Origin of the sequence: Stenotrophomonas sp. DR822, assembly GCF_019793815.1 — a bacterium.
In the GTDB taxonomy this organism is placed as follows: Bacteria; Pseudomonadota; Gammaproteobacteria; order Xanthomonadales; family Xanthomonadaceae; genus Stenotrophomonas; species Stenotrophomonas indicatrix.
Map to the genome: position 1 here is coordinate 3558349 of NZ_CP081826.1, position 114584 is coordinate 3672932.

Annotated in this window: 99 protein-coding genes and 1 other RNA gene (2 of these 100 only partly in view); 63 read left to right on the top strand and 37 right to left on the bottom strand. The window is 66.1% G+C overall.

The window, feature by feature from the left end; all coding sequences use genetic code 11:
* Positions 1-1600, top strand: the 3' portion of a protein-coding gene (locus K5K93_RS16245) for a TonB-dependent receptor (RefSeq protein WP_177176989.1). It extends 1289 nt beyond the left edge of the window; the window shows 1600 of its 2889 coding nt (coding positions 1290-2889); its start codon lies beyond the left edge, outside the window; it ends in the stop codon at positions 1598-1600.
* Between the two features lie 233 nt (positions 1601-1833).
* Here the strand turns inward: K5K93_RS16245 and K5K93_RS16250 are convergent, their stop codons facing one another.
* Together K5K93_RS16250 and ppa are read right to left on the bottom strand one after the other, a co-directional pair.
* Positions 1834-2955: an HDOD domain-containing protein gene (locus K5K93_RS16250; protein WP_222388417.1), complete on the bottom strand. Its 1122-nt coding sequence runs from the start codon at positions 2953-2955 to the stop codon at positions 1834-1836.
* 151 nt (positions 2956-3106) lie between these two features.
* Positions 3107-3643, bottom strand: a complete 537-nt coding sequence (ppa, locus tag K5K93_RS16255; protein ID WP_005410935.1) for an inorganic diphosphatase — start codon at positions 3641-3643, stop codon at positions 3107-3109.
* Positions 3644-3825: 182 nt separating this feature from the next.
* On the opposite strand from ppa, the gene K5K93_RS16260 reads away from it, so the two are divergent.
* Together K5K93_RS16260 and K5K93_RS16265 are read left to right on the top strand one after the other, a co-directional pair.
* Positions 3826-4317, top strand: a complete 492-nt coding sequence (locus K5K93_RS16260) for a hypothetical protein (protein ID WP_222388418.1) — start codon at positions 3826-3828, stop codon at positions 4315-4317.
* Complete coding sequence (locus K5K93_RS16265; RefSeq protein ID WP_222388419.1) at positions 4317-4793, top strand: hypothetical protein; 477 nt, start codon at positions 4317-4319, stop codon at positions 4791-4793. The genes K5K93_RS16260 and K5K93_RS16265 overlap by 1 nt, the downstream gene beginning before the upstream one ends.
* A gap of 153 nt (positions 4794-4946) precedes the next feature.
* Here the strand turns inward: K5K93_RS16265 and K5K93_RS16270 are convergent, their stop codons facing one another.
* Together K5K93_RS16270 and K5K93_RS16275 are read right to left on the bottom strand one after the other, a co-directional pair.
* Positions 4947-5204, bottom strand: coding sequence for a DUF2789 domain-containing protein (locus tag K5K93_RS16270; protein WP_093817945.1), 258 nt, complete (start codon positions 5202-5204; stop codon positions 4947-4949).
* A gap of 187 nt (positions 5205-5391) precedes the next feature.
* Complete coding sequence (locus K5K93_RS16275; RefSeq protein WP_222388420.1) at positions 5392-7419, bottom strand: sodium-translocating pyrophosphatase; 2028 nt, start codon at positions 7417-7419, stop codon at positions 5392-5394.
* 306 nt (positions 7420-7725) lie between these two features.
* On the opposite strand from K5K93_RS16275, the gene K5K93_RS16280 reads away from it, so the two are divergent.
* Positions 7726-8229 carry a hypothetical protein gene (locus K5K93_RS16280; RefSeq protein ID WP_222388421.1) on the top strand — a complete coding sequence of 168 codons (504 nt, stop codon included), beginning with the start codon at positions 7726-7728 and terminating at the stop codon, positions 8227-8229.
* A 79-nt stretch (positions 8230-8308) separates the two neighbouring features.
* Here the strand turns inward: K5K93_RS16280 and K5K93_RS16285 are convergent, their stop codons facing one another.
* Both K5K93_RS16285 and K5K93_RS16290 read right to left on the bottom strand, forming a co-directional pair.
* A complete protein-coding gene (locus K5K93_RS16285; RefSeq protein WP_093817942.1) occupies positions 8309-8698 on the bottom strand; it encodes a DUF488 family protein in 390 nt (129 codons plus the stop codon).
* 32 nt (positions 8699-8730) lie between these two features.
* The gene (locus tag K5K93_RS16290) at positions 8731-9987 is read right to left on the bottom strand and encodes a 6-phosphofructokinase (RefSeq protein ID WP_222388422.1); all 1257 of its coding nucleotides are present in this window, start codon (positions 9985-9987) and stop codon (positions 8731-8733) included.
* Positions 9988-10123: 136 nt separating this feature from the next.
* Between K5K93_RS16290 and K5K93_RS16295 the strand changes: the two genes are divergently transcribed.
* The 3 genes from K5K93_RS16295 to K5K93_RS16305 all read left to right on the top strand — a co-directional run bounded on the left by K5K93_RS16295 (position 10124) and on the right by K5K93_RS16305 (position 12954).
* Entirely contained in the window at positions 10124-10687 is a 564-nt protein-coding gene (locus tag K5K93_RS16295) for an adenylate kinase (RefSeq protein ID WP_025874177.1), read from the top strand.
* Between the two features lie 327 nt (positions 10688-11014).
* Positions 11015-12379 carry a UDP-N-acetylmuramate:L-alanyl-gamma-D-glutamyl-meso-diaminopimelate ligase gene (gene mpl, locus K5K93_RS16300; RefSeq protein WP_032976743.1) on the top strand — a complete coding sequence of 455 codons (1365 nt, stop codon included), beginning with the start codon at positions 11015-11017 and terminating at the stop codon, positions 12377-12379.
* Entirely contained in the window at positions 12376-12954 is a 579-nt protein-coding gene (locus tag K5K93_RS16305; RefSeq protein WP_093817939.1) for an LON peptidase substrate-binding domain-containing protein, read from the top strand. The genes mpl and K5K93_RS16305 overlap by 4 nt, the downstream gene beginning before the upstream one ends.
* A 144-nt stretch (positions 12955-13098) precedes the next feature.
* Here K5K93_RS16305 and K5K93_RS16310 read toward each other — a convergent pair whose 3' ends face one another.
* Complete coding sequence (locus tag K5K93_RS16310) at positions 13099-15096, bottom strand: bifunctional DedA family/phosphatase PAP2 family protein (RefSeq protein WP_222388423.1); 1998 nt, start codon at positions 15094-15096, stop codon at positions 13099-13101.
* Between the two features lie 85 nt (positions 15097-15181).
* Here K5K93_RS16310 and K5K93_RS16315 point away from each other — a divergent pair, with 85 nt between their 5' ends.
* Both K5K93_RS16315 and K5K93_RS16320 read left to right on the top strand, forming a co-directional pair.
* A complete protein-coding gene (locus tag K5K93_RS16315; protein ID WP_222388424.1) occupies positions 15182-15844 on the top strand; it encodes a serine/threonine-protein kinase in 663 nt (220 codons plus the stop codon).
* The gene (locus tag K5K93_RS16320) at positions 15841-16329 is read left to right on the top strand and encodes a DUF2867 domain-containing protein (RefSeq protein WP_140225562.1); all 489 of its coding nucleotides are present in this window, start codon (positions 15841-15843) and stop codon (positions 16327-16329) included. The genes K5K93_RS16315 and K5K93_RS16320 overlap by 4 nt, the downstream gene beginning before the upstream one ends.
* Positions 16330-16376: 47 nt before the next feature.
* Here the strand turns inward: K5K93_RS16320 and K5K93_RS16325 are convergent, their stop codons facing one another.
* The gene (locus K5K93_RS16325) at positions 16377-17060 is read right to left on the bottom strand and encodes a hypothetical protein (RefSeq protein WP_140225563.1); all 684 of its coding nucleotides are present in this window, start codon (positions 17058-17060) and stop codon (positions 16377-16379) included.
* Between the two features lie 107 nt (positions 17061-17167).
* Between K5K93_RS16325 and K5K93_RS16330 the strand changes: the two genes are divergently transcribed.
* From K5K93_RS16330 to K5K93_RS16340, 3 genes are all read left to right on the top strand, one after another.
* Entirely contained in the window at positions 17168-17986 is an 819-nt protein-coding gene (locus tag K5K93_RS16330) for an NAD(P)-dependent oxidoreductase (protein WP_222388425.1), read from the top strand.
* 92 nt (positions 17987-18078) lie between these two features.
* On the top strand, positions 18079-19071 hold the full coding sequence (locus K5K93_RS16335; RefSeq protein WP_222388426.1) for a YiiG family protein: 993 nt from the start codon (positions 18079-18081) through the stop codon (positions 19069-19071).
* 157 nt (positions 19072-19228) lie between these two features.
* Positions 19229-20176 (top strand): YiiG family protein, encoded by a 948-nt coding sequence (locus K5K93_RS16340; protein WP_222388427.1) that lies wholly within the window; start codon positions 19229-19231, stop codon positions 20174-20176.
* A gap of 150 nt (positions 20177-20326) precedes the next feature.
* Here K5K93_RS16340 and K5K93_RS16345 read toward each other — a convergent pair whose 3' ends face one another.
* A complete protein-coding gene (locus tag K5K93_RS16345; RefSeq protein ID WP_093818214.1) occupies positions 20327-21199 on the bottom strand; it encodes an ion transporter in 873 nt (290 codons plus the stop codon).
* Between the two features lie 63 nt (positions 21200-21262).
* Between K5K93_RS16345 and K5K93_RS16350 the strand changes: the two genes are divergently transcribed.
* The gene (locus tag K5K93_RS16350) at positions 21263-22489 is read left to right on the top strand and encodes an acetylornithine transaminase (RefSeq protein WP_222388428.1); all 1227 of its coding nucleotides are present in this window, start codon (positions 21263-21265) and stop codon (positions 22487-22489) included.
* Between the two features lie 72 nt (positions 22490-22561).
* On the opposite strand, the gene K5K93_RS16355 is transcribed toward K5K93_RS16350, so the two are convergent.
* The gene (locus tag K5K93_RS16355; protein ID WP_222388429.1) at positions 22562-23164 is read right to left on the bottom strand and encodes an HAD-IA family hydrolase; all 603 of its coding nucleotides are present in this window, start codon (positions 23162-23164) and stop codon (positions 22562-22564) included.
* Between the two features lie 122 nt (positions 23165-23286).
* Here K5K93_RS16355 and azu point away from each other — a divergent pair, with 122 nt between their 5' ends.
* Positions 23287-23736, top strand: a complete 450-nt coding sequence (gene azu / locus K5K93_RS16360) for an azurin (protein WP_033831930.1) — start codon at positions 23287-23289, stop codon at positions 23734-23736.
* 157 nt (positions 23737-23893) lie between these two features.
* On the opposite strand, the gene hemL is transcribed toward azu, so the two are convergent.
* Both hemL and thiE read right to left on the bottom strand, forming a co-directional pair.
* Positions 23894-25183, bottom strand: a complete 1290-nt coding sequence (gene hemL, locus K5K93_RS16365) for a glutamate-1-semialdehyde 2,1-aminomutase (protein ID WP_222388430.1) — start codon at positions 25181-25183, stop codon at positions 23894-23896.
* Positions 25184-25198: 15 nt separating this feature from the next.
* Positions 25199-25834: a thiamine phosphate synthase gene (gene thiE, locus K5K93_RS16370; protein ID WP_093817927.1), complete on the bottom strand. Its 636-nt coding sequence runs from the start codon at positions 25832-25834 to the stop codon at positions 25199-25201.
* 34 nt (positions 25835-25868) lie between these two features.
* Here thiE and K5K93_RS16375 point away from each other — a divergent pair, with 34 nt between their 5' ends.
* Complete coding sequence (locus K5K93_RS16375) at positions 25869-26093, top strand: rubredoxin (RefSeq protein ID WP_025874193.1); 225 nt, start codon at positions 25869-25871, stop codon at positions 26091-26093.
* A 110-nt stretch (positions 26094-26203) separates the two neighbouring features.
* Here the strand turns inward: K5K93_RS16375 and K5K93_RS16380 are convergent, their stop codons facing one another.
* The 8 genes from K5K93_RS16380 to K5K93_RS16415 all read right to left on the bottom strand — a co-directional run bounded on the left by K5K93_RS16380 (position 26204) and on the right by K5K93_RS16415 (position 30445).
* On the bottom strand, positions 26204-27049 hold the full coding sequence (locus tag K5K93_RS16380) for a SirB1 family protein (RefSeq protein ID WP_222388431.1): 846 nt from the start codon (positions 27047-27049) through the stop codon (positions 26204-26206).
* Between the two features lie 305 nt (positions 27050-27354).
* Positions 27355-27801 (bottom strand): DUF192 domain-containing protein, encoded by a 447-nt coding sequence (locus K5K93_RS16385; RefSeq protein ID WP_140225571.1) that lies wholly within the window; start codon positions 27799-27801, stop codon positions 27355-27357.
* Positions 27802-27822: 21 nt separating this feature from the next.
* On the bottom strand, positions 27823-28470 hold the full coding sequence (gene rpiA, locus K5K93_RS16390) for a ribose-5-phosphate isomerase RpiA (RefSeq protein WP_049469006.1): 648 nt from the start codon (positions 28468-28470) through the stop codon (positions 27823-27825).
* Between the two features lie 24 nt (positions 28471-28494).
* A complete protein-coding gene (locus tag K5K93_RS16395) occupies positions 28495-28974 on the bottom strand; it encodes an EVE domain-containing protein (protein ID WP_093817926.1) in 480 nt (159 codons plus the stop codon).
* Positions 28971-29564 (bottom strand): 5-formyltetrahydrofolate cyclo-ligase, encoded by a 594-nt coding sequence (locus K5K93_RS16400; protein ID WP_032976727.1) that lies wholly within the window; start codon positions 29562-29564, stop codon positions 28971-28973. The genes K5K93_RS16395 and K5K93_RS16400 overlap by 4 nt, the downstream gene beginning before the upstream one ends.
* Positions 29565-29647: 83 nt before the next feature.
* Positions 29648-29833, bottom strand: a non-coding RNA gene (gene ssrS / locus K5K93_RS16405) — 6S RNA.
* 97 nt (positions 29834-29930) lie between these two features.
* Positions 29931-30227, bottom strand: coding sequence for a cell division protein ZapA (locus tag K5K93_RS16410; RefSeq protein ID WP_025874199.1), 297 nt, complete (start codon positions 30225-30227; stop codon positions 29931-29933).
* Positions 30224-30445: a TIGR02449 family protein gene (locus K5K93_RS16415; RefSeq protein WP_049469000.1), complete on the bottom strand. Its 222-nt coding sequence runs from the start codon at positions 30443-30445 to the stop codon at positions 30224-30226. Before K5K93_RS16415 ends, K5K93_RS16410 begins: the two co-directional genes overlap by 4 nt.
* A 150-nt stretch (positions 30446-30595) precedes the next feature.
* On the opposite strand from K5K93_RS16415, the gene K5K93_RS16420 reads away from it, so the two are divergent.
* Complete coding sequence (locus K5K93_RS16420; RefSeq protein ID WP_093817924.1) at positions 30596-31144, top strand: UPF0149 family protein; 549 nt, start codon at positions 30596-30598, stop codon at positions 31142-31144.
* Between the two features lie 5 nt (positions 31145-31149).
* Positions 31150-32472 carry an aminopeptidase P N-terminal domain-containing protein gene (locus K5K93_RS16425; protein WP_222391104.1) on the top strand — a complete coding sequence of 441 codons (1323 nt, stop codon included), beginning with the start codon at positions 31150-31152 and terminating at the stop codon, positions 32470-32472.
* An 844-nt stretch (positions 32473-33316) separates the two neighbouring features.
* Here the strand turns inward: K5K93_RS16425 and pepQ are convergent.
* The 7 genes from pepQ to rph form a co-directional block, all read right to left on the bottom strand.
* Complete coding sequence (gene pepQ / locus K5K93_RS16430; protein WP_093817923.1) at positions 33317-34648, bottom strand: Xaa-Pro dipeptidase; 1332 nt, start codon at positions 34646-34648, stop codon at positions 33317-33319.
* A 75-nt stretch (positions 34649-34723) separates the two neighbouring features.
* The gene (locus tag K5K93_RS16435) at positions 34724-35098 is read right to left on the bottom strand and encodes a PilZ domain-containing protein (RefSeq protein WP_025874204.1); all 375 of its coding nucleotides are present in this window, start codon (positions 35096-35098) and stop codon (positions 34724-34726) included.
* Positions 35095-37371, bottom strand: a complete 2277-nt coding sequence (locus K5K93_RS16440) for a DUF1631 family protein (RefSeq protein WP_222388432.1) — start codon at positions 37369-37371, stop codon at positions 35095-35097. The genes K5K93_RS16435 and K5K93_RS16440 overlap by 4 nt, the downstream gene beginning before the upstream one ends.
* Before the next feature lie 119 nt (positions 37372-37490).
* Positions 37491-38717: a radical SAM family heme chaperone HemW gene (gene hemW / locus K5K93_RS16445; RefSeq protein WP_261311977.1), complete on the bottom strand. Its 1227-nt coding sequence runs from the start codon at positions 38715-38717 to the stop codon at positions 37491-37493.
* Positions 38718-38775: 58 nt separating this feature from the next.
* A complete protein-coding gene (rdgB, locus tag K5K93_RS16450; RefSeq protein ID WP_222388433.1) occupies positions 38776-39372 on the bottom strand; it encodes an RdgB/HAM1 family non-canonical purine NTP pyrophosphatase in 597 nt (198 codons plus the stop codon).
* Positions 39372-39758 (bottom strand): VOC family protein, encoded by a 387-nt coding sequence (locus K5K93_RS16455; protein ID WP_025874209.1) that lies wholly within the window; start codon positions 39756-39758, stop codon positions 39372-39374. The genes rdgB and K5K93_RS16455 overlap by 1 nt, the downstream gene beginning before the upstream one ends.
* Positions 39755-40480: a ribonuclease PH gene (gene rph / locus K5K93_RS16460; RefSeq protein ID WP_025874210.1), complete on the bottom strand. Its 726-nt coding sequence runs from the start codon at positions 40478-40480 to the stop codon at positions 39755-39757. Before rph ends, K5K93_RS16455 begins: the two co-directional genes overlap by 4 nt.
* Before the next feature lie 122 nt (positions 40481-40602).
* On the opposite strand from rph, the gene K5K93_RS16465 reads away from it, so the two are divergent.
* The 16 genes from K5K93_RS16465 to K5K93_RS16540 all read left to right on the top strand — a co-directional run bounded on the left by K5K93_RS16465 (position 40603) and on the right by K5K93_RS16540 (position 63449).
* Complete coding sequence (locus tag K5K93_RS16465; protein WP_222388434.1) at positions 40603-41463, top strand: YicC/YloC family endoribonuclease; 861 nt, start codon at positions 40603-40605, stop codon at positions 41461-41463.
* On the top strand, positions 41460-42122 hold the full coding sequence (gene gmk / locus K5K93_RS16470; protein WP_032976987.1) for a guanylate kinase: 663 nt from the start codon (positions 41460-41462) through the stop codon (positions 42120-42122). The genes K5K93_RS16465 and gmk overlap by 4 nt, the downstream gene beginning before the upstream one ends.
* A gap of 110 nt (positions 42123-42232) precedes the next feature.
* On the top strand, positions 42233-42532 hold the full coding sequence (gene rpoZ, locus K5K93_RS16475; RefSeq protein WP_049469622.1) for a DNA-directed RNA polymerase subunit omega: 300 nt from the start codon (positions 42233-42235) through the stop codon (positions 42530-42532).
* A gap of 106 nt (positions 42533-42638) precedes the next feature.
* Positions 42639-44801 carry a bifunctional (p)ppGpp synthetase/guanosine-3',5'-bis(diphosphate) 3'-pyrophosphohydrolase gene (locus tag K5K93_RS16480; protein WP_025874213.1) on the top strand — a complete coding sequence of 721 codons (2163 nt, stop codon included), beginning with the start codon at positions 42639-42641 and terminating at the stop codon, positions 44799-44801.
* Positions 44802-44949: 148 nt separating this feature from the next.
* A complete protein-coding gene (locus K5K93_RS16485) occupies positions 44950-45336 on the top strand; it encodes a RidA family protein (protein WP_025874214.1) in 387 nt (128 codons plus the stop codon).
* Between the two features lie 7 nt (positions 45337-45343).
* Positions 45344-47455, top strand: a complete 2112-nt coding sequence (gene recG / locus K5K93_RS16490) for an ATP-dependent DNA helicase RecG (RefSeq protein ID WP_222388435.1) — start codon at positions 45344-45346, stop codon at positions 47453-47455.
* A gap of 489 nt (positions 47456-47944) precedes the next feature.
* Positions 47945-48883 carry a nucleoside hydrolase gene (locus tag K5K93_RS16495; RefSeq protein ID WP_222388436.1) on the top strand — a complete coding sequence of 313 codons (939 nt, stop codon included), beginning with the start codon at positions 47945-47947 and terminating at the stop codon, positions 48881-48883.
* Between the two features lie 88 nt (positions 48884-48971).
* On the top strand, positions 48972-49214 hold the full coding sequence (locus K5K93_RS16500; RefSeq protein ID WP_006389217.1) for a type B 50S ribosomal protein L31: 243 nt from the start codon (positions 48972-48974) through the stop codon (positions 49212-49214).
* A gap of 296 nt (positions 49215-49510) precedes the next feature.
* The gene (locus K5K93_RS16505; RefSeq protein WP_025874217.1) at positions 49511-50788 is read left to right on the top strand and encodes a citrate synthase; all 1278 of its coding nucleotides are present in this window, start codon (positions 49511-49513) and stop codon (positions 50786-50788) included.
* Positions 50789-51491: 703 nt separating this feature from the next.
* Positions 51492-52589, top strand: a complete 1098-nt coding sequence (locus K5K93_RS16510) for a hypothetical protein (RefSeq protein ID WP_222388437.1) — start codon at positions 51492-51494, stop codon at positions 52587-52589.
* 375 nt (positions 52590-52964) lie between these two features.
* Complete coding sequence (locus K5K93_RS16515) at positions 52965-53471, top strand: CS1 type fimbrial major subunit (RefSeq protein WP_093817912.1); 507 nt, start codon at positions 52965-52967, stop codon at positions 53469-53471.
* Between the two features lie 51 nt (positions 53472-53522).
* On the top strand, positions 53523-56246 hold the full coding sequence (locus K5K93_RS16520; protein WP_222388438.1) for a TcfC E-set like domain-containing protein: 2724 nt from the start codon (positions 53523-53525) through the stop codon (positions 56244-56246).
* Between the two features lie 287 nt (positions 56247-56533).
* The gene (locus tag K5K93_RS16525; protein WP_314819834.1) at positions 56534-57376 is read left to right on the top strand and encodes a CfaE/CblD family pilus tip adhesin; all 843 of its coding nucleotides are present in this window, start codon (positions 56534-56536) and stop codon (positions 57374-57376) included.
* A gap of 19 nt (positions 57377-57395) precedes the next feature.
* Positions 57396-58094, top strand: coding sequence for a pilus assembly protein (locus K5K93_RS16530; protein WP_222388440.1), 699 nt, complete (start codon positions 57396-57398; stop codon positions 58092-58094).
* Between the two features lie 66 nt (positions 58095-58160).
* Positions 58161-62642, top strand: a complete 4482-nt coding sequence (locus K5K93_RS16535) for an ESPR-type extended signal peptide-containing protein (protein ID WP_222388441.1) — start codon at positions 58161-58163, stop codon at positions 62640-62642.
* A gap of 69 nt (positions 62643-62711) precedes the next feature.
* Complete coding sequence (locus K5K93_RS16540) at positions 62712-63449, top strand: hypothetical protein (protein WP_222388442.1); 738 nt, start codon at positions 62712-62714, stop codon at positions 63447-63449.
* Between the two features lie 61 nt (positions 63450-63510).
* On the opposite strand, the gene K5K93_RS16545 is transcribed toward K5K93_RS16540, so the two are convergent.
* Together K5K93_RS16545 and K5K93_RS16550 are read right to left on the bottom strand one after the other, a co-directional pair.
* The gene (locus K5K93_RS16545) at positions 63511-64155 is read right to left on the bottom strand and encodes a hypothetical protein (protein ID WP_222388443.1); all 645 of its coding nucleotides are present in this window, start codon (positions 64153-64155) and stop codon (positions 63511-63513) included.
* A 171-nt stretch (positions 64156-64326) separates the two neighbouring features.
* Positions 64327-66753 (bottom strand): penicillin-binding protein 1A, encoded by a 2427-nt coding sequence (locus K5K93_RS16550; RefSeq protein WP_093817907.1) that lies wholly within the window; start codon positions 66751-66753, stop codon positions 64327-64329.
* Positions 66754-66970: 217 nt separating this feature from the next.
* Here K5K93_RS16550 and K5K93_RS16555 point away from each other — a divergent pair, with 217 nt between their 5' ends.
* The 13 genes from K5K93_RS16555 (at position 66971) to tkt (ending at position 82941) form a co-directional block, all read left to right on the top strand.
* Positions 66971-68029: a pilus assembly protein PilM gene (locus tag K5K93_RS16555; protein ID WP_032951624.1), complete on the top strand. Its 1059-nt coding sequence runs from the start codon at positions 66971-66973 to the stop codon at positions 68027-68029.
* Complete coding sequence (locus K5K93_RS16560) at positions 68029-68925, top strand: PilN domain-containing protein (protein ID WP_222388445.1); 897 nt, start codon at positions 68029-68031, stop codon at positions 68923-68925. Before K5K93_RS16555 ends, K5K93_RS16560 begins: the two co-directional genes overlap by 1 nt.
* Positions 68922-69578 carry a type 4a pilus biogenesis protein PilO gene (pilO, locus tag K5K93_RS16565; RefSeq protein ID WP_093817904.1) on the top strand — a complete coding sequence of 219 codons (657 nt, stop codon included), beginning with the start codon at positions 68922-68924 and terminating at the stop codon, positions 69576-69578. Before K5K93_RS16560 ends, pilO begins: the two co-directional genes overlap by 4 nt.
* 26 nt (positions 69579-69604) lie before the next feature.
* Positions 69605-70111: a pilus assembly protein PilP gene (locus K5K93_RS16570; protein ID WP_093818210.1), complete on the top strand. Its 507-nt coding sequence runs from the start codon at positions 69605-69607 to the stop codon at positions 70109-70111.
* A 21-nt stretch (positions 70112-70132) separates the two neighbouring features.
* Positions 70133-72112 (top strand): type IV pilus secretin PilQ family protein, encoded by a 1980-nt coding sequence (locus K5K93_RS16575; RefSeq protein ID WP_140227851.1) that lies wholly within the window; start codon positions 70133-70135, stop codon positions 72110-72112.
* Between the two features lie 276 nt (positions 72113-72388).
* Positions 72389-73414, top strand: a complete 1026-nt coding sequence (locus K5K93_RS16580; RefSeq protein WP_222388446.1) for a MoxR family ATPase — start codon at positions 72389-72391, stop codon at positions 73412-73414.
* A gap of 8 nt (positions 73415-73422) precedes the next feature.
* The gene (locus K5K93_RS16585) at positions 73423-74352 is read left to right on the top strand and encodes a DUF58 domain-containing protein (protein ID WP_093817901.1); all 930 of its coding nucleotides are present in this window, start codon (positions 73423-73425) and stop codon (positions 74350-74352) included.
* The gene (locus K5K93_RS16590) at positions 74349-74798 is read left to right on the top strand and encodes a DUF4381 family protein (RefSeq protein WP_222388447.1); all 450 of its coding nucleotides are present in this window, start codon (positions 74349-74351) and stop codon (positions 74796-74798) included. Before K5K93_RS16585 ends, K5K93_RS16590 begins: the two co-directional genes overlap by 4 nt.
* Positions 74795-75799, top strand: a complete 1005-nt coding sequence (locus tag K5K93_RS16595; protein ID WP_105164578.1) for a VWA domain-containing protein — start codon at positions 74795-74797, stop codon at positions 75797-75799. The genes K5K93_RS16590 and K5K93_RS16595 overlap by 4 nt, the downstream gene beginning before the upstream one ends.
* A gap of 17 nt (positions 75800-75816) precedes the next feature.
* Positions 75817-77652 (top strand): tetratricopeptide repeat protein, encoded by a 1836-nt coding sequence (locus K5K93_RS16600; RefSeq protein WP_222391109.1) that lies wholly within the window; start codon positions 75817-75819, stop codon positions 77650-77652.
* The gene (locus tag K5K93_RS16605) at positions 77649-79349 is read left to right on the top strand and encodes a BatD family protein (protein WP_222388448.1); all 1701 of its coding nucleotides are present in this window, start codon (positions 77649-77651) and stop codon (positions 79347-79349) included. The genes K5K93_RS16600 and K5K93_RS16605 overlap by 4 nt, the downstream gene beginning before the upstream one ends.
* A gap of 57 nt (positions 79350-79406) precedes the next feature.
* Positions 79407-80741 (top strand): dicarboxylate/amino acid:cation symporter, encoded by a 1335-nt coding sequence (locus tag K5K93_RS16610; RefSeq protein ID WP_033831880.1) that lies wholly within the window; start codon positions 79407-79409, stop codon positions 80739-80741.
* Between the two features lie 202 nt (positions 80742-80943).
* Positions 80944-82941: a transketolase gene (gene tkt, locus K5K93_RS16615; RefSeq protein ID WP_032977193.1), complete on the top strand. Its 1998-nt coding sequence runs from the start codon at positions 80944-80946 to the stop codon at positions 82939-82941.
* A gap of 110 nt (positions 82942-83051) precedes the next feature.
* Here the strand turns inward: tkt and K5K93_RS16620 are convergent, their stop codons facing one another.
* From K5K93_RS16620 to K5K93_RS16630, 3 genes are all read right to left on the bottom strand, one after another.
* A complete protein-coding gene (locus K5K93_RS16620) occupies positions 83052-83600 on the bottom strand; it encodes an NADAR family protein (protein WP_222388449.1) in 549 nt (182 codons plus the stop codon).
* Between the two features lie 99 nt (positions 83601-83699).
* Entirely contained in the window at positions 83700-85652 is a 1953-nt protein-coding gene (locus tag K5K93_RS16625) for an acetyl-CoA hydrolase/transferase C-terminal domain-containing protein (protein WP_222388450.1), read from the bottom strand.
* Between the two features lie 32 nt (positions 85653-85684).
* Positions 85685-86242 carry a flavin reductase family protein gene (locus K5K93_RS16630; protein ID WP_093817895.1) on the bottom strand — a complete coding sequence of 186 codons (558 nt, stop codon included), beginning with the start codon at positions 86240-86242 and terminating at the stop codon, positions 85685-85687.
* A 116-nt stretch (positions 86243-86358) separates the two neighbouring features.
* On the opposite strand from K5K93_RS16630, the gene K5K93_RS16635 reads away from it, so the two are divergent.
* From K5K93_RS16635 to K5K93_RS16660, 6 genes are all read left to right on the top strand, one after another.
* Positions 86359-86724 carry a BlaI/MecI/CopY family transcriptional regulator gene (locus tag K5K93_RS16635; RefSeq protein ID WP_222388451.1) on the top strand — a complete coding sequence of 122 codons (366 nt, stop codon included), beginning with the start codon at positions 86359-86361 and terminating at the stop codon, positions 86722-86724.
* Positions 86717-87931, top strand: a complete 1215-nt coding sequence (locus K5K93_RS16640; RefSeq protein ID WP_222388452.1) for a TonB family protein — start codon at positions 86717-86719, stop codon at positions 87929-87931. Before K5K93_RS16635 ends, K5K93_RS16640 begins: the two co-directional genes overlap by 8 nt.
* Positions 87931-88491 carry a hypothetical protein gene (locus tag K5K93_RS16645; RefSeq protein ID WP_222388453.1) on the top strand — a complete coding sequence of 187 codons (561 nt, stop codon included), beginning with the start codon at positions 87931-87933 and terminating at the stop codon, positions 88489-88491. Before K5K93_RS16640 ends, K5K93_RS16645 begins: the two co-directional genes overlap by 1 nt.
* 269 nt (positions 88492-88760) lie before the next feature.
* The gene (locus K5K93_RS16650) at positions 88761-90809 is read left to right on the top strand and encodes a DUF6531 domain-containing protein (RefSeq protein WP_222388454.1); all 2049 of its coding nucleotides are present in this window, start codon (positions 88761-88763) and stop codon (positions 90807-90809) included.
* Positions 90806-94669 carry an RHS repeat-associated core domain-containing protein gene (locus K5K93_RS16655; protein ID WP_222388455.1) on the top strand — a complete coding sequence of 1288 codons (3864 nt, stop codon included), beginning with the start codon at positions 90806-90808 and terminating at the stop codon, positions 94667-94669. Before K5K93_RS16650 ends, K5K93_RS16655 begins: the two co-directional genes overlap by 4 nt.
* Positions 94666-95121: a hypothetical protein gene (locus tag K5K93_RS16660; RefSeq protein ID WP_222388456.1), complete on the top strand. Its 456-nt coding sequence runs from the start codon at positions 94666-94668 to the stop codon at positions 95119-95121. The genes K5K93_RS16655 and K5K93_RS16660 overlap by 4 nt, the downstream gene beginning before the upstream one ends.
* 61 nt (positions 95122-95182) lie before the next feature.
* Here K5K93_RS16660 and K5K93_RS16665 read toward each other — a convergent pair whose 3' ends face one another.
* From K5K93_RS16665 to K5K93_RS16675, 3 genes are all read right to left on the bottom strand, one after another.
* Positions 95183-95983 (bottom strand): MBL fold metallo-hydrolase, encoded by an 801-nt coding sequence (locus K5K93_RS16665; RefSeq protein WP_222388457.1) that lies wholly within the window; start codon positions 95981-95983, stop codon positions 95183-95185.
* Positions 95984-95993: 10 nt separating this feature from the next.
* Positions 95994-96812 carry a S1/P1 nuclease gene (locus K5K93_RS16670; protein ID WP_222388458.1) on the bottom strand — a complete coding sequence of 273 codons (819 nt, stop codon included), beginning with the start codon at positions 96810-96812 and terminating at the stop codon, positions 95994-95996.
* Between the two features lie 545 nt (positions 96813-97357).
* Positions 97358-97987, bottom strand: coding sequence for an OmpW family outer membrane protein (locus K5K93_RS16675; protein ID WP_093817890.1), 630 nt, complete (start codon positions 97985-97987; stop codon positions 97358-97360).
* A gap of 193 nt (positions 97988-98180) precedes the next feature.
* On the opposite strand from K5K93_RS16675, the gene gap reads away from it, so the two are divergent.
* The 8 genes from gap to K5K93_RS16715 all read left to right on the top strand — a co-directional run bounded on the left by gap (position 98181) and on the right by K5K93_RS16715 (position 109947).
* Complete coding sequence (gap, locus tag K5K93_RS16680; RefSeq protein WP_222388459.1) at positions 98181-99185, top strand: type I glyceraldehyde-3-phosphate dehydrogenase; 1005 nt, start codon at positions 98181-98183, stop codon at positions 99183-99185.
* Positions 99186-99311: 126 nt separating this feature from the next.
* Entirely contained in the window at positions 99312-101996 is a 2685-nt protein-coding gene (locus K5K93_RS16685) for a DUF2339 domain-containing protein (protein ID WP_222388460.1), read from the top strand.
* Positions 101993-103369 (top strand): DUF3999 domain-containing protein, encoded by a 1377-nt coding sequence (locus K5K93_RS16690; protein WP_222388461.1) that lies wholly within the window; start codon positions 101993-101995, stop codon positions 103367-103369. Before K5K93_RS16685 ends, K5K93_RS16690 begins: the two co-directional genes overlap by 4 nt.
* Positions 103370-104017: 648 nt before the next feature.
* Positions 104018-105193 (top strand): phosphoglycerate kinase, encoded by a 1176-nt coding sequence (locus tag K5K93_RS16695; RefSeq protein WP_222388462.1) that lies wholly within the window; start codon positions 104018-104020, stop codon positions 105191-105193.
* Positions 105190-105858 (top strand): HAD hydrolase-like protein, encoded by a 669-nt coding sequence (locus K5K93_RS16700; protein ID WP_093818781.1) that lies wholly within the window; start codon positions 105190-105192, stop codon positions 105856-105858. The genes K5K93_RS16695 and K5K93_RS16700 overlap by 4 nt, the downstream gene beginning before the upstream one ends.
* Positions 105859-106039: 181 nt before the next feature.
* Positions 106040-107506, top strand: coding sequence for a pyruvate kinase (gene pyk / locus K5K93_RS16705; RefSeq protein ID WP_117311273.1), 1467 nt, complete (start codon positions 106040-106042; stop codon positions 107504-107506).
* Positions 107507-107703: 197 nt separating this feature from the next.
* Complete coding sequence (locus K5K93_RS16710; RefSeq protein WP_025874258.1) at positions 107704-108708, top strand: class I fructose-bisphosphate aldolase; 1005 nt, start codon at positions 107704-107706, stop codon at positions 108706-108708.
* A 135-nt stretch (positions 108709-108843) separates the two neighbouring features.
* On the top strand, positions 108844-109947 hold the full coding sequence (locus tag K5K93_RS16715; RefSeq protein ID WP_222388463.1) for an ABC transporter substrate-binding protein: 1104 nt from the start codon (positions 108844-108846) through the stop codon (positions 109945-109947).
* Between the two features lie 72 nt (positions 109948-110019).
* On the opposite strand, the gene K5K93_RS16720 is transcribed toward K5K93_RS16715, so the two are convergent.
* Positions 110020-110616, bottom strand: a complete 597-nt coding sequence (locus K5K93_RS16720) for an O-acetyl-ADP-ribose deacetylase (protein ID WP_222388464.1) — start codon at positions 110614-110616, stop codon at positions 110020-110022.
* Positions 110617-110937: 321 nt separating this feature from the next.
* Positions 110938-111897, bottom strand: coding sequence for a cysteine synthase A (gene cysK / locus K5K93_RS16725; protein ID WP_032975199.1), 960 nt, complete (start codon positions 111895-111897; stop codon positions 110938-110940).
* Between the two features lie 207 nt (positions 111898-112104).
* On the opposite strand from cysK, the gene K5K93_RS16730 reads away from it, so the two are divergent.
* The 3 genes from K5K93_RS16730 to K5K93_RS16740 all read left to right on the top strand — a co-directional run.
* Positions 112105-113088 (top strand): LysR family transcriptional regulator, encoded by a 984-nt coding sequence (locus K5K93_RS16730; RefSeq protein ID WP_025874261.1) that lies wholly within the window; start codon positions 112105-112107, stop codon positions 113086-113088.
* A gap of 757 nt (positions 113089-113845) precedes the next feature.
* Positions 113846-114190 carry a DUF2946 domain-containing protein gene (locus K5K93_RS16735; protein WP_222391111.1) on the top strand — a complete coding sequence of 115 codons (345 nt, stop codon included), beginning with the start codon at positions 113846-113848 and terminating at the stop codon, positions 114188-114190.
* A gap of 72 nt (positions 114191-114262) precedes the next feature.
* Positions 114263-114584, top strand: partial view of a TonB-dependent copper receptor gene (locus tag K5K93_RS16740; protein WP_222388465.1) — the 5' portion only. 1742 nt of this gene lie beyond the right edge of the window; 322 of the gene's 2064 nt are visible here — the first part of the coding sequence; it begins with the start codon at positions 114263-114265; the stop codon falls past the right edge of the window.

A 114584-nucleotide genomic window follows, 5' to 3' on the forward strand; every position in this document is an offset into this window, starting at 1 on the left:
CATCCCGAACGTGCAGAACGCCGTCGGCCCGTCCTTCATGGATGGCGACGTTGCCCGTTGCGGCACCCCGGGCAAGGTGATCGCCGGTTGCACCCCGTGGAACCCGCTCGCACCGTACGGCTCCACCGGCAACGGTTCGCTGGCTGACCCGGCACTGCAGGCCTACCTGTTCCTGCCGAGCCACGACACCTACACCAACACCACCAAGGCTTACAGCGCCAACATCTCCGGTTCGCTGTTCACGCTGCCGGCCGGTGACCTGGCTATCGCCGCCGGTTACGAGCACCGCCAGGAAAGCGGTGAGTACAACCCGGATGCACTGCTGCAGTCGGGCCTGAGCACCGACCTGGCCGGCGCGCCGACCAAGGGCAGCTACAAGCTCGACGAGTTCTACGTCGAACTGAACGTGCCGGTGCTGGCCGACATGCCGTTCGCCAAGGAACTGTCGCTCGACATGGCCGGTCGCTATTCGGACTACAACACCTTCGGCGACACCATCAACAGCAAGTTCGGCCTGAAGTGGAAGCCGATCGACGACCTGCTGGTGCGTGCGACCTATTCGACGGGCTTCCGCGCGCCGAACATCGCCAACATGTACGGCGGCACCTCGCAGACCTTCGACGCCTACACCGATCCGTGCGACAGCAGCTTCGGTTCGGCGTCGCGCAACCCGTCGGTTGCCGCAGCCTGCGGCGCCCGTGGCGTTCCGGCGAACTTCCGCCAGATCACCTCCGGTGGCGCACAGTCGACCGGCCCGGGCACCCAGTCCTACAGCGCCTTCGAGTCCGGTTCCAACCCGGAACTGCAGCCGGAAACCTCCAAGACCTGGACCGCTGGCCTGGTCTACAGCCCGAACTTCGTGCAGGGCCTGGACGTCAGCCTGGACTGGTGGAAGATCCGCATCGACAACGTGATCGCCGCCGAGTCGGTGACCTCGATCCTCAACCAGTGCTACGTGCTGGGCGTGGCGTCGGCGTGTGACCGCTTCAGCCGCGGTACCGAAGGCCGCACCGTCAACCAGGTGGTCGACGTTACCCGTACCCTGATCAACGGTGGTTACCAGGAAACCGCAGGTTACGACCTGGGCATCAAGTACCGCCTGCCGGAGTTCTCCTTCGGCAAGATCGTGGTTGACTGGAAGACCACCTACGTCGACTACCTCGAGTACAAGCGCGACAACGAAGCCGAGACTCCGGTCGAGCAGCACACCAGCTGGGCAACCGGCGACTGGGGTGCGAACTTCCGCGTCCGTTCGAACCTGAATGTCGATTGGAGCCTGGGCAACCTGGGCGTCAACTGGGCCGTGCGTTACTACTCGAGCATGAAGGAGCCGTGCTCCTACGACACCGAGTGCAACCTGCCTGACTTCAACTCGGCCTATACCCTGGGCCAGCCGACCCGCAAGGTCGGTTCGAACACCTTCCACGATGTGCAGGTGCGTTACACCCTGCCGTGGCAGGCCACTGTCTCGGTCGGTGCCAACAACGTGTTCAACCACGAAGGCCCGGTCATGTACAGCCAGCCGAACTCGAGCTTCTCCTACTACGGTGGCTTCGACATCGGTCGCTACTACTACATGAAGTACACCCAGCGCTTCTGATCCATCGAAGCGTGACAGCAGAAAGAGGAGGGCGGGCCGCAAGGTCCGCCCTTCTTGTTTGTGCGGTCGGGCAACGCGGCTGTCCACGCCGCGCGCCGAACCCCCGGTCACCAGCGATTGATCCACGTCTCCAGTAGATCCACGCCATGCGTGGATGAACTTCCGTCGCAACGAAAAAAGGCAGGCCACCTGGCCTGCCTTTCGTCCCATCCGCACTCGCCTGGCGCGGTGCGTCAGGCCTCGCTCGGCACCAGCCCCATCAGGCTGTTGGCGTGCTCGCGCCACTGCGGCAGCTTGTTCAGCACACCGGCGCGCTGCAGATACTCTTCATCCACCGGGTCACCGTTGACCAGCGCCAGTGCCACGTGCACCGCTCCGGTCACCCAGAAACTGCGGGTGTTCGCGCGCTGCGGCTGCAGGTGGAACGCCACTGCCTCGATGATCGGCATCGGCAGGCCCCACAGGCCCAGCAGATAGGCGCCGGCTTCGGCATGCCCGGGGCGATCATCATCGGCCGGCTCCGGTTCGCTGCGCTCGTTGCGTACGCCTGGCAGCAGCAGGCCGATGTCGGCCAGCAGGGCGGCGGTGGCACCGAGTTCGGCGCTGGAGTCGGGCAGCAGGCGTGCGGCCAACCGGGAGGCCATCAACGCACGCTGCTGCAGCGAATTGCGTTCGGCCCCGGACAAGGTGGGCGCGGAGAACACCTCACTGGCCAGCACCAGGTCACGCAGCGTGGCCAGGCCCAGCCGGGTCACGGCGGTGCGCAGGTCGGCGATGGTGCGGCCCTGGCTGAAGAACGCCGAATTGGAAAGCTGCAGCACCTTGGCCGCGATCGCCGGGTCGGCGGCGACCAGCTTGGCGACATCGGCGCTGTCGGCGTCGTCGTCGTGTTCCAGGGCCTGGGTCAGGCTCAGGTAAAGATGCGGCGGCGAAGGCAGCTTCTCGATGCGGCCGATGGCATCGCGCAGGCGTGGGCTGTCCAGCACGTCGCGCAGCTCTTCCAGGCTGGTCAATGCTTCCAGCAGTACTTCCGGTGCCAGCGGCAGTGGCAGGAAGCGATGGGCGACCCCGATCAGGCGCGCCGGCGGCGGCCGGTTGCCGTGCTGTGCATCGACCAGTGCGATGCGGATGGTCTCCGGGCGCAAGGTGCGGATCTGTCCCAGCAACGTGGTCGCGTTGAGATCGGGCAACTGCGGGCAGACGATCACCGCGTCCACGCCCTGGGTGGCGACCGCGGTCATCGCGGCATGGCCATCGGTGGCGGTCAACGGCTGCCAGTCTTCCCCAAGATCGGCAATGAATTCGGTCAGCTCAGCCGGCAGGCTGGCTGCATCCCCAACAAGCAGAATACGCACGACACATTCCCCTGGCTGTCTCGACGGTCGATGTCGATGACGTGTGAAGTGACGCAATTTACCTAATACGGCGGCAAAGGTGATGTGCCGCCGTCATGAAACGTGACCCGCATCGCTCCGACGCCGTGCGCCGGAGCAATGCTGTTCAGTCTCAGGCCTTGCTGTCCAGATGGCGCTGGTGCGCTTCGATCAGGATCTGCTTGGCCTCGGCCGCGCCACCCCAACCGTCCAGCTTGACCCACTTGCCCTTCTCCAGGTCCTTGTAGTGCTCGAAGAAGTGACCGATGCGCTCCAGCCAGTGGCTCGACACCTGGGCGATGTCCTCGACATGGGCATAGCCGCTGAAGATCTTCGAAACCGGCACGGCCAGGATCTTCTCGTCGCTGCCTGCCTCATCGCTCATCTTCAGCACGCCGACCGGACGGCAGCGCACCACCGAACCCGGGACCAGCGGCAGCGGCAGCACCACCAGCACGTCGGCCGGATCGCCGTCGCCGCACAGGGTGCTCGGCACGTAGCCGTAGTTGCAGGGGTAGCGCATCGGGGTGGACAGGATGCGGTCGACGAAGATCGCGCCGGTTTCCTTGTCCACTTCGTACTTCACCGGCTCGGAATCCTTCGGGATCTCGATGATGACGTTGATTTCTTCCGGCGGATTCTTGCCGGGCGAGACGAGTTCCAGACCCATGGTGTGCTCCAGGTGGGGGATGTAGACGGATAGCTCTCCATTTTATGCCTTTGCCGGTCGCTGTGCAGGGTAGGGCGCCGACGGGCCGTCGCGGTGGCCGACGACCGGCCAGGACGGGGTTCCCCGATGGGGCCGGCCGGACGGCCGGGGCAGGCTGGAACCCTGAACCGAGGAGACCTGCCATGAACTGGAACCGTTGGCGCTGCGGCGTCCTGCTGTTGCTTGCCCCGCTGGCCGCGCTCGCGCGCGGGACGCATGTCGACCTGATCCACTACCCGACCCAGGAGGCCGGGTGGGACAGGGCCTACGCGCTTGAGGGAGCGCTTGCACAGGCATTCGACCGTGTGTGCGCCGATACCTTCTGCGAGGGCGATTACAGCAACTACCGGGTGATGGAGTTCCGTTGTGCGGTGCTGGCCCATCGTGGCACGGTGCAGCGGTGTGTGTGGGTGCTGGCGGCCAGCGAACTGGTGGTGCAGGGTGACACCGGCCAGGTGCAGGTGGACAACGGTCGCTGGACCTGCCCGGTGGAGATGCGGCCCGGGGTGCCGGTTGAAGCCTTCTTTGCCGCGCTGGAGGCGCCGGATGGGCTGATGGCACCGCTGCCCGGGCTCGATCATGGGCTGTTCGACGGGCTTGCCGACTGCCTGCGGGCGCAGGGGAGGGACGCCTGATGCGCACTTTCCCGGGACGATGGCTGCTCTGCGGTCTGATGGTGGTTGGCGCTGCGCAGGCCGCGCCGACGTTCGTGGACGCCCGTGACTATCCCGACCCAGCGACAGGCCGGGAGCGGTTCCTGGCCGCCGAACGGATGCTGGTGCGCGGGTTCGATGATGTCTGTGGCGACACGTTTTGCGAGGGGCAGTACTACAACCTCTGGGCCATGCGCCTGCGCTGTTCGGTGGAGCGAGCGACAGGCGTGGTCGGAAGCTGTATCTGGACCTTCGCCGGCAGCGATACCTGGGTGCGGAAGGAAGGACGGATCGATGTCGACCTTGGCAGCTATGCATGCGTGCTGCCGCTGGCATCTGGAACCCGGTTGGAGCAGCTCCTGCAGGTCTGGCAGGTGGGTTCCGGGCATGAGGCGATCCACGCGCCCTTGCCCGGTACGACCACGAGCGTCTATGACGGGCTGACAGACTGTCTTTGATAGCTGGATAGGCCGGCGCTGGGCGTGATGCTGGCACTGCGTCGCGCCACGCGTCTGGCCTCTGCTCGGCGGTATCGAGTGAACGTATTCGACCGTGGGCGCAGCCGGGTCGGTGCGGACGCTGGGTCCGCACCGCTGCCTGGGACCGGGCGCTTATTGTCCGGTCGCGGCCTTCACCGCTGCTTCGTGCAGCGCTTCGTTCAGTTCGTCGACCACGGTGGTCCAGGCCGCGTCTGCCTGCAGCGACTCGGCCAGGAACTGGCGCTGGGCATTGTTCCAGTATGCCGCGTCGGCCACTTCCACTCCGGCCGCCAGCTGGTGGTCGGCGATGAACCGGGCAATGCCCTCGGCACTGGCATCCAGGCCCAGCTGCAGAAAAAGGTTGGTCATGCGCGGTTCGGTGGTGATCATCGGTGCGGGCTGGTAATGGAAAGGAACCGCATTATCACCGCAAGCAGGGGCGGGGGAACTCCCGCATGATTCGTATGGGCCGTGCCTGCCCTGGCACAGCCTGCGTCCGTCGATGCGCGCAGGCATCGACCGAGGTGAGGAGAGGTGCGGCCGACGACCATCATCATGGCCGTCAGCCGCACACCTGCTACAGCAACGGCACCAGCAGCAGCGCCACGATGTTGATGATCTTGATCAGCGGGTTGATCGCCGGGCCGGCGGTATCCTTGTACGGATCACCCACGGTGTCGCCGGTTACCGCTGCCTTGTGCGCCTCGCTGCCCTTGCCGCCGAAGTGGCCATCCTCGATGTACTTCTTGGCGTTGTCCCAGGCACCGCCGCCGGTGGTCATCGAAATGGCCACGAACAGCCCGGTGACGATCGTGCCGATCAGCAGCCCGCCCAGCGCGCGTGGCCCCAGCAGCAGGCCGACCACCACCGGCACCGCCACCGGCAGCAGCGACGGCACGATCATTTCGCGGATCGCCGAGCGGGTCAGCATGTCCACCGCCTTGTCGTACTGCGGCTTGGCCGTGCCCTGCATGATGCCGGGGATCTCGCGGAACTGCCGCCGCACTTCCTCCACCACAGCACCAGCTGCGCGACCGACGGCTTCCATCGCCATCGCACCGAACAGGTATGGAATCAGGCCGCCGATCAGCAGGCCGATGATCACGGTGTGGTCGCTGAGGTCGAAGCGGAACTCCTGGCCGGGATTGGCCGCCTGCAGGTTGTGCGTGTAGTCGGCGAACAACACCAGCGCGGCCAGTGCTGCCGAACCGATGGCATACCCCTTGGTGACCGCCTTGGTGGTGTTGCCCACCGCATCGAGCGGATCGGTGATGTCGCGGATTTCCGAAGGCAGCTCGGCCATCTCGGCGATGCCACCGGCGTTGTCGGTGATCGGCCCGTAGGCATCGAGTGCGACGATCATGCCCGCCATCGACAGCATTGCAGTGGCGGCGATGGCGATGCCGTACAGCCCGGCCAGTGCGTGTGCGCCCCAGATCGCCGCGCAGACGGCAATCACCGGCAACGCGGTGGATTTCATCGAGATGCCGAGGCCGGCGATGATGTTGGTGCCATGGCCGGTGGTCGAGGCCTGGGCCACGTGCTGCACCGGCTTGTACTGGGTACCGGTGTAGTACTCGGTGATCCACACGATCAGCCCGGTCAGAACCAGGCCGATCAGCGCACAGCCATACAGCGCCATCGGCCCGTGCACGTTGTCACTCATCAGCCCGGTGGTGATGGGATAGAACGCGATCGCTGCCAGCACACCGGAGACGATCACGCCCTTGTACAGCGCGCCCATGATCGAGCCACCGGGCTTCACCTTCACAAACAGTGCGCCGATGATCGAAGCGATGATCGAAACACCGCCCAGCACCAGCGGATACAGCACCGCATTGGCGCCGGCCTCGGCCAGCATCAGGCTGCCCAGCAGCATGGTCGCGATCACGGTGACCGCATAGGTTTCAAACAGGTCGGCGGCCATGCCGGCGCAGTCGCCCACGTTGTCGCCGACGTTGTCGGCGATCACTGCCGGGTTGCGCGGGTCGTCCTCGGGAATGCCCGCTTCGACCTTGCCGACCAGATCGGCGCCGACATCGGCACCCTTGGTGAAGATGCCGCCGCCCAGGCGCGCGAAGATCGAGATCAGCGATGAACCGAAGGCCAGGCCGACCAGTGCATGCAGTGCCTGTTCCATCGGCAGGCCCAGCCGCAGCAGCAGCGTGTAGTAGCCGGCCACGCCGAGCAGGCCCAGGCCGACCACCAGCATGCCGGTGATCGCACCGCCGCGGAACGCCACATCCATTGCTGCACTGATGCCATGGCGCGCGGCCTCTGCGGTGCGTACGTTGGCGCGCACCGATACGTTCATGCCGATGTAGCCCGCTGCACCGGACAGCACCGCACCGACGGCGAAGCCGATCGCGGTATACCAGCTCAGGAAGACGCCGACCAGGACGAACAGCACCACGCCGGCGATGCCGATGGTCAGGTACTGGCGGTTGAGGTAGGCGCGCGCGCCCTCCTGGATGGCTGCAGCGATGGCGACCATGCGTTCATTGCCGGTGGGTTGGCGCAGGATCCAGCGCGCCGAGACGATTCCGTACAGGATCGCGAGAATGGCGCAGCCCAGCGCCAATGACAGCCCGTGACGTTCCAGCATTAGACCCCTCCGCAGAATGGATGGACAAGCATCCAGTGGCGATGAACGGCACCACGAGGGGGACGACGGGCTGCAGCCTGGAACCAACCCGTACCGACCTTGGTGGTCGTCCGACGTATGGCGGTGTTCAGCATTCCCTGGTGCCCGCAGTATGCGTGCACCCGCGCCCGGATGGTAGCGCCGGGCCGCGCCCGGCGAGCGCAGCGGTTGCTGCATCGACGCGATATCCGTCGTCCCCATCGCCACCTTTGCACCCCGTTAAGCCAGCCTCTGCAAGCCTGCGCGCAGTCCCGTCGGAGAATCCCCATGCGCCTGTCCCTGTTGATGCTTGCCGTTCTCGCCCCGGCCATGCCCGCCTTCGCGGCGGAAGCACCGGAACTGCAACGCGCGGTGGGTGCACCACAAGCGGTCGGCGCGGTGCACACGTTGCGGCAGATTCCCGAAGCCTGTGCCCGCCTGGAAGGCGCGTTCACCGGCCAGGCCGCAGAGCCCTACCGTTTCTCGGCGGTGCGCAGCAGCGAGCAGTGCCAGCCGCGTGCCCGCTTCGTCGACTACAGCAAGGCGCAACCCAGCGCCGACAAGGGCTGGAAACTCAATGATGTGATCCGTGTGCCGAATGCCGCCTGCCCCGCGCAGCAGGCGGTGGTGCGCGTGTGGCGTCTGCCGGTGAACAACGCCCAGGCGCTGGATGGGCAGGGACAGTCACGCATCTATCTGGAAGAAGCCAAGAAGCAGGCCGCCGCCGGCAAGATCCCGCAGGTGACGATGTTCGCCGCGCAGCTGCAGATGGAAGGCAAGGCCTGCAATTGAGGCCGAGCATCCACGCATGGCGTGGATCTACTGGGTGGCAGACCTGGGTAGTGCCGGCCGCTGGCCGGCAACCGATGGATTACTCCGCCAGTTTCGCCCCGCGCGCCACCAGCAGATCGCGCAGCGCCGACCGGTGGCAATGCGCCTCGTCCTCGCAATAGCAGCCCACCGCGATATCGCTGTGCTGCGACAGCGCCGCGAGCAGGTCCAGCGCATGCGCTGCATCGGGCGCCTTCATTTCGGCGTTGTAGTGACGGAAGAACGCCGTCCAGTCGGCGGCGCTCTTCGCCTCATGCGCCTGTTTCACCAGCTCCGCACTGGGAGACAGCGTAGGAAACCAGACGTCGTACCAGTCCTGCCGGGCAAATTCGCTGCGCGGCACACCGCGCGGCGGGCGCCGCACGGTGCCGATGCGCAGGCCTTCACCGCGCGCGCGCGCTGAGCCAAGTCGAACAACACGCAAGGCCATGGCATTCCTCGCAAAAAGGGGGACGGAGGGGGTCAGCCTTCGAACGCTGGCAGCTTCTGCTTCACCGCCACGTTCTTCAGCGTCACGTACTTGGGCAGGCCATCGCTACCGTAGGGCAGCGGTGCTTCGCCCTTGATCAACGGCTGCAGGTAGGCGCGCGCCTTGGCCGTGATGCCGAATCCATCGCGACGGATGAAGCTGGCCGGCATCTTCTTCTCGTGGTTGGCGATCTTCGACAGTGGTGCGGCTTCGATCTTCCAGCGATACGGCGCATCGCTGCTGCGCACGATCACCGGCATCACCCCATTCTGGCCCTTCAGCGCCAGCTGCACCGCAGCCTTGCCTACCGCCTGGGCCTGTTCCCAGTCGGTTCTGCTGGCCAGGTGGCGGGCTGAGCGCTGCAGGTAGTCGGGCAGGGCCCAATGCACCTTCAGCCCCAACTGGTCCTTGACCCGCCCGGCCAGGTGCGCGGCCACGCCGCCCAGCTGCGAATGGCCGAAGGAGTCCTTGCCGCCGCCGGCGTCGGCGACGAAGCGGCCATCGGCGGTGGCGATGCCTTCCGACGCCACCACCACGCAGTAGCCCACGCGGTCGACCACGGCCTTGACCTTGGTCAGGAACGTGGCCTCGTCATAGGCGCGTTCGGGCAGCAGGATGATGTGCGGGGCGTCGTCCTCGCCGGTGCCGGCCAGGCCGGCGGCCGCGGCCAGCCAGCCGGCGTGGCGGCCCATCGCCTCGTAGATGAAGACGCGGGTGGAGGTCTCGGCCATCGCCGCCACGTCCAACGCCGCTTCGCGCACCGACACGGCCGTGTACTTGGCCGCCGAGCCGAAGCCGGGGCAGGTGTCGGTCACCGCCAGGTCGTTGTCGATGGTCTTGGGCACGCCGATGCAGGTCAGGTCGTAGCCGGAGCTTTTTGCCAGCTGCGACACCTTCAGTGCGGTATCGGCCGAGTCGTTGCCACCGTTGTAGAGGAACCAGCGCACGTCATGGGTGCGCAGTACCTCCAGCAGGCGGTCGTAACGGGCCCGGTCGGCCTCCAGCGACTTCAGCTTGACCCGGCACGAGCCGAACGCGCCGCCGGGGGTGTGGGCCAGGGCGCGGATGGCCGCAGCACTCTCCTTGCTGGTGTCGATCAGCTCCTCGCGCAGGGCGCCGAGGATGCCGTTGCGCGCAGCCAGGACCTTGATTCCCTTGGCGCGGGCCTGTTCGATCACCGCCGCGGCAGTGGCGTTGATGACGGCGGTGACGCCGCCGGACTGGGCGTAAAGGAGGGTGCCGTTGCGCATGCTTCTACCTGCTTGGGGGAGGGGACATTGCAGGGACATTACCCGGATGCGCTAAAGTGGCGCTATTGCGGTGCAGCGATACCGGACCGTCCGGGGCGCGAACCTTCTTTATTTTCAACACGTTGGAGTCAGGTCAATGCGATTGGTTCTGTTGGGACCGCCCGGTTCGGGCAAGGGGACACAGGCGACGCGCCTGAAGGAAAAGCTCGAGATCGCCCACATCTCCACCGGCGACATGCTGCGCGCTGAAATTGCCGCCGGCTCGGAGCTGGGCAAGCAGGCAAAGTCGGTGATGGATGCCGGCAACCTGGTGTCCGATGAGATCCTGCTGGGCATGCTGAAGTCGCGCCTGGCCCAGGCCGACGTCGCCAAGGGCTTCATTCTTGACGGCTATCCGCGCAACGTGGCCCAGGCCAACGCACTGGACGGCATGCTGGCCGAAATCGGCCAGCCGCTGGACGCCGTGGTGCAGCTGGACGTGGCCACCGAGCTGCTGGTCGAGCGCATCGCCGGCCGTGCGCAGGAGCAGGGCCGCGCTGACGACAATCCGGAATCGGTGCGCAAGCGCCTGCAGGTCTACACCGAGCAGACTGCTCCGGTGGTCGACTTCTACGCCGGCCGGGGCACCCTGGCACGCGTCGATGGCGTCGGCGAACTGGACGAGATCGAAGCCCGCATCCTGGCGGCGATCAAGCGCTGACCCGCTTGGCCGGTTGGTGCCGGCCCGCGCTGGCGCAAAAAAACAGGCCTGATCCGCGAGGACCAGGCCTGTTTCGTTTCATAGGTGCCAGCAAAGGGCTTGCTCAGGGCCCCCGCAGCATGAGCTCCCTTGGGGATGGCCTCTTGGGGAGTAGGACCGGTTCGGGTACTGCAGCTGGCATCCTGAATTGTGTCCGGGTTCACAGAACATCGCTATCAGGAATTCCCTGACATGTGGCTGGAGTTTTCTCACAGCAGCTGTAGGGGTTCTCTTACCCCGGTGCTGACAATGGCCCTATACAGCCGTGATCGGTCACAATCCCCGGTCATGAGCAGCGTACATATCCTTGCAATCGCCGGCACCTTCATGGGTGGCGTGGCCGCCCTGGCGCGGGAACTGGGCCATACGGTCAGTGGCAGCGACCAGGCCATCTATCCGCCGATGTCGACCCAGCTCGAGCAGCTGGGCATCACCCTGGACCAGGGCTACCGCGCCGACAGCGTGCCGGAGGGCACCGGGCAGGTGGTGATCGGCAACGCGCTGTCGCGCGGCAATCCTGCCGTCGAAGCCGTCCTGGATGCCGGCCAGCGCTACATTTCCGGCGCCCAGTGGCTGTCCGAGCAGGTCCTGCCGGGCCGTGACACCCTGGCCGTGGCCGGTACCCATGGAAAGACTACTACCACCACGATCCTGACCTGGCTGCTGGAGAATGCCGGTCGCTCCCCCGGTTTCCTGATCGGTGGCGTGGCCGAGGACTTCGGCGTGTCCGCCCGCTTGGGCCAGGGCCGCGAGTTTGTTGTCGAAGCCGACGAGTACGACACCGCGTTCTTCGACAAGCGCAGCAAGTTCGTGCACTACCGACCGCTGGTGGCGATCCTCAACAACCTCGAATACGACCATGCCGACATCTTCCCGGATGTGGCGGCGATCCAGCGCCAGTTCCACCACCTGGTACGTACCGTGCCGGCGCGTGGCCGCCTGATCGTCAACGGCGAAGATGCGCACCTGGCCGAAGTGCTGGCGATGGGCTGCTGGACCCCGGTCGAACGCTTCGGCTTCGACCCCGCGCTGGAATGGCATGCCGAGCTGCTGGCTGCCGATGGCAGCGCGTTCCGCGTCCATCATCGTGGGCAGGCGCTGGGTGATGTGCACTGGTCGCTGCTGGGCCGGCACAACGTACTCAATGGCCTGGCTGCACTGGCCGCTGCGCACGCAGTCGGTGTCGCGCCGGCCGAGGTGATCCCGGCGCTGGCGCGCTTCCGCAGCGTCAAGCGGCGCATGGAAGTGATCGGCAACCACGATGGCATCACCGTCTACGACGACTTCGCCCATCACCCGACCGCGATTGCGACCACCCTCGAAGGCCTGCGTGCCAGGGTCGGTGATGCCCGCATCGTGGTGGCGATGGAGCCGCGCAGCAATTCGATGCGGTTGGGCGCTCACGCACAAGCACTGGCACCATCGTTGGCACTCGCCGATGAGGTGGTGTTCCTGCACCGCCCGGAGCTGGCCTGGGATGCGGCAGCGGTGATCGCGGCGGTGCGCGGACAGGCGCATGCGGTGGCCGACACCGATGCGCTGTTGGCGCAGCTGCAGGCCGACGTGCGCAGCGGCGACCATGTGGTGTTCATGTCCAACGGCGGCTTCGACGGCGCGCCGCGCCGCTTCCTTGCAGGGCTGCAGGCACGATGAGCAGTGAGGGTTCGCTGCCGCTGTTCCCGCTGCATACGACGCTGCTGCCGGGCGCAGCCATCGGCCTGCGTGTCTTCGAGCCACGCTACCTGGATCTGGTGCGCGAAACCGGCCGCAGCGGTGAAGGTTTCGGAGTCTGCCTGATCCTGGAAGGAAACGAAGTGGGAGCGCCGGCAACGCCGGCCGCCTTCGGCGTGCAGGTGAAGATCGAGGATTTCGATGTCGGCGCCGATGGCGTGCTGCAGCTGCGATTGCGCGGCACCCGTCGTTTCCACGTCGAGCGCACGCGCGTGCGCGACAACGGGCTGGTGGTTGCCGATGTGCGTTGGTGCGATGAGGATCCCGATGACGAACTGCGTCCGCAGCATGCGTTGCTGGCCACGGTACTGGACCACATCATCGAGCAAGCGGGCACGGCGTTCGCACCGGCCACGCCGGCCTTGATGGACCAGGCCAGCTGGGTCAGCTGGCGGTTGGCCGAGCTTCTGCCGCTGAGCGAGCAGCAGCGCCTGCAGCTGCTGCAGCTGGACGACCCGCACCAGCGCCTGCAGCAGCTGCTGGGCTGGATGCCGTAAAAAACCGGCCGCCGTGCTCGCCGGGCATGGCCCGGCGTCGTCGGTGGCTGCCAGCCTTGGTTGGCAGCCTTTCCCGAAAGCGGCAACCAAGGTTGGCAACTACCAGAGCGGGACGGTAGCGCCGGGCCATGCACGGCGGCTTCGTTACGGCGTGGCGGTCTTCAACCGCAGTACCGGCAGCCCGGTCTCCGGCTGCATATCCTCGCGCTGCGGCAGCGACTGCACCGCCTCCTTGACCGCGTTCAGCGCCGGGTCGATGCCACGCACCGGGTGCCACATGCCGATCCACTGGAAGTGGCGCTCGTAGCGCAGGGTCTGTGCGCTGCCCAGCCACAACGGGGTGTCTCCCGGCTGCAGCTGCGCCGGCGCCTGCCACAGGCGCAGCACGTAACGCTCGTCGGCCCGCGCGCCCTGGCGCACCATCAGCAGTGCTTCAACGCGCGTATCCAGTGTTGCCGGCAGTACCGGCAGTTCGTCGGCGCCGGTGTTCTTGTCCAGCATCAGCAGCGCCTGCTGCCAGCCCGCCTGTTCCTGCCGCTTCCAGCCGCGTGCTTCCAGCTGTGCCTGCAGTGGCGCCAGCGGCCCGGCCACCTGCACGTCCAGCGGCCAGCGCTGGTCGTCGTCGAACTCGTTGCGGCGCGCCGGCAGCGTCACCCAGTCATGCTGCCACCAGGCCCGCAGGCCCATGGCCTGTGGTGCCGGCAGGGTCGGTTCGAAGCGTTCCAGCTTCACCGGGATGTTGCGTGGCGCGTACCACATCGCCGCCACCGCGAAGACACCGTAGAACAGCCACGCCACCGGCTTCACCCAGAACGAGCGGTTGAAGCGGCGGCGGTAGGCGATGCCCAGCACCAGCAGCCAGAACGTGCCGAACAGCATGCCGCCGATCACATCGCTCAGCCAATGCGCGCCCAGGTACAGCCGCGAGAAGCCGATCAGGCTGACCACGATGCCCGACACCAGGTAGGGCCAGACGCGGGTGCGGCCGGGCATCTCACGGGCAATCAGCACCGCGAAGAAGCCGAAGGTGATGGTGGCCATGGTCACCGACACCGAGGGGAAGCCGAAGCCGCTGCTGGCATCGACCGGGCGCACCACATCGACGGTGGTACCGAGCAGTTTGGTCAGGGCCAGGCCGAAGGCCAATGCGGCCAGCCAATGGGCGGCCGCCATCCAGCGCCGGCGCCAGACCAGGTAGCCCATCGCGGCAGCGGTTGCGGGCAGCAGCACCTGCCATGCGCCGAGCGAGGCCAACGCGGCCATCGGGTAGTCGGCCAGCGGATTGCGCAGGGCCAGCATCGCCTGGTGCACCAGCAGGTCCACCGCCAACGGCTCGCCATGGGCGACCACCACCGTCAGCAGCGCGAACCAGCCCCAGCCCAGCACCAGCAGCATCAGCGCCAGCATCGCCAGCGGCACCGATTCGCGGCGCTTGGGGTCGAGCACGCCCACCGTGTAGCGGCCCAGCGTCGGGTGTCGGTTGGACCAGTCGAGCAGGCGTGCCAGCCAGCTGTCCATGCGCGCGGCCGACCAGCGATAGCCGTACAGCACGATGGCCCAGACCAGGCTGAGGATCACTGCCAGCAAGCCCACCACCACCACCAGCCGGCCGGCTACAGCAGCGACGGCATCATAGGCTTCGCCGAGAATCCAGCCCGGTGCCAGGAACAGCACGGCCCAGGAAATACTGGCGATGCCACTGGCCTGCACGTAACGGCTGGCGGGCATTTTCATCATGCCGGCGATGGCGGGCACGAATGGCCGGATGGCACCGACATAGCGGGCGATCAGGATGCTCTTGAATGCATTGCGGCGGAACAGGTTCTCGCCGCGATCAAGCAGCTGCGGGTAGCGGCTGAATGGCCAGACGCCACGCAGGCGGTCGCCCCAGCGCCGGCCTATCCAGTAGCTGATGCCATCACCGGCGAACGCACCCAGTGCCGCAGCGGCAACCGCATACGGCCCGGATATCTGGCCCAGGCCGATGAACACGCCAACGGCGAACAGCAACGGCAGCGCCGGCACGATGGCGCCAAGAATGATGACCGCATCGCAGAAGGCGATCAGAAAGATGACCGCACCCGCCAACACGGGATGAGCGGCAATCCACGCGAGGGTGGCGTCGATCCATGAAGAGTCCATTGCCCGATTATAGGGGCGTGAAGGTGACTGGTTCCCAGCCGCTTGGTGACCGTTTGCAACCGGCGCCATCGCCTAGAATGTCGCCATGCCTGTATCCAACGACGCGCCAACGCATGCACTGAAGGCCGACAGTTTCGGCCGGATCCTCCTCGTGCAGGGGCCTGAAGGCCCCTTCGTGCGCCGTGATCTGGGGGCCACGCCGCTGTGGTTGCGGTTGCCTGCGTGGTGGTTGGCGCGACGCGAAGCGCGCGCATTGCGCCATATCCACGGCATGGCCGACGTGCCGCAACTGCTGGACTGGGACGGTCGCCACCTCGACCGCAGTTTCATGGCCGGCGATGCGATGTACCAGCGCCCGCCGCGCGGTGACGTGGCCTGGTTCCGCGCCGCACGCCACCTGCTGCAGCAGCTGCATCGGCGCGGTGTGGCCCACAACGACCTGGCCAAGGAAGCCAACTGGCTGGTGACCGGGGACGGTCGACCGGCCCTGATCGACTTCCAGCTGGCAGTGATCGGCGACCCGCGCTCGCGCTGGATGCGCCTGTTGGCACGCGAGGACCTGCGCCACCTGCTCAAGCACAAGCGCATGTACTGCCGGGAGTCGCTGACGCCGGTGGAGAAACGTGTGCTCAAGCGCACCTCGTGGGTACGCGATCTCTGGTTCGCCACCGGCAAGCCGGTCTACCGCTTCGTCACCCGCCGCATCCTGCACTGGGAAGACAACGAAGGGCAGGGCCCCAAGCCGTGAGCGCCCAGCTGAGCGAAGGCAGCGTGCTGCGTTCGCAACTGCCGGGTGCCGATTTCGTCCATGCCTGCCAGGCGGCAGCGCCACGCAACGGCCGTTCGGCGCTGCAGGCCTACCGCGATATGGCGGCGACGGTGCCCGGCTGGTTCGATGGACTGATGGCGCTGCGCAACAGCGGCATGCGGCTGCTGGGCATGAAGGATCTCGGCTCGCTGCGCGCGGTGCAGCAGACCGCCGATCCGCAGCCTGGGCAACGCCTCGGCATCTTCACCCTGCAGGCGCTGGACGAGGATGCCATCGTGCTGGAAGACAACGACCGCCATCTACGCGTGCAGCTGGCATTGCAATGGCAGGGCGATACACTGGAAGTGGCGACGGTGGTGCACACCCACAACGCGTTCGGCCGCCTGTACATGCTGCCGGTGGCGCCGGTGCATCGATGGATCGCGCCGCACCTGCTGAGCAGGCAGGTGCGCGGATATCAGTAGATCCACGCCATGCGTGGATGCGCGTTGCCGCAGGGCGCGACAAACCCCTACGGTGTCACCGGCACCACCTGCTGGCCGATGAAGTTGCGCTTGCCATCGAAGTCATAGCCGATCTGCAGCTGGCCCACGTCCGGGCACGCATGGCAGTCGCGCAGCGGCGTGCGGTACAGCAAGCGGATGCCGCCGCCGTCCAGCGGTGTGGTACCCGCAGCCTGCGCTGGCGCGAACGGCGTAGCCTGCGGATGCGCCTTGATCACCTCCTGCACGCCGGGATCGGCGCGCAGCGTATCGTCCAGCTGCACCGCATCCACGTCGATACGCTTGCCTGCGGCATCGACCAGGCGCGTGCCTTCATTGGTATTGGCGCGGAACGGATATTCGACGGTGGCCACGCCCAGGCCGTCGTGTTCATGCCAGGCAGTCACGTAGGCCAGTTCGCCACCGGTGGACAGCTGCTCGGCCGCAGTGACCGCATCAGTACTGGCCCCACCGGATCGCATCGCATCGCGCAGGCAATCGCGGGTGGCGGCGCTGTCACCCTGGCGGCAGGCGTTGAGGTCACCATCCCAGACAACGGCCTCGCTCCAGCGCAGCTTGCCATCACCGGTGGCCTTGTCGACGCTGGCGGCGTCATCCTTGGCCGGCGCGCTGCCGGGTTCGGGCGAGCGGCCCTGGCAGGCGGTGAGCAGGGCCAGGCCCAGGGCAGGCAACAACAGGCGGGAACGGCGCATGGCATGGACCTCGTGCAGTGACCGGGGCGCCAGTATCGTCAACGTGCGGTGAACTCTGCGTCGGCGCGGCATACTAGCGGCTCATTGCATACGCTGGAGTGTGGAACGTGGGCAGTCTGCAGGGCAAAACCCTTTTCATCACCGGTGCCTCGCGCGGCATCGGCCTGGCCATCGCGTTGCGCGCCGCGCGCGACGGCGCCAACGTCGCCATTGCTGCCAGGTCGTCGGTGCCCAATCCCAAGCTGCCCGGTACCATCCACAGTGCCGCCGAGGCCGTGACCGCAGCCGGTGGCCAGGGCCTGGCGCTGAAGTGCGACATCCGCGAGGAAGACCAGGTGCAGGCGGCGGTTGCCGCCACCGTGGATACCTTCGGCGGCATCGACATCCTGGTCAACAACGCCAGCGCCATCTGGTTGCGTGGCACCCTGGATACGCCGATGAAGCGCTTCGACCTGATGCAGCAGGTCAATTCGCGCGGCAGCTTCCTGTGCGCGCAGGCCTGCCTGCCGTACCTGCTGCAGGCGCCGAACCCGCATATCCTGACCCTCGCACCGCCGCCAAGCCTCGATCCCAAGTGGTGGGGCGCGCATACCGGCTACACGCTGGCGAAGATGGGCATGAGCTTTGTCACCCTCGGCCTGGCCGCCGAGTTCGGTCCGCAGGGCGTGGCGGTCAATGCGCTGTGGCCGCGCACGGTCATTGCGACCGATGCGATCAACATGATTCCCGGCGTGGACGTCGGTGGCTGCCGCACGCCGCAGATCATGGCCGACGCTGCACACGCGGTGCTGGTGCGCGAGGCGGCCGGTTTCCACGGCCGTTTCCTGATCGATGACGAGGTACTGGCCGAAGCTGGCGTGACCGATCTTTCCGGGTATGCGGTGGATGCGTCGCGTCCGTTGCTGCCGGATCTATTCTTGGATTGAGCCAGCCGGTAGGGAAAGGCCGATGGCTGCCGCCTTCGGCCGGCTGCGCTAAAATGCACGGCTGTAATCGTTTTCAACAGGGATGTGAGCCCATGTCACGTACTCTTTCCATCGCGGCGCTGGCCGCTTCGCTGTCGCTTCTTCTGGCTGCCTGTGGTGGCAAGGCGCCCGCAACCGTCGGCGACACGGGTTCCGCCGGCAAGCCGGAGGCCAGCACGGCGCCGGCCGACGCCCAACAGCAGTTGACCGCAAAGCTCAATGCCTACATCGGCTGCTTCAACGCGCTTGATTCGAAAACGCACGGCAGCATCCAGTCCTACACGCGCTGGATCAAGGACGTGGATGCCGGCCCGAGCGGGCGCGAGACGAACGTGTACGGACCGTTCGAGATCGGCGATTACGATATGAAGCAATGCGAGGGCCCCGTGACCGAGGCGATCGCTGCCAAGCCGGCGCTTGCCGATCTCGATGTCGCTGCGGGCCACTACCAGCAGGCGCTGAAGGCGCTGGTGCCGATCAGCAAGGAAGCCCACGACTACTACGAGCGTCAGGACTACGAAGACGACGGGTTTGCCAAGGGCAAGCAGCTGCACGCGCCGTTGATGACCGCCTTCAAGGATTTCGTCGTTGCCAGTGAAACATTCAACACCGAACTCGAGCGCCAGAACGACGCTGCCCAGCGCGAACAGCTCAAGGCGCTGGAGCAGGCTGAAGGACGCACCCGCGAGTACTACCGACTGGCGATGATGCTGGAAGCGAAAGCGATCATGGAGATGATGGGCGAAGACGACTTCGACGTGGCCCGGGCACGGGAGCGGCTGGACGCCTTCAACCGCATTTCCGACGAAGCGCATGCCAAGGTGGCCGATCAGGAGCCGGGCAAGCTGGACTGGAACAGCTTCGAACGCGAGGCCGAGAACTTCCGCCGCGAAGGCAAGGAGCGCCTGCAGCGCGTCAGCGCGAACACGCCCTACACCGACTTCGAACGACGCATGCTTGATTCGCCCTCGATGGCGCCGAGCGGCTCGGCCGGGCGACTGCTGCACATCTACAACGCACTGGTGTTCCAGAGCAATCGCCAGTAATCCGGGGCGCTGCACTGACTTCTGTCGCATTCGAGCAGGCTGATTGCGACGTGAAGGATGGGGTGCCCCGTCGTCTCGATGGCATCGGCGTCCGCGTATGCGGGCTGTTCCACCGCGCGCGAGAATGTGCGCCGTCTCATATCTGCAAGGAACCGGTTTGAATTCTTCTTCGCGTGTACTTTCTCTGCTCATGCTCGGCGCTGCCGCCGCCCTCGCTGGTTGCAACGGTTCGACAGGAATGCCTGTGGCCGATCCGGGCCTGCAGAAGATCAACGCCTACATCGAGTGCTACAACGGCGTCGAACAGCCCATCCAGGCGGGTTTCCAGACCTATACCGCCTGGATCAAGGATCCCGAAGCGGGGCCGACGGGCAAGGAAGCGCAGCCGCGCTCGCCGGGCAAGGTGCTGTCGCATCGTGTCGAGTACTGCGGCCAACCGCTGACCGATGCATTGGCCCGGACGCCGGCCACGCCGCTGGATGAGCCGGTGCGGCAGTACCAGACGGCCTTCCAGGCGTTGTATGCGCTGATCGAACGCGCTGATGGCTATTTCACCCGTGAGGACTATCGGCGCGACAACGGCGAAGGGATGCGCGCCCAGCATGCGCCGCTGATGCAGGCCTACGCTGACTTCTTCAAGGCCAGCGAGGCCCTGGACGCGGCGCTGGAGAAGAACGAGGAGCAACGCCGTGCCGCGCAGCTCAAGCAGATCGAAGCGGACGAAGGTCGTTCACTGGCGTACTACCACCTGCGCATGATCGGTGACGGCAAGCGCCTGGCACTGTCGCTGCAGGGAGAGGCGCCGGACCTGCAGGTGGCGCGCACGCAGCTGGCCGACTACCAAGCGCTGGTGAAGGAAATGCAGGATGCAGGGGTGGGCAAGGACAACCCGCTGTGGGCACATGTGCAGCGGTCGACGGACGTGCTGATCCGGGATGCCGGGCGCCGCGTCGAGCGCCTTGCATCAGGCAAGGCATTCACCGAACGTGAGCGCGAGGAAGAACGGACATCCAGTGGCCGTGTCGGATCGGCGCCTGCGGGCTCGGAGGCGGCAGTGATGGCCGCCTACAACGATCTGGTGACCACCAGCAATCGCATGAATTGAGCCAGTCGGTCGACTGCGATGGATGGATGCGGGATGCCGCATTCGTCCATCGCGCGGATCTGCTGTGTGCCTTTGGTGAGGCTTCATCCACGCATGGCGTGGATCTACTGTGCTGGCTTCGGTGGGGCCGGCCGCCGTCCGGCCTCATCATCAGTGGCTGAACGTGTCCGGCAGCTGCCCGCCGCACTTGCGGCAGTGCCGTGCATCCGGCTCGTGGCCTTCCAGCCCGCAGTGCGGGCAGCCACGTGCATCGCGGCGCGCGGCCAGTTCGGCATCGCGCATGGTGCTGGCCAGTTCGGCGGTGTAGATGCCGGTGGGCACGGCGATGATGCTGTAACCGATCAGGATCAGCACCGAGGTGACGAAGCGGCCGAGCACGGTCTGCGGCACGATGTCGCCGAAGCCGACCGTGGCCATCGTCACCACCGCCCAGTACATGCTGCTGGGAATGCTGGTGAAGCCATGGTTCGGTCCCTCGATCACGTACATCAGCGTGCCGGCGATGATGGTGATGGTGACCACCGTGAACAGGAACAGCAGGATCTTGCGCCGGCTGCGCCACAGCGACTGCATCAGCACGCCGCTTTCTTCGATGTAGCGGGTCAGCTTGAGGATGCGGAACACGCGCAGGATGCGCAGTGCGCGCACCACCAGCAGGCTCTGCGCACCGGGAATGAACAGCGACAGGTAGGTCGGCAGGATCGAGGCCAGGTCGATGATGCCCCAGATGCTCACCGCATAGCGCAGCGGGCGCTTGACCACCGCCAGCCGCAGCACGTATTCGGCGGTGAACAGTATCGTGAACCCCCATTCCAGCACGTACAGCCAGTCGGCATGCGCGATGTGGAAGCGCTGCACGCTGTCGAACATCACCACCAGCACGCTGGCGATGATCGCGTAGACCAGCAGCAGGTCGAAATTGCGCGAGGGCCGGCTGTCGTGGCGGTAGATGATGTCGAACCACCGGCGGCGCCAGCCGGTCTCGGTGGCGGGGTTCAGCTGGGGGGCGGAAAACGGTCGCATGCGTGCATTGTGCCGCACGGGTTCCAGCGCGAGAATGGGCATTCCTGAACCCTGCTGACCGCCATGACCGCCGCTACCGATCCGCTGATCTCCCTGTCGCACTACTACCTGCCGGTGTACAAGCCCCGCCAGGTGGTGCTGGAGCGAGGCCAGGGCGCCCGCGTGTGGGACAGCCAGGGGCGTGAGTTCATCGACCTGGCCGCGGGCATTGCCGTGTGCGGCCTGGGCCACAACGACCCGGACCTGGTCGCCGCGCTGGTCGAACAGGTCGGCAAGCTGTGGCACACCAGCAACGTGTTCTACAGTGCACCGCCGCTGCACCTGGCTGAGGAACTGGTGAAGGCCAGCCGCTTCGCCGAGCGCGTGTTCCTGTGCAACTCCGGCGCCGAAGCCAACGAAGTGGCGATCAAGATGGTCCGCAAGTGGGCCTCCAGCCAGGGTCGCCCGGCCGACAAGCGCGTGATCATCACCTTCCGCGGCAGCTTCCACGGCCGCACCATGGGCGCGGTGACCGCCACCGCGCAGCCGAAGTACCAGGAAGGCTACGAGCCGCTGCCGGGGGGCTTCCGCTACATCGACTTCAACGATGAGGTGCAGCTGGAAACGGCGATGGCCGCTGGCGACGTGGCGGCGGTGATGCTGGAGCCGATCCAGGGCGAGGGCGGGGTGATGCCGGCCAGGTCCGGGTTCCTCAAGCGCGTGCGCGAACTGTGCGACCAGCACAACGCACTGCTGGTGCTGGACGAGATCCAGGCCGGCATGGGCCGTACCGGTACCTTGTTCGCGCATTGGCAGGATGACGTGGTGCCGGACATGGTGACCCTGGCCAAGGCACTGGGCGGTGGTTTCCCGATCGGTGCGATGCTGGCCGGCCCGAAGGTGGCCGAGACCATGCAGTTCGGTGCCCACGGCACCACCTTCGGCGGCAATCCGCTGGCCGCGGCCGTCGCCCGCGTGGCGCTGCGCAAGCTGGCCTCGGCCGAGATCGCGGCCAATGTCAGCCGCCAGTCGAAGGCGCTGCGCGATGGCTTTGCCCGCATCAACGACGAGTTCAAGGTGTTCAGCGAGGTGCGCGGTCGTGGCCTGATGCTGGGTGCGGTGCTGAGCAAGGCGTTCGCTGGCCAGGCCGGTGCCATCCTCGACCACGCTGCGGAGCAGGGCCTGTTGACCCTGCAGGCTGGCCCGGACGTGCTGCGCTTCGTGCCGTCGCTGAACATCACCGACGAAGAAGTGGCCGAAGGCCTCAAGCGCCTGCGTGCGGCGATTGCCGCGTTCGTCGCAGCGCGCTGATCATTGACCAAGGTGGCGCCGGGCCATGCCCGGCGTTGCTTTTGCGCTGCGCTCATCGGGCACGGCCCGGCGCTACCGCACCCCGTAGCGCTTCAGCACCTTTCCCAGCCCGCGCCCATCCTGCACGGTTTCCGCGTGCAGGCCCGCTGCGCGCGCACCGCGCACGTTGACGAACAGGTCATCGACGAACAGCGTGTGCGCCGCTGCCACCTCGAGGGCTGCGAGCGTGCGCAGGAACACCTCCGGCGCCGGCTTGCGCAGGCCGAAGTCCGCGCTGCAGAACACCCGGCCGTGCAGCATGGGATACAGCTCCGGCAGCAGCGTCGGCAGCGCCTGCGTCATCAAGGCACCATTGTTGGTCAGCACCGCCATCGGCACCTGCAGGGCATGCAACCGTTGCAGCACGGCGTGTTGCGGGTGGCTGGCCGCGTGTCGTGCGGCGATCCAGGTGTGCAGCGTTACTGTTGTGCCGAGCCGTTCGCCCAGCTGGGCCAGATAGCGCGCGCCATCCAGCGTGCCGCTGTCGTGCGCTGCTTCGAGCCCGCTGTCGTACAGCGCGGCCTGCACGTGCGCGGTCGGCACGCCCAGCGTCTGCGCCAGATGCAGCACGCGCTGTGCGCGCTGGTAGTGCAGCAGCACGCCATCAATATCGAGCAGGAGAAGATCGATCCGCATCGGTCGAGCATGCCATTGCCGTATCCGCACGCAAACCCTGGACCACTACTGCGACACACGGTCGCAGCCGGGTGGCCAGGCGTCTGCCTAGAATGACCACCGAACCTGCAGGAGACGCGACGATGAAGGCTTGGATGGTAGCGGTGGGGCTGGGTGCGCTGATGCTGGCGCCATCGGCGATGGCGCGCGTATGTGCGGTGAGCATCGACAGCACCGACCAGATGAGCTTCAGCAGCCGGGAGATCAAGGTGGCCGCCGATTGCAGCGAAATCGACCTGACCCTGCGCCACACCGGCAGGCTGGCCGCCACCGCGATGGGCCACAACTGGGTGCTGACCCGCACCGCCGACTACCAGCCGGTGGCGATGGCGGGCATGCGCATGACCCTGGCCGACAGCTACCTGCCGAAGGCCGACAAGCGCGTGCTGGCCCACACCAAGGTGATCGGTGGTGGCGAGACCGCCCGCGTGCGTTTTTCCACGAAGGGCATGCAGAAGGGCGGCGATTACACCTTCTTCTGCTCGTTCCCCGGCCACTTCGCGATGATGAAGGGCAAGTTCGTCTTCGGTTGAGTGCGCAGCAGCCACGCATGGCGTGGCTCTACTCCAGAGACGCAGCTCGGTAGATCCACGCCATGCGTGGATGAGGCACATCGATCCAGTAGATCCACGCCATGCGTGGATGAGGGCAGGCAGTGCCGACCACGGTCGGCACCTACCAGGCCGGGGTTCAGCCCTTGGCCGCCTTGAACGCCACGCGTGCCGCTGCCAGCGTGGCCTCGATCACGTCATCGTCGTGTGCGCTGGACAGGAAGCCGGCCTCGTACGCCGACGGTGCCAGGAACACGCCCTGGTCCAGCATCGCGTGGAAGAAGCGGTTGAACGCCGGGATGTCACAGGCCGTGGCCTGGGCGTAGGTCTCCACCTTCTCAGCGGTGAAGAACAGCCCGAACATCGCGCCCACCTGGGTGGTGGTCACCGACACGCCTGCATCGGCGGCGGCAGCTTCCAGCCCCGCGCACAGGCGTGCGGCGCGCGCGCTCAGATCGTCGTGGAAACCCGGCTGCTGGATCAGCTCCAGCATGGCCAGGCCGGCGGCCATTGCCACCGGGTTGCCGCTGAGCGTGCCGGCCTGGTAGATCGGGCCAGCGGGCGCGATCTGCTGCATCAGCTCGCGGCGGCCGCCGTAGGCGCCCACCGGCATGCCGCCACCGATGATCTTGCCGAAGGTGGTCAGGTCCGGGCGGATACCGTAGTGCGCCTGCGCACCGCCAAGGGCAACGCGGAAACCGGTCATCACTTCGTCGAAGATCAGCAGCGCGCCATGCTGCGTGCACAGCGCGCGCAGGTGCTGCAGGTAGCCTTCGCGGGGCGGAATGCAGTTGGCGTTGCCCACCACTGGCTCGATGATCAGGCCGGCGATCTCGTTGCCGCGTGCGTCGAACAGGGCGGTGGCCGCCTCGAAGTCGTTGTAGGGCAGGGTCAGGGTCAGTTCGCTCAGGCCGGCCGGCACGCCGGGCGAGGTCGGCACGCCCAGGGTCAGCATGCCGCTGCCGGCCTTGACCAGGAACGAGTCGCCGTGGCCGTGGTAGCAGCCTTCGAACTTGACGATGCAGCTGCGGCCGGTGGCACCGCGCGCCAGGCGGATCGCCGACAGGGTGGCTTCGGTACCGGAGTTGACCATGCGCACCATCTCGCACGACGGCACCAGCCGGGTGATGGTCTCGGCCATGGTCACTTCCGCTGCGCACGGCGCACCGAAGGACAGGCCGTTGTCGATCGCCTTCTTCACCGCCTGGCGTACGGCGGTGTGGTTGTGGCCGACGATCATCGGGCCCCACGATCCCACGTAGTCGATGTAGCGGTTGCCGTCGACGTCGTACAGGTAGGCGCCGTCAGCGCGCTCGACGAAGAAGGGTTCGCCGCCGACCGACTTGAACGCGCGCACCGGTGAGTTGACGCCGCCAGGCAGCAATTCCTGGGCGCGGGAGAACAGGGCGTGGGACTGGTCGTGGTTCATGGGGTTTCCTGGGGGTTACTGCTGCGTATCGAATCGGGCGAGGTAGGCGCGCTGGGTCGCGACCGGGTCCTGCGCGGCGTAGATGCCGCTGACCACGGCCAGCAGGTCGGCGCCGGCATCGATGATGGGACCGACATTGTCCGGGCTCAGGCCACCAATCGCCACCCGCGGCACGCCCAGTGCGGCGCTTTGCCGCAGCAGGTCGGGGTGGGCGCGGCTGCTGGTGACCTTGGTGGTGGTGGGGAAGAACGCGCCGAAGGCCACGTAGCTGGCGCCGGCCGCCACGGCACGCTCGGCGTTGGCCAGCTGGTCGTAGCAGGAGGCGCCGATGATGGCGTCCGGGCCGAGCAGGCTGCGTGCGGCGCCGATGTCACCGTCGGTGCCGCCCAGGTGCACGCCGGCCGCGCCGATGGCCTGGGCAAGCGCCGGGTCGTCGTTGACGATCAGCGGCACGCCGTGGGCGGCGCACAAGGCCTGCAGCGCCGTGGCCTGGTCCCGCCGCAGGGCATCGCTGGCGGTCTTGTTGCGGTACTGCAGCCAGGTGGCGCCGGCGGCGAGCAGCGGCGCGGTGCGCGCCAGCAGGCGTGCGGTATCGGGTTCATCCGGGGTGATCAGGTAGACGCCGCGGGGCGCCGGGGAAGCAGAAGGCATCGATGGCTACCGGTGAGTGGACCGCGATGGGACAATGGCGGCCCGTGAATCCAGCCCTGATTATCCGATGAGCGAAGCCACCCCCACCACCCTGCGTACCTGGATGTGCGTGGTCTGCGGATTCCTGTACCGCGAAGCGGATGGGCTGCCGGAAGAGGGCATCGCCCCGGGCACGCGCTGGGAAGACATCCCCGAGACCTGGACCTGCCCGGATTGCGGAGTGACCAAGGACGATTTCGAGATGGTCGAGATCGATTGATCGCAATCGCCGCCGGGCATGGCCCGGCGCTACCGGTGGGGCGGATCGTTGGCGGTGGGTGCGGACCGTTGGCGGTGGGTGCGGACCGTTGGTCCGCACACCGGACAACCTCAATGCAGCCGCGGTACCGGTCCGCCCAGGTCGATCAGCTTCTCGCGCAGCCATTGCGCGTCGCTGGCCTCGGGGTTGCGCTTGAGGTACAGGCCCAGGTCGTTGCGCGCGCCGGCCAGGTAGTCCAGCTGCAGGTAGGCCAGGCCGCGATCACGCAGGGCATCGTCCTGTTCGGGGGCAAGCTTGAGCAGGCGGTCGGCACTGCGCGCAGCACGATCCCACTCGCTGGCCTCGGCATAGAGCCCATGCAGGTTGCGCAGCATGCGGATCAGGATCGCGCGGCTCGGTGCAGGATCGAGGATCTGCGCCAGCACCTGGTCGTCGGGCATCTGCCCGCCCAGGTGTGATTTGGCGCGTTCGCGCAGTTCGTCCACGTCCAGCGGCCGGCCCCCATTGAACGGGTCCATCACCAGCACGCCATCGTCAACCGGCAGGCGCACCAGGAAATGACCGGGGAATGACACGCCGTCCAATGGAATGCCCAGCCGTCGCGCCACCTCCATCTGCACCAGTGCCAGCGAGATCGGATTGCCCAGACGGCGCTCGAAGACCTGGTTGAGGTAGCTGTTGCGCGGGTCGTAGTACTCCTGGTGGTCGCCGCTGTAGCCCAGCTCATCGAACAGATGCCGGTTGATGGCCGCCATCTTCAGCGGGCTGTGCTCGATGCTGTCCACCTCGGCACGCAGGTGCTCGACGTGGCTCTGCACCAGCGCATCGTAGGTCGACGGCTGCAGATCGGGATATTCATCGCGCGCGATCAGCAGCGCGGTCGGCAGCAGTGGCAGCGCCTCGTCGTCGAAGTCGGCCAGTGCATCCCAGTCGGGGAGTGTGATCCGGTCCTGCATGTCCACAGACTGGCGGCAATCGCAGGCGGTTTCAAGCAGTGCGGCGTGAATTCATCATCCCCACGTCTCCCCATCCACGCATGGCGTGGATCTACCGTGTCGACCAAGGTCGACACCCACCAACAGCGGCAGGAAGCTGTCAGAGGTGGTTGCAGGACCGCAGGCGCCATGGATGGCGCCTACGAGCCCCCAGGGATGGGTTTACGGCGTGTCCTGCAAGCCCACACCGCCCCACCATGCCTCGATAACCCAGCTCTTGCTTTTGATGTTGATTCGGCGGGTGCCGGGCGCAGCCCGGCCGCCCCCTACTTTTCGATGCCGGGGCCGAAGATCAGCTCGGTGCCATCCTTCAGCTTGAGCTTCTCCGCCTGGCCGGCATTGAGTTCCAGCACGAAGCGTGCCGGGCCACCGCTGGGGTAGGGCGGGCACATGTCACCGGCCGAGCACGGCGGCACATCGCGCTGCTGGCTCACCAGCCGCCGCTCGCTGTCGAAGTACAGGATGTCCAGCGCGATCTTGGTGTTCTTCATCCAGTACGCCTGCATTTCCTCGCGGTCATGCACGAACAGCATGCCGTGGTCCTCGGCCATCTTGTCGCGGAACATCAACCCGCGCGCACGGGTTTCATCGTTGGTGGCCAGTTCAACGTCATAGCGCGCACCGTCAAGTTCCACCCAGTGGCGGGCAGCATCGGTGGCGCAGCCGGTCAGGGCCAGCAGCGGGAGCATCAGCAATGAGCGCAGCAACGACATCGTCAGGGTCCTTCGAAAGGGTCAGAGCACGATCGGCGGCTCGCCGCCGACGATCACCACATCGGCACGGCGCCGTGCGAACAGGCCGACGCAGACCACGCCCGGCAGCTGGTTGAGCTCACGCTCCAGTTTTTCCGGATCGGTGATCTGCAGGTTGTGGATGTCCAGGATCTGGTTGCCGTTGTCGGTCACCACGCCCTCGCGCCAGGTCGGCTGGCCGCCGGTCATGTCGCGGATCTGGCGGGCAACCAGGCTGCGTGCCATCGGGATCACTTCCACCGGCAGCGGGAACCTGCCCAGCACCGGTACCTGCTTGCTCGGGTCGACGATGCAGACGAAGCGCTCGCTGGCCTCGGCGATGATCTTCTCGCGGGTCAGCGCAGCGCCGCCGCCCTTGATGAGGCACTTGTTCGGATCGCACTCGTCGGCGCCATCCACGTACAGCGACAGGGTGCCGGTGTGGTTCAGCTCGATCACCTCGATGCCATGCTGCTTCAGGCGCGCGGTGCTCTGTTCGGAACTGGACACCGCACCCTTGATGCGATGCTGGATGCGGGCCAGCGCATCGATGAAATAGGCGACGGTGGAACCGGTGCCGACACCGACGATCATGCCGTCTTCGACGTACTCGATGGCCTTTTCGGCGGCCAGGCGCTTGGCTTCAGACATTGCGGGGAGCTCTCAGGCAGGGAATCAGGATTTCTTTTCCAGCGACAGCAGCAGCTTCCACTGCGCAGCGGTCACCGGGAACACCGACAGGCGGTTGCCCTTGGCAACCAGCGGGAAGCCTTCGCCGAGTTCCTCGGCATGCAGCTTGATCTCGTCCAGCGCGATCACCTGCTTGAGCTTGCGGTCGAAGGCCACGTCCACCAGCATCCAGCGCGGGTTCTCGCGCGTGCTCCTGGGGTCGTGGTAGTCGGATTTCGGGTCGAACTGGGTGTCGTCCGGGTAGGCCGCGCTGGCCACCGTGGCCAGGCCGACGATGCCGGGCACCTTGGTATTGGAGTGGTAGAACAGGATGCCGTCACCGACCTGCATGCCATCGCGCATGAAATTGCGCGCCTGGTAGTTGCGCACGCCGTTCCAGGGTTCAACCTTGACCTTGGCCAGGTCATCGATGGAAAAGGCGTCCGGTTCGGACTTCATCAGCCAGTAGCGCTTGCGGGCGGTCATGCGTTCACGGGGGCAGCGGAAGGGAGCAGGGTGCCGGCTTCAGTGCAGATCGCATCCACCGGCACGTCCCAGGACGCCACCGGCAAGGACTCGACCTGCTGCACCGAGAATGCCGCGCCGACCAGCCAGGGTGGCGCCGGCCGATCATGGCGGAAGGCGAAGCTGCGATCATACCAGCCACCTCCCATGCCCAGCCGCCGGCACCGTGCGTCGAAGCCCACCAGCGGCGTCACCACCAGGGCCATCTGCGCCGGTTCCAGCGTGTCTTCGAGGGCGATGTCCGGTTCGGGAATGCCGTAGCGGTTGCTGGTCAACGGTTGGCCGGGGCGCCAGGGCGCGAAGCGCAGCACGTCGCCGTGCAGCACCGGCAGGCAGTAGGTCAAGCGATCGGGCAGCTGCAGTTGCCAGCGGTGCAGGGCGATTTCGCCATCCAGCGCCCAGTAGCCGGCCACGGCGCCTTCGCGCGGGGCGAACGGCAGCGCCAGCAGCGCATCGGCCAGCGATTCGGCAGCGGCGATACGGGCGGGGGCGGAAAGGTCGCGGCGGCGTTGCCGCAGGTCGTGGCGCAGGGCCTGTCGCGGGTCGGTCATGGCAGCGTGCGGCAAGGATCAGCCGTCATTGTGCCGGAAAGAACAAGGGCGACGCCCGAAGACGCCGCCCTTGCTGGAATATTGCATTCTCCGCAATGTCGATGCATGCGAAACGACCTTGAACCCGGGGGCTCAAGTGGGAACGCTGGAGAACCATCGGGCTTCCCGCTGCAAGGCGGACCTGCACTCCCGGCGCTGTCGCGCTCCCGGTGTCGTTCTTAAGGGACAAGGCGAATGTTTGCACATGCCGTCGAGTACCGCAGAGAACGCGTGGCCATTATAGCTACCGCGGGTGATCTGGATAGGCCGTTCGTCGGCAACAGTGCGTGCCAATTCAGAAAAGAGAAGGCGCATTCCGCGCCCATCTCAGGTGCTGCTGTCGATCGCCCGGTCCAGGCGCCGGTTCAGGTCGGCCAGGGTCTGTTGCAGGGCGACCGCCTGGCGGGCGTTCTCATCGCGCAGCAGCTGCAGTTCGTGTGCCAGGTTGAGCGCGGCCAGCACCGCGATGCGGTCCACCGCGGCCATCCGGTTGCTGCCGCGGATCTCGCGCATGCGCGCGTCCAGCAGGCGGGCCGCCGCCATCAGGCTGTCGCGTTCATCACCACCAACGCCGACCGTGTATTCACGGTCGAGGATACGGACGCTGACCGGTTCGGCACTCATGTGTGCTGCTCCAGGGATTTGAGCCGGGTGATCATCGCCTCCACCCGCGAACGCGCCTGCTCGTTCTTGGCCAGCAGCGTCGAGCGCTCGGCCACCAGCTGTTCCTGCTGGTGGCGCAGGCTGCGGTTCTCCTCGGCCAGCCGCAGGTTGCGGTCGAGCAACGCCTCCACACGGGCGGCGAAGGCCTGCAGCTGGGCAAGGGGATCGGCGGGTTCCATGCCCGCACGATAGGCAAGCCGGGTCAGGCCGGTCAAGCACTGTCGCAGCAGGCCCCGGCTGCTACGGAGAGCAGGCGGACACATTGCTACACTACCCGGCTCACGGGCGCGCGCGCGCTCTGCCGTTTTCCCTTCCGAACGAGCCGCACGATGACCGAACTTCCCTCCGTCGACGACGTTACCCGCGCCAGCCAGGAACTGGGCCTGGGCGCCACTGCTGCCGAGCTGCATGGCGGGCTGTGCGGCTGGCTGGCCGCTGGCGGCGCCCCCGGCAATGACTGGCCGGCGCGCGTGCTGGCTGACGACACGCTGCCGCAGGCGGCTGCCGGCAGTGCGCTGGCGCAGTTGCTGGAGGCCACCATCAAGCAGCTGGAAGACCGGGACTTCGCCTTCGAGCTGCTGTTGACCGACAGCAGCGACGTGGCCGCGCAGGCGGACGCCATGTTCAGCTGGACCCGTTCCTTCCTGGGCGGCTTCGGCCTGGGCAGTGGCGGCCACCGGCCGGCCCTGTCCGAAGAAGGAGAGGAGGCGCTGAACGACCTGGCCAGCCTCGCCCGCGCCTCGAGCGAGGATTTCGAAGCCGGCGGTGATGACGACGACGAAGCCCTGTCGGAGATCGAGGAGTTCATCCGCGTGGCGGTGCTGCTGCTGCACGGTGACGTGGTGCTGGCCGCGCGCCATCGGCAGCGCCTGAACTGATGGATATCAAGCAGCGCACCGGCATTGCTGCCGGCGAGTACAAGCGTCGTCGCCGGCAGTTGATGGACATGGCAGGCGAAGACGCGATCCTGGTGCTGCCGGCGGCATCTGAGAAGGTGCGCAGCCTCGATACCCATTATCCGTACCGGCAGGATTCGGATTTCCAGTACCTGAGCGGCTTCCCGGAGCCGGAAGCGGTACTGGTGCTGATTCCCGGCCGGCGCCACGGCGAAGCGATCCTGTTCTGCCGCGAGCGCGATCCCGAGCGCGAAGCCTGGGATGGCGGTCGCGCCGGCCAGGAAGGCGCCGTGGCGCAGTTCGCGATGGATGATGCCTACCCGATCACCGACCTGGACGACATCCTGCCGGGCCTGCTGGAAGGGCGTTCGCGGGTGTACTACCACTTCGGCCGCGATGCGGATTTCGACCTGAAGCTGATCGGCTGGGTGAACCGCGTACGCTCGCAGGTGCGCCATGGTGCGCAGCCGCCGCATGAGTTCCTGGAACTGGGCCATCTGCTGCACGAGCAGCGGTTGTTCAAGTCCGGTGCCGAGGTGGCGTTGATGCAGCGTGCGGCCGACATCAGTGTGCTGGCGCATCGCGCGGCCATGCAGCGTGCGAAGTCGGGCATCCACGAGTACGAACTGCAGGCCGAGCTGGAGCGGGTGTTCCGTGCCAACGACGCGGTGCCTGCGTACTGCAGCATCGTCGGTGCCGGCCGCAACGCCTGCATCCTGCATTACCGCGACAACAACGCGCGTTCGCGCGACGGCGAACTGGTGTTGATCGATGCCGGCGCCGAGTACCGCGGCTACGCCAGTGACATCACCCGTACGTTCCCGGTCAATGGTCGTTTCAGTGCCGAGCAGCGCGCGCTGCATGATCTGGTGGGTGCCGCGCAGGCGGCTGCGCTTGCCCAGGCCAAACCGGGCGTGGCGTACGAAATGGGCCATCTGGCGGCGGTGCAGACCCTCACCGAGGGGTTGCTGCAGCTGGGCCTGTTGAAGGGCACGCTGGAAAAGAATCTCACCGAAGGCTTGTACCAGCGCTTCTACCGGCACAAGACCGGGCACTGGATCGGGCTGGATGTGCACGACGTAGGCGACTACCGTCTGGCCGGCGATTCGCGCCTGCTGGAGCCGGGCATGGCGTTCACCATCGAGCCGGGGCTGTACATCGGCGTGGACGACACCACGGTGGAACCGCGCTGGCGCGGCATTGGCATCCGCACCGAGGATGACGTGCTGATCACCGACGACGGGCATCGGATGTTGACCGAAGGCCTGGAACGCAGCGCCGACGAGATCGAAGCGTTGATGGCGGGGTAAGGGTGTTTCAGCAGGGCTTGCAGCCCTGCACCCGCTACAAGCCAGAGCAACGGCAACAGCAACAGCAACAGCGGCATTCGGTGGGATGGCGGGGTACTGTGGGTTTGCGGGGCCGCCGCAAGTACGTCCTTGTAGGCTTGGTCGCCGCATCCATGCGGCTCACACCCCGCAAACCCACAGTACCCCGCCTTCGACAGTTTCCCGCGGCTGTTGGTAACGGCGGTTGTCGGCACGCGGGACTATTGGTAGATGTCGACCTTGGTCGACACGGAGCGAGCGCAGCAAGCGACCCGCTCCTGCTTTTCTTTTTTCTTTTCCGTTGTTGGACGCGGGCAAGGAACTGTCGAAGGTGGGGTAAGAGGGGTTTCGGCAGGGCTTGCAGCCCTGCACCTGCAGAGGCCACAGCAACGGCAACAGCGACATTCGGTGGGATGGCGGGGTACTGTGGGTTTGCGGGGCCGCCGCAAGTACGTCCTTGTAGGCTTGGTCGCCGCATCCATGCGGCTCACACCCCGCAAACCCACAGTACCCCGCCTTCGACAGTTTCCCGCGGCTGTTGGTAACGGCGGTTGTCGGCACGCGGGACTATTGGTAGGTGTCGACCTTGGTCGACACGGAGCGAGCGCAGCAAGCGACCCGCTTTTGATCTTCATTTTCTTTTTTCCGTGGCTGGCCGCGCTCAGCAAACTGTCCGTGGCCGGGCGGGTGGGCTGCGCAGGGACGTAAGCGCCATGGATGGCGCGCCCGAGCCTACAAGGACGTATTTACGGCGTCCCCTGCGCAGCTCACCCGCCCGGCCACGTCTCCGTAGTCCGGACGCATTTCGCGACCAACCACGAGGGGCTCAGCCGTTGGCCGCCGCAAACACCGGGCGCGTCAGGTTGTCCGCTTCGCCATCAGTGCACAGCACTTCGTCTTCAATGCGGATGCCGCCGTACGGACGGAAGAAGTCCACACGCTCCCAGTTGATTGCATCGCCATGACCGGCGGCCTTCACTTCGTTCAACAGCATGTCGATGAAGTACAGGCCCGGCTCGATCGTCACCACCATGCCCGGCTCCAGCACGCGGGTCAGGCGCAGGTACGGATGGCCAGCAGGACGCTCGATGCGGCCGCCTTCATCGCTGGCCGCGAAACCGGCCACGTCATGCACCTGCAGGCCGATCAGGTGGCCGATGCCATGCGGGAAGAACGCGGCGCTGACGCCGGTTTCCAGCGCGGTCTGCGGTGATACCTTGATCACGCCGAAGTCCTTCAGCACGCCCATCAGCGACAGGTGCGCATCCACGTGCAGCTGCTTGTAGTCGAAGCCCGGGCGCACGGCCGCGCACATCGTCTGCTGCGCGGCATCGACCGCGTCGATCATCGCCGCGAATTCGTCATGGCCGGCGGCGGCGTAGGTGCGGGTGATGTCACTGGCATAGCCGTGCGCGCTGGCGCCGGCATCGATCAGGAAGCTGCGCAGCGGTTGCGGTGCCTTGCGGCCCAGTTCGGTGTAATGCAGCACCGCCGCATGCTCGTTCAAGGCCACGATGTTGCCGTACGGCAGCTCGGTGGCGTCCTGGCCCACGGCCTGGCAGTACGCCATGTGGATGCTGAACTCGTCGGCGCCGTTGCGGAACGCCGCTTCGGCCGCGCGATGGCCGCGCACGCCGAGCACCTGCGCCTGGCGCATCAGGGCGATTTCGTACGCCGTCTTGCTGCCGCGGTGCCATTCCAGGTAGTTCACCACCGGCGGCGGATTGTTGGGCACATACGCGCCCAGCGCGCTCTGCGGCTCACCCAGGATCGCGCAGCGCGCCGGGTCGGGCGGCAGCAGTGCCAGCGCTTCGTCCGGCGTGCGGATGATGTGGATGTCGAAGTGCTCGACCCACCAGCCGCTCGGTGCATCCGGCACCACATGCCAGTAGTCGAACGGCTGGTGGAAGATCACCGCCGGACGCTTGCCCGGGGTGAACACGATCCAGCTGTTGGGCACGCGGGTCAGCGGCAGCCAGGCCTTGAACTGCGGGTTGACCGCGTATGGATAGTCACGATCGTCGAAGACCTGGTAGTGCAGGGTGCCGCTGGGCACCACCAGGTGGTCGAAGCCGCCGCGGGCCAGCGCCTGCTCGGCGCGTCGGCACAGCACGGCCAGGTGGTCGGGATACAGGGCGCCGGGGTCTTGCTGGATCATTGCGGTGGCTCGACACGGAAAACGGCCCTAGATTCTGCCGGATACCGACGCAATCCGCTGTGCCGGAACCGGCACTCAGCCCGTCGAAACCGGTGCCTCGTCGCTGTCTTCGCCTATCCACCGGCGCAGCAGCTGCCGATGCTCGCGTGACAGGGTCAGGAAGCGGAAGCCCGCCCAGCTCTGGCCGGGTGCATGCGCCGGTTCGCTCCACAGCAGGTGTACGCCGACGTCGATCCACTCGCTGCGGCCATCGGCCAATGGCAACGGGAAACGCAGCTGATACAGCGCGTCGTCGCGCAGCGCGGCACTGGCCAGCATCAGCATGCCGGTCTCGGACACGTTGCCAAGCCGGCCGACCACGCTGTCGCGCATCTGGTCGGTCACCGGTACCAGATCGGACACCTGCCGGCGCGGTGCGCGGCGGGTATCAACGGGCGGTTGCGTACTCATGCGTTGGGCTCCTGCGGGCGACGTCCGGCCAGCGTGCGCAGTGCGCTCAGGCTGGCCTGCCAGGCGCGATCGACCAGACGGCCCTTGTCTTCGGTGACCAGCTGCGCGCGTCCGGCGGCCATCTGCCGGGCGAGGGCATCCAGGCTGGTTTCGCCGATCTTCTGCCCACGCGCGTTGACCAACAGCACATGGCCGGTCAGCAGGCTGTACCAGGACAGGCGCTGGCGGCGCAGCGCGCCTTCGCCATCGTCGATATCGAACCAGCTGCCGAAGGGCAGCGCGCACAGCTGCTGGTAACTGGCCTCCTCGGCCTCGCTGCGTGGTGCCGCATCGCTTGCCAGGGCCTGTGCGCCGGTGTGTTCGCCCAGCCGTGCACGGGCCTTCAGGCGTGCACTGAGCTCGGTGCGCGAGGTGCTTTCGTCTTCGCCACCGGGCGTGGACAGGCGGCGCGCGACGGCAGCCGCCTCCTCTGCGTGGTAGCCGACCTGCAGCAGGGCCGATTCAACCTCGGCAGCCAGCGCAGCGTCGGTCGCGCTGCTTTCGCTGGCGGCCTCGGCAGTGATTGCCGCGATGCGTTCGGTCTGCTGCAGGCGCTCCTGCCATTGCGGCGAATCATCGCCGTGGCGCAGGCGGGTCAGTGTCAATGCATCTGCCCACGCCTGGCGCAGCAGTGTCTGCACGAAGCGCGGCGGTTCCTGCGTGTCGCAGCACTGGTCGATCTGCGCAGTGGCCTGGCGTCGCGCAAGTTCCAGTCGCTCCTTGCCGCGTGCGGCTTCCACGTGTCGGCGCTCGGCCAGTTCGGCGCGGTGCGCGGCCGCACGCTGGTGCTGCTGTATCTCGTCGTTGGCGGCGGCAAAAGCCTCGGGCGTGCGTGCATCCTGGCCGAGCAGGCCCTGCACGCTCTGCGCCAGCCGCTGCAGCAGCTGCGGATCGACATCGTCATCGCCGAGCCAGCTGGCGCCGGCTTCAGCGACATGGTTGAGCAGTTCGCGTGCGGGATGTTCGTCGCGCACGAAGAACCCGGGATCGGCCATCGCTGCGCGCGCCAGCGGTACCTGCAGGCGCGCGAGCAGCGCGGCCGGCACCGGGTCCGGCCGTTGCTGCTGCTGCACCTGCTGCAGCAGCAGGCGCAGCAGATCGAGATTGTCGCGGTCGTGGCTGCCAAGGGTGGCCTGCGCGCCATGTTCGCTGCGCAGCTGGGCGACCACCGCGGCCTGCAGATCGGTCATGGCGCTGGCGGCGCTGGCCTGGCCCTGCAGGCGCGCCAGCACGGCATCGACCGCTGCACTGGGCAGTGCCGCTGGATCGGCCGCTGGCTGCGGGGTCTGCCGCGCCTGTTGCAACATCTCGTGCAGCACGCTGCTGGCCGCTACCGTCATGCCGGCCGACGCGCCGGGCGCAGCCGCGTCGGCGAAGGCATCCTGCATCAACGTCGACCACGAGCCGGGCGGTGCCGAGCCACCCCAGCCGGTCATCGGCGTGGGCACGCGCGGCGACGGGCGCCCGCTGCGGCCGCTGCCGACCGACTGGGTGATGATCCGGCGGGTGCTCGAAGAACGTGCCAGGTACGGGGTGTAGACCAGGCCCGGCAGGATGCCGTGCTGTGCCAGCAGCGCATTGGCGCGGTCGAGCACATCGCCCAGCCGCTCCAGCACCTGCCGCTCGAAGCTGCGGTACAGCGCCATCTGCACCTCGGCGCTGAGGGCATCCTGTTCGGCCAGCTTGCGCACCATCGCGCACAGGGCCTGCGGGGCCAGCGGCAGGGTATCGGCTTCAAAGGCCGGGGCACCGGCGACAACACCCAGGCGCTGGCCGAGCAGGTTCAAGGCGTTGGCCGAACGCAGCGTTTCCCGGCGCACCATTTCGGTCAGCAGCAGGTCGCGGTCGACTTCATGCTCGGCGACAAGGGTCAACCCCAGCATGCCGGGCAAGGGCGGTGGCGTGGTGGCGGCTACGACCGGGGCAATCGGTTCACGCAGCCGCGCAAGCGCATCGGCCAGCGCATCGAGCATGCGGTCGCTGAAGTGGCCGGCGAACGCATGCAGCTGGCCGCGCTGCGCCAGCAGGTCGGCCTGCTGCTGCGGGTTGCGGGCATGGTCGGCGTCATGCAGCAGGGTCTGCTCCAGCGCTTCCACGGTCAGGATCAGCGGTGCCGTCAGGGCATGACGGCACAGGCCGATCAACGCGCCCAGCAGCTCGCGTACACGCGGCGGCAGCTCGGCCGCGGCCAGGCGGGCAGTGTCGGCACTGGAAAGGGAAAAGACAGCAGACATCGGCGAGGGGGTCCGGATTCCCGCGGATCGATCTTGGAATCTACCGTGTCGGCCGGTGAAGGCGCTACTTTAGCGATGGATCCATTCAGGGCCGCCTTCGATGGCGGCGCCGCAGCGGATCATGCTTCCAGGAACAGGCTGACCACATCGTTGGTGAAGCGCCGGCCCAGCTCGGTCGGCTGCACGTGCCCGCCTGCCACCACCAGCCAGCCACGCTGCACTGCTTCGCGCAGTGGTGCGTCCAGCACGCTGCGGGCCAGGCCAGTGCGCGATTCGAAGTCGCGCAGGCTGAACCCCTCGTGCAGGCGCAGCAGGTTGAGCATGTACTCGAACGGCAGGCGCTCGGCGGCGATCACTTCGTCACCGCCGAACGATGCGGCCGTGCCTGCCGTATCCATGAACGTCTGCGGGTGCTTGTGCTTCCAGCGTCGCAGCACGTGTTCCTCGGCACCGGAACTGATCTTGCCGTGTGCGCCGGCACCAATGCCCAGGTAGTCACCAAAACGCCAGTAATTCAGGTTGTGGGCGCTCTGCCGGCCGGGGCGGGCATAGGCACTCACCTCGTACTGGCCGAAGCCGGCCTGCGCCAGCAGCGCCTGGCAGTGTTCCTGCATGTCCCAGGCATGGTCTTCATCGGGGATGCCCTGCGGCGGCCGCGCGAAGAACACGGTGTTCGGTTCCAGGGTCAGCTGGTAGTGCGAGATGTGGGCCGGCTGCAACGCGAACGCGCGTTCCAGGTCGGCCTCGGCACCGGCCAGGGTCTGCTCCGGCAGTGCGTACATCAGGTCGATGTTGAAGTTGTCGTAGCCCGCGTCCTGCGCCATCTTCACCGCGCGCTCGGCCTCGACACTGTCGTGGATGCGGCCCAGTCGTTTCAGCGCGGCATCATCAAAACTCTGGATGCCGAAGCTGAGGCGGTTTACCCCGGCCGCGCGGTAACGATCAAAGCGACCGTGCTCGGCGGTGCCCGGGTTGGTTTCCAGGGTGATCTCGGCATTCGGCGCAAAGCGCAGGCGGGCACTGGCCTGCTGCAGGAAGCGGTCGATCGCCTCGGGCGGGAACAGGCTGGGCGTGCCACCCCCGAAGAACACGCTGCTGACCACCCGGCCCCAGACCAGCGGCAGGTCCTGGTCGAGGTCGCGCACCAGCGCATCGATGTAGGCATCGAAGGGCAGTTCGCCCTTGGCCTGGTGGGAGTTGAAGTCGCAGTACGGGCACTTGCGCACGCACCACGGCAGATGCACGTACAGCGCCAGCGGCGGTGGCACCAGACGCGGTGGTGCGTCGTGGTCGCAGGCTTCGCCGGGCAGGTGGTTGCAACGGTCGTGGTCGTGGTCGTGCGGCATGGTGGTCATCGGTAGTGCCGGCCGCTGGCCGGCTTCCCTGTGTCGATCGGGTGGGGTATCAGAGCCAGGCCGCGAGCTGCTGCTTGAGCTGCTGCAGGGCGATGGCGCGATGGCTGATGGCGTTCTTCAACGCCGGTTCCATTTCCGCAGCGGTCAGGCCGTGGGTGGTGTCCAGGAACACCGGGTTGTAGCCGAACCCATTCGTACCGCGCAGTTCGCGGATGATCTGACCTTCCCAGCGGCCTTCGCATATCAGCGGCTGCGGGTCGGTGGCATGGCGCAGCAGCACGATCACGGCGTAGAAGCGGGCGCTGCGCTGGCCATCGGCGATGTCGGCCATCGCTTCCAGCAGCTTGGCATTGTTGGCCGCCGCATTGGTCGGGTGACCGGCATAGCGCGCGCTGTACAGGCCCGGTGCACCGCCGAGGGCATCGACAATCAGGCCCGAATCATCGGCCAGCGCCGGCAGGCCGGTCGCTTCGCAGGCGGCGCGTGCCTTCAGCAGCGCGTTCTCGACGAAGGTCAGGCCTGTCTCTTCCACATCACCCAGGCCCAGTTCGGCGGCCGAGGTGATCTGCAGTGGCAGGTCGGCGAGGATTTCCTGCATTTCCAGCAGCTTGCCAGCGTTGTGGCTGGCCAGGACAAGCTTTTTCATCAGCGGGGCTCCAACAGGTCCCAGGTGTTGCCGTACAGGTCGCGGAACACCGCGACCGTGGCGTAGGGTTCTTCGCGCGGTTCTTCCAGGAACTGGACACCGGCAGCCAGCATCGCCGCGTGGTCGCGGCGGAAGTCATCGGTATTGAGGAAGAAGCCGACGCGGCCACCGGTCTGGTTGCCGATACGGCTGCGCTGCTCGTCGTCGCTGGCGCGGGCCAGCAGCAGGGCGGCAGCGCTGCCGTCGGTCGGGCCGACCACTACCCAGCGCTTGCTGCCCTGGTCGATGTCGTCCAGCAGCTGGAAGCCGAGCTTGCCGGTGTACCAGGCAATGGCCTCGTCATAGTCGGCCACCACCAGGGTGGTCAGGGCGATGCGCCGGTTCATGCCGACAGCGCTGCCTGCTGCGCGGCCAGCAGCTCGGTCACGCCCTTCTCGGCCAGGCCCAGCAGCGCATCGAGTTCGTCACGACGGAAGGCATGGCCTTCGGCGGTGCCCTGCAGTTCGATGAAACCGCCGCCGTCGTTCATCACCACGTTCATGTCGGTGTCGCAGTCGCTGTCTTCGGCGTAGTCCAGGTCCAGCACCGGGGTGCCGCGGTAGACGCCGACCGACACCGCCGCCACCGCGCCGAGGATCGGGTTGCGCTTGATGTCGCCACGCTTCATCAGCACGTTCACCGCATCGACCAGGGCCACGTAGGCGCCGGTGATGGCCGCGGTACGGGTGCCGCCGTCGGCCTGCAGCACGTCGCAGTCCAGGGTGATGGTGCGTTCGCCCAGTGCGTTGCGGTCCACGCAGGCGCGCAGGCTGCGGCCGATCAGGCGCTGGATCTCCAGCGTGCGGCCGCCCTGCTTGCCGCGTGCGGCTTCGCGGTCGCTGCGGGTGTGGGTGGCGCGCGGCAGCATGCCGTACTCGGCGGTCACCCAGCCTTCGCCCTTGCCACGCAGGAAGCCCGGCACCCGGTTCTCGATGCTGGCCGTGCACAGCACGCGGGTTTCACCGAAGCAGACCAGCACCGAACCTTCGGCGTGGCGGGTGAAACCGCGCTGGATGACGACCGGGCGCAGCTGATCGGGCTGACGGCCACTGGGGCGGAAATCGGACATGGGGCAGGTTCCGTAGGGAAAGGGAGTACGCCACCATCCCCGCGGCCTTCACGGGGCGGGGAAAGGGGCTCAAAAGAGACCGCTAGGGTACCATTCCCCCTTTGCAAGCACCGGATACATCCATGATTCGAAGCATGACGGCCTATGCCGGCGGCGAGCGCTCCACCCTGTGGGGAACGCTGGGCTGCGAGCTGCGCTCGGTCAACCACCGCTTCCTGGAAGTGGGCACGCGCCTGCCCGAGGAACTGCGCGCATTGGAACCGCAGCTGCGCGAACGCATTTCCGCACGCCTGAGCCGTGGCAAGCTGGATCTGGTGATGCGCCTGCGCGCGCCAGACTCGGCCGCCAGCCTGCAGGTCAACGAGGTGCTGCTGGGCCAGCTGGGCCAGCTGGCGCACCGGCTGACCTCCGATTTCCCCAACCTGCAGGTCAGCTTCACCGACCTGCTGCAGCTGCCGGGCGTCACCCAGGGTGAGGCCACCGATGCGGCAGCCCTGCAGATTGAAGCGCTGGCGCTGCTGGACCAGGTGCTGGAGGGCTTCATCGCCGCCCGCGAGCGTGAGGGCAATACGCTGGCCGCCGCCATCGCCGAGCGCGTGGATGCCATCGAGCGCATCGCCGCGGAGGTCCGTACGCTGATTCCCGCCATTCGCGACGGCCAGCGCACCAAGCTCGCCGCTCGCCTGGCCGACCTGCCGCATCCGGTTGATCCGGGCCGCGCCGAGCAGGAACTGGTGATGTGGCTGCAGAAGCTGGACGTGGACGAGGAGCTGGATCGCCTGTCCAGCCATATCGTCGAGATCCGCCGCGTGCTCAAGCAGCGTGAACCGGTCGGCCGCCGCCTGGACTTCCTGCTGCAGGAGTTCAATCGCGAGGCCAACACGCTTGGCTCCAAGTCGGTGGACAGCCGCACGTCCAATGCCGCGGTCGAGCTGAAGGTGCTGATCGACCAGATCCGCGAGCAGGTGCAGAACATCGAATGAGCATTTCCACGCCCCCGGCCGCGATCGCACGCGGCACGCTGTACATCGTTGCCGCTCCCTCCGGCGCCGGCAAGAGCAGCATCGTCAACGCCACCCTGGCCCGCGACCCGCAGATTGCCCTGTCGATCTCCTTCACCTCGCGCGCCATGCGCCCGGGTGAAGTGAACGGCCAGCACTACCACTTCGTCAGCGCCGAGAAGTTCGAGGAAATGATCGCCGCCGGCGATTTCTTCGAACACGCCTGGGTGCATGGCGACTGGAAGGGCACCGCCCGCCAGTCGGTGGAGCCGCAGCTGGCGGCCGGCCAGGACGTGCTGCTGGAAATCGACTGGCAGGGCGCGCAGCAGGTGCGCCAGCTGGTGCCGGGCACGGTGACGGTGTTCATCCTGCCGCCGTCCAAGCAGGCCCTGCAGGACCGCATGCGCAAGCGTGGCCAGGACAGCGAGGCGGTCATCGCCCAGCGCCTGGGCGCCGCCCGCGATGAAATGCTGCACTTCAACGAATTCGACTACGTCATCGTCAACGAAGTGTTCGATACCGCCGTGGACGAACTGTGCGCGATCTTCACCGCCAGCCGCCTGCGCCGGGACGCCCAGAAGGTCCGCCATGCCGGCCTGATCCAGGCCCTGTTGACCCCGGATGCGGGTTCAACTGATTGATTCCTAAAGGGTCCGGTGGGGGTTGGCTTGATTTTGTCCAGCCCCTGCCAGTACACTCCGTCCCCTTTCCCTCATTCGACTGAGCGGCCGACCGGTCGCCGGGAGCCCGTATGGCCCGCATTACCGTAGAAGATTGCCTGGAAGTCGTTAACAACCGTTTCGAGCTGGTGATGATGGCCTCCAAGCGCGCCCGTCAGCTCGCCAATGGCGTGCAGGCCACGCTGGACAACAGCGAGAGCGAGGACAAGCCGACCGTGCTGGCGCTGCGCGAAATCGCTGCCCGCAAGATCGACAACGCGCTGATCGACGAAGTCGAGAAGGCCGAGCGTGAGCGCGCCGAGCGCGAAGCGCTGGAGTGGGCCGCCGCCGAAGTGGTCGCCGACGAAGACATGTCCAAGAACGACGACTGATCGCATTGATCAACGTCATTGCTGGATACGCCGAACAGCCCGCCCCGTGCGGGCTGTTTCGCATTCAGGGTTTGCCGTAAACGTCGCGCTGGCATAGGCTTTGGCCATGAACCCAGGCCCCACTGCCAAGGTCGCCGCAGTCCCCGCTGCCGCCGTACCCGATTACGTCCTCCAGCTCGAGCGCGCCGCCCACTACCTGCCGCCCGAGCAGCTGCCGCTGCTGCGCCGTGCGTGGGAAGTCGGTGCCTCCGCGCACGCTGGGCAGACGCGCAAGTCGGGCGAGCCCTACATCACCCATCCGGTGGCCGTGGCCCAGGTGCTGGCCGAGCTCGGCCTGGACGTGGAAGCGCTGATCGCCGCGATCCTGCACGACACCATCGAAGACACCCCGCTGACCCGCGAGGCCCTGTCGGCCGAGTTCGGCGAAGCCGTGGCCGAACTGGTGGACGGCGTCACCAAGCTGGACAAGCTGAAGTTCCGCGACCGCCAGGAAGCGGCCGCCGAGAGCTTCCGCAAGATGCTGCTGGCGATGTCACGCGACCTGCGCGTGATCATGATCAAGCTGGCCGACCGCCTGCACAACATGCGCACGCTGGGCGCGCAGAGCCGGGAAGCGCGTGGCCGCATCGCCCGCGAGACGTTGGAGATCTACGCCCCGATCGCGCAGCGGCTGGGCATGAGCCTGGTCAAGAGCGAACTGCAGAACCTCGGCTTCAAGGCGCTGTACCCGTGGCGCCACGCGATCCTGGAAAAGCACATCCGCAGCCAGCCGGTCGTGCGCCGCGAGGCGCTGGCGCAGGTGGAAGTGCAGCTGTCGCAGCGCTTGGCCAAGGAAGGCATCGAGCACCGCCTGGTCAGCCGCATCAAGACCCCGTGGAGCATCTACAACAAGATGCGCGACGAGAACAAATCCTTCGACCAGGTGATGGATGTGTTCGGCTTCCGCCTGGTCGTGCGCGGCGTGCCGCAGTGCTACCACTCGCTGGGCGCGGTGCATGCCGCGTTCAAGCCGCTGGATGGGCGCTTCCGCGATTTCATCGCCATTCCCAAGGCCAACGGTTACCAGTCGCTGCATACCGTTCTGTTCGGGCCCTACGGTTCGCCCATCGAAGTGCAGATCCGCACCGAGGAAATGGACCTGATCGCCGAGCGCGGCGTGGCTGCGCACTGGACCTACAAGTTCGGCGGCGATTCGCCCAACAGCGCGCAGAGCCGCGCCCACGCCTGGATCGTCGAACTGATCGATTCGCAGCGGGCCGCCGGTTCGTCGCTGGAGTTCCTCGACAACGTCAAGGTCGACCTGTTCCCGGACGAGGTCTACCTGTTCACCCCGAAGGGCAAGATCCTGGCCCTGCCGCGCAATTCCACCGCGCTCGACTTCGCCTACGCCGTGCATACCGACGTCGGCAACATGGCCGTGGCCTCGCGCGTGGACAAGAAACTGGTGCCACTGCGCACCAAGCTGGTGTCGGGGCAGTCGGTGGAGATCATCACCGCGCGCTCGGCCACGCCCAAGCCGCAGTGGCTCGAATTCGTGGTGACCAGCAAGGCGCGCACCGCCATCCGCCACCAGCTCAAGCAGCTGGAGCACGAAGACGCCGTGCAGTTGGGCCACCGCATGCTCGACCGCGCGCTGGAGGCGATGGACAGCTCGCTGGAGCGCCTGCCCAAGGGCCGCCTGGATGCCTTCCTGGCCGAACACCGGTTCCCGCGCCTGGAGGCCCTGCTGGCGGAAGTCGCGCTGGGCAACTGGATGCCGACCCAGGCTGCGCAGGCACTGATGGCCTACGCCGAACTGCGCGGCGGCGCGCATTCGCGCCACAGTTCGCAGGAAAAGATCCTGATCAATGGCAGCGAGCGTGGCGTGGTCACCTTCGCCGGCTGCTGCCAGCCCATTCCGGGCGACGACATCATGGGCTACCACACCGCCGGCAAGGGCATCGTGGTGCACCGCATGGATTGCCCGAACCTGGCCGAACTGCGCAAGTCGCCCGAGCGTTGGGTGCTGATCGGCTGGGATACCACCGTATCCGGCGACTACGACACCTCGCTGGTGGTGGAAGTGGAGAACGGTACCGGCGTGCTCGCACAGCTGGCCGCGGCGATCGCGCAGAGCCACTCCAACATCGAGCGCGTGGATTACCTGGACCGCGATTTCAACGCCGCAGTGCTGGCGTTCAACATCCAGGTGCGCGACCGCAACCACCTGGCCGAAGTGATGCGTCGCCTGCGCCGCCTGTCGGTCGTGCAGGCGGTACGCCGGCAGTAGATCCACGCCATGCGTGGATGACGTTCCGCGCACACAACGCACGGGGTCGGATCCGTTTCCCGCCGGGAAACGGATCCGACCCCAGCCGACATTGCCCCCACCCGGTACAATCACCGCTCTGTTTTCCCCCAACGCACCGGAGCGACCCATGTCCCGCCAGATCATCAACACCGAAAAGGCCCCGGCCGCCATCGGCCCGTACTCGCAGGCCGTGCGCGCCGGCAACACCGTGTATTTCTCCGGCCAGATTCCGCTCGACCCGGCCACCGGCGACATCGTCGGCGTCGGTGACGTCGAAGCGCAGGCCCGTCGTGCCTTCGACAACCTCAAGGCCGTGGCCGAAGCCGCCGGCGGTTCGCTGGACAAGGTCGTGCGCCTGGGCCTGTACCTGACCGACCTGGCCGAATTCGCCAAGGTCAACGCGGTGATGCAGGACTATTTCCAGGCCCCGTTCCCGGCCCGTTCCACCATCGAAGTCTCCGGCCTGCCGAAGGGCGCCAACTTCGAGGTCGACGCGGTGATGGTCATCGACTGACCGCCACGTGGCACGCAAGGCGGCGGTCACCCCGGCACTGGCACCGTCCGGTGAAGCATCGCTTGCGATGCTCGCCGGCGTCGGGCCGGCCGTGGCCGCCAAGCTGCAGGCGCGTGGCCTGGCCACCCTGCAGGATCTCTGGCTGCACCTGCCGCTGCGCTATGAAGACCGTACCCGGCTGACCCGCATCGAAGACCTGCGCAACGGCATTCCGGCGCAGGTGGAAGTGCGGGTGGTGGCCGTCGAGCGCGGCATGCGCTACCGGCCGATGCTGAAAGTGGCAGTTGAGGATGAAGGGCAGGGCACCCTGGTGCTGCGCTTCTTCCATTTCCGCCAGCAGCAGGTCGGCCAGTTCGCGGTCGGCAACCGCCTGCGCTGCTTCGGTACGCCCAAACCGGGGCACCTCGGTTTGGAGATTGTCCATCCCAGCTACCAGGTACTGGGCCGCAACGATGATCCCGATCTCGGCGATCGCCTCGACCCGGTGTATTCCACCGTCGAAGGCGTCGGCCCGATGACGATGCGCAAGCTGATCGGCCAGGCGCTTGATCGCCTGCCGGAAGAAAGCACGCTGGAACTGCTGCCGACCGGCTGGCTCGAGGGCCTCGGCCTGCCATCGCTGCGCAGTGCGCTGCTGACCGTGCATCAACCTCCGCCGGATGCAGACCTGGCTGCACTTGCCGCCGGTACCCATCCAGCGCAGCGCCGGCTGGCAATGGAAGAACTGCTGGCGCACCACCTCAGCCTGCGTCGCCAGCGCATTGCGTTGCAGGCGCATCACGCGCCGCCGCTGGCCGGTCCCGGCAAGCTGGCCAAGGCGTTGTTGAAGCAGTTGCCGTTCGCCTTGACCGGCGCGCAGGCACGCGTGTTCAAGCAGATCCGCGAAGACCTTGCGCGCCCCAGCCCGATGCTGCGGCTGGTGCAGGGCGATGTCGGTTCGGGCAAGACCGTGGTGGCGGCATTGGCAGCGATGCTGGCGGTGGAGCAGGGCAAGCAGGTCGCACTGGCCGCCCCCACCGAACTGCTGGCCGAACAGCATCTCAACAACCTGCGCGGCTGGCTGGAGCCGCTGGGCGTGCGTATCGCCTGGTTGGCCGGCAAGGTCACCGGCAAGGCGCGCGCAAAGGTGATGGAACAGGTCGCCAACGGCGAAGCGCAGGTGGTGGTGGGTACCCACGCACTGATGCAGGAGGCGGTGGTATTCCACGATCTGGCGCTGGCCATCGTCGATGAGCAGCACCGCTTCGGCGTGCACCAGCGCCTGGCGCTGCGCGACAAGGGCAAGGGCGGCAACAACGTGCCGCACCAGCTGGTGATGACCGCCACGCCGATTCCGCGCACGCTGGCGATGTCCGAATACGCCGACCTGGATGTATCGGCCATCGACGAACTGCCGCCGGGCCGCACGCCGGTGCAGACCGTGGCACTGAACAACGATCGCCGCCCCGAGCTGATCGAGCGCATCGCCCTGGCCTGCCGCGAAGGGCGGCAGGTGTACTGGGTGTGCACGCTCATCGAAGAAAGCGAAGAGCTGGATGCCACCCCGGCACAGGCCACCTACGAATCGCTGCAGGCGCTGCTGCCGGGCGTGCGCGTGGGGCTGGTGCATGGCCGGCTGAAAGCGGCCGAGAAGCTGGCGACGATGGTCGCGTTCAAGGCCGGCGACATTGACCTGCTGGTGGCCACCACCGTGATCGAAGTCGGCGTGGACGTGCCCAACGCCTCGCTGATGGTGATCGAGAACGCCGAGCGCCTGGGCCTGGCCCAGCTGCACCAGCTGCGTGGCCGCGTCGGCCGGGGTTCGGCGGTGTCGCGCTGCGTGCTGCTGTACCAGGCACCGCTTTCGCAGATGGCACGCGAACGCCTGCAGACCATGCGTGAAACCAACGACGGTTTCGTCATTGCCGAGAAGGATCTGGAGCTGCGCGGGCCCGGCGAACTGCTGGGCACCCGGCAGACCGGCCTGGCCGGCTTCCGCATTGCCGATCTGGCCCGCGACGCTGGCCTGCTGCCGGGCGTGCATGCGCTGGCCGAACGCCTGCTGGCGCAGCAGCCGGCGCTTGCAGATCGCGTGGTGCAGCGCTGGATCGGTACGGCCGTGCGCTACGCCTCGGCGTAAGCTGCGGGGTCGGATCCCTTGCTTGGCAAAGGGCTCTGACCCCATGCCCTGGCGCTCATCCACGCATGGCGTGGATCTACTGCGCGCTGCGTGCGTGAGTCGAGCACGGCTCGACTCTACAGACAGCGCTTTCGATCATTTTCATGTTCATCCACGCATTGCGTGGATGTGTCGACCAAGGTCGACACCTACCAACATCCGCCGTTCCGACAGACCGCGGAAATCTGTCGAAGGCGGGGTGGGTCCGGTTGCGGGGGTGTCCGCGGCTTGGATGCCGCGGCCAAGCCCCCATGGACGGGTATACGGCGTCCCCCGCAACCGGACCCACCCCGCCATCTCCCAGAAAGCCAGCCTTTGACGTTGCTGTTGCCGTTGCTGTTGCCGTTGCTCCGGCCTCTGCAGGTGCAGGGCGCAGCCCTGCCGAACCCCCATACTTGCAACGGTCATCATCCCGGTCCACACTTCGTTGCCGATCTGAAGACGGCAACGATGACCAAGAAGATCCCGCTGTTGATCGATACCGATCCCGGTGTCGACGACGCACTGGCCCTGCTGATGGCCTTCGCCGATGAACGGCATGACGTGGTCGCCCTGACCATCGCCGTCGGCAACGTAGGCCTGCAGTACACCGTCCGCAACGCCCTCAAGCTCTGCGACATCGTCGGCCGTACCGACGTGCCGGTGTTCGCCGGCAGCCCCGATCCGCTGCTGCATCCATCCGTCGACGCCGCCCACGTGCATGGCCGCGATGGCTATGGCGATGTGGACCTGCCGCCGCCGAGCCGCCAGGCCGACGCCGAGCACGCCGCGCTGGCCATCCTGCGCCTGTCGCACCAGCATGCCGGCGAACTGATGCTGGTGATGCTCGGCCCGCTGACCAACCTGGCGCTGGCGCTGAAGCTCGATCCGACCCTGCCCCAGCGCATCAAGCGCATCGTGGTGATGGGCGGCGCAGTCACCTGCCACGGCAACATCACCCCCGCCGCCGAATTCAACATCGCCTTCGATCCGGAAGCCGCGCATGTGGTGTTCACCGCGTTCCCGCACCTGCTGGTGTCGGACTGGGAAGCCACCGTTGCCCACGGCCTGCCGTTGGCCGAAGCCGAGCAGTGGCTGGGCGCAGATTCCGAGCGCGCGCGCTTCTACGAGCTGATCTCGCGCAAGACCCGTGGCCTGTCCGAAGACAGCAAGGGCGGCCGCTGGTACACCGCCGACGCGCTGGCCATGGCCTGGGCGCTGAACCCGGAAGGGCAGTTGCAGGTCGAATCACGGCCGCTGAATGTGGAACTGAACGGCACGTTCAGCCGCGGCGCGACCATCGTCGACTGGAACCGCCAGACCGGCCAGCCGGACAACTGCGATCTGCTGATGGCCTACGACCAGGGGCGTTTCGAAGCCCTGGTGCGCCAGGCCCTGGGTGCGGACTGAGGCCAGCCCCCCCGCACTGGTTGCCCCCGGTGGCAACCAGTGCTTATAATGCCGCTCTTGACCACCAGCCCATTTACGGTGTGAGCCCATGAAGGCCGATATCCATCCGAACTACCGCGACGTCGTCTTCCATGACGTCACCTCCGATTTCAAGATCCTGACCCGCTCGACCATGAGCACGAAGGAAACCATCAAGTGGGAAGACGGCAACGACTACCCGCTGGTGAAGGTTGAAATTTCCTCGGCTTCGCATCCGTTCTACACGGGCAAGCACAAGGTCATCGACACCTCGGGCCGTATCGACAAGTTCCAGAAGCGCTACGCGCGCTGATACGTCGTACCCGGTTCGAACCGACGGCCGCGCTCTGCGCGGCCGTTTGTTTTTGTCCAGCGCCTGCCCAACGGGCGTTTGGAGGGACGGAACACTGCGTCCTTGTGACAACGCTCTTGCCGATCCCGGCCGCTCGCTGGCAGGGTGCCGGCTGCCTGTCGTCTACGACTTCTGTCTAGCGCCCGGCAAATGCTGCTGTGCGATAATGACCTGATCCCCGGCACAGGCCGAGGACGTCATTCACGTGCCTGACCAATGCGCTTGGGCAGGCGCCTTCCCATGAAGGAGCGCACACAGTGTCCGATCTTGATCAGGTCACGCTCAACGCCGGCGATAAGTCGGTCGTTCTGCCCGTCATCAAACCCACCCTCGGCAACGACTGCGTCGACATCGCGAAGCTGACCAAGGAAACGGGGTATTTCACCTACGATTCCGGTTTCACCGCGACGGCCAGCTGCAAGTCCGCCATCACCTACATCGACGGCGACAAGGGCGTGCTGCTGTATCGCGGCTACCCGATCGAGCAGCTGTCGGAGAAGTCGAGCTACGTCGAAGTGGCCTACCTGCTGATCAACGGCGAGCGCCCGAGCGCCGAGCAGCTGAAGGCCTTCACCGACGAGCTGGCTGCCGAAGCCAACGTCGATGAGTCGATCAATACCCTGATCGGCAGCTTCGCCAAGGATGCCCATCCGATGGCCATCCTGACCGCCGCCATCGCGCAGCTGTCGGGCATCTACCACGCCTCGCTGGACCTGTCCGACGCCGAACAGCGCCGCCAGGCTGCCGTGCGCCTGATCGCCAAGGTGCCGACCCTGTCGGCGCTGATCTACCGCCACGGCAAGGGCCTGCCGGCCAACAAGCCGGATACCTCGCTGGACTACGTCAGCCGCTTCCTGAAGCAGACCTTCGAGTCGGCCGATGGCAAGTACGAACTGAACCAGGACGTGGTCAAGGCACTGGACCTGCTGTTCATCCTGCACGCCGACCACGAGCAGAACGCGTCGACCTCGACCGTGCGTCTGGTCGGTTCGACCGGTGCCAACCCGTATGCGTCGGTCGCCGCTGGCGTCACCGCGCTGTGGGGTCCGGCCCACGGCGGTGCCAACGAAGCCGTGCTGAAGATGCTGGAAGAGATCGGTTCGGCCGACAACGTCGAGTCGGCCGTGCTCAAGGCCAAGGACAAGACCTCCGGCTTCCGCCTGATGGGCTTCGGCCACCGCGTGTACAAGAACTTCGACCCGCGCGCCAAGGTCATCGGCGAGATGACCGGCAAGGTGCTCAAGCAGCTGGGCGTGCAGGATCCGCTGCTGGACGTGGCCGTGAAGCTGGAACAGGCCGCGCTGCAGGACGAGTACTTCGTCGCCCGCAAGCTGTACCCGAACGTCGATTTCTACAGCGGCATCATCTACAAGGCGCTGCAGATCCCGACCGAGATGTTCACCGTCATGTTCGCCCTGGGCCGTACCTCCGGCTGGGTCTCGCATTGGCTGGAACAGCAGGTCGACCCGGAAATGAAGATCGGCCGTCCGCGCCAGGTCTACACCGGTCACGACGTGCGTGACTACCAGGGCTGATTGCCTGCGGTAGGTTGTGCTGAAGACGCCCCGCGATTGCGGGGCGTTTTTTTTGCTTCGCTTTTGGTAGATGCCAACCTTGGTTGGCAAGCTTTCGGCGCGCGCGGAACATCATCCACGCATGGCGTGGATCTACTGCGTTCCGGCTCCGGAAATGAAGATCGGCCGTCCGCGCCAGGTCTACACCGGCCACGACGTGCGCGACTACCAGGGCTGATTGCCTGCGGTAGGTTGTGCTGAAGACGCCCCGCGATTGCGGGGCGTTTTTTTTGCTTCGCTTTTGGTAGATGCCAACCTTGGTTGGCAAGCTTTCGGCGCGCGCGGAACATCATCCACGCATGGCGCGGATCTACTGCGTTCCGGCTCCGGAAATGAAGATCGGCCGTCCGCGCCAGGTCTACACCGGCCACGACGTGCGTGACTACCAGGGCTGATTGCCTGCGGTAGGTTGTGCTGAAGACGCCCCGCGATTGCGGGGCGTTTTTTTTGCTTCGCTTTTGGTAGATGCCAACCTTGGTTGGCAAGCTTTCGGCGCGCGCGGAACATCATCCACGCATGGCGTGGATCTACTGCGCTCCGGCGAGTGGCACGTTGCTCACCGCGCCAAGACCGCGTGATTCAAGGGTCTCACCAGCTTCACAAGCGCTCGCGCAGCCTCAGGACGCCAGCTGCACCTGCAGCACTGATACGGAGCGTCCAACCCATGAGTACCCGTTTCGACCTGCCCGAGCGCGATCCACCCGGTCCAGACATCGCCACCGTGGTGGCCACTCCCATCGTGCCACCCCCCAGCGAAAGCGCGGTGTCCTGGGGCGCCATTTTCGCCGGTGCCGTTGCGGCCGCTGCACTGTCGTTGATCCTGCTGATCCTGGGCGTTGGCCTCGGCCTGTCATCGGTTTCGCCCTGGTCGTTCGAAGGGGTGTCCAAGGAAACCTTCGGCTGGACCAGCATCGCGTGGCTGACCTTCACCGCGCTGGCCGCTTCCGGCCTCGGCGGCTATCTGGCCGGTCGCCTGCGCACCAAGTGGACGCAGCTGCATGGCGATGAAACCTACTTCCGCGACACCGCGCACGGCTTCGTGTCCTGGGCTGTGGCGACCCTGCTCACTGCTGGCCTGTTGACCTCGGCCATCGGTGGCGTGCTGGGCGCCGGCGCAAAGGTTGCCGGTGCGACCGCAGGCGCCGCTGCCACCACTGCCGGTGCTGCCGTGGCCGGAGCTGGCAGCGCTGCTGCAGGCGCACCGGAGAGCGACCTCAACTACTGGGTGGATTCGCTGTTCCGCAGTGCCACCACGGCGGACCCGGACGCTGCCGGTGCACCTCCGGTTGCGCCGGCAGCGGGCGCAGCGCCGGGGACCAGCCCGATGGTCCCGGCCGCACCGCCGCCGCCCCCGGCCGCCGCCAGCGTTGGCCCACGTGACGCCCGCACGGCCCCGCCGCCGCGCCCGATGCCGGGCAGTGCCCCGATGGGCGACCGCCGCGAAGTCCGTGCCGAGGTGAACCGCATCATCGTCAACAGCCTGCAGGGGGATGGCCTGGACCCGGCCGATACCCAGTACCTGTCGCAGCTGATCGCGCGCGAGACGGGCATGAGCCCGGCCGAAGCGCAGGCCCGTGTGACCGACGTGCAGACCCGCATGCGTGCCGCGCTGGAGAAGGCGAAGAACACCGCCAAGCAGGCCGCCGACGATGCGCGCAAGGCAACGGCCTATGCCGCACTGTGGCTGTTCATCACCCTGCTGATCGGCGCCTTCTTCGCCAGTCTCAGCGCCACCTGGGGCGGCCGTCGCCGCGATCTGTAACCCGCATCTGATGCAAGGAGACCTGTCATGAAAACGCTTCTGCTCTGGTTCCTGGGCGTGCCGATTCCGCTGTTGATCCTGTACGCGATCTTCTTCTAGGCACCGCACCGTTCATCGCATCAGGCCGCCGAAAGGCGGCCTGATGCATTTGGCGCTACTGCAATGAGGTTTGTTGCAAAGGCCGGATGAGGACAGTTGCATAACTCTCAAACTTTGAGCAACTTCAAGAAATCCCCTTAACATTCATCTGTTTAGGAAAGCTTGAATGGCCGCAAGGTACGGCGCTGCCTACCATTCTCTCGTCGCCCGCCCCCACGCAGGCGGGTGATGCCTCCGCAAGCGAGGCCTCATATCCCACCGTCCGAGAGAGACACCATGAACACCATCCTGAAGAAGGCCGCGCTCGCTGCAGCGCTGGCTACCGTTTCGCTGTCCGCCCATGCATTCGACGCCGACATCAAGGTCTGGGCCGACGTGGATCCGACCCTGGCCCTGCTCAAGGCCGATGGCACCGCGCTGGATTCGGTGGTCAACATGGTCCACAACCCGGTCAGTGGCCTGGTGCCGTGGGCGCAGCAGGTACGCATCTACTCCAACGATGAAAGCAAGGACATCGAAGTGCGTGTTGGCAGCACCCCGCAGCTGCTCAACACCGATGGTGGCGGCGCGCCGGTGCCGTTGACGGTCAGCCTCAATGGCAGGGCACTGACCGTGGCCGCACAGGATTTCACCGCATCCGATCTGTTCGATGGCGCGCTGCCGGGCGCATCGATCCCGATGGCGCTGCGCATCGCGCAGACCAGCCCGGCACCGATCGCCCGCGGTGGCCGCTACGAAGGCATCGTCACCATCGCGATGCAGCAGAAGACCACCAGCCCGTAAGGCACCCGCGCCGGCCCGCTTGCCGGGCCGGCTGCTTCCGGTAATTCCCCCATGAATGCTCCCGCACCCGCCGTCACCCGGCTGGCGGTCGCGCTCGCCCTGTCGCTGGCCACACCCCTGGTCGCGGCGCGCGGCGTTCCCGCCGGTTTCGAGGATCTGGTCGAAGGCCAGACCGAACACCTGGAGATCCGTCTGTTCGGTCGTTCGACCGGGCTCGTGCCGGTGCGCGTGACCCTGGAACACGTGCAGCTGGAAACCCCGGCCGAGGCGCTGCAGGCCTTGCAGCTGTCCGCCGAAGCGCAGGCCGCGCTGCTGCCGGCGTTGTCGCAGCCGCTGCCGCGCAACAGTCATCTGGCGTGCCGTTACGGCGGTGCCAGCGCCGGTTGTGGGTACATCGATCCCCCCGAGGAGCCCACCGCCGTGCGCGCGCTGTATGACGAAGGCGAGGGCGCTGTGCGCCTGTTCGTCGCCCGCCAATGGATCCCCGGCGAGCCGGGCGCCGAGCGCTACCACCAGGTCAGCGCCAATGCCGAGAACGCCTTCCTGCACCAGCACACCTTCAACGTCAGCGGCGGCCGCGGCTACCAGGCGCTGGCCGCGCAGGGCATGGGCGCACTGGGCGTGTTCCAGCGCGGGCACCTGTCCGCCGACTGGACCTTCAGCCAGCAGCACTACCGCGGCGGTCTTGCCAGCCGCCGTTTCCAGCTCGACAACGCCTACTACCGCCATGACCTGGGCCAGCAGCACTACCTGCAGGCCGGGCGCATGGACCGCCGCAACCTGAGCAGTCCGCAGGGCGGCACCTTCAGTTTCAGCATGCTGCCGATGGATCGCTTCCAGGGCCTGCGGCTGGGCACCACGCAGGCCTACGTGGATTCCGCCGCCGCCGTGCAGGCCACGCCGCTCACCGTGCTGCTGGCGCGCGATGCGCGCGTGGATGCATTCGATGGCGAGCGCCTGCTGCAGACCTTCTACCTGCAGGCCGGCATCAACCAGCTCGATACGCGCCGGTTCCCCATGGGTAACTACACCGTCAGCCTGCGCATCTACGAAGACGGCGTGCTGGTACGCAACGAGGACGCGCCGTTCGACAAGGGCGGTGACTGGACCGACAGCAGCGTGCAGTGGTTCCTGCAGGGCGGCCGCCGCAACGAGCGCCGCAGCGACCGCTTCGACGACGAACTGGCGGCCATGGGCGGCCTGCGCGTGCCGATGGGGCGCAACGTGGCCATGACCGCCGGCATCGCCGATCTGGGCGGTTTCAGCTACGGCGAACTGCGGCTGGACCTGCGCCATGTGTTTGCGACCCAGGAAGTCCGCGCCACCTTCAGTGGCATGCACGGCAGCGATGGCAGCCGTGGCCAGCAGCATCAGCTTTCCTACCGTCGCCGTGCTTCGTGGAATGTGTACCACCAGCGCATGCGCGGCCGTGCCTGCCAGTTCGAGGATGACGCGCGCGACCGGCTCGGCTGTGCCGATTCGCTCAGTGCCTCGATGGCGCTGCCGGTGGCCGGCGGCAACGCCTACGTGGCCTATACCCGCCGCCAGACCTGGCGTGCAGGCACCGTGCGGCCGGGGCTGGGTGATGATCCACTGGCCGAGCTTGACCCGCTGCTGCCGCCATGGCTTCCACAGCCCACGCGCATACCGCAGCTCAGCCGCACCTGGCAGGCCAGCTACAGCCGCAGCCAGCGCTGGGGCGAGTTCAGTGTGTCCAGCCGCATCGGCGTGTGGCAGCAGACCAGCGGCGGTGGACTGCGCGATGGACGTGACCGCGGCATCTACCTCAATTTCAGCCTCAACCGCCTGCAGCACGATGACCGCGGCAGTTCGCAGCGACGCTATGGCGTGGACGTGCGGCAACCACAGCATGCGCGGCCGGACATCAACTACAGCGCCGGGCAGACGCTGCGCCAGGAATACGAGGATCAGTACCGCGAGGTATCGGGCGAACTGCGCGGCAACAACAACGAGCGCTACAGCGCCACGCTGAGTACCCAGCTGCAGAACCGCATCGGCCAGACCGGTGCCACGGTGTCGCGCTACCAGCACCAGGGTGGCAACGAAGTGGCGTACAGCGCCACGCACAGTTCCGGCCTGGCCATCGGCAAGCGCGGCGTGTACTGGGGCGCTGGCGTTGGCGCCGACGCGGGGCTGGCGGTGCAGGTGGATCACACCGACGACTTGGACCTGACCGGCGTTGCCGCCGAGCTGCAGGTGGGCGGGTTGCGCCGGCAGCGACTGAAGCTGGGCGAGCGCCGGCTGCTGCCGATCTCCGCCTACCAGTCGCACCGCGCTGAAGTGCAGGACGCCAGCGCCCTGGACAGCATCGCCGCCGTGCGCGTGAGCGGTGTGGGCGGCGCGCGTCCGCTGTTCCTGTCACCGGGGCGGCTGGTGCGCATGCCGGTGCCGATTGAAGTGACCTACACCTTCATCGGCAACGCCCAGGACATCGCCGGCGCCCCGCTGCGCGCTGCCCGCATTCTCAACGCGCCGGTGCCCGGCACCGGCAGCAATGGAGGTTTCGTGGCCGACTTCCCACGACGCGAGAAGACCCTGTACCTGCTGCAGGACGACCGGTTGCTGCACTGCCCGCTACAGGTGCGCGAGCGCCGCAGCGTGGTGATGCTGGTAGGCGCCGTGCAGTGCGAGCCGCTGGCCGTGGCCCAGCTGCCGGCCGACATCCGCCACCAGGCACGTGTGGCGCGTTTGCTGCAGGAGCAGGCGCTGATTGCCGCCACGCCGCAGACCGCAGCAGCGGGAGGTGCGAAGTGAGCCGGCGCGTGTGGTGGGCGATGGCGGTGTTGTGTGGGCTGGTGCTGTTGGTGCCGCGGGCGATGGCGCAGAGGCCGCCGGAAACACATCCGTCGAGCGAGCACCGCGACATCGTGATGAGTTGGGATCGCTCTGCGATGCCGGGAGATATCGAGTTGTGGGCGCGAGATTCGTTGCTCGCGTATCAAGCGTCCGCCGGACTTCCGTACGCAAAGACCCATCTCGTCTGTTTGTCGGATAGCGACTCATCCAAGGGCAAGTGTCCGGTGCTTGGCTCCGAGACGAGCATGTCTGGGGCAGGAGAAATATGGATACAGGCGGTTGAAGCCAGATCTGGTTTGAGAGAGGAGATACGCGCAGTTGGTAGCCGACGCCGCCCGATGACTGGGCAGGCATGCTCATCGGACTACTGGGCATCAGTAATCAGACCCCTATGGGCTGCAGATGTCGACGCTTGCGGCAGAGACCAATCTGCCGGAATCGGAGTGAGTCTTCGAGTGCCAGTCTCTGAGTTGAATAGGCTCGTGGCAGGACGTTGGCGTGCACAGCTCATGCTTGCCATGCATGGCGAGATCGCGGGTGCTCCGCTAGCTGAATACAGCTTTGCATTTGAATTCTCCATCACCGACCACAACGCGGTCTCCATCTACTTCCCGCTTTTCGATCAAGTCACCCCGCACGTCGGCCTGAACCTGCAGTACGACCCGATCGCGCAGACCATCGGCGGCCGTACCCAGCTCGACATGTGCCTGTACGACGGGCTGGGCTCGCAGAGTGCTTACCTGGGCGTCACCGTGCGTGACAGCGGCGCGCAGCCTCCCGGGCCCTCGGGCTACTCGGTATGGCACGTCGATGGCGGCAGTGATGCCAGCCAGCGCGTGGACTACACCGTCACGCTGGATCACAACGGCAGCAGCCTGCCGATGCGCAATGGTGTGGAGCAGCTGCTGCACGGCATCGATACCGCACGGCTGCGCCTGGTGCTGCTGCCCGGCATGACGCAGCCGGTGTTCTGCGTGCCTACGCCATTGACGCTGGAAACACCGCGCGTGCCGGTCAGCACCAAGCGCCCCGGCTACTACAGCGGCGACCTCAAGGTGGAACTGCGTGTTCCCACCGTCACGCCCTGAACCCCACATGGAGTACCCGATGAAGTCCTTAGTCCGCTGCCTGCTGCCGCTGTCGCTGCTGACGGCGTTGCCTGCCCACGCCAATCTCACCGTGCATCCCATGCGTACGTCGGTGGACGCGAAGAAGGGCGCGCAGATACGTATCTACTCGCAGTCCACTCAGCCGCAGTACGTGCAGGCATCGATCAAGCGCATCGTCGACCCGGCGGGAGCAGGTGAACAGGAGGTCGAGGTGGAGCCGAATGAGGCGGCCATCGCCATCACACCGGGCAAGTTCGCTCTGGCCGGTGGTGGCAACCGGCTGATCCGTGTGATTCCGCTGCAGCCGGTCGAAAAGGAAACGGCATACCGCGTGTACTTCGAGGGCATGCGCGGGCCCGATGGCGCAGACCCCGCAGGCGAGGGTGAGACGGCGCAGGCCAATGTCGGGGTCAGCCTGGTCTGGGGCGCACTGGTCAATGTACTGCCCGCGCAGTCCACGATGGACGTGCAGGTGGAGGGAAACCACCTGCGCAATACCGGCACGCTGCGCGTTGGCGTCACCAGCATCGCTGACTGCGATGGCGCGCGCTGCACCGCGCATGACGTATCGCGGAGCCTGTATCCCGGCAGCACGCTGCAGCTGCCGTTTCCCGTGCAGCCGGGCCACACCCTGCAGTTGCGCTATCGGCTGACCCGCGATGGCTATCGCGAGCACGTGCACAACGTCGCGCTCTGAGTGCATCACGCCGCTGTGGCTTGGCGCCACAGCGGTTCCTTCTGTTCCGCTTGTTAAGGAGAATCCATGAACAAGATCTATCGACGACTCTGGTCCACCGCACGGCAGTGCTGGGTGGTGGCAAGTGAGCTGACCCGCAGCAAGGGACGTAGCGCCGGAGGTGCCCGAGGTGCTTTGCTGCTTTCCGTGCTGGTTGGTTCTGTTTCCAGCAGCGCGAGCGCCGGCGCCATCTTCTATGGCTGTGGTGAGAATGAGACCGGATTCGTGCGGTGCGCTCCGTTCATGGGACATGAAGATGCGACAAATGCGACTTCTACGCTGCGCAGTTCCTACTATCTTTCCATGGGCGGGGGCGCGTGGACCGATGGCAGCTACTCCACCAGTTTCGGGCATAGAACCTCTGCCGAGGGCGACAAGAACGCGGTGATGGGTTACGGGGCGATCTCGAAACAAGGGTATGCCTCGGTGTTTGGTGCGCACGCGCTCGGCGATGGCATCGGAACAATCGCCGTTGGTCATGACGCGCAGGCCTACACCGAAAATTCAATCGCGGTTGGAAGCGGCTCACGGACAAATACAGGGGCAGGCGTATCGAGGATCGCCATCGGTGGCGACGCCTATGCCGGGAGCAATGGCTGGACCGGCGCCATCGCCTTGGGAGGTGAGGCCCGCGCTCAGTACGATGGCGTGGCCATCGGCCATGGTGCGGCCACCTCGGCCAGCGGCACCGTCGCACTCGGGCGGGGATCGATCGCAGGCGAATCCAATACGGTCTCGGTTGGCAGCAGCAGCATCAAGCGTCGCATCGTCAATGTGGGCGATGCACAGCTGAATGCCGCCAGCACCGATGCGGTTACCGGCCGGCAGCTGTATCAGCTGCTCACCACGACCAATGGCCTGATCAGCCAGACAAGCACGGGTGGGACAGTTCGCATTGGCGCGGAGAACACTGGTCCGACATTGACGATCAGCAACAAAAGTGGAGCTGCCCGGTATCTCAACGGGGTCCGCAACGGCGCGCTCAACGCGACCAGCACCGATGCGGTCACTGGACAGCAGCTCAACGCTACCAATATCAACGTGACCACTGCGCAGAACGCGGCCAATACCGCGCAGGTGACCGCCACAGGGGCGAAGACCGCAGCCGACAGCGCGCTGACGAAGGCCAACGCCCTGGCCGGGCTGGTGAGCCAGGTTTCGGCCACGGGCAACGTGCGTCTGGGAGGTGAAAACACCGGTGCCGTACTGGACGTGCGCAACAAGAACAATGCCAGCCGCAGTATCAGCGGGGTGGCCGACGCGACGCTGAGCAGCAGCAGTACCGAGGCTGTCACCGGTCGGCAACTTACGGCGACCAACAGCAACGTGACCACGGCCCAGAACACCGCCAATGCCGCGCAGACGACGGCCACTGCGGCCAGGACCGCAGCCGACAGCGCGCTGACGAAGGCCAACGCCTTGGCTGGGCTGGTGAGCCAGGCATCGGCCACGGGCACCGTGCGCCTGGGAGGTGAAAACACCGGTGCCGTACTGGACGTGCGCAACAAGAACAATGCCAGCCGCAGTATCAGCGGGGTGGCCGACGCGACGCTGAGCAGCAGCAGTACCGAGGCTGTCACTGGTCGGCAGCTTACGGCGACCAACAGCAACGTGACCACGGCCCAGACCACCGCCAATGCCGCGCAGACGACGGCCAATGCGGCCAGGACCACTGCGGACAACGCGCTGGGCAGGGCCACGGCATTGAGTGGACTTGTCAGCCAGCTATCGGCGACGGGCAACATGCGTCTGGGCGCAGACAATGCCGGTACCGTGGTGGATGTGGCCAACAAGGATGGCGCGAAACGGCGCATCAACAACGTCGCCAATGGCGTGCTGAGCAGCACCAGCACCGACGTCGTGACCGGACAGCAGCTTCATGCCACCAACCAGACTGTTTCCTCGCAGGGCCAGTCGCTGGCACTGCACGGCCAGCAACTGGCAGCGCATACCCAGGCCCTGGCGGCACAGGACCAGCGCGTTGCGACCAACCGTGCCGACATCGATCAGCTTCGTACCGACGTGGACAACTTCGATCCGGATCTGGATGGAGTAGTGAAGTTCAGTACCGATCGCCTGCTTGTGGACATGGAAGGTGCGCGCGTATCGGGAGTGGCGGCGGGTGATGTCAGCTCGGCGGCCAGTACCGACGCGGTGAACGGTGGGCAGTTGTTTGCGACTAATTTTCGGATAGGTGCGCTTGAATTGAAGGATCGTTTGATTGATTTTGGCAAAGAAGCGGGAGCTGCGGAAGCGGAATCTGGTTCGTTCGGGGTTGCTTTGGGCAATGGTGCGCAGGCATCCATCCGTACCGAGGGAGGAACTGCGGTTGGTAGCTACTCGAGCGCGTTGGGCAAGAACTCGGTCGCGTTAGGTCGTGGCTCGCTTGTCGAGGAAGTAGCCGAAGGAGGATTTGCGCTCGGTGCTGGGGCTTCGGTGTCTCAGTATTCCGGTGTTGCCCTAGGCTCATATTCTGAGGTGAGGGCTGCAGCCGTGAACTCGGTTGCACTAGGTGCAAATTCAGTTGCAGAAGAGGGCGAGGTGGTATCTATAGGAAGCTCAACGCTGAAGCGCAGAGTCACGAATGTCGCTCGGGGAATTTCAGGTGAAAACGCTGCCACCATTGTACAGCTCAGCGAATCTATCGCCGTATTCGGTGGCGGTGCTGGTATCGATTCCGCGGGCAATGTCATTGCTCCAACCTATAGCGTGCAGAGCAGTACGCAGAACAACGTTGGTGACGCCTTGGCTGTGCTCGATGGCGCAGTGCTCAGGTCCGATAGTCGTGTAGATGGCGTCGAAGGCCAGCTGCGTGCGACGTTCCAACAGTCGCCATCAATCAGCGCAGATGGAATCGGCAGACTGAACCTGGCTGGTGCGCAGGGCATGGTTCTGTCGAATCTTGCCGATGGGCGTATTGCCGCGGGTAGTCGTGATGCGGTGACTGGGAGTCAGCTGCATGCCACAGAGCAGAAGATTGAGCGTAATAGACGCGACTTGGATGCAATGCAGCGCGCCTGGAGCTCGGATCAGAATAGTCTGCTGAGTGAGGCCAGAGATGGAAACCTCATCGACTTCGGCGGCGCACGCCTGACTGGTGTTGCCGATGCGCACCTCTCCGCTGATAGTTCGGATGTGGTGCGTGGGAGCCAGTTGTATGCGACAAACCTGAGACTGAACTCTATCGAAGACAACAGCGGCAACACTGCATTTGGCTGGATGCCCGAGGAAGGGCAGTATCCAGCTGAAGCGGGCCCAGGTGGAATAGCTATTGGCAAGAACGCAAAAGCTTCATTGCGTTCAGAAGGCGGCGTCGCCGTAGGCGCATGGGCAACGGCTGAAGGGAAGAACTCGGTAGCCTTGGGGCGCGCCTCCTACGTCCATGAACAAGCGGAAGAAGGCTTCGCTTTGGGTGTCCGGACGCAGGTCGCTGCTAAAGGGGGCACTGCTCTCGGTGCAGGGAGTGAGGTCCGTTCTAATGCCAGTAATTCCGTTGCCATCGGCTATCAATCCATCGCCAATGATGTAGACACTGTGTCCTTCGGAAATGACTGGCTGAAGCGTCGCCTCGTCAACGTAGCCAACGGCCGCAACACCAACGACGCCGCCACCATCGGCCAGCTCCGTGGCGCACTGTCCACTCTCGGCGGCAATATCGACGCCAACGGCAACGTCACCACGCCCGGCTTCAACGTCCAGGACCAGCAGCAGAACACCATCAGCGAAGCCCTCGCCACGCTCGACTCGGCCGTAGTCACCACCGGCTCCCGCGTCGATCGCGTGGAAACCCAGCTCCGCGCGGTGTTCCAGGAATCTCCGTCCATCCGCAGCGACGGTACCGCCCAGCTCACCCTGGCCGGCGCCAACGGCATGGTCATCTCCAACGTCGCCAATGGTCTGATCGCCGCCGGCAGCCGCGAGGCGGTCAACGGTGGCCAGTTGCATGCCGTGCAGCAGCAGCTCAACGGTCGCATCGATGGCCTGGAGCAGCGCGTGGACGGCCAGCCGCAGGCGCGTGCGATGGCCACGGCGTCAGCAGCGCCGACCGAAGAGATCATGCCAAGCCCGGAAGCCAGCGGTTCGCCGCAGGTCGCTTCGGCGGGCGAGGGCGCTTCGCCTGCACCGCAGCCGAAGGCGAAAAAGGATGACTCGCCCGCGCCCACGCCGCAGGTCGACACCGCCGAGTTGGAAAAGATGCTGGCCCGCGCCAACGAGTACACCGATGGTGCGATCAGCAACTTCGAGCGCCGCCTGGACAAGATGGACAAGCGCTTCAACCGCATGGCGGCGATGAGCAGTGCGCAGACGGCCATGGCCATGAACACCGCGGGCCTGGCCACCTACAACCGCCTTGGCGCGGGCGTGGGCTACGCCGAGGGCGAGTCGGCCATGGCGGTGGGCTACCAGCGCGTACTCAACGACAAGGGCTCAGCCACCTTCAGCCTGAATGGGGCGTTCACCAACAGCGGTGAACGCAGCATGGGCGTGGGTGTGGGCATCGGCTGGTAAGCCATGGCGCCCCGGTGTGGTGCGCGTAACGAGCCCCGCCGCGCCGGGGCCATTGCAGAGGAGGTTGCAATGTATCGCTTCATGAGCCGCTTCATGACCTATCGGCGCTACTACCTGTGGCGCGCCCGCATCCGTTATTTCACCCACGACATGGATACGTGGACGCTGGCCTGCCTGGTGCTGATGGTCTGCATGGGGTTGATGGTGTGGGGGTTCTGGCGCGTGGTGAACGTGCCGCAGCCGCGCATCCATCCGCAGGCCGCGGCCGTGCGGGTGGAAGTGCTGACCGACGAAGCGATCCATCGCATCGTGCTGGTGCGCCACGGTGGCACCACGCCGGGTCATCCCTTCTACAGTGCTGCGGAGATCCGCGGCAGCACCCAGCGCACGCTGCGGGTCCGGCAGACCCTGCAGGACCCGGTGGCGATGAAGCTGCAGGCGGACATGTACGCCGACATCGCCGACTACATCAACGCGACCGGTGCCTGCATGCCCTTTCCCTGCCGCCGCGTGAGTTTCCGCATCGAACAGCTGCAGCGGTCGGGGTACGAGAGTGCGGTACGCAACAAGGCGCTGGCCGAGATCCTGCAGGTGCCGTGGTACCTGGTGCCGAACCTTGATGGCGAACGCACGCGCGTGCGCAGTGGCTGGGCCGATGACTTCCAGGATGTGTATGCGCACGCCTGGAACCTGGATGACCTGCAGAAGATGCATGCGCGCATGATGGCCGAGTACCCGTACCGTGCGGCGGTGCCGTGGCTGGCACGGCTGGCGACCCCTGCCCAGGAACAACTGGTCTTCCCGTAGCGCCGGGCCATGCCCGGCTGCTCTTGGCGCAGAGCCGGGCACAGGCCCGGCTCTGCCAGGTTCAGCCGCCGATGTAGGCGGAGATTTCCATCTCGGCCAGCAGCTGCCGCAACTGCGTGGCCGACGCCCGCCGCATGGGTTTCTCATCCACCGGCGACAGCGGGGCCTGGCGCAACGCATCGTAGGGCAGCACGGCCAGGTCGAAGGTCAGGTCTTCGGCACTGAACACCCACACCGGCACATCCAGGTTGCGCTCACGGTCCATCCGCAGACGCCGGGTACGTGATTCGGCGGGGATGCGGTGTTCGTCCAGGAAGCGATGCACGGCTTCCGGGTCGTCACTGTGCAGGTGCAACTGCACGGGGCTGTTGGCATCGGCGGTGCCGTCCAGTACCGGACCAGCAAGGCGAGGCGAGAACCCGTGCAGGAATTCCAGCGCCCGCAACGCGGATTCGCGCCGCCGCTGCAGCTCGCTGCCGTGTTGTGGGCCGGAGAACAGCCGCTGGTACTCGCGCAGGGCCTGTTCGATCTCGACGTTGCGGGGCAGGGAAGCATCGTCGTGGATGCCAAGACGGCTGGCAGCCTTGAGCTTGGCCTGGTGGAAGTCGCGGATTCCGCCTTCGGCCATCAGCCGGGCGGCTTCGTGGGCGAGGCGATGACGCCGTTCGCGGGTCTGGCTGGCAGCATGCTGGTGAGCGCGGTGCATGCGATGACTCCCTGTTGCGACCTGGCCACAGACTAGCGCAGGCGTGTGACATCTGCGTGGGCGAAGGCAACGGCGCCGCTACGCTCGCCGGGCATGGCCCGGCGCTACCGGAAGAGGGGCCCGACGGATGCATCGGTGCCAACCAACGGTTGGCACCCACCCAGCTTGGCTTCAGAAGATATCGAACGCGGCCGCGTCGGCCTGCGGGGTGCTCTGCAGGTTGAGGTCGTAGTCGGTCAGGCGGTCCATGTCTTCCACCTTCACCCACTCCACCGCACCGTTGAGGGTGGCCTGGACCATCCCGCTCGGCGGTTCGTTCTGTGCGATCGGGGTGTCCTTCAGCGCGGTGCGCATGTAGTCGATCCAGATCGGCAGGGCCGCCTTGCCACCGTATTCGCGGTAGCCCAGCGAGCGGAAGTCGTCGCGGCCCACCCACACGGTGGTCACGTACGGGCCGCCGAAGCCGGAGAACCAGGCGTCACGGTGGTCGTTGGTGGAGCCGGTCTTGCCACCCACGTCTTCGCGGCCGAGTACCTTGGCCTGCGCGCCGGTGCCGCGCTGGACCACGTCGCGCATCATCGACACCAGCTGGTAGGCGGTGCGGGCGTCGATCGCACGCGGTGCGGTACGCGCGTCCGGGTTGGCCGGCGCGGCCGGCGTTTCGGTCTTGGCTTCCGGCTTGGCAGCGGCCGTGGCATCGACCTTGGGTGCCGGGGCGCCGAAGTTGAAGCCGTCCACGACCTGGTTCACCGGCTGGTCGCTGCTGCCGGCGCAGTCGCGGCAGGCCAGCGCCGGGTTTTCCTTGAACACCAGGTTGCCATCGCGGTCGTTGACCTGGTCGATCAGCCAGGTGTCCACGCGTGAGCCGCCGTTGGCGAACACGGCATAGCCACGGGCCACCGACAGTGGGGTCAGCGAGGCGGTACCCAGCGACATCGACAGGTTCGGCGGCAGCTCGGATTCGGCAAAGCCGAACTGGCTGATGTACTTTCGCGCGTAGTCCACGCCCATGCCATCAAGCAGGCGCACCGAGACCAGGTTGCGCGACTGCACCAGCGCTTCGCGCAGGCGCATCGGGCCGCGGAAGCCGCCGCCGTCGTTCTGCGGTGCCCAGGTCTTGCCGCGGCGGTCGCGGAACACGACCGGGGCGTCGAGCACGATCGAGGCCGGGTTGTAGCCCTTGTCGAAGGCGGCCGCGTAGACGAACGGCTTGAAGCTCGAACCGGGCTGGCGACGGGCCTGGGTGGCACGGTTGAACTTGTTGCCGGAGAAGCTGAAGCCGCCGACCAGCGCCTTCAGTGCGCCGCTGTGGGCGTCCAGTGAGACCAGCGCGGACTGGCCGCGCGGGAGCTGGTCGAGCAGCCATTCGCCCTCTTTGGCGCCAGCGCGCACGCGCACGATGTCGCCACGCTGCACCAGCTTGGCCGGGCTCTTGTTGGTCCACTTGGCGGCGCCGGCCGGCAGCACGATCTCGCTGCGGTTGGCCAGCACCACGGTGGCGCTGCCGTCGGCGCCGGTGCTGGCGACGATCGCCGGCAGCAGGCCGGCCTGGCCGAACATGCCGCGCAGGTGCACGGCCAGAGCGGCGGCATCATCGCCCGCGCCCAACTGCACCTGCTTCTCCACGCCGTGCCAGCCGTGGCGGTGGTCGTACAGCAGCAGGCCGTCGCGCACCGACAGGTTGGCGGCGGTCTGCAGGGTCGAATCGATCGTGGTGGTGACGTGGTAGCCCTTGTTGACCACGTCGCCGCCAAAGCGGGCGATCATTTCCTGGCGCACCAGCTCGGCCACGTACGGGGCATCGACCTGCACCGGCGGCTCGTGCGCGGTGGCGTGCATCGGTACGGCCTTGGCCGCATCGGCCTCGGCCTGGCTGACGAACTTCAGGTCGGCCATACGCTGCAGCACATAGTTGTCACGGCGCTGGCGGGCGCGCTCCGGGTTGGAGATCGGGTTGCCCGAGGACGGGAACTTGGGGATGCCGGCCAGCGAGGCCATCTCGTCCAGGTCCAGTTCGCCCAGCTTCTTGCCGTAGTAGAACTCGGCGGCGGCGGCCACGCCGTAGGCGCGGTTGCCGAAGAAACTCTTGTTCAGGTACAGCTCGAAGATCTCGTCCTTGCTCAGCTCGGACTCGATCTTGCGCGCCAGCAGGATCTCGGCCAGCTTGCGGGTATAGCTGTACTCGGAGCTGAGGAAGAACTGGCGGGCCACCTGCTGGGTGATGGTGGAGCCACCGGGCACGCGCTTGTCGTTGGTGGTGGCCAGCAGCCACACCGCGCGACCGATGCCCTTGTAGTCCACGCCACCGTGCTCGTAGAAACGGGCATCCTCGGTGGCCAGGAACGCCTGCTTCAGCTTCTCCGGCACGTCCTTCATGGTGATGGGGGTACGCCGGGTCTCGCCGAACACCGCCATGAGCTTGCCGTCGGCAGCGTAGACGTACATCGGCTCCTGCATTTCCACGTCGCGCAGGGTCTGCACGTCGGGAAGCTTGGAAGAAACGGCGTAGTACAGGCCGCCAACGGCGGCCGCTCCGACCAGCGCCAGGACCAGGACAACAAGAAAGATCCAGCGCAGCCAGCGGCGGAGACGGGTCATCGGTGTCAGATTCCGATTGCGAATTTCGTGGTCGCAGAGTATAGATTACGCAAGGTGGCGGCTGGGGCCGGCACTGGGGAGTGCAAGGGGACGCCAGGGGCTGCGTGTTCATCCTGTGAGGGATGTCACAGCAGGGCGGTTGCCATTTGCTAAGAATACGTTATTAATGCGCGGACGCAGCTCTTGCGTCCAAGTGCCCATCGGCAGGGGAGAAACCGTGGGGCTCATCCCAAAAAGTCAGTCGCCGCTCATTGGCGTCGACATCAGTTCGACTGCGGTAAAGCTCTTGCAGCTTTCCCGCAGCGGCAACCGTTTCCGTGTGGAACACTATGCCGTGGAACCACTGCCGCCGAACGCGGTGGTGGAGAAGAACATCGTCGAAGTGGAGGCCGTGGGAGAGGCCATCCGCCGGGCGATGAACCGTTCCGGCAGCAAGGCCAAGCTGGCCGCTGCGGCCGTGGCCGGTTCGGCGGTGATCACCAAGGTGATCCCGATGCCGGCCGACCTGGACGAGAACGACATGGAAGCCCAGATCGAGCTGGAAGCGGTCAACTACATTCCGTACCCGATCGAGGAAGTGAACCTGGACTTCGAGGTGATCGGGGCGATCCCGAACAACCCGGAAATGGTCCAGGTGCTGCTGGCGGCCTCGCGTTCGGAAAACGTCGAACTGCGCCAGTCGGCGCTGGAACTGGGCGGCCTGCAGGCCAAGGTGATGGACGTGGAGGCCTTCGCGGTCGAGAACGCCTTCGCCCTGGTGGCCAGCGAGCTGCCGGTGTCGGCCGAGGGCGTGGTCGCGCTGGTCGATATCGGCGCCACCATGACCACCCTCAACGTGCTGCGTGGTGGCCGCAGCCTGTACAGCCGCGAACAGGTGTTCGGCGGCAAGCAGCTGACCGACGAGATCATGCGCCGCTATGGCCTGAGCTACGAGGAAGCCGGTCTGGCCAAGCGCCAGGGCGGGCTGCCGGAAAGCTATGAGATGGAAGTGCTGGAGCCGTTCAAGGAAGCCACGGTCCAGCAGATCAGCCGCCTGCTGCAGTTCTTCTACGCCGGCAGCGAATTCAACCGCGTCGATCACATCGTGCTGGCTGGGGGCTGTGCTGCCCTTGCAGGCCTGCCGGAGATGGTCGAGGAACAGCTGGGCGTGCCGACCGTGGTCGCCAACCCGCTGGCACAGATGACCCTGGGGCCGAAGGTGCAGGCGCACGCGCTGGCCCAGGACGCCCCCGCGCTGATGATCGCGACCGGTCTGGCGCTGAGGAGCTTTGACTGATGGCACGCATCAATCTATTGCCCTGGCGCGCCGAACGGCGCAAGCAGCGCCAGCGCGAGTTCGGCATCATGCTGGGCATGGCCGCCCTGGGTGGCCTGCTGCTGTCGCTGTTGATCTGGTTCTACTACGACATGCAGGTCAGTGGGCAGAATGACCGCAATTCCTACCTGCAGACCGAAATCGACAAGGTCAAGGAACAGAACAAGGAAATCGACCGCCTCGACGAGCAGAAGAATCGACTGCTGGCCCGCAAGGCCGTGATCGAGCAGCTGCAGGCCAAGCGTTCGCAGATGGTCCACCTGTTCGATGCGCTGGTCCGCACCATTCCCGATGGTGTGGTGCTCACCGCTCTGCAGCAGGAAGGCGACGTGTTGACCCTGGAGGGCCGCACCCAGTCCAACGCCCGTGTCTCGGCGTACATGCGCAACCTTGAGGTTTCCGGCTGGATGACCAATCCGGAGCTGTCGATCATCGAGGCGCGTGAGCCGGAGAAGGACAAGGATGGGCGCGCGACCGGCCCGGTGGCCGACATCAAGGCATTGCCGTACGTGTTCAAGGTCAAGGTCAAGCTGCCTGCGCAGAGCGAGGAAGCAGGCGCCACGCCGGGCCTGAACCCGGATGGCAGCGTGGCCGGCACCGCGCCGGCAGCGCCGACGGTCGCACCGCTCAGCGCCGGGCCCGATGCCGCAGCGCCGGCTGTCGCCGCACCGTCGCCGGGATCGACACCGGCACCGGCAGCGACGCCTGCGACCGCTCCTGCACAGGCCCCGGCACCGGCGGCAACGCCTGCGCCGGCCAAGCCCGCGCAGGCCGCACCGGCCACCAAGCCTGAGGGCAGCCGCCTGGCGCAGCCGCCGCAGGCCTTCCACGCCCCGCTGCAGGGGGATCGCGCATGAGCAAGAAAGTCGACATCAAGAACCTGGACTTCAACGACATCGGCAACTGGCCGAGGAACGCGAAGATCGTGTTCTGCTCGCTGATTGCCGTGGTGATCATGTTCGTGCTCTGGATGCTGCTGATCAGCGGCAAGCGCGAGGAGCTGGCGGGCCTGGAGTCGCGGGAAACCCAGCTGCGTGCCGAGTTCACCAAGGAACAGGAGCGCGCGGTCAACCTGGAGCCGCTGAAGCAGCAGCTGGCACAGATGGAGCAGGTGCTGCAGCAGATGCTGCGGCAGCTGCCCAGCAAGACCGAAATGCCGGACCTGATCATCGACATCTCGCAGACCGCGCTGTCCAGCGGCCTGGCCAACGAGCTGTTCGAGCCCGAACAGGAGCAGATCAAGGAGTTCTACGCCGAGAAGCCGATCAAGCTGCGGATGGTGGGCAGTTACCACCAGTTCGGCGCCTTCGTCAGCGGCGTGGCCTCGTTGCCACGGGTGGTGATCCTGACCATGCACGACATCAACCTCAAGCCGAAGGACAAGACCGGCGGCAACATCCGCGCCGGTGCGCTGGAACTGTCAGGCACGGTCAAGACCTACCGTTACCTGGATGAGGCCGAAGTCGCCGAACAGCAGAAGGCCGAAGCGGGCAAGGAGGAGAAGAAGTGATCGGTTCCTTCTTTGCACGTGGTGGGATGGTGTTGACGGTGCTGCTGCTGGCCGCCTGCGGTCGTGGCGTGACCAGCACGCCGGGTGATGCACCCAATCTGGAAAAGTGGGTTCAGAGCGAGCGTGCGCGACCGGCGCAGCCGCTGGAGCCGCTGCCGGTGATGCAGCAGTTCGAGACCTTTGAATACTCCGCGCAGGGCATGCGCGATCCGTTTACCGATGCCTGGACCAACCCGCAGCAGGGGAATGGGGGACTGCGGCCAGATCCAAACCGGCGCAAGGAGCCGATGGAAGGCTTCCCGCTGGACGCGCTGGACATGGTCGGCACCATCGGAACAGGCGCCGGCACCGTGGCGCTGGTGATGGGGCCGGACAAGGTGACCTATCGGGTGCGTCCCGGCGGTTACCTGGGGCAGAGCGACGGGCGGGTCACCGCGGTCTTTGAAGACCGCGTGGAGCTGATCGAACTGGTGCCGGATGGCGCGGGTGGCTGGCTGGAACGTCCAGCAACGCTCGCGCTGGAAGATCAATGATCGTTTACTGGGGATAGCACGATGACCTTTCACCAAGCCAAGGGGCTGCGTCCCATCCGGCGCTCTACCTTGAACCGCATCAGCGCGCTGGGAGTCGCGTTGATGCTGGCCTGCGCTCCGGCGCTGGCCGCCGCACCGTCGGAAAAGCCGGCCGGCACGGCGCTGGCGGCCACGCCAGCCGCGGCACCGGCAGGCCTGTCGGTCGCACGCATCGATTTCAAGCGTGGCGATGACGGCGCGGGCCGCCTGATCCTGCAGTTCGACGGCCAGGGCGCCATGCCCGACCTGCGCAGCCAGGGCAACAGCGTGGTGGTCGATGTCGGCAACGCACGCCTGCCGGCCAACCTGCAGAAGCCGATGAACGTCACCGACTTCGCTACCCCGGTGCAGCGCATCGATGCCAAGCCGTCCGGGGCCGGTACCCAGCTGGTGCTCAGCACGGGCGGTCCGGTCGAGTCGCTGGCCTACCAGAGTGGCAACGAGTACGTGGTGGAGATCAGCCCGCGGCAGGCCCAGGCCGCCGTTGGTGCAGTCACTGCCGGCAGCGTGACCCAGGCTGCCAAGGGCGTGCCGCAGCGCGGCTACGCCGGCAAGCCGGTGACCTTCAACTTCCAGGACGTGCCGGTGCGCACCGTGCTGCAGTTGATCGCCGAAGAGTCGAATCTGAACGTGGTGGCCTCCGACTCGGTGCAGGGCAATGTGACCCTGCGCCTGGTCAACGTGCCGTGGGACCAGGCGCTGGATATCGTGCTGCGTGCCAAGGGCCTGGACAAGCGTCGTGATGGCAGCGTGGTGTGGGTTGCGCCGCAGTCCGAGCTGGCCAAGTTCGAGCAGGAGAAGGAAGACGCGCGCATCGCCATCGAGAACCGCGAAGACCTGGTGACCGACTACGTCCAGATCAACTACCACAGTGCCACGCAGATCTTCAAAGCGCTGACCGAGGCCAAGGGTATTGGCGGCAACAACGCCGGTGGCGGTGGCCAGGGTGGCAGTGGCTCGATGTCGCAGGAAGACAGTGGGTTCCTGTCCTCGCGTGGCCGAATCGTGGCAGATGAACGCACCAACACGCTGATGATCAGCGATATCCCGAAGAAGATCGCGCGCATGCGTGAGCTGATCAACGTGATCGATCGCCCGGTCGACCAGGTGCTGATCGAAAGCCGCATCGTCATTGCCACCGACACGTTTGCCCGTGAACTGGGCGCCAAGTTCGGTGTCAGCGGCAGCCGCGACAACGTGTACTTCAGCGGCAACCTGGACGCCAATGCCAAGACCCGCCAGTCGCAGGTGGACGCCGACAACACCAACGCCAAAGCCGAGCGCGATTGGATTGCCGGTGGTCGCGTGGGCCCACCGCCGGTATCGGTCGGGTCGGCCATCACCCGCGGCCTGAACTGGAACCTGCCGGTGGCTGCCACCAGCAACCCGGGCTCGCTTGCACTGTCCATCCTCAACGCTGGCTACCTGCTGGATGTCGAGCTGTCGGCCATGCAGGAAGAGTCGCGTGGCGAAGTGATCTCCAACCCGCGCGTGGTCACCACCAATCAGCGCGAAGCGTTGATCAAGCAGGGTAAGGAAATCGGCTACGTCACCATCAGTGCCAGTGGTTCGGGTGGCGTGGCCACCCCGAACGTGCAGTTCAAGGAAGTAGTGCTCGAGTTGAAGGTCACCCCGACCATCACCAACGACAACCGCGTGTTCCTCAACATGGCGGTGAAGAAGGATGAGGTCGAAAGCTACATCGTGCTGGAAGGCTACGGCCAGGTGCCGAACATCAACCGCCGCGAGGTCAATACCGCCGTGCTGGTGGAAGATGGCCAGACCGTGGTGATCGGTGGCGTGTATGAGTTCACCGACCGCAACAGTGTCAGCAAGGTGCCGTTCCTGGGCGACGTACCATTCCTCGGCAACCTGTTCAAGAAGCGTGGCCGCAACAAGGACAAGGCCGAACTGCTGGTGTTCGTGACTCCGAAGGTCCTGCGCGTGGCCCGCCAGAACTGAGGCATCGCATCTGTTGCATCCGACCGGGGCCGCCACGTGCGGCCCCGCGTCGTTTGTGCGGAAAGATCGACGATGGATCCACCGCATACCCAGTGGATCCACGCCTCGCCTCCCCAGTAGATCCACGCCATGCGTGGATAGGGCATGGGGGGATCCACTCCATGCCCAATGGATCGGCCATGCGCGGGGGCCGTTCAGCCGTTCTTGATGCCAGTAGCCGGACGGCCTGCGATGATGTGGGGAACCCGAGCCATCCTGCGCCGGTCAAAGGCCCCCATGAACCTGCCTCCGCCGATGCCCGAATCCATTTCTCCGCCGCCTGCCCCCACCACCTCGCGCCTGCATGCGGCCTTCAGCAATCTGCGCGATGCACTGTCGGCCGAGATCGTCGGCCAGGCGGCGCTGGTCGAACGCCTGCTCATTGCCTTGCTGGCCGATGGCCACCTGCTGGTGGAAGGTGCCCCGGGCCTGGCCAAGACCACGGCCATCCGGGCCTTGGCGGCGCGGCTGGAAGCAGACTTCGCACGTGTGCAGTTCACGCCGGACCTGCTGCCGTCGGACCTGACCGGCACCGAGATCTGGCGCCCGCAGGAAGGCCGCTTCGAGTTCGTGCCCGGACCGATCTTCCATCCGATCCTGCTGGCCGATGAAATCAACCGCGCGCCGGCCAAGGTGCAGTCCGCGCTGCTGGAAGCCATGGGCGAGCGCCAGGTCACCGTCGGCCGCCACACCTATGCGCTGCCGTCGCTGTTCCTGGTGATGGCCACGCAGAACCCGATCGAGCAGGAAGGCACCTTCCCGCTGCCGGAAGCGCAGCTGGATCGTTTCCTGATGCACGTACGCATTGGTTATCCGGACCAGGCGGCCGAATCGGAAATCCTGCGGTTGGCCCGCGAGCGTGCCCGTGGTGCGCTTGGCGAGGCCGCAGCGGCGCCGGAAAAACTGCCGATGCAGGATGTCTTCGATGCGCGCCGCGAGGTGCTGGAGCTGCACATGGCCCCCGCGCTGGAACGCTACCTGATCGAGCTGGTACTGGCATCGCGTGACCCCTCGCGCTACGACGCGTCGCTGGCACGCCGCATCGCGTGGGGCGCCAGCCCGCGTGGCTCCATCGCGCTGGAGCGGTGCGCGCGCGCACGTGCATGGTTGGCCGGGCGTGATTTCGTCACCCCCGACGACGTGCGTGCCGTGGCCGCCGATGTGCTGCGCCATCGGGTTCTGCCCAGTTATGAAGCCATCGCCGAAGGCTGGGATGGTGAGCGCCTGGTGCAGGAACTGCTGGCCCGGGTACCGGCACCCTGAGTGCGCGCATGACCGGCACGACCAACGTACCCGCTCCGGGTGCCAGCGAAGGCGATGGCCTGCGGCCGCAGCTGGCTGAACTGGTGGCTTTGCGCCGCCTGGCACAGCGTCCGCCGCCGCCTCGTCGTGGGCGAGCGGGCAGCGCCGGGCAAGCGCCTTCGCCGCTGCGCGGACGCGGCATGGAATATGCAGAATCGCGCGAATACGTGGCGGGCGACGACGCGCGCCACATCGACTGGCGCGTCACCGCGCGCACCGGGCGCACGCACACCAAATTGTTCCAGGCAGAACGCGAACGGGTCACCCTGATCGTTGCCGATACTTCACCTGCGCTGTACTTCGGTACCCGCGTGCGCTTCAAGTCGGTGCAGGCAGCACGCGCTGGCGCGGTTGCGGCATGGTCCGCACAGCGCCGCGGCGACCGCATCGGTGCATTGCGCGGTAGTGATCGCGAGGCGCCGATCGCGCCGGCCGGCGGTGCCCGCGGCGTACTGCGCGTACTCGATGCACTCACGCGCTGGTACGCGCAGCCACCTGCCGATGACCTTGGCCTGGAACGCGCGCTGGACCATGCCGGTCGGGTGCTGCGCCCCGGCGCCCGGATGCTGGTACTGGCCGATCCGCAGCAGGCGATCCGGATTCCGCCGGCGCGCTGGAGCGCGTTGGCCCAGCACCATGACCTGAGTCTGCTGCTGCTGGTCGATCCGCTTGAGTTGCAGCCGCCAACGGCGCCCCTGCAGTTTCTCGCCGCGCAGCAGCGCATCGGCCTGGACCTGCGCCGCAGCGATGTGCAGGCGCACTGGCAGGCGCATTTCGTTGAACCGCTGCAGCAGCTGCGCAGCCAGCTTGCCGCGCGTCGCGTCGATGTGCAGGTGCTGTCCACCGATGCGGCCAGCGACGCCTGGCTGGCACCGGCACCGACGGAGGTGCCGGCATGAGTGCCTCCCTGCCACTGCGCGACGTGCAGTTGCCGCCCTCGCCAGCGTGGTGGCCCCCCGCACCTGGCTGGCTGATGCTGATCGCATTGGTTCTGCTGTTGCTGGCCATCGTTGCTGCGGTGGCATGGCGTCGTCGCCGCCGCCGCCAGCAGTGGATGCGCGTGTTCGATCAGGAGATTGCGGCAGTGAACGGTGCGCCGTCGGAACTTGCGGCCATCGCCAGCCTGCTGCGGCGTGCGGCGCGTCAGGCGCGACCGGGTAGCGAGGCACTACGCGATGACGCGTGGTGGCAGCATATCGACCCCAAGGACACCCTGCCGCGCGCGCAGCGCAACCTGCTGGCCGAGGGCGCTTATCGTCCACACGTGGATGCCGATGCCGTGGCTGACGTGCGCGCGTGGGCGCGGGCGCGTTACCTGGCATTGCTGCAGGAGCGCCGCCGATGAGCGCGCTTGCGGCCTACTGGCCCTGGCCGGATCTGCAGCTGGCCTGGCCGCTGGCACTGCTGGCACTGCCGTTGCCGATCCTGATGCTGGCATGGAAGCGGCGTGCCGATCCGGGCGCTGCGTTGCGCGTGCCCTACGCCGCTGCCGAACTGGAAGCACTGGCTGGCGGCGGTCGTGTCGGCGTTTCCTGGCTGCGCAGCGGCTTGCTGTGGCTGGGCTGGCTGGCGCTGTGCGTGGCGATGGCGCGTCCGCAGCAGCTGGGTGAGGCGATTACCCCGCCGCAGGAAGGCCGGCAGATGATGCTGGCAATGGACGTGTCCGGCAGCATGAGCGAGCCGGACATGGTGCTTGGTGCGCAGGCGGTGGAGCGCTTGACCGCCGCCAAGGCGGTGCTGGCCGATTTCCTGGACCGTCGTGCCGGCGATCGCGTCGGCCTGCTGGTGTTCGGTGATCGTGCCTACACACTCACACCGTTGACTGCGGATCTGTCCAGCGTGCGCGATCAACTGCGCGACAGCGTGGTTGGCCTTGCCGGGCGCGAGACGGCCATTGGTGACGCCATCGCGCTGGCGGTCAAACGCCTGCGCAACCAGCCCGAAGGGCAGCGTGTACTGATCCTGCTGACCGACGGCGTCAGCAACGCCGGTGTGCTGGAACCCCTGCGCGCAGCCGAGCTGGCGCGTGCCGAAGGGGTGCGCGTGCACACCGTGGCGTTTGGCAGCGACGGTAGTGCGCGATTCTTCGGCATTCCCGTGGCCGCCGACCGCGATCCGGTGGATGAGGCAACGCTGCGCAGGATCGCCGAGATGACCGGCGGCCGCTTCTTCCGTGCGCGTGATACCGACCAGCTGGCTGGCATCTATGCCGAACTGGACAGGCTGGAGCCAATCGCAGCGAAGGGACCGGCACTGCGTCCGCGCAACGAGCGCTATGCATGGCCACTGGCCGTCGCCTTGCTGCTGGGCGCATTGGCGTGGGCCTGGCCGGAACGTCGCCGATGAACGCCACTTTCCTGAAGATGCCCGACTGGAGCGCGTTCGACTGGAGTGCATTGCATTTCCTGCGGCCGGACGGCTTGTGGTTGCTGGCGGCACTGCCGCTGATCGTGGCGATGGCCATCTACCGGCAACGGCGCAGCGATGCGTGGCGGCAGGCGGTCGATGCCCACCTGCTGTCGCACCTGCTGGCGGGCGAGGGCAAGCGACGCACGCGCCTGCCATGGGCATTGCTGCTGGGCTGGACCCTGGCGGCATTGGCGATGGCTGGCCCCAGCTGGCGGCAGCAGGCGCAGCCGATCTATCAGGCCAGTGCGCCGTTGGTGGTGGTGCTGGATCTCTCCAGCCGCATCACCGCGACCGACCTGCCACCCTCGCGCCTGCTGCAGGCGCGGGCAAAGATCGGTGCGCTGCTGCGCGCCCGTCAGGGCGGCCAGGTGGGTCTGGTGGTGTATGCCGAAGATGCCTATACCGTGGCGCCGTTGACCGACGACGCTGCCAACGTGGCACTGTACCTGGACGCGCTGTCGCCGGAGGTGATGCCGCGTGATGGACAGCGCGCCGACCGTGGCATCGACTGGGCGGTCAGGTTGCTGCGGCAGACCGGTGCCCTGCGCGGCCAGATCCTCCTGGTCAGCGACCAGGCTGACAGCGAAGCGGCGCTTGCCGCAACGCAGGCGCGTGGCCTCGGCCTGCAGGTGTCGGTGCTGGGCCTGGGCACACCATCCGGCGCCGCTTATCGCGATGGTCAAGGCCAGATCGCACAGGCTGCGCTGGATGAAACCAGCCTGCGCGCCGTCGCCACCGCAGGCGGCGGGCGTTACCAGCGCATCGCCAGCGATGATCGCGACCTGAAGGCATTGGACGTGCTGGATGCCAGCGACGGCGGTGCGCTGCAGCGGCCCGGGCAGGCCCGGCAGTGGCAGGACGAAGGCTACTGGTTGTTGCCGCCGGTGATGCTGCTGGCACTGCTGGCGTTCCGTCGCCGCGCGGTGCTGGCGGCGGTGCTGGCCGTGGGTCTTCTGCCCTTGAGCGGGCAGTTGCAGGCACAGCCGCGCGCGCCCATGGCTGCGCCGACAGCGGGCACGATGTGGGAACGTGCCGACCAGCGTGAGCATGCACGCCTGGCCGAGGGTGTGCAGGCGTACCGTCAAGGTGATTTCGCCACTGCCCGCAAGCAGTTCGAAGGCATCGACAGCGATGCGGGCTGGTACAACCTCGGCAATGTGCTTGCCCGCCAGGGCGACTACGACGGTGCCATCGCCGCCTACGACAAGGCCTTGGCGCGCCACCCGCAGATGGCGGACGCCGTCGCCAACCGTGCGGTGGTCGACGCCGCGCGCAAGCGCAAGTCGTCGTCGAACAACAGCCAGGGGCAGGGCAAGGGGCAGCAGAAGCCGCAGCAGGGACAGCAGCAGAACCAGCAGGGCCAGCAAGGCCAACAAGGTCAGCAGAATCAGCAGCAGGGCCAGCAAGGCCAGCAAGGCCAGCAGAATCAGCAGCAGGGCCAGCAAGGCCAACAAGGCCAGCAGGAACCGCAGAGCCAGAAGGGCCAGCAGAACCCGGCATCTGCAGGTTCCGGCCAGCAGGGGGCGAAGCAGGAGCCGCAGGCAGCCGATGCGCAGGCCCAGGCGCAGGCCGATGCCCAGCAGCGCCAGCGCATGCAGCAGGCCCTGCAGCAGGCGCGTGCCGGCGAAGCCGGCAAGGCAGCAGTGCGCGGCGATGGCGGCACGCCGCAACAGCGTGAGGAACAGCAGGCCGTAGAGGCGTGGATGCGGCGCGTGCCGGATGATCCGGGGGCACTGCTGCGGGCCAAGTTCCAGTTGGAAAGCGAACGTAGAAAGAGGGAAGGGCGATGACAGGCATGGCGAGCAGGCAAATCCGGTGGCCCTTGCCTGTGCTGGCGATGCTGCTGCTGTGGCTGCCGATGGTGGCCATGGCGCAGACGCGCGCCTGGCTGGAGCAGGACAGCATCGCCGCCGGTGATGCGGTCACCCTGCACATCGAGACCGACCAGGGCGCGCCAGACTATGCACCGTTGAATGCCGATTTCGTGCTCAGTGCGCAGAGCAGCAACCGCCAGGTGCAGTGGAGCAATGGCGGTGTGCAGCAGCGCAACCTCTACACGGTTGCGTTGACGCCGCGCCGCACCGGTACGCTGCAGGTGCCTTCATTGCAGGTAGGCGCAGCACGCACGGTGCCCTTGGTGCTGCAGGTAAGTGATGCCGTGGTGGCCACCCCGCAGAGCAATGCCACCGCCTTCATCGAAACCGAGGTGGATGACCCGACGCCCTACGTGCAGCAGAGCGTGGGCGTGGTGGTCAGGCTGTACTTCGCCTCGCAGCTGGCATCGGGCGAACTGGTGCTCGACACACCCAGTGGCGCTTCGCTGCAGCGGGTGGGGGAGGATCGCAGCGAGGTGCGCCAGGTCAACGGCCGGCGCTACAACGTGGTCGAACGTCGCTTCCTGCTGATCCCCGAGCGCAGCGGGGCGTTGCGCCTGCCGGGCGCGCGCTTCACCGGCCGCAGTGCAGGTGGCTTCTTCGATGACTTCTTCGGGAGCGGTGGCGATGGCCGCATGAATGCCGTCGGTGCCGAACGCACGCTGCAGGTGCAGGCGCAACCGGCTCAGGCCGTGCAGCCGTGGCTGCCCCTGCACAGCCTGCAATTGCGCTACACCGCCGCACCCAGCAGTGCGCGCACGGGCGAAGCGGCCACCGTGATGGTCGAAGCGATCGCCAATGGCGCTACCCGGGCCCAGTTCACCGATCTGCCCGTGCCCGACCTCGGCGACGCCGCACAGGTGTTCGCCGAACCTGCCCAGTACGAGGAGACCTTCAACGGCAGCACGCCACGCCTGAAGATCACCCGTCGCTACTCGATCGTGCCGCGGCAGGTTGGATCCCTGCGTGTGCCGGGGCCGCGCGTGGCCTGGTGGAACGTGGACAGTGGCAGTGCCCTGCAGGCCAGCCTGCCGGATCTGGAACTGGCCGTGGCCGCAGGCCGGGCCGGCGCGCCGGTGGCACAACCGATCGATACCGATGCCGCGTTGCCGGGAGACGCCGCACCCGCCGCTGCATCCTCTCTCGCACCCACCGCAGCAGGTCCCCGGCCGTGGCCGTGGATGGCTGCCGCCGCAGGCCTGGCGCTGCTGTGGCTGTTGACCCTGGCATGGGGATGGCGACGTGGCCGCCGTGCCGTCGCCCACACCCGTCCGGTTCCCCGGCCAGGAGCCAGTGCCCCTGCAACGTCCTCGCGTGCCAGCGTGGCCGAGCTGCGCCGGGCGATCGATGGCGAGGGCTTCGACCAGGTAGAGGCGCTGCTGTGTTCGATGGCCGGCGTTGAACGCCTGGAACAGGTGATCGAGCGCCTGGCCGATCCGGCCCAGCGGCAGACCCTGCAGGCGTTGCAGCAGGCGCGCTGGGGCGGGATGGGGGATGTCAGCGCGCTGCGGGCCCGCCTGCGCGAAAGCTTCCGTGACGGACCGCACTGGTCGGGTGCCACCGGCGCCGTCGACACTGGGCTGCCGCCGCTGTATCCGCCGCGGCAACCCTGAACCGGCGCGGCTTGCGCGCTTTGTTAGAGTAGATTCATTTTTCGAGGAATCCCGCGCATGACAGCAGCTGCTGCCGACAAGAAGAAGTTGCCCCTGCATTGGAAGATGGGCATCGGCTTTGCGATCGGCCTGGTCCTGGGACTGATCGTGCATGCCCTGGGCGGCAGCGTCGACGGCCTGCAGACCGGTGCCAAGTGGGTAATGGACTACGTCACCACCCCGGCGTCGGGCCTGTTCCTCAACCTGATCTTCATGCTGATCGTGCCGCTGATCTTCTCGGCGCTGATCATGGGCGTGTCGGAGATGGGCGACATCCGCGCCCTTGGCCGCATCGGCTGGAAGACGCTGGCCTACACCGTGCTGCTGTCCGGCATCGCGGTGGGTATCGGCCTGGTGCTGGTCAACCTGCTCAAGCCCGGTGCCGGCGTCGACCCGCAGGTGGCCGCGCTGATGCTGTCGGAGAACGCCGAGCGCAGCAAGGAAATCGTTGCTGGCATCCATGGCACGCCGAAGGGCATGGACATGCTGCTGTCGATCGTGCCGAGCAACGTGCTGCAGGCTGCCTCCGACAATGGCGCGATCCTGTCGCTGATGTTCTTCGCGCTGATGTTCGGCATCGGCATGGTGCTGACCGACGAGGCCAAGGTCGCCCCGCTGCGTCGCGCCATCGAAGGCGTGTTTGAGATCTCGATGACCCTGATCAACCTGGTCATCCGCCTGGCGCCGTATGCAGTGGCCTGCTTCATGTTCAACCTGGCCGCGCTGTTCGGTTTCGATCTGATCATCCGCCTGGGTGCCTACGTGGGCGTGGTGGTGCTGGCGTTGGGCCTGCACATGGTGGTGACCTACGGCACCGCGGTATGGCTGTCGGGCCGTTCACCGCTGGCGTTCTTCCGCCAGACCCAGGAGGCCACGGTGATGGCCTTCTCCACCGCCTCCAGCAACGCCACCCTGCCGACCGCGCTGCGCGTGGCCGACCAGATGGGCCTGCCGCAGCGCGTGTCGCGCTTCGTGCTGACCGTGGGCGCCACCGCCAACCAGAACGGCACCGCACTGTTCGAGGGCGTGACGGTGATCTTCCTGGCCCAGTTCTTCGGTGTCGACCTGAGCATCGGCCAGCAGGTCATGGTGATGGCGGTCTGCATCCTCGGTGGTATCGGTACGGCCGGTGTGCCGTCCGGCTCGCTGCCGGTGGTGGCGATGATCTGTGCGATGGTCGGCGTCAATCCGCTGGGCATCGGCCTGATCCTGGGCGTGAACCACTTCCTGGACATGTGCCGCACCGCGCTGAACGTGACCGGCGACCTGGCCCTGACCACGCTGGTGGCCAAGGGCGAAGCGCCGGACACTCCGGCCGAGGCCGCTGCCGCCGCGGCCCGTCTGGACAACTGACCCAGGCAATGCCTGATCGGGGTCGGAGCCCTTTCCGCAGGAAGGGGCTCCGACCCCTCTTCATAGGCGGAATCCAGCGCAGATCACGACGTTGCCGGCCAACGGCCGGCACGACCGCCCTGGTCGACCTGACCCTGCCGGGCGTCTGTGGGACAATAGGCCGCCCGCAGTTCCGCGGCCGCCTCCCGATTCCGACAGAACCATGACGCAGCCTACCCGTCGCCAGTTGGCCAACGCCATCCGCTTCCTCGCCGCCGATGCGGTTGAAACCGCAAAGTCCGGCCATCCCGGCATGCCCATGGGCATGGCCGACATCGCCGAAGTCCTCTGGAACGACTACCACCGTCACAATCCGAACAATCCGCAGTGGTTCAACCGCGACCGCTTCGTGCTGTCCAACGGCCACGGCTCGATGCTGCAGTACGCGCTGTTGCACCTGAGCGGGTATGACCTGCCGATCGAGCAGCTGAAGGCATTTCGCCAGCTGGGCAGCCACACCGCTGGCCATCCGGAGCGTCACGAGACCCCGGGCGTGGAGACCACCACCGGTCCGCTGGGCCAGGGTTTCGCCAACGCCGTCGGTTTTGCCTTGGCCGAGAAGCTGCTGGCACAGCGCTTCAACCGCCCGGAGCTGGAAATCGTCGACCACCGCACCTGGGTGTTCATGGGCGATGGCTGCCTGATGGAAGGCATTTCCCACGAAGCCGCCTCGCTGGCCGGCACCTGGGGCCTGCACAAGCTGGTCTGCTTCTGGGATGACAACCACATCTCCATCGACGGCAACACCGAAGGCTGGTTCACCGACAACACCCCGGAGCGTTTCGAGGCCTATGGCTGGAACGTGGTCCGTGGCGTCGATGGCCACGATCCGGAGAGCATCAAGGCCGGTATCGAAGCGGCCCTGTCGCAGGACGGCAAGCCGACCCTGATCTGCTGCCGCACCACCATTGGTTTCGGCTCGCCGAACAAGTCCGGCAAGGAATCCAGCCACGGCGCACCGCTGGGCAAGGACGAACTGGAAGCCACCCGCAAGGCGCTGGACTGGAACTACGGCCCGTTCGAGATTCCCGAAGAGATCTACGCCGGCTGGCGTGCCGGCGGTACCGGCACCCTGCGCCAGGCCGAGTGGGAGCAGCAGTTCGACAAGTACGCTGCGCAGTACCCGGCCGAAGCCGCTGAACTGACCCGCCGCTCGCATGGCGATCTGCCGGCCGACTTCATCGCCAAGGCCGACGCCTACATCGCCCAGGTTGCCGCCGAAGGCCAGACCATTGCCTCGCGCAAGGCGTCGCAGCTGGCCATCGAGGCGTTCGCGCCGCTGCTGCCGGAAATCGTGGGCGGTTCGGCTGACCTGGCGCACTCGAACCTGACCCTGTGGAAGGGCAGCAAGTCCGTCGCCACCGACGATGCCAATGCCAACTACGTGTACTACGGTGTGCGCGAGTTCGGCATGACCGCGATCGCCAATGGCCTGGCCCTGCACGGTGGTTTCATTCCGTTCGACGCCACCTTCCTGGTGTTCAGCGATTACGCCCGCAATGCCGTGCGCATGAGCGCGCTGATCCCGGCCCACGCCATCCATGTCTACACCCACGACTCGATCGGCCTGGGCGAAGACGGCCCGACCCACCAGCCGGTGGAGCATCTGGCCTCGCTGCGCTACATCCCGAACAATGACGTGTGGCGCCCGTGCGATGCCGTCGAGTCGGCCGTGAGCTGGAAGGCTGCGATCACCCGCCAGGACGGCCCGAGCTGCCTGGTGTTCAGCCGCCAGAACCTGCCGCACCAGCCGCGCGACGCTGAGCAGATCGCACAGATCGAGCGCGGTGGTTACGTGCTGGCCGACGCTGCCGGCACTCCGGACGTGATCCTGATCGCCACCGGTTCGGAAGTCTCGCTGGCGACCGAAGCGAAGGCGCAGCTGGATGCGGCCGGCCTGAAGACCCGCGTGGTCTCGATGCCGTCCACCGATGTGTTCCTGCGCCAGGATGCGGCCTACCGCGAATCGGTGCTGCCGAACGCCGTGCGCAAGCGCGTGGCCATCGAAGCTGGCGTTACCGGCTTCTGGCGCCAGTTCGTCGGCCTGGACGGTGCAGTGATCGGTATCGACACCTTCGGTGCCTCGGCCCCGGCCGACAAGCTGTACCAGCACTTCGGCATCACCACCGCGCACGTGGTGGAAGCAGCCAAGGCGCTGTAAGTCCCGCTGCAATGGAATAGGGAAAAGGCCGGCGAAAGCCGGCCTTTTCTTTGCCGGGCGATCCGTTTCGCCCGCCGTGCCCGTAGATCCACGCCACGCGTGGATGCGCGTTACATCGTGTCCCGCACGTCCATCAGCGCAAACCCCAGCAGATTCAATCCGCGCCACCGCGCCGGGTTGTGTGCGTCGGCGTGATCCTTGGCCAGGCCGATTCCCCAGACGAAATCCACTGGGCTGGCTTCCACCAGCACCTGGTCTGCGGTGGCGCGCAGGAAATCACCCAGCGCCGCATTCTGCGAGAACTTGGCCCGATTGCCTTCCACCACCAACGCATAGCGCGTCTGCGTCCATTGAGCATCGTCGAAGCCTTCGATCCTGCGGCCCAGTGCCTTGGCGCTCTCCGGCGTCGCACTGGCCAGTATCTGGTCGAGCATCTTCGTGTCACCGAACAGTCGCGCTTTGCCGGCCATCATGTGGTGTTCTGCGGTGCGGTAGTGCACGCCATCGATGCTGAAACCTGCGTCATACCACTGGCTGAAACACGAAGCCGACACGCCGGTGCGCGGCGGCTGGTGGCCCCAGAAGCAGAGATAACGCAGGTGTTCGCCATCGGCCTGGCGGCGTTGCAGGTCATGCAGGAAACGGGAATCGTCGTTCATCGGTACAGAATAGCGCGCCGCGCTACTGCGGCAGGTGCCAACCCTGGTTGGCACTGATCGTTGTCCGCCGGGCATGGCCCGGCGCTACCCTCCGCGCGATCACGCGGTGCGCGCCAGGGCCAGCCTCAACAACCGTGCATTGAGCCGCTCGCCGAAGTCCTTGGGCGACTGCAGTTCCATCCGCTGCAGATACACCGCGTCACCATCACCGGCAGGCTGCCACAGCGCGTCCCACACGGTACGCAGCTTGCTGCCGCGCGTCTGTGTGTTGGCCTTCAGCCAGCCCAGTGCCTTCACCAGTACCTGTTCGATCTCGGTGAAGTCGCTGCCCAACGGGTAATCGGGCAGGGTGCCATCGTTGCGGAACGGCGCCAGCGCCGCCGCCAGTGCCTGGGGTGTATTGCGCTGCAGCCGCTGCGCATCAGGTTGCGCCGTGGCGGCCAGCTTGCGTGCCGAAAAGGCCTGCTGCAGCAGGGCGCCCTGGAACGGTGCTTCGGTGATGGCCGTCATCGCGTGCACGCAGTCGTCGTCGGTCAGGCCACGCACGTCGGCGATGCCGTACTCGTTGAGATAGATGTCACGCAGGTGGCGCGGAATGGTCGTGTGCCCGTAGTTCCAGCGCACGTTGGATTCGCGCTGGCCGCGGTCATCACGGGCAGCGCGGAACATCAGCACACTGCGCGCTTCCGGCAGGGCGTGCGCCATCGCCACGAAGTTGTACTGGCCGCCCACGCCGGAGACCACACGGCCATCCTCCAGCGCGTCGGATACCGCCGCGCCCAGCGCGGTGGCCATCATGCAGGAGTTGAAGAAGCGGGCGTGACGCCGCTGCAGGCGCTCCAGCGTTTCGTTGCCACCGTACAGCTGGTTGATCTCGCTGATGCGGCGCATGCCGATCGCCCGGCATTCGTCCTCGGGCAGGGTGCGCAGCCACTCATAGAATTCGGATGAGCCCAGGTAGAACGCGCCGTGCAGGTATTCGCCCTCAGCCTCCAACGTGGCATGGTCGATGGACAGCGTGCTGCCATTCTCGATGCGCTGCATCAGTGCCAGGTCGTCATGCACTTTGCGCTTGATCACACCGGTCTGCACCAGCCGGCGGAAACCCTCGTTGAGCATTTCGCTGCAGCCGTACAGGCCGATCTCGAATGGGTCCAGTCCGCCGATCTCCTGTACCAGCGGATGGCTGGCCAGTTGCGGATCCAGCGCGTTCAACACGCGGCGGTAGCGCGCGTTGTCGGTGTGGCGCAGTACCAATGCGTGGCTGAGTGCATCGGCCAGGGTGCCGATGCCGATCTGCAGGGTGCCCCCGTCGCGCACCAGGGTGCTGGCATACAGGCCGATGGCGTAGTCGGCGTCGGCCACCGGTTGCCGTGGCAGGCCGAACAACGCCGGATACGGCGCTGGCGGGGTGATGACCAGATCGAAGAAGGACACGTCGACCGTGGCGGTGCCGCCCAGATAGGGCAGCTGCGGATCGATCTCGGCGACCAGCAGCGGGCGCGGTAGGCCGCGTGCGGTCATCGCGTCCAGCGTGTCCTGGGTGATGTCGTTGTTGCAGGACAGCGAAAGGCGCCGGTCGTCCGGGCGCATCGCCACTTTCTGCACGATCACCTGCGGCGCACGCTGGGCGACGGCGTCGGCAGCGTGGGTGTAGTTGAGGCTGGTGTAGCTGGATTGCGCCTGCCGCGAAGCGAGCAGGGCACCGGACTGCATGTAGAACTCTTCCACCTGCACGTGTGCCGGCAGCGCGTCGCGGGCGATTGCATCGGCGTAGGCCAGGCGCGGGAAGTCTTCACCGAAATGGCGGGCCGCGAACGGCGCCAGGAAACGCGCTTCCAGGCCGTTGCCCTTTGCCTGCGGCGGGTTCAGTGACAGCGCGGTATACAGCTGCAGCGGCCGCGACGGGTCCTGTTCGACGCGCGCATACAGGGCGTTGAGCAGGCGGTGTGGTTTACCCAGCGCCAGCGGCGCACCGATCCGCAGCGGCCCATCCACGCGCGCAAACAGCCAGTCAACGGCGGCGTCGAGGTCGGTGAGGTGTTCGGTCATCCGGGGCGGTCCTGCTTTGGGGAGTGCTGGCATTACAGCATGTCGGGCTTGAACCGCCGTCGACGCGAGACTTCGGCACCGGACACCATGAACTGCCCATCGCCCCGGTAATGCACCGTGCGTGGCAGCTTGGGGCGAGGCGCAACATGGGCGCGCACGATTTCCCAGATGAACAGGTTGCTCGATTCGACCTGGCTGTCGTCATGCAGGCGGCACTCGAAGCTGGAATGGCACTGCCCCACCAGCGGCGCCCCCACCTCCCGCGCTGGCATCGCATCCAGGCCGAACCGTTCGAACTTGTCCACGTCACGGCCGCTGCAGTTGCCGATATCGACCACCGTGTCCAGCAGCTCCACGCCCGGGATGTTGATCACGCATTCGCCGCTGCTGCGGGCCAGGCTGAAGCTATGGTTCTCGTTCCACAGGTAGGTGGCCACCAGCGAGGGCGAGAAGCCCATCACCATGTGCCAGCCCATCGTCATCAGGTTGCGCTGGCCTTGCCAGGCGGTGCTGACCAGCACGATCGGACCGGGTTCGAGGAAGCGCCGGGCCTGCTCGACCGGGAAATCTTTCTTGGGCAGCGCCTTCATGCGGGGCCTGGAGCGGGAGGAATCGATGCTGGCGCAGGCGCGATGAACCTGGAGTCGAGGCTTGACAATTGATCCGATTACGCCCGTAATCGAATTGTCGATTACGGATGTAAACCATGACCCCGATCAGCGAAGCCGAAGCCGTTGTGATGGAGGTGCTGTGGCAGCAGGCACCGCGTAGCGCCGACGAGGTGGTGGCCGCACTGGCGCACCGCGACTGGGCCGAGCCGACCATCAAGACCCTGCTCAACCGCCTGCTGACCAAGGGCGCGATCGCCGCCGAGCGCGATGGCCGGCGCTACCTGTACCGGCCGCTGCTGCAGCGCCAGGCCTGGGTGGAGGCGCAGAGCCAGGACTTCCTCGGCCGTGTCTTCGAGGGCCGGGTGGCGCCGCTGGTGGCGCACTTCAGCGAACGCGGCCAGCTCAGCGCGCAGGACATCGCCGAACTGAAGAAGCTGATCCAGGAGCTGGACCATGAATGAGCTGCTCGACGGACTGTGGCAGGCCAGCTTGTGGTTGGCGGTGGGCGTGGTCCTGCTGGCGGTGACGCGGCCGTTGCTGGTGCGATTGGGCGGCGCCGGGCTGGCCTACCGTAGCTGGTGGCTGCTGCCCCTGCTGTCGGCCACGCTGTTGATTCCCCTACCACAGGTCGCGCTGTTGCAGCATGTGCCGACCTTGCCGCTGAAGGTGGTGCCGGGAGCAGTGGAGGGCCTGCCTGCGTCATCTCTGCAATGGCCCTTGCTGCTTTTGGTGGTGTGGGCGCTGGGCGCGGGCGTCTGCCTGTTGCGCGACCTGCGCGCACAGCGCCGCTTCGAACGCGGCATGGGCGCCCTGCAGGCACGCGCCGATGGCAGCTGGCAGGCCAGTGGCGATCCCGGGCTGCCGGCGCTGGTGGGCCTGTGGCGGCCGCGCATCGTGGTCGGCCCCGATTTCGACCAGCAGTTCACTGCACAGGAGCAGGCACTGATCCTGCAGCACGAGCACAGCCATCGTCGCAATGGCGATCACTGGGCCAACGGCGTACTGCTGCTGATGCGCGCGGTGTTCTGGTTCCATCCGCTGCTGCCATGGGCCGCACGCCGTTTCCTGCGTGACCAGGAACTGGCCTGCGATGCCCGCACCATCGCCCCGCAGCCTGCGCTGCGCGGCCTCTACGCCAGCACGCTGCTGAAGGCGCAGCTGGTCCACCCGGTTGCGCCGGCGGTATGCCACTGGCGCAGCCAACCCGTGTTGAAGGAGCGTATCGCCATGTTGAAGCAGTCCAAGCGGAAGGCATTGCCGTGGGTGTCGGGGCAGGTGTTGGTGGTCGGGTTGTGCCTGGGGGTGGGGGCGGTGGCGTGGGCCAGCCAGAGTGGCGCAATGGCGGCCGGCCCAACCGTGGCCGTCATGGATCGCGAGATCCGGGTCGACAAGATGCCACCACCGAGCTACCCGAAGAGCGCGTTCGAGCAGAGTCAGACAGGCGTGGTGGTGCTCCGCGTCGACGTTGATGCGCAGGGTGCTGTCAGCGATGTGCGTGTAGTGAGTGCCACCAATCCGGGCGTGTTCGAAGCGGTATCGATTGCAGCAGCGCGAAGCTGGACCTATCGCCCGGCGCTGAAGAACGGCAAGCCGGTGGCGGGCGCAGTACGCATTCCGATCACCTTCGCCATGGATGAGAGCGACGACGTGACGGAGACCGCCAGGTGATGCGCATCGCGCTGCTGTTGGCAGTGGGGATGCTGGCAGGCTGCGCCACCCAGGAACGGTTGACCACCGTCGATACCCGCAATGAGAGTGTCGGCCATCAGCGCCTGCATGCGGAAGGGAAAGGCGACAGCGGCCAGGTGCAGGCGTACACGCTGGGCGCGACCGAAGGCTATCGGATGCCGCAGCTGTATGCGGCGCCGGATCCGCAGATCGGTGATCGTGACCCGCGCACCGAGCTGGCGCCGACCACGATCTGCCTGCAGGTGGTGATCGATGCCGAAGGCGCTGTCGAGCGAAGCCTGGCGCTGGTCGACCGCAGCGAATGCGCGGCAGGCGCGGCGAGCGAGAATGCGCCGCTGTTGCAGGCTGCGCAGGAGGCGGTGGCGATGTGGAAGTATTCGCCCGCCGCGGTATGCCACTTCGCCCCCGGCAAGGTGCCGAGCGACCGTGGCGACTGCCATGGCGCCGAGCGCGTCGAACCGGTGCCGGTGAGCCTGCTGTATGCCTTCACCTTCGAGATCGTAAAGGGCCAGCATGTGGTGCGGAGGGAGGGGCGGTAGCGGCAGGCCATGCTGTCGGATACGGTGATGTAACGGTTGTTGACAATGGCCGGTTTCGGGCGTATGTAGGCGGCTGGGGCTTGGGGGCGCAACGCCCTACCCAGGGGAGCCGCCAGTGCTTGGCGGATCAATCGCAGTATCAACGTGTTGACGACGTCATGGATGGCGCGTGCGCGAATCCATGCGAGGGAATACGTATGGATTCGGCATTCCGCTTGATGTCCTGCCTCCTGCCCACTCGACGCACCCAGGGAGCCGCTACGTGGCGGATGTGTCGCGAACTCTATCCTTTTTCCGCTGCACTGTTGAGCGTCATTGTCTGCTTGGCATCTGCTGAGGCTGACGGGCGCATCATCCAGAATCAGCCGGGAGCGGGTGGTGCCGGCTCGGGCGCAGGACAGGGCATCACCAACCTTCCCCGTGTGGATGCTGTCCCCGACGGTGTAGTGCCTGGGCGACTGGATGGGTTCATGGCGCTCTGGGGCGTTCCTTCAAATCTTTTCCCTAGGCCAAATCAATGGGATGACTTCGTCGAACCCAGTAAGGGAGAGCCGGACCAGTCGGGGAAGGATGCCGCCGACGAGTGCCCCAAGAGTGGCAACCCGGTGGTTCTTCGCACCGGTACGAAGGTGGAAACCGAACTGGATTTCACCGGCGGTGGTGAGATGCCATTGACGCTCGAGCGCACCTTCAACTCGGCTGTGATGGATCGCTTCAACATCTTCGACACGTGGTACAGCAACCTTGATCGGCAGTTGGTCGTCTACACAGACTCGAACGAGGCGCGCATGCGCCGCCCCGACGGTCGCTATCTGGTATTCAAGCGAGGGGGAGACGGTATTTACCGGGAGGATGGTGCTCAGCAGAGTGGGCAATTGAAGTCAGTTGCGGGCGGAAAGTGGATCTACCTGAGCCCCGACCTGACTACGGAGACCTACGAAGGCACCAGAATGGTGGAGATCCGAAACGCCAATGGAGTGCGCTGGACCTTGAGTTACGGTGGTCCTGAAGGTGCCCAGCTGCAGCGTGTCACCCATAGCAATGGCCGCTATATGGAGTTCACGTGGATCCAGAAAAATGCGCAGACTGGCGTTGATCCGCGTGTGATCAAGGTGCGGGACCCGCAGGGAAACACCATTGATTACGGCTACACCCAGGACGTGTACGGGTTCCTGGAGTCGGTTACCTACAACGGCACTCCTGCCACCACGGTCAAGTATCACTACCTGTACAAGGAGTTGGGGCAGACCTACGGACTACCGCTGCTCACGGGGAAGTCGATCAATGGTCGCCGCTACTCAATGTTCACGTACGACGAGAAGAACCGAGCGACTTCGACGGCGCATACGGGGGGCGTCGAGCGGTTTGGTTTCGCGTATGAACCGGGAGCCAATGGAGAGAGCGTTACCGTGGAGACCAACCCGCTGGGAAAGGTCGCCCGCTATCGTTTCAAGGACAGGAGACTGGTCGCCATCGAAGGACTTCCGTCGGCCAATTGTGCCGCAGGGGTTGGCGAGACACATTACGACGACAATGGGAATAAATCGCTCACGTCCGATTTCGAAGGGAACCTGACCCGCTACCAATATGACGCCCATGGGCACCTTCTTCGTCGCGAGGAGGCGAGTGGAACTCCCGTGGCGCGTGTAGCGATCTACGAGTGGGACGAGCAGAGCAATCGGATCTCCTCCGAGACTCTGCAGGGCGTGCTGGAGACCAGTTACGCCTATGACGGCAATAATCGATTGACCTCCAGGTCTGAGAAGAACCTGGTACCCGGCAATGCACAGGGGGAGGTTCAGACAACTACCTTCAGCTATCAGCTGCATCCCAATGGCCTGGTAAGCAGGATGGTCGAGGATGGGCCGGGCCCAGGGGCAGGTGATGCGGTGATATCGACCTATTCGAGCATGGGCGATCTGGTGCGGATCGAGAACAGCCTTGGGCACGCCGTCGTCATGGGCGACTACACGGGCTACGGATATCCCGGCTATTCGATTGACGAGAATGGCGTGCGTACGAATTTCACCTATGACTCACGAGGACGACCTGCCGAGGTGCGGCTTGAACTGGCCGCTGGAACGCGGACTACCCGGTACGAGTACGATGCCTTTGGCAAGCTTGCCTCAGTAACTGGCCCGGATGGTGTCCGCATTTCCAATCTCTACGACGTGGCCGGGCGCCTGCTCTCTACGTCAATGCCGGAGCCAGGCGGGAGTTTTGCGGAGACCCGGTACACGTATAACGCACTGTCACTTCCTGTCAGCGAAACCATACAGCGGGTGTTCGCCGATCCGGGCCGAGGGACTCAGCCATGACCGCGCTTTTCCGCATTGTTCTCGGAGCCCTGCTGTTGATTGTAGCGGTTGGAAGTGCCTCCGCCGAGGGATGGATCAGGCTGGACGGCCCTCCAACCAACAGCTACCAGGCCCCCGCAGTGTTCGAGTTGAAGGTGAATTGGGGAGTCACCACCACAGGTCCCAAGGCGGAGTACATCGATGGGCTGAGGCTGTTGCGCAATGGCATTGTGGTGACCATCCAGGCGGGTGGTGTATATCGCGAGGCAGGTCTCAGCCCGGGGACCTATTACTACGAACTGCGTGCCGATGCGGTGCGCAATCTTCCCGATGGCGATCAGACTCGACGGTCGTTGGTATCGGCGGTCGGTCCAATTACGGTCAATGCACCTCCGGCACCTTTCGACGGCGCCGAGTTCGTCGGTTCGACAATCCCTGGTCCCCTGCAGCATCGCACGCCCTATACGTTCACCGCGACGGTGCGCAACAGCGGAAATACCACTTGGCCGGCAGGCAATGAATATCAGCTGGGAGGAGCGCATGATAGCTACGCCAGCACGTGGTCATTCTCCAATGTTCCTGTGCCGCAGCCGGTCGCTCCAGGGCAGACGGTCACTTTCAATATCAATGTGACCACTCCCCCACCTGGCGAATATGGATTCCAGTTGCAGATGATGCGGAACGGCGTCGGGCGCTTCGGTGCTTCGTCAGGTCTGGCGACACTGTGGGTGAATGGTCCGATCAACAAGGCGCATTTTATTGATCAGAACGTGCCTTCGCAGATGGAAGCAGGGAAGACATACAACGTCTCCCTGCGCATGAACAATGCCGGAAACACTACGTGGAGTCCGGCCGCGGGCTACGCGCTGGGCGCGCTGAACAATAGCACCGTATGGGGCAGTCATCGCCTTGCGTTACCTGGTGACATTGGTCCAGGCGCCACGGCGGTAATCAATGCCCAGCTGCGTGCCCCAACCACGCCAGGCGTGTACAACTTCCAGTGGCAGATGGTGCAAGACGGGGTGGAGTGGTTCGGTGTCTACACCACCAACGTGGCTGTCACAGTGACCGCGCCTCCTTCGGTCGTCACCGGCAACATTGATGGACTCTCAAGTGATGGAACGTCATTGCGTGGCTGGGCTTGCAGCACAAGCCGCAATGATCCCATCGACGTTCATCTGTATGTCCGTGGTGCGGCAGGGCAGGGAGGAGTATTTCTCGCCAGTGCCCGCGCCGATCAGGTCAGTGAACCCGCCGTAGCCACGGCATGCAAGGCGTCCGGCACAAATTACCGCTTCACCATTCCGCTGAACTATGCCCAGCGTCGTGAGCAGGTTGGGCAACCGCTGTATGTCCACGGTATCTCGCCTGTTGGAGGAGCGAACAGCCTGATCGGTTCGTCTGGCACGTATCGCGTCCAGCCGGCACCGGTAGGCAGCATCTCTGCGAGCCCGAGTCCGTGCACGATTCCATGGGGACAGTCGACCTGCTCCACGACGGTCCAGTGGCTCGTCTCCGAAGGCGATGCGCAGCTTTGGGGGGCTGTTGGCAATGGAGCGGGCACTCAGTTGGCGTCTGGGCCGAGCGGCAGTGTCGCTCTGACCAATGTAACTACCGCCGGCATGCGCCTGTGGCTGATGAGTCGGGGTGAGAATATCGCGGAGACGGCCGTGTCGACGGTGGCCGGTGTCCAGCCAGGGGAGGTGCTCTCGCGGATCACCTACAGTTACGACGAGCTCGGCCGGATGATTGCGCGTGTTGAAGGTGATGGAACAATTTACCGTCAACGATTTGATGGCAACGGTAACGTTGTTGAGCGGATCAACGGGAAGGGTGAAAGCGAGGTCTACACTTACGATGCACTCGGGCGGCGCGCGAGCTCGAGGAACGGTGCCGGAGCAATCATTCGCTACCAGTACAATGCGTTGGACAGCATCACCGCACTCACCGATGCCAAGGGCCTGATCACGCATTACGTCCGCGATGGATTCGATCGTCTCTGGCGGCAGGAGAGTCCAGATACTGGGGTAACCACCCTTTCATACACTCCGCCGTCGAGAGTCATGAGTACCACGCGGGCTGATGGAGTGATCGTCAGTGCAATCTATGATGCGCTCGGCCGTGTTCGTTCAATCTCGTCTGGTTCTGATGAACGAATACTGGACTACGATGCATGCCCGAATGGCGTGGGCAGGCTATGCACTGCCACCGTTGCCGGCTCTACATTGAAAATTGGATACGCTCAGGATGGACAGATGGCCTATCGCGAAGAGCAGCCTGCGGTTCCTGGTTTGGCAGTTGCGCGAACGGCTTTCTCCTACGATGCTGCGGGAAGGTTGTCTGAGATGGTTTACCCGGACGGCATGGTTGTAACGTATGGATACAACGGCGCATGGCTCAGATCACTCTCAGCGCGTGGTGCTGGCTGGAACAAGGAGTTCATCGCCGATGCGACTTATGCGGCGAACGGTGGTTTGACTGGATGGATCATGGGTAACGGGGTGGCACATCGACGACATTATGATTCGGCAGGAAGGTTGGATGGGCGTAGGGTGCTTTCCGCGAACCAAACGACTGTGCTTGATGACATCTCCTATACTTATGACGGCGCGGGAAGGATAAGTTCCATCATTGACAACATCGATGGCGCAATGAGCCAGTCAATCGCCTACGATGCAGCCGGGCGAATTGGCACCCTTCAGCGCAACGGCGTTTCCCATTCCATGACCTATGATGGAAACGGAAATTGGTTGAGTCATTCCGACGCGGGATCATTGCGAACTTACCAGTTCGCAGAAACAAGCAATCAACTGGTGGGCTATGTAACCAGCCGTCTAGGGGATGTCGATCGCCACTACATCTACGACTCAGTGGGGAACCGAGTTGGAGAAAGCGCTGCCGGGGATCAGCGAGTCTTCTACTATGATGGATTCAATCGCCTGCAGCGCGTTGAAGTCAATGGCGTGGAGACGCGCTACACAATAAACGGAACAGGGCAGCGTATCGGAAAGTCGCGTTCCGGGGGGGTGGCCACCTATGCTTACGGTGGGCAGAATCAGATTGTTGCGGAGAAGGACGGCACTGGAGCGTGGAAGAACTATATCTGGTTCGGCCAGGTGGTGGTCGGTGTCACGCAGGGAGACCAAGCCTATCAGGTCCATGCTGATCATCTTGGCCGTCCCGCATTGGCAACGGGTGCGTCTGGTCAAGTTGTGTGGCGCGCCTTCAACTATGCCTATGGAAGAACGGTCACCTTGGATCAGATGGGAGGACTCAACCTTGGATTCCCGGGACAGTACTACGATGCCGAAACGGGGTTCTGGTACAACGGCTTCCGTGACTACGACCCTGGCATAGGACGCTATCTCCAGAGTGATCCCATAGGGTTGGGGGGCGGTGTCAACCCCTATACCTATGTTCGCGGGGATCCCATCAATCTGGTTGATCCATTGGGTCTGGCTGATCGCTATGTATTCGACGGAGAGAGTTTGGTTGGTTACAACCGCTATGCGCCTCCGTCGCTCGATTCATCGCTGAAGGGTTCTGGATTGCCGGAGTGGAGGCAGGAGATACGCGTACCTGCCGTCTCCGGGCCTTGGGGCAAGGGAAAGCTGCCTGAAGGAAAGTACGGTGGTCGAAATTTGAGGAACCGTTCCGGTACAAAAGCAATGACCTGTCCAGATGGCAATGGTTGGAGTTTGGATCTGGATGACAAGGACGGGAGGAAGTTATTGCGAATTCATCCGGACGGAAATGTTCCGGGAACCGAAGGTTGTGTAGGTGTTGTATGCGGATACCATAATCAAGTTCATGACTCATTGATGAATGGTCTCCTTAGGAATGGGGGGCAAATCGAACTGGAAGTGGAGTACAAGCCATGATAATGGGTGAGAAATTGCTGCTGTTTGGGCTTGTTGCAACTCTCGCGTGTCCTGCTCTAGCGCAGCCGCGTGATGCGGGTGCCGACCTGGTGGTCATCGGGACTAGATTGATTGCCGAATACAACAGGAAGGACCATCGTTCGGATGAATCGAGCGGTGAGTTCATTGAGGATGTGGTGATTCCTGCTGTCCACAGCGTTGTTGATCGGGGCGCGGGCAAGCTCTCCGGTGCTCAATTGGATGCGTTGGCTGAATTTTTCTGGGTGGCCGACGGTCTGGCGAGTGAGGAGGTGAGCGAGATCGCAGCGGAGGTCTATTCGGTGCAGAAGGCAGGCATATGCCTGTCGCTTGCGAAGCTTGCAAAGGCGAAGCGCGCGATTGTCATCGAGCGTATCGTCAGCGGAGTGAATGCCTCTGGCGCCAAAGCAACACCAGGAACTGTGTGTCGGTAGTCGCGTGTGATCGCTCAGGAGGCAAGCAGAGCTCGCCTCCTGAGCGTCTTGTTGGCATTCCTCACGCCCCGCCCTGGATGTTCGCCTTCACCGCCGGCTGCATCAGCGCCGGTTCGGCCAGCGTCGCGTCACGGGCCTGGCGCACGCTGACGAACTCGGCTTCGGCCACGCCGTCATGCACGTGGATGTTGTGCGCGCGCTGTTCACCAATGGTGGTTTCGTTGGCGAAATCGCGTCCGCCCGGGCCGTAGTCGTGGCAGACGAATACGCGGGTGGCATCGGGCAGGGCCAGCAGGCGCTGGATCGAGCGGTACAGCTGCGCAGCATCGCCGCCGGGGAAATCGCAGCGTGCGGTGCCGCCATCGGGCATGAACAACGAATCGCCGGTGAACAGCGCATCGTCGATCAGATAGGCGATGCTGTCGCTGGTGTGGCCGGGTACGGCGATGATGCGCCCCTGCAGTTCACCCAGTGCGAAGGTCTCGCCATCAGCGAACAGGTGATCGAAGACGGCATGTTCCTCGGGCAGCTGCAGGCCATAGCGCGGTGCAAACGTGGCCTGCACCGCACGGATGCCTTCGCCGATGGCCAGCGTCGCCTGCGGGAACCGTTGCTTCAGTCGACGCCCCGCCGACACGTGGTCGGCATGGGCGTGGGTTTCCAGCAGCCAGCGCACGTGCAGCTGCTGTTGCGCGATGGCATCGAGCATCGCGCGCACCGGCGATTCGCTGCTGGCGTCGGTATCCGGGTCGTAATCCAGTACCGGGTCGATCAGCGCGGCCTGCCTGCTGGCCGGGTCGCTGGCCAGGTAGCTGAAGGTGTTGCTGTCACGGTGGAAGAACGATTGCACCTGGACCGACATCGGGCACTCCTCAGCGTGTGGCGAGCACGCGGTTCAGCAACTGCGCCAGGTTTTCACCGGCCAGTCGCAGCTGCGCTTCGGCCACCGGCCGGTAGCGCGTGGTGTAGTCGTCGCCGATCTTACGCGAGGCAGGGTAAACGCCAGGTTGCACCGAAATGCGGCAGCTGGCTTCAGCCCAGCTGACCGGATCGCGCTGCGGGTTGGACTGACGCGCCAGCTTCGGCGCCGGCAGTGCGCGCAGCACCGGCAGGTAACCGGCATCGTCGACCTTGCGGGTATTGAGCATGCCGCTGTCCCACAGCGAGTGCAGGTTGGTACCGCGGTTGCCGAACTGCAGCTGGAAATCGTTGCCGCCCTTGTCGTGGCCGTAGCCGGCGTGCATCGGCTGGTGGATGTCACCGACCAGATGCACGACGAACTTCAGTGCCTGCAGGCGCTCGCCATCGGTCAGGCTGCGGTCGCCGAGGATCGCGCTCTGCGCCTTCAGCGCTTCGACGATGCAGTTGCCGCTCTTGCAGTGCTTCGGCGCCTCGTAGTGGCAGCCATCTTCGGCGATGTTGACGTAGTGCCAACCGGCGGAGCGACGGCCCAGGCCCGGGTCCTTGGCGCGCAGCTGGTCGGCCCAGGGCGCGATGCTGGCAAGGGTGGCGCCGGGTTCGGTGGCCAGCAGTCGGCCGACTTCAGCGCGCGTGGTCGGGTTGAGGCGGCTGTCGGCGACTTCGGCGACCAGGCGGTGGCCTTGCGCGCCCCAGGCATGGGCGGGGGCGGACAGGGTCAGCAGGGCCGGCGCGAGGGCGGCGGCGAGGAACAGGGAGTGCAGTGCTTTCATCCGCTCATTCTAGCCAGCGGGGAAGGTGGGTGGTTGATGGAAAGCGGCGCGTTCCTGTTCGCTGGGCAGGTGGCTGCAGGGGCAGGCGCTGCGGGACACGCCGCAAGTACGTCCCTGTAGGCTCGGCCGCGGCATCCATGCCGCGGACGGTCCCGCAGCGCCTGCCCCTGCAGCCACCATCCAACATGGCCGCGTTGGCGGATGCAAACGACAAAAGCAGAATCACAGTCAAATGCAGGATCGCATCCGGCCGATGGCAACTGGGGTCATGCGGGTGCCGGCTTCTGCTTGCGCCTGCGAGCGCGCGGAAAATGGAAGGGGTGGGGCAAGTGAATTGCTCAGGACCGTTCGCCGCATGGATGCGGCGATCGAGCCTACATGGACGTATTTACGGCGTGTCCTGAGCAATTCACTTGCCCCGCCCAAACGCAGATCCACGCTCTGCACCAACAAAAAAGCCCCGGCACACACATACCGGGGCAACATGCTGCGAGGGTTTTGCCTGTAGCGGGGGAGCGGGGGCGCAGCCCCCGCCAATCAACCCCTTAGAACTTGAAGACGTAGGACGCGCCGTAGACCAGCGGATCGATGTTGACCGTACCGATCTTTTCGCCATCCAGCTTCACCTTGCTGTCGATGTCGATCCAGCGCATGTCCACGCGCAGGGCGCCCTTCTCGCCAATCGCAAAGTCGATGCCCGCATGTGCGGCCAGGCCCCACGAATCCTGCAGCTTCAGCTTGCTGCCCGCCAGCGCACCGGTGGTGTCTTCGCTGAAGAAGGTCGTGTAGTTCAGGCCGGCGCCCACGAACGGCGACACCTTGCCCTTGCTGTTGAAGTGGTACTGCAGGGTGACCACCGGCGGCAGCTGCTTGGTGCTGCCCACTCGGCCCAGGCCGTTGATGTTGATGTCGTGCTTGAACGGCAGCGCCGCGAGCACTTCGATGCCCAGGTTGTCGGCGATGAAGTACTCACCGGTGATGGTCGGCTTGACGTCGTTGTCGACGTCGACCTTCAGCGTGCCGCCGGCCAGCCAGCCGTTGTTCGACTTCGGGGCGACCTGGTGCACGCCAGCCGAAACGGTCCAGTCGCCCTTGGACTGGGCCATGGCCGGGGCGGCGGCCAGCGACAGGGCGGCGGCCAGGCTGGCCACGATCAGGGGGGAGGTCTTGCGCATGGGGGTGATCTCGTTGCGGGGTGGATGTGGCCAGTCTCGGCCTCACGCCGCGCTAACGCTTTGATCCGGATCAAATCCTGTCCGGCCCCCGTCCCGGCGGCGGGCTTGGCCGGCGGTGGTCAAGGCCGGCCTGCTAGACTTGTGGGCCCTATCCACCCCGCCGCACCTGTCGCGGCTGCAGGAGCTTGAGAACATGGCAATCAAGGTTGGTATCAACGGTTTCGGTCGCATCGGGCGTAACGTCCTGCGCTCGGCGGTGCTGAACTTCGGCGACGACATCGAAATCGTGGCCATCAACGATCTGCTGGAGCCGGATTACCTGGCCTACATGCTCAAGTACGACTCCGTGCACGGCCGTTTCAAGGCCGACGTAGCCGTCGATGGCAAGGATCTGCTGGTCAACGGCAAGAAGATCCGCCTGACCCAGGAACGCGATCCGTCCAACCTGAAGTGGGACGAAGTCGGCGTTGACGTCGTGCTCGAAGCCACCGGCCTGTTCCTGGACAAGGTCAGTGCGCAGAAGCACATCGATGCCGGCGCCAAGAAGGTCATCCTGTCGGCACCGTCGAAGGACGACACGCCGATGTTCGTGTTCGGCGTGAACGACAAGACCTACGCTGGCCAGGCGATCATCTCCAACGCCTCGTGCACCACCAACTGTCTGGCACCGCTGGCCAAGGTCATCAATGACAAGTGGGGCATCAAGCGCGGCCTGATGACCACCGTGCATGCGGCCACCGCCACGCAGAAGACCGTCGATGGCCCGTCCAACAAGGACTGGCGCGGCGGCCGCGGCATCCTGGAGAACATCATTCCGTCCTCCACCGGTGCCGCCAAGGCCGTCGGCGTGGTCATCCCGGAGCTGAACAAGAAGCTGACCGGCATGAGCTTCCGCGTGCCGACCTCGGACGTGTCGGTGGTCGACCTGACGGTCGAGCTGGAAAAGGAAGCCACCTACGCCGAGATCTGCGCCGAAGTGAAGGCACAGAGCGAAGGCGCGCTGAAGGGCATCCTGGGCTACACCGAAGACAAGGTGGTGGCCACCGATTTCCGCGGTGAAACCCACACCTCGGTGTTCGACGCCGACGCCGGCATCGCGCTGGACGGCACCTTCGTCAAGCTTGTGTCGTGGTACGACAACGAGTGGGGCTATTCCAACAAGTGCCTGGAAATGGCCAGGGTCGTCGCAGCCAAGTAAGGCCTGCGAAGATCGTTGCGCGAACCCCGGCCTGGCCGGGGTTCGTCGTTTAAGGGGCCCGGCCTGACGTAGCATGGGCCGTCGACCGCCGCCATCGTGGCGCGGGATCGCATTGGAAGGCGAGGAATGGAAGCACTCTTGGTCCTGGCAGTACTGGTCCTGCTGGCGATACCGCTGCTGCTGGTGGTGGCGCTGGTGATGATTGCCGGCCTGCGCCGGCGGGTCGCCGCGCTGGAGGCCGCACAGAGCGTGCAGGTCGCGCCCACTTCGGCAGAGACACTTGGCCGTGCGCCCTCGGCCGTGGCCGCGCCGCCGCGCGTGCCTTCGACATCGCGCGAGCCCGGCAGCGAGCCCCCGTTCCTGCGGCCCACGGCGGCCACGGCCCCGCCGCCGGTTGCCGCCCGCGAGGAGCTGGCGCCGCCGGCCCAGCCCGCGCGTGCGTCGCCGCCACCGCCGTTGCCACCTGAGCCCGCAGTGCCGCCCTTGCCAGCGGAACCGGCCCTGCCGAACCTGGTCGAGCGCGCGATCGGTGCGGTCAAACACTGGTTCACCCAGGGCAACGTGCCGGTCAAGATCGGCATGTTGGTGCTGTTGGCCGGCGTTGCTGCGCTGCTCAAGTACGTCAGCGACCAGGGCTGGCTGGTGGTGCCGGTCGAGCTGCGGCTGGCGGGCATCACCGTCGGTGCGCTGGGCCTGCTGGCCTTCGGCTGGCAGCAGCGCGAGCGCCGGCGGATGTTCGCGCTGGCCCTGCAGGGGGGCGCCATCGGCGTACTGCTGCTGACCATCTTCGCTGCCTTCAAGCGTTTCGATCTACTCGCGCCCGGCTTCGCCTTTGCCAGCTCGATCGCGCTGGTGGCGGGGCTGTGCGTGCTGGCGGTCGTGCAGAACTCGCGCACATTGGCGGTGCTGGGCATCCTGGCCGGCTTCATGGCGCCGCTGTGGCTGTCCACCGGCAGTGGCAACCACGTCGGGCTGTTCAGCTACTACGCCGTGCTCAACGCGGGCATTTTCGCCATTGCCTGGTATCGCCCGTGGCGTGTGCTGAACCTGCTGGGTTTCGCGTTCACCTTCGGCATCGGCACCTTCTGGGGCGTGCTGCAGTATGACGCGGCCAAGTTCGCCAGTACCGAGCCGTTCCTGCTGCTGTTCTTCGTTTTCTATCTGCTGATTCCGTTGTTGTATGCGCGCCGGCAGCCGGCCGGGCGTCGCGATCTGGTCGACGGCAGCCTGGTGTTCGGCACGCCGCTGATCGCCTTCTCGTTGCAGGCCGGCATGCTGCACGAACAGCCGATGACGCTGGCACTGTGTGCGCTGGGCCTGGCAGCGATCTATGCGCTGCTGGCACGGGCCCTGATCGCGCGTGCACCGTATACGGTGCTGGCGCAGTCGCATGCGGTACTGGCGGTGGGCTTTGCGACGCTGGCGGTGCCGTTGGCATTCTCGGCGCGGGCCACCGGTGCGGTGTTCGCGCTGGAAGGCGCCGGCCTGGCGTGGCTGGGGTTGCGCCAGAAGCGCTGGTTGCCGCAGGTGACCGGTGCGCTGCTGCAGCTCGCCGCCGCGTTCGCATTCGTGGTGGGCGCCGACCATTGGCACCAGGACCAGCGTTTCCTGCTCAACCCGACCGCGATCGGCGCACTGCTGCTGGCCGTGGCGGGTTTCGCGGCGGCGTGGAGCTATCAGCGCAGGCAGCGCCATGACATCGCCCTGGCGTACTACCTGTGGGCCCTGCTGTGGTGGTTGGGCGGTCTGGTGCATGAAATCGGCCGCTTCTTCCAGCATTCGGCGCAGGCCGACGCGGTGTTGGTGCTGGCCGCCGTCACCGCCTGGCTGACCTCGGAGGTGCAACGCCGCATGCCGGCGCGTGCGCTGGGCGTGACCGCGCTGGTGATGCTGGCAGCGGGCTTCCCGTTGGCGCTGCTGCAGAGTGATGCACACCAGCAGCCGTTTGCCGGCTATGGCGCATTGGCATGGGCAGTGTTCGCCGTGCTCGGCGTGCGCAGCCTGCTGTGCCTGCGGCAGGGCAGTGGTGGCGTGGCCCGTATCGCGCAGTTCCTGTGGTGGCTGCTGTGGCCGTCGCTGCTTTCGCTGCTGGCCCTGTGGGGCGGCGGCGACGCGCGCCTGGCGCAGGGCTGGACCGCGTTGCTGGTCACCCTGCCGTGGTTGCTGCTGGCAGCGCTGTCGCTGTGGCGCTGGAACGTGCTGCGCTGGCCGCTGGGTGCTGCGTTTGACCCGGTGCGCCTGCCGCTGCAGTGCGTGATTTTTGCGGTGCTGGCGCTGGCCTGGTTGTTCGGCCTGACCCTGGCGGGCGATGCCACGCCGTTGCCGTGGTTGCCGCTGCTCAATCCTGCCGAACTGGCACAGTGGGTCAGCCTGCTGCTGATCGCGCGCTGGCTGTATGACCCGCAGGGACCGGCGCAGCTGCAGCGGTTGCGTGTGCCGGTGCTGGCCGTGGCCGGTTTCATCGCGTTGACCAGCACCGTGCTGCATGGCGTGCATCATTGGGGCGGTGTCGCCTGGAATCCGACGATGGCCCGCTTCAGCCTGGCCCAGACCAGCCTGACCGTGTTGTGGAGCGTACTGGGCGTGATCGCCTGGGTGTGGGGCTCGCGTCGCGGCCAGCGTGTGCTGTGGATGGTTGGTGCCGTGCTGATGGCCGTGGTGCTGGCCAAGCTGGTGCTGATCGACCGCCAGCATCTGGGCAACCTGCTGGGAATCGCATCGTTCATTGCCTACGGCCTGCTGTGCACCGTCGTGGGCTACCTGGCGCCCGCGCCGCCGAGCGCGCCGCCAACCGTGGAGGAAAACCAATGAGTAAGTGGAGCCGAGCGTTGCTGCCGGTCCTGTTCGGCGTGGCCGGTGCGGTTGCCGCGCAGGCCACCGACTACCGCGCGCAGTACGCCGAACAGTGGCCGCTGAGCCTGTCCAGCGCGCAGTCCGGTGCCTATCGGGTGGTGCTGGAGCCGGCGATCTACCGCCGCGCCGGCGCCGCTGATCTGGGCGATCTGCAGGTGTTCAACGCTGCCGGCCAGGCATTGCCATCGGCGCTGCTGGCGCCGGACCAGCCGTTGGCGCAGCCGCCGGTGCAGCGCGAACTGCCGTGGTTCGCGCTGCCACCACTGGCCGAGGCCCAGCGCAACGACCTGCAGCTGCTGACCGAGCGCGATACCGACGGCCGTGTGCGCCGGGTCGAGGCCAGGCTTGGTGGTGGTGCGGTGGCGAACGGGCAGGGCGGCTGGTTGATCGATGCCAGCGTGCTTGGCCAGCAGCCGCTGGCAGCGCTGGTGCTGGACTGGGCCGAAAGTGGCCAGCCGCTGCAGGCGCAGGTACAGCTTGATGCCAGCGATGATCTGCAGCGCTGGCAGTCGATCGCCCGTGATGTCCCCCTGGTGGACCTGCAGCGTGCGGGCAAGCGTCTGCTGCAGCGACGCCTGCAGGTCGACAGCAATGTGCGCTACCTGCGGATCCTGCCGCAGGGCGAGGCGCGACTGCCGGAGCTGCGCAGTGTATTGGCCGAACTGCCGCCGGCGCCGGCAACGGTGCCCTGGGAGTGGCTGTCGCTGACACCGACCGCGCAGGGCAAGGGGGAATTCACCTTTGAACTGGATGGTCGATTCCCGGTGACCCGGGCCGACGTGGCCAGCACCGACAACAGCCTGGTGCAGTGGACCCTGTTCAGCCGCGACGACGAAAGCGCCGAATGGCAGCGCCGCAGCGCGCCCTGGATCGCCTATCAGCTGCAGCAGGGGGCGCCGGGCCAGCGCCAGCAATCGGCGGCACAGCCGTTGGGCGGCATGTACCGCGACCGCTACTGGAAGCTGGTCGCGAGCCCGGTGGAGACCACCAGCGCCCCGACCCTGCGCTTGGGCTATCAACCGGAAGTGATGGTGTTCCTCAGCCAGGGCGCAGCACCCTACGCGCTGGCCGTGGGCAGCAGCACCGCGCGCCGCGCGGAGGCGCCGATCGCGGTGCTGATCGAGGAACTGCGGCAGCGCAATGATCCGTCGTGGCAGCCGACGCTGGCACGCTTGGAGGGCAGTCCGGAGACGCTCGCCGGTGACGCAGCGCTGAAGCCGCAGCACGACTGGAAGGCGTGGTTGCTGTGGGCGTTGCTGGGGCTGGGCGTGCTGGTTGTGGGTGGACTGGCGTTGAGCCTGCTGAAGCAGAAGCCGTCGCCTTCGGCGTAGTTTGCGGCGAACGGCGCAGCCCCTCGTGGGTGGGCAGTCGTTGAGAGCAGAAGCCGTGGTCTGGCCGGGCGGGTGGACTGTGCAGGGGACGCCGCAAGTACGTCCTTGTAGGCTTGGCAGCCGCATCCATGCGGCTGACACCCCTGCCCAGCCCACCCGCCCGGCCTCTGACAGTTTCCGTGTGCGTCCACCCACGGAAGAGAAAAAAAGAAGAGCAGGAGCCAAAGCGGGTCGCTTCGCTCCACGGCCATCGGGGTCGGAGCCGTTTTCCGCAGGAAAAACGGATCCGCCCCCTTCTTTTCTTTCTTCATCCGACACCAGAAACCGCTTTTGCTTCCGCCGTCCGCTCCGCCTCATGAACGTGTCGGGGCCGGGGCGGTATGGGTTGGCAGGGGTGTCCGCGGCATGGATGCCGCGGCCAAGCCCCCAAGGATGGGTTTACGGCGTCCCCTGCCAACCCATACCACCCCGGCCCACCCACAGCACCACGAAGCGCCAGCGCTCTGGCCGTTGCCGTTGCCGTTGCTGTTGCTGTTGCTGTTGCTGTTGCACCTGCTGTTGGCCTCTGCCTGCCGCAGGCATCGGCACCCGATACAATGACCGTCTGCCGCACGCCGGCATCCCATCTCCAGAGCCAAAGAGTTGCCCATGTCCATCGTCCGCATGACCGACCTCGACCTCTCCGGCAAGCGCGTGCTGATCCGCCAGGATCTGAACGTGCCGATCGAGAATGGCCGCATCACCTCCGAACAGCGCATCACCGCTTCCCTGCCGACGCTCAAGCGCGCGCTGGAGCAGGGCGCGGCGGTGATGGTCACCTCGCACTTGGGCCGCCCCAAGGAAGGCGTGTGGAGCGAAGCCGATTCGCTGGCGCCGGTGGCCCAGCGCCTGTCGGTGCTGCTGGGTCGCGAAGTGCCGCTGGTGCGTGACTGGGTCGACGGCGTCGACGTGCAGCCGGGCCAGCTGGTGCTGCTGGAAAACTGCCGCATGAACGTTGGCGAGGGCAAGGACGATGAAGCCCTGTCGAAGAAGTACGCCGCCCTCTGCGATGTGTTCGTGATGGATGCGTTCGGTACCGCGCACCGCGCGCAGGCGTCCACCCATGGCGTGATCCGTTTCGCTCCGGTCGCTGCCGGTGGCCCGCTGCTGATGGCCGAGCTGGATGCGCTGGCTAAGGCTCTGGATGCACCGGCCAAGCCGCTGCTGGCCATCGTCGCCGGCAGCAAGGTCAGCACCAAGCTGGAGCTGCTGGCCAACCTGGTCGGCAAGGTCGACCAGCTGATCGTTGGTGGCGGCATCGCCAACACCTTCATCGCGGCGGCCGGCTACAAGGTCGGCAAGTCGCTGTACGAGCCGGACCTGCTGGATACCGCCCGGAAGATCGTGGCCGACGCCAAGGCGCGGGGTGCGGACATCCCGCTGCCGGTGGACGTGGTCACCGCCAAGCAGTTCCTGCCCGACGCGGCTGCCGAAGTGAAGGCCGTCGATGCGGTGGCCGAAGATGACCTGATCCTGGACATCGGCCCGAAGACCGCCGCGCAGTACGCACAGCTGATCCAGAAGGCCGGCACCGTGGTCTGGAACGGCCCGGTCGGCGTGTTCGAGTTCGAAGCCTTCAGCAAGGGCACCGAAGCGCTGGCCCGCGCCATCGCCAGCTCGCCGGCGTTCTCCATCGCCGGTGGTGGCGATACCCTGGCGGCGGTCGACAAGTTCGATATCGCCCAGCAGGTCAGCTACATCTCCACCGGTGGCGGCGCCTTCCTGGAATTCCTGGAAGGCAAGACGCTGCCGGCGGTGGCTGCCCTGGCCGCGCGCGGCGCATGAGCGTCGATCCGCGGGTGGACGGAGAAGAGCGTGCAACGCTCTTCTTCGACATGGACGGCACGCTGATCGATTCGGAAGTGGGCATCACCACCTGCATCGCCTATGCGCTGCAGAAGATGGACCACCCGGTGCCTTCGCAGGAAACGCTGCTGGGCTGGATAGGTCCGTCGCTGCGCACCACGTTCGCGCCGTTGTTCGGTGAGCCCGAGCGGGTGGAGCAGGCCGTGGCCTTCTATCGCGAGCGTTTCGACGTGGAAGGTTGGCGCGAGCATACGATCTACCCGGACATCGAAGCGGTGGTACGCGCGCTGCACGCACGCGGCCATCGCCTTGCGGTGGTCACCGCCAAGAACGAGCCGCATGCCCGCCGCATCGTCGAGCATCTGCCGTTCGGTGGCCTGTTCGAGGACGTGATCGGTTCAACCCCGGATGGCTCGCGCAGCAGCAAGCCGCAGCTGGTGGGCGAGGCGCTGCATCGCCTGCAGCTGGCGCCGGAACGCTGCTGGATGATCGGCGACCGCCGCATGGACATCGAGGGCGCCCGTCACCACGGGCTGCGCAGTGTGGGCGTGCTGTGGGGCTTTGGTGGCGAGCAGGAGCTGACCGAGGCCGGTGCCGGGCAGCTGGCCCGTGATCCGGCGCAGCTGCTGGCCTTGCTCGCCTGAGTTGGACGATGCCGCGCGCCGGGCCTTGCCCGGCGGCGTTTCCGCTGCCATCGACCAGCGTATGTCCGGAACATGTCCATGCGATGTCCCGCAGAGTCAGACAGCACAAGGCTGTAACCGTATACATGGGACGTGAAGGATGTGCTAATTTCCGTCCTTTAACGGGAGAGGCCCATCCATCATGTTCGAGCGTCAGCGTCGCACCAAGATCCTTGCCACCCTCGGTCCGGCTACCGATCCGCCGGGCGTGCTGGAGGATCTGTTCCGCGCCGGCGTCAACGTGGTGCGCCTCAACTTCAGCCACGGTGACCCGTCCGGCCAGGCCAAGCGTGCCGCCGATGTGCGCGCCGCCGCGCAGCGTGTGGGTGTGGAAGTGGGCATCCTGGCAGACTTGCCTGGCCCGAAGATCCGCATCGAGCGCTTCGCCGAGGGCAAGGTGCAGCTCAAGGCCGGTGACCGCTTCGACCTGATCGCCAGCACCGATGCCGGCCCCGGCGATGCCACCCAGGTGGGCGTGAGCTACCTCGGCCTGCCGCAGGACGTGACCGCCGGTGACGTGCTGCTGCTCGACGACGGCCTGATGCAGCTGCAGGTGGTGGAAGTGCAGGGCGAGCGCATCATCAACACCGTGCTCAACGACGGTCCGTTGTCCGATCGCAAGGGCCTGAACAAGCAGGGCGGTGGCCTGTCGCTGGGCGCGCTCACCGAGCGCGACAAGGAACTGATCGGCATCGTCGCCAAGATCGGCGTGGATTTCATCGCCGTATCGTTCTGCCGCAATGCGCAGGACATGAACGATGCGCGCGAGATCGCCGAATCGCATGGCTGCTACGCCGCGCTGGTGTCCAAGATCGAGCGCACCGAGGCCATCGAGAACCTGGAAGAAATCGTCGACGCCAGTGACGTGGTGATGGTGGCGCGTGGCGACCTGGGCGTGGAAATCGGCGATGCCGAACTGCCGGGCCTGCAGAAGAAGATCATCAAGGCCTCGCTGGCGCAGAACAAGGTGGTGATCACCGCCACCCAGATGCTGCAGTCGATGGTCGAAAGCCCGATCCCGACCCGTGCCGAAGTGCTGGACGTGGCCAACTCGGTCATCGACGGTACCGATGCGGTGATGCTGTCGGCCGAAACCGCCGCCGGTGCGTATCCGGTCAAGGCGGTCGAAGCGATGGCGCGCATCTGCCTGGGCGCCGAGCGCCAGTTCCAGACCGAGACCGACTTCGGCGCTTCGCCGCGCAACCTGGAACGTGCCGACCAGGCCATTGCCATGGCCACCATGTTCCTGTCCCAGCACGTGGGCGTGCGCGCGATCGTGGCGATGACCGAATCCGGTGGCACCGCGCGCTACCTGTCGCGTTTCCGTGCCTCGGCACCGGTGTTCGCGGTCACCCGCCACGACGGCGCCCGCCGGCAGATGGCGCTGATGCGCGATGTGTTCCCGATCAACTTCGACAGCCGGGGCTTCACCCCGCGCGAAGCCGCACGCGGCAGCATCCGCCTGCTGGTGGAGGGCGGCATGCTGCAGGCCGGCGACCGTGTGGTGTTCACCAGCGGTGAGCACATGGAAACCCACGGCGCGACCAATACCCTGCGCCTGCTGGAAGTGGGCGAAGACGGCCGCGCCAGCGGTCTGGGCGACCTGTAAGAGGTGGCCACATCGGGTCGGAGCCGCGGCGCGGATCCGACCCGGGGTCAGATCCCCGAAAGGGGCTCTGACCCGATCCAGCAGGACATTTCCTGTCCCGCACAGACAGTGGAACCGGTTCCATCCGAGCCTCCACGTCGGGGCAACGGATAGCGGGGCTATACTTACGTTTTTCCCGCACCCGCCACAGGAAGTACATGAGCATCGAACAGCTGGCTGAAACCGCCCAGGCCATGGTTGCCCCGGGCAAGGGCATCATCGCGATCGACGAATCCACCGGTACCATCGCCAAGCGCTTTGCCAGCGTCGGCATCGAGAATACCGAAGAGAACCGTCGCGCCTACCGCGAACTGCTGCTGACCACGCCGAAGCTCAACGAGCACATTTCCGGCGCCATCCTGTACGACGAGACCATCCGCCAGTCGACCAAGGACGGCGTGCCGTTCGCCAAGTACATGTCCGACCACGGCATGATCCCGGGCATCAAGGTGGACAAGGGTGCGCACCCGCTGGCCGGCTGCCCGGGCGAGCTGGTCACCGAGGGCCTGGACGGCCTGCGTGAGCGCCTGCAGGAGTACTACAAGCTGGGCGCGCGCTTCGCCAAGTGGCGTGCGGTCATCAATATCGGCGAGAGCATTCCGTCGGGCACCTGCATTGAATCCAACGCGCATGCGCTGGCCCGCTACGCCGCGCTGTGCCAGGAATGCGGCCTGGTGCCGATGGTCGAGCCGGAAGTGATCATGGACGGCGAGCACGACATCGAGACCTGCTACGAAGTCACCGAAGCCACCCTGCGTTCGCTGTTCGACGCGCTGTACCAGCAGAACGTGCTGCTGGAAGGCACCATCCTGAAGGCGTCGATGGTCATCTCCGGCAAGGGCTGCGACGAGCAGGCCGATGTCGAGGAAGTGGCAGAGTCGACCGTGATGTGCCTGAAGAGCACCGTGCCGGCGATCCTGCCGGGCGTGGTGTTCCTGTCCGGCGGCCAGAGCGATGAGCAGTCCACCGCCCACCTCAACGCCATGAACCAGATGGGCAACCTGCCGTGGCCGCTGAGCTTCTCCTACGGCCGCGCCATGCAGCAGGCGGCGCTGAAGCTGTGGGCCAAGGACATGAAGGGCAACTACGCCGCCGCGCAGAAGACCGTCTACGAGCGTGCCAAGGAAAACGGCCAGGCCGCGCTGGGCAAGTGGAACGGCTGATCCGCCGTTGCGCAGCATGAACTGAACAGGGCAGCGCCGGCATCATGCCGGCGTTTGCTTTTGCCGGTATCGTTGCCGCCTCCCGCACGCCAGGCCAGTGCGGGGGGCATACATGGAAGGCCAAGGAGAAGGAACATGCGTATCACCGCAATCACGCTGGCCGTGGCCACCGTGCTGGCTGTCGGCGGCTGCAACCGGATGGGGGGCAGCACGGACATGGGCAAGGCCCCCTCGCTGGAGTTCGACAAGCCGGTCTCCGGCGAAATCACCTCGCGCAGCGGCGTCAATTTCAACGATGGCAGCCACCATCAGCTGTACCAGCTGAAGCTGGAAGACAAGCAACTGGCCGGCATCACGTTGACTGGTGCGCTGCGCGGCTCGATCGCCGTGTTCAACAATGGCGTGCTGGTGGCCAGCAGCAACTCGGACTACGAGCGCGGCAACGACGTCTCGCTGGCGTTCCGTGCCAACGGCGCCGGCAGCTACCAGGTGGCCATCAATGCCGACGGCCCCTCCGCCTTTGGTCCGTACCGCCTGCGCGCCGAGAAACTGGTGCCGTATGACGGCAAGCCGATGGTGGCCGAAGGTGAGATCGCCGACCTGCTGGTCTCCAGGTCGCAGGATTACACCCTGCAGGTGGACAAGGCGGGCATGTACGAAATCCGCCTGGAATCGAAGGCGTTCGATACGGTGCTGAAGCTGGATGGCAACGGCGTCCAGTCGGAGAACGACGATGGCGGTGATGACACCAATTCGCGCATTGGCATGCCGCTGGAACCGGGCAAGTACACCCTGCGCGTGCGCAGCCTGGATGAAGCCAGTACCGGCGCTTTCAAACTGACGGCCAAGCGCACCGAGCTGCCGGCCAACATGGTCATGCGTGATGGCACCACCCTGCCGAACACCGGCAGTGTGTTTGCCATGCTCGATGGCGAAGGCCGCCGCCGCTTCCTGCTGAGCCTGCCGCGTGCGGCCGATGTGCGCCTGGACGCGATTTCCAGCCAGGTGGATACGGTACTGCGCGTGGTCGGCGGCGACGTGGAGCTGGTCAATGACGATGGTGGCAACGGCACCAACGCACGCGTGGAAGAATCGCTGCCGGCCGGCCACTACACCGTGGACGTGTCCAGCCTCAGCGATCAAGCGGGCATGGTGGAAGTGCGCGTGCAGATCGACGGCGCCGCTTCGGCCGCGGCTGCTGCGGCGACCGCCGATGCCGCCGCTGAAGCGACGGACTGACGCCGCCACGAGGATGCAAACGAAAAGGCCGGGCATTGCCCGGCCTTTTTTCCTTCTACACCCGGCGTTGTTTCAATGCGCCGGCACGAATCCGGTATCGCCCAAGGGCGACAGCAGCGAACCGGGCCCGCTGTCGGCGACCTGGCCTGCGGCCGACAGTGCCTGCTGGTAGGCCTTGGCAGTCGCTGTGTTGAACGCCACCAGCACGATCCGCATCGGCTGGGCGTGGCTGCGCTGCCAGGCGAGTGTTTCGGTGACCGCGATCTGTGCGGCCTGGTACAGCGGATAGCCATACACACCGCAGCTGATGGCCGGGAACGCGATCGACTGCAGGTTCAGTGATTCGGCCAGCTGCAGCGACTTCCAGTAGCAGTTCGCCAGCAGTGCCGGTTCGTCGCGCTGGCCGTCGTGCCAGACCGGACCGACCGTATGCAGTACGTGCCGTGCCGGAAGCGCATAGGCATCGGTTGCGCGCACTTCACCGGTCGGGCAGCGCACACCGGGGCGCAGCTCCGGCAGACGCTCGCACTCAGCCAGCAGGCCAGGACCCGCCGCACGATGGATGGCACCGTCGACACCGCCCCCGCCGAGCAGTGATTCATTGGCCGCGTTGACGATCGCATCCACCGCCAGGGCCGTAATGTCGCCCTGCCACACTTCGATCTTCATGCGTCCGTCTCCTGCCTGTAATTGTTGCGCGCCGTGCCCATGCTGGCTGTACCCGCATCTTGCGGGACAGGGCATCGATGCTGCGTCATGACCGTCTCACGCACTGCGATCCGCCCGGTTCATGCACGATGGCCGGCATCGCCTTCACGCAGGCTGAAGCGAGCGCCGCACGCGGGCGAAACGAAAGTTTTCGGGGTGAATCTCTTATGATTTTTGGGGAAAGCTGTCCGCTTCCGTCGGCAATACCCAGACAGCAGCGCCCCAATGCAAACGCCCACCGCGAGGGTGGGCGTCATCCTGCTGTCATCGACAACGCGGCGATCAGGGCAGACCGGCCAACCAGTCGTCGTCCGAACCTTCATTGACGTCGGCGAACAGCGGCGTGGAGAAGTAGCGTTCACCGGTGTCCGGCAACATCGCCAGGATCACCGCGCCCGGTTCGGCGCGATCTGCCACGTCCAGTGCGCTGGCGACCGTGGCGCCGGCAGAGATGCCGACGAAGATGCCTTCCTCCGCCGCCAGACGGCGGGCGGTGGCGATCGCGCGGTCATCTTCCACCGTCACCAGCTCATCCACCACATTGCGGTTGAGCACGTCGGGCACGAAGTCCGGGGTCCAGCCCTGGATCTTGTGCGGCTTCCAGTCATCGCCCTTCAGCAAGGCGGCGCCGGCCGGCTCGGTGGCGATGATGCGGGTATCCGGGCGGGCGACCTTCAGTACTTCGCCGACGCCGGTCAAAGTGCCGCCGGTTCCCCAGCCACTCACGAAGTAGTCCAGCCGCTTGCCGGCGAAATCACGCAGGATCTCCGCGGCGGTGGTGTTGCGGTGGTAGGCCGGGTTGGCCGGGTTGGCGAACTGGCTGGCCAGGAACCAGCCGTGTTCCTCTGCCAGCTCGCGCGCCCTGCGCACCATGCCGCTGCCGCGTTCGGCGGCCGGGGTCAGGATGACCTTCGCGCCGTAGGCCCGCATCAGCTTGCGGCGTTCCACCGAGAAGGTCTCGACCATGGTCGCCACGAACTTGTAGCCGCGTGCGGCCGCCACCATCGCCAGGGCGACGCCGGTGTTGCCGGAGGTAGCTTCGACGATGGTGTCGCCCGGCTTCAGCAGGCCACGCTGTTCGGCATCAAGGATGATCGCCAGCGCCAGGCGATCCTTCACTGAGCCCCCCGGATTGAAGGACTCGACCTTGGCATACAGGGTCACGCCCTGCGGCGCCAGTCGCTGCAGCTTGACGATGGGGGTGTTGCCGATGGTGTCGAGGATGGAGTCGTACAGGGCCATGGGAGCGCTCCAGGAACAGGCCGCGCCGGGTCGGCGGGCGGAAAGGAAGTGGGCTGGCTGTTCAGGCCAGCGGCTGCCGGCTGACCGTAGCGCCGGCATATGACGCCCGGAAATGACCAGATACCTTTCTTAAACAACCTTTGGTTATAAGCTGGTGACGGCAATTGACCCTAGAGTGGACCTCCGCCCCCACATCGCCCGCCTGCCATGACGCTGACCCAGCTGCGCTATCTGGTTGCCATCGCCGACGCCGAGCTGAACATCACGCTCGCCGCCTCGCGCGTGCATGCCACCCAGCCTGGGCTGTCCAAGCAGCTCAAGCAGCTGGAGGACGAACTGGGCTTCCTGCTGTTCGTACGCAAGGGGCGCAGCCTGGAGTCGGTCACCCCGGCCGGCACCGAAGTGATCAGCCGCGCCCGCGCGGTGCTGTCCGAGGCCAACAACATCCGCACCTACGCGGCCAACCAGCGTCGCGAGAGCCAGGGCCAGCTGATTCTGACCACCACCCACACCCAGGCGCGTTTCGTGCTGCCGCCGGCGGTGGCGCGCATCAAGCAGGCCTATCCGCAGGTCAGCGTGCACCTGCAGCAGGCCGGTGAGGCCGATGCGCTGGACCGGCTGAACCAGGGCGATGCCGATATCGCGATCATCAGTACCGCCGGCAGTGAACCCAGCGACGGCATCGCCGTACCGCTGTTCCGCTGGCGGCGGCTGGTGGTGGTACCCAAGGGCCATCCGCTGGACCGCGCCGGGCGCGCACCGGACCTGGCTGCATTGTCACGACAGCCGTTGATCAGCTACGAATCCTCGACCCGGCCCAACTCCTCGTTGCAGCGCGCCTTTGCCGCGCAGAGCCTGGTACCCGATCTGGCGCTGACGGCGCTGGATGCGGACCTGATCAAGACCTATGTGCGTACCGGTCTGGGGGTAGGTCTGCTGGCCGAGATGGCGATCAGCGCCAACGATGAGGACCTGCGGGTCTGGCCGGCGCCGGCGCCGATCACCGAGTGCGTGGCCTGGGCGGTGCTGCCGCGCGACCGGGTGCTGCGCGACTACGCGCTGGAGCTGGTGCATGTGCTGGCCCCGCAGATTGATCCGCGCGACCTGCGGCGGGTGCTGGATGGCAACCAGGCCGCGTCCTGGCCGGTGCCGCCGACCTGGGAATCGCTGACCCAGACCATCACGGTGTGAGGTTGGTCGAGCAGGGCTGCGCCCTGCACCTGCCGCGGCATTCAAGCAACAGCAACGGCAACAGCAACAGCAACGGCAACAGCGTGCATTCCGTGGGATGGCGGGGCGGTGTGGGTAGGCAGGACACGCCGTAAACCCATCCATGGGGGCTCGATGGCGCCATCCATGGCGCCAACGGTCCTGCCTACCCACACCGCCCCGCCTCTGACAGATTCCGGCGGCCTTTGGTAGGTGTCGACCTTGGTCGACACGGTAAATCCACGCGATGCGTGGATGAATCTCCATCGAAATCGAATGTTTCGACAATTGATCGAAGAGCATCCACGCATGGCGTGGATCTACCGCAGATCGCGGAAAACTGTCGAAGGCGGGGTGGGTCCGGTTGCGGGGGCGTGAGCCGCATGGGCCCGAGGCGTGCCTCGGGCGGGTTGGGCAGGACGCCCAACCCCGGCCTTGCCGTGTGCGCAGGACTGCGCACACGAGCAAGCGGCGACCGAGCTTACATGGACGTACTTGCAGCGGCCCCCGCAACCGGACCCACCCCGCCTACCCACAGGAAGCCAGCTTTTGATGTCGCTTCGGCTCTTGCCGTGGACGTGGCCTCTGCGGGTGCAGGGCGCAGCCCTGCCGATAACCCCCCCCCTGCGACGGTTCGTCGCACGGTGCCTTCTGGAGGCACCTCTACACTAGCGCGGTGATCCGTACCGACTGCCTGCGTCGAACCCTGCTCCAGCTCGCCTTCATCGCGACGCTGTTGATGGTGCTTGCGCCGCTGGTCAGCCGTGCGCTGCAGACGCAGCCAATGGACCACGCAGGCATGGGCCATGACATGCACGACATGGCCATGGCCGGTCACGCGCACCACGATGCAGATCCCGCTGCCCCCAGCCCGACCGCCGATCCGCACGCCATGCATGGCGAAGCCTGCGAGTACTGCGTGCTGGCCATGCGCCTGCTGCCGTGGCTGGCCGTGCTGGTGCTGCTGCTGCCCTTGTTGTGGCGGCCGAAGCCGACGTTCCCATGGTCGCAGCCGCGATTGCCGCTGCTGCATTGGCCGGCACATGCCGCGCGTGGACCGCCGCTGATTTCCACCGTCCGCTGATTTCCCTATCGAATCCGCCGCACGAGGCCTGCAAGGGCGTCGTGCGCGCGTGCGTACCTTGGAGCTGTTTCCATGAAAATGACTTTCCCCGCCGCGGGCGCCCGTGCGCGCCTGCCGTTTGCGCTTGGTGCTGCCCTGGCTGCCCCCTTCGCCCATGCCACGCCCGCTGAAGAAGCGCGGACGCTGGATACGCTGGTGGTCACCGCCGCCGCGCCGTCCTCGCCGCTGCATTGGGTGACCGATCCGCGCCTGCCGCGGCAGCCTGTGCCAGCCAGCGATGGCGCCGATTACCTGAAGACCGTTCCCGGCTTCTCCGCCATCCGCAACGGCGGCACCAACGGCGACCCGGTGCTGCGTGGCATGTTCGGTTCGCGCCTGAACATCCTCAGCAACG

What these genes read in the sequence shown, in the direction of transcription:
- ppa (WP_005410935.1), bottom strand. Translation starts at nt 3,643, where the DNA reads ATGGGTCTGGAACTCGTCTCGCCCGGCAAGAATCCGCCGGAAGAAATC.
- K5K93_RS16260 (WP_222388418.1), top strand. Translation starts at nt 3,826, where the DNA reads ATGAACTGGAACCGTTGGCGCTGCGGCGTCCTGCTGTTGCTTGCCCCG.
- K5K93_RS16265 (WP_222388419.1), top strand. Translation starts at nt 4,317, where the DNA reads ATGCGCACTTTCCCGGGACGATGGCTGCTCTGCGGTCTGATGGTGGTT.
- K5K93_RS16270 (WP_093817945.1), bottom strand. Translation starts at nt 5,204, where the DNA reads ATGATCACCACCGAACCGCGCATGACCAACCTTTTTCTGCAGCTGGGC.
- K5K93_RS16275 (WP_222388420.1), bottom strand. Translation starts at nt 7,419, where the DNA reads ATGCTGGAACGTCACGGGCTGTCATTGGCGCTGGGCTGCGCCATTCTC.
- K5K93_RS16280 (WP_222388421.1), top strand. Translation starts at nt 7,726, where the DNA reads ATGCGCCTGTCCCTGTTGATGCTTGCCGTTCTCGCCCCGGCCATGCCC.
- K5K93_RS16285 (WP_093817942.1), bottom strand. Translation starts at nt 8,698, where the DNA reads ATGGCCTTGCGTGTTGTTCGACTTGGCTCAGCGCGCGCGCGCGGTGAA.
- K5K93_RS16290 (WP_222388422.1), bottom strand. Translation starts at nt 9,987, where the DNA reads ATGCGCAACGGCACCCTCCTTTACGCCCAGTCCGGCGGCGTCACCGCC.
- K5K93_RS16295 (WP_025874177.1), top strand. Translation starts at nt 10,124, where the DNA reads ATGCGATTGGTTCTGTTGGGACCGCCCGGTTCGGGCAAGGGGACACAG.
- mpl (WP_032976743.1), top strand. Translation starts at nt 11,015, where the DNA reads ATGAGCAGCGTACATATCCTTGCAATCGCCGGCACCTTCATGGGTGGC.
- K5K93_RS16305 (WP_093817939.1), top strand. Translation starts at nt 12,376, where the DNA reads ATGAGCAGTGAGGGTTCGCTGCCGCTGTTCCCGCTGCATACGACGCTG.
- K5K93_RS16310 (WP_222388423.1), bottom strand. Translation starts at nt 15,096, where the DNA reads ATGGACTCTTCATGGATCGACGCCACCCTCGCGTGGATTGCCGCTCAT.
- K5K93_RS16315 (WP_222388424.1), top strand. Translation starts at nt 15,182, where the DNA reads ATGCCTGTATCCAACGACGCGCCAACGCATGCACTGAAGGCCGACAGT.
- K5K93_RS16325 (WP_140225563.1), bottom strand. Translation starts at nt 17,060, where the DNA reads ATGCGCCGTTCCCGCCTGTTGTTGCCTGCCCTGGGCCTGGCCCTGCTC.
- K5K93_RS16335 (WP_222388426.1), top strand. Translation starts at nt 18,079, where the DNA reads ATGTCACGTACTCTTTCCATCGCGGCGCTGGCCGCTTCGCTGTCGCTT.
- K5K93_RS16345 (WP_093818214.1), bottom strand. Translation starts at nt 21,199, where the DNA reads ATGCGACCGTTTTCCGCCCCCCAGCTGAACCCCGCCACCGAGACCGGC.
- K5K93_RS16350 (WP_222388428.1), top strand. Translation starts at nt 21,263, where the DNA reads ATGACCGCCGCTACCGATCCGCTGATCTCCCTGTCGCACTACTACCTG.
- K5K93_RS16355 (WP_222388429.1), bottom strand. Translation starts at nt 23,164, where the DNA reads ATGCGGATCGATCTTCTCCTGCTCGATATTGATGGCGTGCTGCTGCAC.
- azu (WP_033831930.1), top strand. Translation starts at nt 23,287, where the DNA reads ATGAAGGCTTGGATGGTAGCGGTGGGGCTGGGTGCGCTGATGCTGGCG.
- hemL (WP_222388430.1), bottom strand. Translation starts at nt 25,183, where the DNA reads ATGAACCACGACCAGTCCCACGCCCTGTTCTCCCGCGCCCAGGAATTG.
- thiE (WP_093817927.1), bottom strand. Translation starts at nt 25,834, where the DNA reads ATGCCTTCTGCTTCCCCGGCGCCCCGCGGCGTCTACCTGATCACCCCG.
- K5K93_RS16375 (WP_025874193.1), top strand. Translation starts at nt 25,869, where the DNA reads ATGGCGGCCCGTGAATCCAGCCCTGATTATCCGATGAGCGAAGCCACC.
- K5K93_RS16380 (WP_222388431.1), bottom strand. Translation starts at nt 27,049, where the DNA reads ATGCAGGACCGGATCACACTCCCCGACTGGGATGCACTGGCCGACTTC.
- K5K93_RS16385 (WP_140225571.1), bottom strand. Translation starts at nt 27,801, where the DNA reads ATGTCGTTGCTGCGCTCATTGCTGATGCTCCCGCTGCTGGCCCTGACC.
- rpiA (WP_049469006.1), bottom strand. Translation starts at nt 28,470, where the DNA reads ATGTCTGAAGCCAAGCGCCTGGCCGCCGAAAAGGCCATCGAGTACGTC.
- K5K93_RS16395 (WP_093817926.1), bottom strand. Translation starts at nt 28,974, where the DNA reads ATGACCGCCCGCAAGCGCTACTGGCTGATGAAGTCCGAACCGGACGCC.
- K5K93_RS16400 (WP_032976727.1), bottom strand. Translation starts at nt 29,564, where the DNA reads ATGACCGACCCGCGACAGGCCCTGCGCCACGACCTGCGGCAACGCCGC.
- K5K93_RS16410 (WP_025874199.1), bottom strand. Translation starts at nt 30,227, where the DNA reads ATGAGTGCCGAACCGGTCAGCGTCCGTATCCTCGACCGTGAATACACG.
- K5K93_RS16415 (WP_049469000.1), bottom strand. Translation starts at nt 30,445, where the DNA reads ATGGAACCCGCCGATCCCCTTGCCCAGCTGCAGGCCTTCGCCGCCCGT.
- K5K93_RS16420 (WP_093817924.1), top strand. Translation starts at nt 30,596, where the DNA reads ATGACCGAACTTCCCTCCGTCGACGACGTTACCCGCGCCAGCCAGGAA.
- pepQ (WP_093817923.1), bottom strand. Translation starts at nt 34,648, where the DNA reads ATGATCCAGCAAGACCCCGGCGCCCTGTATCCCGACCACCTGGCCGTG.
- K5K93_RS16435 (WP_025874204.1), bottom strand. Translation starts at nt 35,098, where the DNA reads ATGAGTACGCAACCGCCCGTTGATACCCGCCGCGCACCGCGCCGGCAG.
- K5K93_RS16440 (WP_222388432.1), bottom strand. Translation starts at nt 37,371, where the DNA reads ATGTCTGCTGTCTTTTCCCTTTCCAGTGCCGACACTGCCCGCCTGGCC.
- hemW (WP_261311977.1), bottom strand. Translation starts at nt 38,717, where the DNA reads ATGCCGCACGACCACGACCACGACCGTTGCAACCACCTGCCCGGCGAA.
- rdgB (WP_222388433.1), bottom strand. Translation starts at nt 39,372, where the DNA reads ATGAAAAAGCTTGTCCTGGCCAGCCACAACGCTGGCAAGCTGCTGGAA.
- K5K93_RS16455 (WP_025874209.1), bottom strand. Translation starts at nt 39,758, where the DNA reads ATGAACCGGCGCATCGCCCTGACCACCCTGGTGGTGGCCGACTATGAC.
- rph (WP_025874210.1), bottom strand. Translation starts at nt 40,480, where the DNA reads ATGTCCGATTTCCGCCCCAGTGGCCGTCAGCCCGATCAGCTGCGCCCG.
- K5K93_RS16465 (WP_222388434.1), top strand. Translation starts at nt 40,603, where the DNA reads ATGATTCGAAGCATGACGGCCTATGCCGGCGGCGAGCGCTCCACCCTG.
- gmk (WP_032976987.1), top strand. Translation starts at nt 41,460, where the DNA reads ATGAGCATTTCCACGCCCCCGGCCGCGATCGCACGCGGCACGCTGTAC.
- rpoZ (WP_049469622.1), top strand. Translation starts at nt 42,233, where the DNA reads ATGGCCCGCATTACCGTAGAAGATTGCCTGGAAGTCGTTAACAACCGT.
- K5K93_RS16480 (WP_025874213.1), top strand. Translation starts at nt 42,639, where the DNA reads ATGAACCCAGGCCCCACTGCCAAGGTCGCCGCAGTCCCCGCTGCCGCC.
- K5K93_RS16485 (WP_025874214.1), top strand. Translation starts at nt 44,950, where the DNA reads ATGTCCCGCCAGATCATCAACACCGAAAAGGCCCCGGCCGCCATCGGC.
- K5K93_RS16495 (WP_222388436.1), top strand. Translation starts at nt 47,945, where the DNA reads ATGACCAAGAAGATCCCGCTGTTGATCGATACCGATCCCGGTGTCGAC.
- K5K93_RS16500 (WP_006389217.1), top strand. Translation starts at nt 48,972, where the DNA reads ATGAAGGCCGATATCCATCCGAACTACCGCGACGTCGTCTTCCATGAC.
- K5K93_RS16510 (WP_222388437.1), top strand. Translation starts at nt 51,492, where the DNA reads ATGAGTACCCGTTTCGACCTGCCCGAGCGCGATCCACCCGGTCCAGAC.
- K5K93_RS16515 (WP_093817912.1), top strand. Translation starts at nt 52,965, where the DNA reads ATGAACACCATCCTGAAGAAGGCCGCGCTCGCTGCAGCGCTGGCTACC.
- K5K93_RS16520 (WP_222388438.1), top strand. Translation starts at nt 53,523, where the DNA reads ATGAATGCTCCCGCACCCGCCGTCACCCGGCTGGCGGTCGCGCTCGCC.
- K5K93_RS16525 (WP_314819834.1), top strand. Translation starts at nt 56,534, where the DNA reads ATGTCTGGGGCAGGAGAAATATGGATACAGGCGGTTGAAGCCAGATCT.
- K5K93_RS16530 (WP_222388440.1), top strand. Translation starts at nt 57,396, where the DNA reads ATGAAGTCCTTAGTCCGCTGCCTGCTGCCGCTGTCGCTGCTGACGGCG.
- K5K93_RS16535 (WP_222388441.1), top strand. Translation starts at nt 58,161, where the DNA reads ATGAACAAGATCTATCGACGACTCTGGTCCACCGCACGGCAGTGCTGG.
- K5K93_RS16540 (WP_222388442.1), top strand. Translation starts at nt 62,712, where the DNA reads ATGTATCGCTTCATGAGCCGCTTCATGACCTATCGGCGCTACTACCTG.
- K5K93_RS16545 (WP_222388443.1), bottom strand. Translation starts at nt 64,155, where the DNA reads ATGCACCGCGCTCACCAGCATGCTGCCAGCCAGACCCGCGAACGGCGT.
- K5K93_RS16550 (WP_093817907.1), bottom strand. Translation starts at nt 66,753, where the DNA reads ATGACCCGTCTCCGCCGCTGGCTGCGCTGGATCTTTCTTGTTGTCCTG.
- K5K93_RS16560 (WP_222388445.1), top strand. Translation starts at nt 68,029, where the DNA reads ATGGCACGCATCAATCTATTGCCCTGGCGCGCCGAACGGCGCAAGCAG.
- pilO (WP_093817904.1), top strand. Translation starts at nt 68,922, where the DNA reads ATGAGCAAGAAAGTCGACATCAAGAACCTGGACTTCAACGACATCGGC.
- K5K93_RS16570 (WP_093818210.1), top strand. Translation starts at nt 69,605, where the DNA reads ATGGTGTTGACGGTGCTGCTGCTGGCCGCCTGCGGTCGTGGCGTGACC.
- K5K93_RS16575 (WP_140227851.1), top strand. Translation starts at nt 70,133, where the DNA reads ATGACCTTTCACCAAGCCAAGGGGCTGCGTCCCATCCGGCGCTCTACC.
- K5K93_RS16580 (WP_222388446.1), top strand. Translation starts at nt 72,389, where the DNA reads ATGAACCTGCCTCCGCCGATGCCCGAATCCATTTCTCCGCCGCCTGCC.
- K5K93_RS16585 (WP_093817901.1), top strand. Translation starts at nt 73,423, where the DNA reads ATGACCGGCACGACCAACGTACCCGCTCCGGGTGCCAGCGAAGGCGAT.
- K5K93_RS16590 (WP_222388447.1), top strand. Translation starts at nt 74,349, where the DNA reads ATGAGTGCCTCCCTGCCACTGCGCGACGTGCAGTTGCCGCCCTCGCCA.
- K5K93_RS16595 (WP_105164578.1), top strand. Translation starts at nt 74,795, where the DNA reads ATGAGCGCGCTTGCGGCCTACTGGCCCTGGCCGGATCTGCAGCTGGCC.
- K5K93_RS16600 (WP_222391109.1), top strand. Translation starts at nt 75,817, where the DNA reads ATGCCCGACTGGAGCGCGTTCGACTGGAGTGCATTGCATTTCCTGCGG.
- K5K93_RS16605 (WP_222388448.1), top strand. Translation starts at nt 77,649, where the DNA reads ATGACAGGCATGGCGAGCAGGCAAATCCGGTGGCCCTTGCCTGTGCTG.
- K5K93_RS16610 (WP_033831880.1), top strand. Translation starts at nt 79,407, where the DNA reads ATGACAGCAGCTGCTGCCGACAAGAAGAAGTTGCCCCTGCATTGGAAG.
- tkt (WP_032977193.1), top strand. Translation starts at nt 80,944, where the DNA reads ATGACGCAGCCTACCCGTCGCCAGTTGGCCAACGCCATCCGCTTCCTC.
- K5K93_RS16620 (WP_222388449.1), bottom strand. Translation starts at nt 83,600, where the DNA reads ATGAACGACGATTCCCGTTTCCTGCATGACCTGCAACGCCGCCAGGCC.
- K5K93_RS16625 (WP_222388450.1), bottom strand. Translation starts at nt 85,652, where the DNA reads ATGACCGAACACCTCACCGACCTCGACGCCGCCGTTGACTGGCTGTTT.
- K5K93_RS16630 (WP_093817895.1), bottom strand. Translation starts at nt 86,242, where the DNA reads ATGAAGGCGCTGCCCAAGAAAGATTTCCCGGTCGAGCAGGCCCGGCGC.
- K5K93_RS16635 (WP_222388451.1), top strand. Translation starts at nt 86,359, where the DNA reads ATGACCCCGATCAGCGAAGCCGAAGCCGTTGTGATGGAGGTGCTGTGG.
- K5K93_RS16640 (WP_222388452.1), top strand. Translation starts at nt 86,717, where the DNA reads ATGAATGAGCTGCTCGACGGACTGTGGCAGGCCAGCTTGTGGTTGGCG.
- K5K93_RS16645 (WP_222388453.1), top strand. Translation starts at nt 87,931, where the DNA reads ATGCGCATCGCGCTGCTGTTGGCAGTGGGGATGCTGGCAGGCTGCGCC.
- K5K93_RS16650 (WP_222388454.1), top strand. Translation starts at nt 88,761, where the DNA reads ATGTGTCGCGAACTCTATCCTTTTTCCGCTGCACTGTTGAGCGTCATT.
- K5K93_RS16655 (WP_222388455.1), top strand. Translation starts at nt 90,806, where the DNA reads ATGACCGCGCTTTTCCGCATTGTTCTCGGAGCCCTGCTGTTGATTGTA.
- K5K93_RS16660 (WP_222388456.1), top strand. Translation starts at nt 94,666, where the DNA reads ATGATAATGGGTGAGAAATTGCTGCTGTTTGGGCTTGTTGCAACTCTC.
- K5K93_RS16665 (WP_222388457.1), bottom strand. Translation starts at nt 95,983, where the DNA reads ATGTCGGTCCAGGTGCAATCGTTCTTCCACCGTGACAGCAACACCTTC.
- K5K93_RS16670 (WP_222388458.1), bottom strand. Translation starts at nt 96,812, where the DNA reads ATGAAAGCACTGCACTCCCTGTTCCTCGCCGCCGCCCTCGCGCCGGCC.
- K5K93_RS16675 (WP_093817890.1), bottom strand. Translation starts at nt 97,987, where the DNA reads ATGCGCAAGACCTCCCCCCTGATCGTGGCCAGCCTGGCCGCCGCCCTG.
- gap (WP_222388459.1), top strand. Translation starts at nt 98,181, where the DNA reads ATGGCAATCAAGGTTGGTATCAACGGTTTCGGTCGCATCGGGCGTAAC.
- K5K93_RS16685 (WP_222388460.1), top strand. Translation starts at nt 99,312, where the DNA reads ATGGAAGCACTCTTGGTCCTGGCAGTACTGGTCCTGCTGGCGATACCG.
- K5K93_RS16690 (WP_222388461.1), top strand. Translation starts at nt 101,993, where the DNA reads ATGAGTAAGTGGAGCCGAGCGTTGCTGCCGGTCCTGTTCGGCGTGGCC.
- K5K93_RS16695 (WP_222388462.1), top strand. Translation starts at nt 104,018, where the DNA reads ATGTCCATCGTCCGCATGACCGACCTCGACCTCTCCGGCAAGCGCGTG.
- K5K93_RS16700 (WP_093818781.1), top strand. Translation starts at nt 105,190, where the DNA reads ATGAGCGTCGATCCGCGGGTGGACGGAGAAGAGCGTGCAACGCTCTTC.
- pyk (WP_117311273.1), top strand. Translation starts at nt 106,040, where the DNA reads ATGTTCGAGCGTCAGCGTCGCACCAAGATCCTTGCCACCCTCGGTCCG.
- K5K93_RS16710 (WP_025874258.1), top strand. Translation starts at nt 107,704, where the DNA reads ATGAGCATCGAACAGCTGGCTGAAACCGCCCAGGCCATGGTTGCCCCG.
- K5K93_RS16715 (WP_222388463.1), top strand. Translation starts at nt 108,844, where the DNA reads ATGCGTATCACCGCAATCACGCTGGCCGTGGCCACCGTGCTGGCTGTC.
- K5K93_RS16720 (WP_222388464.1), bottom strand. Translation starts at nt 110,616, where the DNA reads ATGAAGATCGAAGTGTGGCAGGGCGACATTACGGCCCTGGCGGTGGAT.
- cysK (WP_032975199.1), bottom strand. Translation starts at nt 111,897, where the DNA reads ATGGCCCTGTACGACTCCATCCTCGACACCATCGGCAACACCCCCATC.
- K5K93_RS16730 (WP_025874261.1), top strand. Translation starts at nt 112,105, where the DNA reads ATGACGCTGACCCAGCTGCGCTATCTGGTTGCCATCGCCGACGCCGAG.
- K5K93_RS16735 (WP_222391111.1), top strand. Translation starts at nt 113,846, where the DNA reads ATGGTGCTTGCGCCGCTGGTCAGCCGTGCGCTGCAGACGCAGCCAATG.